Source organism: Thiothrix eikelboomii (genome assembly GCF_900167255.1).
Taxonomy (GTDB): Bacteria; Pseudomonadota; Gammaproteobacteria; order Thiotrichales; family Thiotrichaceae; genus Thiolinea; species Thiolinea eikelboomii.
Map to the genome: position 1 here is coordinate 1 of NZ_FUYB01000005.1, position 114,603 is coordinate 114,603.

Below are 114,603 nucleotides of genomic sequence, written 5' to 3' on the forward strand. Positions count from 1 at the left end.
AGAGCAAGAACATGACCTCTGCTTAGCTCGCCGCCACGCTCATCATCTTCCGGCGGGTAGCGTCTGTGCGGTGGATCTGGGCTATGTGGGGTTCAGGGTCGAGGGATGCTCTGTGGTCATGCCGTTCAAAAAGCCGCCGGGTCGAGACTTAGAGCCGGAGCAAATGGAGTTCAATCAGCGGTTGGCCAAGGTTCGGGTCAAGGTGGAGCATCGGATTCGCTCACTGAAAATTTTTCGGATTCTGAAGGGGGTTTACCGAGGACGGCGACGACGGTTTGAGCTACGCTTACGGTTGATCGCCGCTCTTGTTAATCGGATGATTGGGGGATAATTATTTTCGCAAGAGGTCTAATATTTGAAATAGTATTATTATCAATATTAATTTTTTGCTGCGAAGTCTGCTCTAAAGGGGTATGGCTACTAATGCTAATACCATCGGCCACGCCAGATAGATGGGTGTTGGTGATGTTTATAGTACTGGGTTTGTTATTTAAAACTACACGAATACCTGTCTCAGACTCAGGTAGTGTTCTAACTTGTGCAGGGCTCAAGCCTTTATTTCCAATATCTAAGTGATTCAAGGTGAGTTGTGAAGCATCAGTAGCATTAATCCTTTTTATTTGTGGAGGTGGCTCTTGTCCATTTAAAGTTATATTTTTATTGATATTAATAGTTTCATAGTTGCCAGACGGTACTGTCAGGGTACTACCTTCAGTAGCATTATCAATTTGTGCCTGCAGTTCAGCAGTGGGATCTGAGGCTTCAACTGATTTTATCGTAGCATCGAGTAAAGGCTGTATAATACTTTCCACTGGTTTTTGAAAAAAGCTAGTGAAGTTATCAACCAGTGATTGCTGGGGAGGAGTAAGTCCCCTCGCTGGGTATATATCCTTCTTCGTAGAAATTCCAGATATTTGCATTGTTATATTCCCTATTTTTTAAAATCCCTTTGTTTTTAAGCGTAGCTAATAAAATTAGCTTTAAATTTCTCTACAGAACGAACGCATGAAAAATCAGGATAGGCGGTAGGGTTCTCTACGAGCTGTGTTGATGGTTTTTGGCGGGAATCCAAGGTCTACGCGCTGACAGCTCACCGATTCCACGCTATCATGTTCCCATCTTAGCCGCCTTCTGCGGTTTTATTTTTGCTATATCAATAACGGATTTGAAGTCGATGCGTGTATCTCAATTTCCTTTGTCCACTCTACGTGAGACACCAGCTGATGCGGAAGTCATTAGCCATCAACTAATGCTGCGTGCCGGTCTGATTCGCCGCACGGCCTCTGGGCTTTATACGTGGATGCCGTATGGCCTACGTGTCTTACGTAAAGTCGAGGCGGTTGTCCGTGAGGAAATGGATAGGGCGGGTGCCGTTGAATTAATCATGCCTGCGATCCAACCTGCTGAGCTTTGGCAAGAATCTGGTCGGTGGGAGCAATATGGCCCGGAATTACTACGGGTGAAAGATCGACATGCGCGGGATTTTTGTGTTGGCCCTACGCATGAGGAAATTATTACTGATTTAATGCGTAAAGAGCTGAATAGTTATAAACAACTGCCCGTTAATTATTATCAAATCCAAACGAAATTCCGTGATGAAGTTCGCCCACGTTTTGGGGTGATGCGAGCACGGGAGTTTATTATGAAGGATGCTTATTCCTTCCATTTGACCCAAGAATCTTTACAAGCGACCTATGATAAAATGTACGCGGCGTATTGCCGTATTTTTGAGCGCTTAGGTTTAAACTTCCGCCCTGTCGCAGCAGATAATGGCTCGATTGGTGGTAGTGGTTCGCATGAATTCCATGTCTTAGCTTCCTCGGGTGAAGATGATATTGCCTTCTCAGACGCGAGTGATTATGCCGCTAATATTGAAATGGCTGAGGCAGTAGCACCCGCAGGTGAGCGTCTTCCTCCTAGTCAAACCCTACAGCAAGTGCATACACCCAATACCAAAACGATTCAGGCACTGGTCGATAATTTTAAATTACCCATTGAAAAGACGATCAAAACTTTAATTGTTGAAGCCTCCCCAGCAAGTGAAGCGAAGTTTGTGGCTTTATTAGTGCGTGGCGATCATGAGCTGAATGAAATTAAAGCAGAAAAACAACCTGAAGTGGCTAAGCCTTTACGGATGGCGACTGAAGAGGAAGTGTGGGCTGTGATGGGGGCGGGTCCCGGTTCGTTAGGTCCTGTGAATTGCCCGATACCTGTGATTGCTGATCGCACAGTGGCGGCGATGAGTGATTTCGGTGCAGGGGCGAATATCGAAGATTATCATTATTTCGGCATTAACTGGGAGCGTGATTTACCGTTGCCACGAGTCGCTGATCTGCGCAATGTAAAAGCGGGTGATCCAAGCCCCGATGGCCAAGGTAAGCTCTCCATTGTGCGTGGAATTGAAGTCGGGCATGTATTCCAGCTCGGTAAAAAATATTCCCAGACCATGAATGCCACGGTGTTGGATGAACATGGCAAAGCACAAACCATGATCATGGGCTGCTATGGGATAGGGGTAACGCGGGTGGTGGCCGCCGCTATTGAGCAAAACTATGATGAGGCGGGTATTCTCTGGCCGAAAGCGATGGCTCCTTTCCAAGTCTCGATTGTGCCTTTGAATATGCGTAAATCTGAAGCAGTCGCTCAAGCGGCTGAACAGCTGCATGATCAATTGCAGGCAGCGGGGGTCGAAGTGCTCTTAGATGATCGGGATATGCGCCCCGGTGCGATGTTCGCAGACCATGAATTGCTCGGGATTCCGCATCGGATTGTGGTTTCAGAGCGCGGCTTACAGGCTGGACAGTTAGAGTATAAAGCCCGCAAAGGTGGCGAAGCTGAGCAAGTCGCTCATGCTGAAGTGCTGAATTTCCTTCAAGCTAAACTGGCTTAAAGCGGATAAGGCTGGCGAAATTGACCTCAAGTGCAGCTTGTTAAAGTCTAAAAGGCTGCACTTTCACCCAAGCGCCCGCTTCAACGCCAGCATTGTCTTCATCTAAAATAATATAGCAATTGGCACGGCTCATCGACATGAGTATTCCTGAGCCTTGAGCGCCTGTGGTGTGGACTGTTAGACTGCCGTCCGGTGCTGGCTCATAAATAGCTCTTAAAAACTCAGTACGCCCCGGCTTTTTCTTGAGTCGCTGTGTGGTGCGAGCGGGTATCACTAATGGCTGATAGGCAGTTTCTCCGGCTAAATATAACAAAGCAGGTTGTACAATCTGTTGGAAAGTCACCATCACCGCGACCGGATTGCCCGGCAAGCCAAAGAAGAGGGTTTCACCCAATTGACCAAAGGCGAGCGGTCGACCGGGTTTAATCGCAATCTTCCAGAAACTAATTTCACCCAATTGATCCAGTATAGTTTTTGTATAGTCTGCCTCCCCGACCGAGACTCCCCCAGACGTGATGACGACATCCGCACTGTCGGCGGCCATTTTAAACGCTGCTTGCAGTGCAGCAGGTTGATCGGCAACCACACCAAGATCAACGACATCCAAACCTAGATTTTTCAGCATACCAAATAAGGTATAGCGGTTGCTGTCATAGACACAGCCTGCTTCCAGCGGCTCACCGATGGAACGCAATTCATCACCTGTTGAGAAGAAAGCCACTCGTGGTGCACGATAAACTTTGACTTCTGCAATCCCTAACGACGCGAGTAAGCCTAAGTCAGCGGGACTTAAACGTCGTCCGGCGGTGAGGACAGTTTGACCTTGAGTAATATCCTCACCTTGGCGGCGCACATTTTGTCCAAACTGATGCCCTGTACCGATGCGCACCCAACCCTCTGCTGTGGTTTCTGTGTGCTCTTGCATGACGACGGTATCTGTACCAGCTGGCATCGGTGCACCCGTCATAATCCGAATACAAGCACTTGGCGGGCAAGTTGCTGCAAAGGCATGACCTGCAAACGCGGTGCCTGCGATGGGCAAGGTTTTCAGGGCATTCAGTGGTAAATCAGCCGCCGCTACCGCATAACCGTCCATTGCAGCATTCGTATGGGCAGGCACATCCAACGGTGAGATAACGGCTTCTGCCAAAACTTGTCCTAAAGCGAGGCGCAAGGACTGCTTAATGACCGTTTTGATCGGTGTAATCGCCGCCAGAATACGGGTTTGCGCTTCATGCAGTGTCAGGCTGGAGGGTTCACGTGCATCAGCACAACTGGGGGTAGTTCGAAGCTCGGTCATGTTTTGGGTGTTACGGCCAACAATGCGCTCAAGAATAAATTGGGCGATCAGGCTGGGCTGTTTTAGATCAAGTTGCGTGACGCGCACCGGACTGGGCAAGTCTAAAGGTAGATCGCTGGCCAGTGCAATAATCTGTGAGTCGTGGGGAAAGAGCAGGGGATGGCCAAGGCTAGGGCGATGAATCTCAATTTTCGGTAGGGTTTCATGTTTAAAGCCTTCCACTAAAATCAGATCAATCTGCTGATCATTCACTAACTCTAGTGCAGCCGTCAGTGAAGCCTCCGCTACCTCACGCTGCTCAAACATGACCGCACGGCTTTGCGCTGAGGCTAAAATCACCTGTTCTGCCCCGGCTGTTCGAAAGCGAAAGGTATCCTTGCCCGGTTGGTCGAGTTCGATCTGATGATGGGCATGTTTGATCACCGCTAAGCGCAAGCCTTGAGCGCGTAATAGGGGGATAAGTTCGGTGATTAACGTGGTTTTACCCGTACCGCTCCATGCGCAAATGCCCACTATAGGGAGAGAGTTTGAACTCATAAACAGCCTTCTTGCAATTTCAACTAACTTGGCGGAAGGGTATGGGAGTCGAACCCACCAGAAGCTGTGTGACAGCCTCTCCCAGATTTGAAGTCTGGACATCCCACCGGGGTATGCCACCCTTCCAAGTGCTATAGCATAAGCTAATTGTTGCTAAAAAGCTGTGGGTTACGCAATAAGCGCTCATCACGGCGTTTACCCTGCGCACCTTCACCAACAATACGCCGAGTTAAGCCGACTCGATCAAAAAATTCTAAGATTTGAATGGCTCGTTTGCGCCCGATACCAATTTGATTGCGGAAATTAACCACATTCAATAAGGGTTGAGCTTGCGCACAGACGATAGCTGCCAAAGCTTGTATCGCAATGGGCGCATAAAATAAATCATGCACTATTTGATGCACTTCTCCCCGTCGGGTTTGTTTACACAATACTTGTCTAATCAGTGATTCTGGTTGTTGGAGTTGCTCGGCTAGCTCACGTACCCACGGTGGGTCAAAGCGGCCTGCCTGTAAAATAGGTAATAACTGTTCCCATAACTGTTGCTCTGTAAGGGTGAGGCTCAAAACATGCCCAGGGGCATGCAAAAAGCTCCCAGTTTGTACTAAAATTCCTTGTTGCAACCAATACTCGACTAGGCAGCTAAACAGGTCTGGACTGGCATTGGGGAGCGCCATCCGCCGTAAACGCTCACAGGAAATACCAGGTTCATCGGCTTGTTGTTGGTGAAAATAATCGAGATGGGCTTGAAGTTGCTCGTGTAGTTGTACCGCTAATTCGGGCAGCAGACACCATGCTTGCCCATGCTGATCCATGATCTGAATATCGGGTGTTTGTGCTTGTAACTCGGCTAATAAATGAGCCAAGGGATAATTCATCTGTAGCGCCCAAGCCTGTAAAGATAAGGGTAAGGTCGCCAAACGCAACAGTTGTAGCAGGGCTTGCTCAGGCTGTGCAGCAGTCAATGCTTGCAAAATTGCTTGACGTTCAGGCTTTTTGCGCCCCCGCAACGGCGGCATCACATCTAGAACTAGGCCGCCAGCTAAGGTGTGTTGCCCAGACATATCACGCAAAACAATACGGTCATGCCAAAAGATCGGCAAAGGCTCACTTAAATTACATTGTACCAGACCGCTAGTACCGGGTTGCCAAGCCGTATCTTCTAATAAAATGAGTCGTGCTGGGCATCGCGCTGCGCCATGATGCACCATAACTTGTAGACCTTCGCGCCAACGGTGAGCAGTATCCTGTGCCAAGGTAAGCAGAGCATCGAAGCGCTCACAGGGAGCAGGTAGGTGGTTGGCTAAGAGCCATTGCCCCCGTTCAATCTGGTCTTTTTCAACCCCCACTAACACTAAACCGCAACGACTGCCTGCGCTGGTGGTTTGTACGGCACGGTTTTGGGCATGAATAGAGCGGATACGCACGGTTAAACCTAACGGACTCAGTTTGAGTAGATCACCCACCTGCAATTGACCTGTATGAAGTAAGCCGGATACGGTAACGCCTTGGCCAGTTAAGATAAAACAGCGATCAAATGCAAAGCGCACGCCTTGGCTAGCTGCCGTCGTTATTGACTCGGGTAGTGCCAATAAATGTTGACGCAGTGCAGGGATACCGCTACCGGTCATGGCGGCGACTGGAAAAATAGCAGCCTTGGCATACGCAGTCTGCGCTAGCCATGCTTGAATTTCTAAGCAGCGAGCAGTGATCAGTTCAGGTTCAACCCGATCTATTTTGGTCAGGGCGATGGTCAAACCTTTGACAGCCATAAAGCTTAAAATGCCTAGATGCTCACGAGTTTGCGGCATAATGCCATCATCCGCTGCAATCACTAACACAGCTTGTTCGATACCGCTAGCGCCCGCCGTCATGGTCGATACAAATTTTTCATGCCCAGGTACATCGACAAAGCCTAATACGCGCCCATCAGAGCTGGGCAAATAGGCAAATCCCAACTCGATAGTGATACCTCGGCGTTTTTCTTCCGGTAAGCGGTCGGTATCTACCCCCGTTAAAGCATGAATGAGCGTAGTCTTGCCGTGGTCAATATGGCCTGCTGTGCCGATAATCATATCCTTGAAAATACCCTCGTTTCATCCTCTACTCGTAGGCAACGCAAATCCAACCACAGCGCCTTATCGGCTAAGCGTCCGATCACTGGACGTGGCAGCTCACGTAATAAGCGCTCTAGTTTATTCAGGCCACCTGCACGTTGACCACTAGGGCGGATGACCAAAGCAGCCGAGGGTAGGCGGTCAATGGGGAGAGATCCAGAACCGATTTGTGACCAACAAGGCTCTATACTGATCAGCAAGTTATGCCCCAGTAAAAACTGCTGCAATAGGGGCAACAGACGTTGGCATTGCGCTTGAATGTCTGCTTGTGGGCGGGTCAATAGACTGAGAATTGCTAAGCGCTCGGGCAAATGTTCAGGAGCACGATACAGTTGTAACACTGCTTCTAAAGCGGCCAAGGTCAACTTACCCACTCGCAAAGCACGTTTGAGCGGATTCTTTTTTAGTTTTTGGATGAGGGCTTGATCACCAACCAAAATCCCAGCTTGGGGGCCGCCTAATAATTTATCCCCGCTGAAGCTGACTAAGTTCGCACCCGCTTGCAGTGATTCACGAGGCGTTGGCTCATGCGGCAAACCCCAACGCTCTAGATTGACTAAAGTTCCACTTCCTAAGTCTTCGACAAACGGTAGACCGTGAGTCTGTGCGAGTGCAGCTAATTGGTTCGGTGCGACGGTATGCGTAAACCCCTGAATAGTATAATTACTGGTATGAATTTTCATCAGCATGGCGGTACGTCGAGTGATAGCTTGCTCAAAATCACGGGTGTGAGTACGGTTAGTACAGCCCACCTCAACTAGTTTCGCTCCAGCTCGCTGCATAATATCAGGGACACGGAAAGCTCCGCCGATTTCTACCAGTTCCCCGCGTGAGACAATCACTTCTTTGCGTAAGGCGAGGGTATTCAGTAGCAAAAAGACTGCTGCTGCATTGTTATTCACGATGGTGGCTGCCTCTGCGCCAGTTAGCTCGCAGAGTAATTCATGCACTAGCTCATCACGATCACCGCGCCCACCTGTGGCAAGGGCATACTCTAAAGCAGATGGCTCGCGGGCAGCAGTGACCAAGGCTTGTATGGCAGTTTCTGGTAAGGTGGCACGTCCTAAATTGGTATGCAGGACCGTTCCGGTAAGATTAAACACGGGGCGTAACTTAGGCGCTGCCCGAGTTTGCAAATGCTGGGCAGCCAAACCTAATAAGGTTTCGAACTCAGGTGGGGGGGCTGATGGACTTAAATTGGCACGGGCATTGGCTAATATCTGCCGCAGGGCAGCGACCGTTTCATCATGTCCATACAGCACCCGCCATTCACTGGCCATTGGGGTATTGAGTAACCGATCAACAGAGGGGAGTTGATGCCAGGGCGCACGCGCCACTGAGGCAGTTTGAGTCATCTTGGGCTTGAGGTATCCTCTTGATTTTCTAAAGTGAGTTAATTAATAAGCACTTAATAAATTCCGTGCGGCTCGTCCATAGCCTTCTTGTTCTAACATGACATCCAGCCCTAAGGTGGCTAGATCGTCTGCACAGGGGTCAAGTTGTACTTCACGCGGCAAGGATAATAGTTTCACATAACTCTGGCAGACCTCACAGCACTCGCCTTGGATAGGTGCTTTTTCTGAGGGTCCTAAGAGCACAACCTCTTTCGGACTATCGCAGTTGGTACATTTGGCACGTGCGGCCTGCCATTGGCTTTGGCATAAAGTACATACCAGATAACGCACCCCATGATTGGGGTCGCCCGTATGGACTAAACTGACCATTGGATGTGAACCACAGACAGGGCAAACCGCTGATTCACCTTGGTAGGCTGCATGGATTGCCGTCGGCAATTGACTGGCGCGTAAAGTCCACTCTACTTGTAACGCTGCGCCTAAAAAAGGTGCAGCTTCCGGTGTTACGCCGTCCTCGCCCAGCAACAAGGCTTGAGCTTGTGTTTGCCAAGTGGCTTTTGGCCAAGCCTGTAAGGTCTTGACCAAGGCCAGTGCTTCAAGGGTTAAGCCCTTGCCTACTTGGGTGGGAGGGCTGTGGGGGCTATGAGTAGTTGCCCCTATCAGCTCTGCTAAGAGTGCTTGCCAATACCCCCAAGAACGCTCGGTCAGTGCTAAAGAGAGAGAAGCTTGCGCTTCCCCATCTTCGATTTGGACTCGATCTACCAATCGCCCTTGTGCCAAGCTTAAAGCATGACAAAACAGCAACCACGCCGCTAAGTCATGCCCGTCAGCAAGATAATGTAGCCGCCTTGCTCGTTGCTGAAATACAGTACGTGGGTCAGGCAGCAGCAAACGGGGAGCGTTATGAGGCGCTATCCCTATTTCATCTGCTTTAAGCACCCGGGTCATTGGCGATACGATACTCATGAGCGCTTCTCTTCAGTAACTTCCTGATACCATTCGGGGTGGTGGTGTCGTGCCCAAGCCCGTCCGACTTTGCCAGTGAGCATGCCACGCATTGTACCTTTTACCCAAAAGGCTGCATAGATATGCACCATAATGCCTGCAATCAACACCCAAGCCGCAAAAGCATGGATCAAAGCTGCCAAACGCACCAGATCAATCGAGAAACTCGCTGCAAACCAAGGCCGCCAGAACATAACTCCAGTCACCAATAAGGCTAGCATGCAGAGAATCATCACCCAGAACAGCAGTTTTTGCCCCGCATTATAGCGGCCTACTGGGGGTAATTTATCGTCATTGCCTGCAATCACGTCCCCGATTTGCCCAAGCCACTTCCGATCATTTTTGGTCAGGTGGTTATGCTTCCAGAAACGTAAAGCTAGAATCAGGAAGAATAGGAACATGGCCACTCCCAAAAATGGGTGGAGGATGCGGGTCCAAGCGCCACCCCCAAAGAGATTACTCAGCCAAAATAGGGCAGGATGAAACAAGGCTAAGCCGGATAGAGCCGCAAGGATAAACAGAATAGCAACCATCCAGTGATTGGAGCGTTGTGAAGCGGTATAACGCTCAATTTCATTAGGCTGTGACATTATGCGTCCCTCCCATTGCTGCCTGATTGCCGAACAATAGCCAATTGATCATCTTCGTCCTCATGCACTTCTTTACGCCCACGTTTGATGAAGTGGAAGAAGGCACCTAAGGCAATTAAGCCAAAGCCTGCTAAGCCGAGCGGTTTGGTGATGCCTTTCCATAGGCTCACGGTGGCTGCAATCTTTGGGTTAGCAGGTAAATTGGCATATAGCTCGGGTTGGTCGGCATGTTGCAGCACATACATAACATGAGTACCCCCCACGCCCTGAGGATCATACAAGCCCGCATTCTGATAGCCACGGGCTTTCAGGTCGGTAATTCGTTCCTCAGCGTAGTCCTGCATATCCTCTTTGGTGCCGAAGTGAATGGCTCCGGTTGGGCAGGTCTTGACACAGGCGGGGGCTTGGCCGACAGCTACTCGATCTGAACACAAGGAGCATTTATAGGCCTTGTTATCCTTTTTCGAGATCCGTGGGATATTGAAGGGGCAACCCTGAATACAATACCCACAGCCAATACACTGGTCTTGTTGAAAGTCGACAATGCCATTGCTGTATTGAATAATTGCTCCCGGTGAAGGACAGGCCTTTAAGCAGCCCGGATCAGCACAGTGCATGCAACCATCTTTACGGATCAGCCATTCGAGCTTGCCATTTTGCTCCGTTTCACTAAAACGCATCAGGGTCCAGCTCTGATCAGACAAGTCAGCCGGGTTGTCATACACCCCGACATTCTTGCCGACTTCATCCCGCAAATCATTCCATTCCATGCACGCCACCTGACAGGCTTTGCAGCCAATACAAGTAGACACGTCGATAAGCTTTGCAATTTTCGGCAGATGGCGTACCTGTGGCGCTTCGGTCGTGGTTGCAGAGCGGCGTTGGATGTCTAACATAGTCATATTAAGCTCCTTACACCTTCTCAATGTTGACCAAAAACGCCTTGAATTCCGGTGTCTGCACATTGGCATCACCCACATATGGGGTCAGCACATTGGTCAGATAACCGGGGCGCGTTACCCCTTTGAATCCCCAGTGAATCGGGATGCCTACGGTATGAGTCGGTTTACCATTCACTTGCAGGGTCGGGATCCGTTTAGTGACAACAGCCACCGCTTCAATCTTACCGCGTTTGGAGCTAACTCTCACCTTATCACCGTGAGCAATCCCTTTGGATTTGGCAAGCTCCTCACCAATCTCAACAAATTGCTCCGGTTGAGTAACGGCATTGAGCCAAGAGTGTTTGGTCCAAAAGTGGAAATGCTCGACCAAGCGGTAAGTGGTTGCTACAAATGGATAGGCATCCGCTGTACCAAAATTCTCCTGATCACCGGGGAAAACTCGTGCGGCAGGATTATTTTTTGCCTTAGCATTGCTAGGGAACATAGGATTTTCCGCCAAGGGCGATTCGAAGGGCTCGTAATGCACTGGCAAAGGCCCCTCTTTCATACCCGCAAAGGCAAACAGGCGAGCAACACCTTCAGGATTCATAATGAAGGGGCTAACCTCAGCGGGGGGCGCATCAGGGCGAATGTCAGGAATATCATTACCCGTCCATTTATCACCCACCCACTTGATGACCGTGCGTTTTGCATCCCAAGGCTTACCATTAGCATCACAGGAGGCGCGATTGTAGAGAATGCGGCGGTTAGCAGGCCATGCAAACCCCCAATTCAAAGTTTGCCCTAAGCCGGAAGGGTCAGAGTTATCACGCCTTGCCATTAGATTACCAACTTGTGACCATGAGCCGGAGTAAATCCAGTTGCCACAGGAGGTCGAGCCATCATCCCGCAATTGGGCAAATCCCGCCAATTGTTCGCCCGCTTTCGCTAATACCTTAGTTGGGTCTTTCAGGTCCAACACATCGGCTAAGGCGACCCCTGAGACTTCCTTAGCTAATTCTTCAGGTGAGGGTTTATTCGGGATACGATAAGGCCAATGCAGTTTCTTTAAGGGTTCGGAGTTTGCTCCTTGGCCATCGGCATACATGTCACGCAGCTTTAAAAACAAAGCAGCCATGATTTCTGCATCACCTTTGGTTTCACCGGGGGCATCAGCTCCTGACCAACGCCATTGAATGACCCGCCCAGAGTTAGTAAAGGAGCCTTCCTGTTCGGCAAAAAGGTTGGCGGGTAGACGGAAGACTTCGGTCTGTACCTCTTCGGGTTTAACATCATGGTATTCGCCATGCGCTTTCCAAAACTCAGAGGTTTCTGTGGTCAGTGGATCCATTACGACCAAATACTTAAGCTTGGCTAGAGCTTGACCGAGTTTGGCGGCGTGCGGTACAGAGGCTAAGGGGTTAAAACCTTGGCAGAAAAAGCCTGTGAGTTTACCTTGATGCATGCGCTCAAAGAGTGCCAATACATCCTGTGCACCGTCGATTTTCGGCATCCAGTCATAACCGAATTGGTTTTCAGCGGTCGCATTGGGGCCATACATAGATTTCAGATGGCTGACAAAGAATTTGCTGTAATTTGACCAGTAGTTCATCTGTCCAGCTTGCAGCAGCTTCGGTGTTTTAGCCTCAATAAATTGTGCCAAAGTCGCTTCTTTATCGGTTGGGTTTGCCAAGTAGCCGGGCAAACTAGCACCAATCAAGCACATATCGGTGATACCCTGCACATTCGCATGTCCGCGTAGTGCATTGATACCGCCACCTGCCATGCCAATATTACCCAAGAGTAATTGGATTAAGGCCATAGTACGGATGTTTTGCGAACCGACAGAATGTTGCGTCCAACCAAGCGCATAGAGAATGGTCATTACCTTGTTGGGCTTGGCGCATTCCCCCATCATTTCGAGGATTTTTTCATAATCCTTTTGGGGCGTACCCGTTACTTTGGAAACCACTTCAGGCGTATAGGGCGCAAAGTGTTGTTTCATTAATTGCAATACGCATTGAGGGTCTTGCATGGAGTAGTCGATCTTGGCAAAGCCCGTCGCCTCATCCATCTGGTATTTCCAAGTCGTATTGTCGTAGGAACGTTTGGCCTCATCGTAGCCAGAAAACATACCTTCATTAAAGGTATAACCGGTATTGATTAAATACCCAGCATTGGTATAGGCCTGTACATATTCGTGATTAATTTTGTCATTGGTCAGTAAATAGTTGATGACGCCAGACAAAAAGGCAATATCCGAACCGACACGGATCGGTGCATAAAAATCTGCCACTGCCGCTGAACGGGTAAAGCGTGGATCAACCACGACAAGCTTGGCACTTCGGGTTTTTTTCGCTTCAATGACCCATTTAAAACCGCAGGGATGAGCTTCGGCAGCATTGCCGCCCATGATTAAAACTAAATCAGCATTCTTGATGTCGACCCAATGATTGGTCATCGCACCACGCCCAAACGTCGGAGCCAGACTGGCCACCGTCGGTGAGTGTCAAATACGAGCCTGAGTGTCGATAGCGGTCATACCTAAACCGCGCAGCACCTTATTGGTGAGATAGCCTGCTTCATTAGAAGCTGCCGAGCTTGCTAAAAAGCCAGCAGATTGCCAGCGGTTGACAGTAACACCGTCTGCATTCTTGGCCTGAAAATTAGCATCACGGTCAGCACGCATGTGAGTAGCAATCCGCGTAATCGCCTCATCCCATGAAATACGCTTCCATTCAGATGTACCAGCTTCACGGACTTCAGGGTATTTTAGACGATTGGGGCTATGGATCATATCCAATAAGCCAGCACCTTTCGGGCATAGCGTCCCTCGATTGACAGGATTGTCAGGGTCGCCTTCGATATGGATGATTTCTGCTTTAACGTTTTTGGCTTTGTCACCGATGCTATACATGAGTACGCCACAACTGACAGAGCAATAAGGGCAAATATTACGCGCTTCGGTAGTGCGCTCTAGTTTAAAAGGTCGAGTGGCTGCTTGGACTTGTTCTGGGCTTAGACCTAAAGCACCAAGTCCAACACTGGCTACTCCACCGGCGGTCACCTTAAAAAATTGGCGACGGGTCATTTGAGCAGTCATTGAGACGATTCCTCCTTCAGTATTTTTATTAAAAACAAACAAAATACCCTTAGAGATTCTAATCCTTTTATCAGTTTTGTCATCTTTAATTATGAAGCTTGCTGATTGGAGTTGTTTATTGCCAACCAATAAAAGTATCGAGATAGAACCTAATCCTGAAAAAATAGGTAAAATCACCGTGCTGCAAGCAGCAAGCCTAGCCGACGGTTGATAGTCTGTTGTGCTTTAGTGAATGGCTTGATAGGAGAAAAGGATGAAACAGCTTTGTGCTAGACGTATGCAAGGCCGCGATGTACACGAACAGCATCGTGCGGCCACGCCGCTGGAATTATTTTATGATTTAGTGTTTGTGATTGCGGTTGGGGCTTGTGCGTCTTCTTTGCACCATGCACTGGCAGAACATCATTACAGCGACATCTGGGTGTATTTGGCTGTTTTTATGCCTATGTGGTGGGCATGGATGAATTACACGTGGTTTTCTTCGGCATTTGATTGCGATGATACCGCTTTCCGCTTGTTGTCAATGGTGCAGATGTTTGGCGCTTTGCTGATGGCAGCGGGCATGAAAGGTTTTTTTAATGGTGATGCCTTGTTGGGTTTGTTGGGGTTTATCGTAATGCGAATTGCGATGGCCTCGCTGTGGTTCAGAGCGGCTAAAGAAGATCCGCCATACGCCACGACGGCTCGGCGCTATGCTTACGGCATTCTGTTCATGCAGACCATCTGGGTGCTTTGGTATTGGTTCACCAAAGATCTGGACATCGTAGTGCGCTTGGTTTCCATGCTGTTTTTCATGGGCGGGGAATTGTTGGTGCCGATACTGGCTGAGCGAATCAAGCATACCCCTTGGCATCCACACCATATCGCTGAGCGTTATGGTCTGCTGACGATTATTGTTTTAGGGGAGGGGATCATTGGCGTGGGGAATGCGATTATGAATGCACGTGAACTCGATGTGGTGCAAGCGTTGTTGATCGGTTTTGCCGGAACAGTGTTAGTGTTTGCCTTATGGTGGCTGTATTTCAAAGTACCCTTTGCTCAAGCTTTGCATGACCATAATCTGCGGCGCGGAATTCTATTTGGTTATGGTCATTATCTGATATTTGCATCCTTGGCAGCAGTCGGTACGGGATTAGAGTTGGTCGCTGATAATTTTACCGCTGCCTCGGGTGGACATGGTGGCGATCCAGTCCTTGCGATTATGACGCTGGCCGTGGCGGTGGCTGTTTATATGCTCACCCTCAGTAGTATTCGTGCTGCGGTGGTAAAGGCAGGCAAGTACAAGTTCACTGCGATTATAGCATCGGTCTTACTGCCAACTTTGGCGTCTATTACCGCCTTAACCCATTTATTACCCTTATGGGTGAGTCTGTTGGTGATGGCGGCTGCACCTGTGGTAGTGATCCGTTTATACGATCATGAGGAGGCGGTTCAGGCGAATGAAGCCGCTAACTTAGCTTAGCCCGTGCTTGCATGTTTGCGGTTTTGGCGGATCAGCAGGAACACTACGAGGGCTGTACCCAATTCAGCCAGTAAATAAACCAGTAGTAGCGTGGTGGGTTTACCTGTATCGACTAGCAAGCTGAAGATTCTGGATAAGGATAGCCCTAGCATCGCCAACCCTAGTGAATACAAGGCTGCCAAGGTAAACTGTGAATTAAAAGCGGCATAGAGCCAGAAAGCGACAACCCCTAGGATTAGCCCCATCACTGAGCGGTAAATATGGATAGCGTTAATATCAGCGACGGGTGTGTGATAGAGCGTCGGTACCAAACTCACCGGATCAGCTCCAAAGGTGAGTGCGATAACCGTAAGAATCGCTGAGCTGACAATAAGTAATGCCTGATTGAGTCGCTTTAAGTGCATGGTGAAATTCCTGCTGAGCAGTAGAGGATTGAGGGATAAGCAAAATCCTAGCACATTGTTTGTTTAGTGGTGGGTGCTTGGTTTAATTTTATTTTTACTTTTCCTATAAAGGACGTGGTATGTCTGATCATTATAGTGTCGTGCAGATTAAGCCTTCACCGAGTCAAACAAAGCTCTTACCTGCCCAAAAGAAGTTCAATACATTAATTAAAAATATCAATAAACAAAGAAAACTTTTGTTGGAATGGCAAGAGGCGATGACACAGTGCCAACAACAGGCGGTGGAGAAACTAGAGCCTTTACGAAAAGAGTTAGGTGAGTATCAGGCTCAGCTGGTTCTGTTATTGGATCAACAGTTTGATAGTCATAAATTCACCAAAAATCAACAAGAAAAAATGTGTGACTTGATTCTGGAACTAGCGGATGTACTGATTGTTGAACACCAACGTGTGGATCTGAAGCCTTTGTTTGATAAATACAGTACGGAAAGCTTTGATCAGCTGGATCAAGCCTCTGATGGCCTAGCCTTGGATATGCTGAAAGAGTTGCTTGAGCAGCAGTTTGGCATGACGATTGATGAGGCTGATTTGGATGTGCATGATATTCAAGCCACCTTAGATCGCTTAAATCAGCAGTTTGAACAACAAGTTGAACAGCAAGAAGCGCAGCGGGCCACCCAGCGACCTAAGTCTAGGAAGTCTGCCAAGCAAGTAGCGAAAGCTGCAGAAGAAACGGCAGAGGTTGAAAATGTTAGTAAGTCGATTCAGGCGGTCTTTCGTCAATTGAGCAGTGCTTTGCATCCTGATCGTGAGCTTGATCCGGTAGAACGGGTGCGTAAAACTGAATTGATGCAGCAAGTGACGGTTGCTTACAGTAAAAAAGATTTACTAAAATTATTAGAGTTACAGTTAGTGGTCGAGCAAATTGACCAAATACAATTAGATGCGATTGCAGACACGCGCCTTAAACATTATAACCAAGTCTTAGAGAGTCAGTTAAACGAGTTGAAAGCTGAACTTGCGCAGCAAGAAATGCTAGGGCGTGACATGATTAGTGCTCCCCCCTTTATGCCCATTGTCCCCAAACATCTGATGACGACGCTGAAATACGATATACAAGGTTTGCGTGAAACGATTCTAAATGTTCAACGCGATTTACGTGAATTTCAGGATGTAAAGCAACTAAAAGCGTGGCTAAAGGATTATCAAATAGATTAGCCACGGCTTATTTAAGCTACTCCAGTTACCACAGACCCGCAGGACCATCCAGAATAATTGGTTGAGTCGGCGTGGGAGTTACCCATGCACCGGCTGGACCATCTTGAATAATCGGTTGAGTCGGAGTCGGCGTAGTTGTGCCGCCGATAGCAGGGCCATCTTGGATGATGGGTGGAGTAATAGCGGGAGTTACCCATGCACCGGCTGGACCATCTTGAATAATCGGTTGAATCGGAGTCGGCGTAGTTGTGCCGCCGATAGCAGGGCCATCTTGGATGATGGGGACGGTAGGCGGTGTTGTTGCACCTGTCCACTGTCCTGCTGGGCCATCTTGAATAATAGCACCATGCGTATTCCCTAAATTGGGAGTCGGGTTACTAAAGTTTTGAATTCGATTTAAGAGCTGCTGTAGTAAATTCTTAAGTAAGTCCTGTTGTGGCAAAGCGCCCGTCGTATTGTTTTTTAGAGTAAATGTATTTTGCGGACGCTCTAAAGTATTAGCATAAGAATTTTTAGCATGAATATTATGAGTAGTATTAATTTTCATTTGGATAAGCTGGGTCAGTGGACAAAAAACTAAGAGGTTTCACTAAGAGTAGCCCTGCATAACCGACTAAGCTGCTTGGGTTAAGATGATTGGATTGGGCAGAATGATGAGCGGCAATCGTGCGCCAAACATAGTCGGGTTGTTGGGCTAATTGTATCAACCCCTTTAACCCTAGATACCCACACGCTTGATCAGGTGTAAGGCGGTCACTGTGCTTAGCTTCGATCAGACGGATCGTTTGCATACCTGTTAAGAGTGCTTGGGAGCGCGGTAGGTAGTGATATAAATCCGAGCTAATCACGATTAATGTCTCTGGGTCTTCCCACGCAGGCTTGAGCAAACACTGTGCTTGTTCAGTGCTGCAAGGCCCGAGTAGGAGCGGTGCGACAGGTAGCTCAGGAAAGCAGGTATGAATAAAGGGCAGTTGTACTTCAAGGCTATATTCAGTCGCATGGGTCGCATTATCGACTTGTACATAGTCCAAGGATTGCCAATGGTTATGAATGAAGGTTTGATCAACGCTGATCTCACCTAGAGGCGTAGAGGCGTTTGTAGGGCGGTGTAATCACTGATTAAGCCGCCATTGTGAGCATTTTGATGGTTAGGTCCTACGAGCACAATGCGCTTAGGTTTGGTTTTACCGCGCACTTGAGCATAGGTTGACCCTGCAGTCCTACCGGAGTAGTCATAACCGGCATGAGGGACAACCAAAGCTTTGATCGTTTCATGGTTGCTTTCACTGGGGTGATCTAAATAATATTTGAGTTGTAGCCGTAAATTATCAGGATCAGCACTATAAAAAATACCACTGTAGAGAGCAGGTCTTAGTATTTTCATGCTTCAAGTTCCACCCAAGCTTGAGTACGTAAGGCTAAAGCACTATGGATAGTCATGAGTTGACCATCGAGTAAGCCACTATACAAGCCGCCTTCAGCCATCAGGGGGTTGGGCAGGGCAGTATCCGCTGAACTCAGTACCGTTTGCCCATATAAATAGTAAAAGGTTCGTTCTAAGACGCTTTGATCCTGATAGCAACTGATCAGTAAAGCCGTGAGTGCTTGAGCACTAAACAAAGTGGGCGATAAATGTGGATGCTCAGGAAGCCAACCACCATCGGGTTGTTGCCACTGAACTAAATCCTTGTGTAGGCTCTGAATCAGGCCGCTGCAATCATAAGGACTGAATTGATGAAGCGCCGTCAGGGTTTCTAATAACTGCGGATACTGATGTGGGCGAGCATAATAGCGCACATAGTCAAATAAGCGCTCGCTGGATCGGTTACGCCATAAGTGGTCGATGTACAAACCCGCTTGCTCAGCATGAATGAGCGCCAATAATTCTATCGAGTAATGCGAGTCATAGTGGGTGATTGCAGGTTTTGGCCATTGCCCATGTTGATTGAGGCTTGCCTGCAACTGCTGCACAAGCTTAGCCAAACTCGGCTTTGCCTGTTGACGCCATTCAGGATGTTGGCTTAGCGCTAAAAGACAATAAGCGCTTGAATGAGTATCTAAGGTTTGAGTGTGGATAGCATCAATTAAATAGGTATAGCTTTTATCCCAAGGTGGAGCGAGATGATCTTGGGTTTGGCTCAAGCACCACAAAATCCATGCAGTATTGAATACAGGTTGTTGATTCTGAACCTGATCGAGCGCTGCCTGATAGGCATAATAAATCGCGCCATTATTCTGTTGTTGGCGCTCAACGAAGTGTAAGTAGGCTCTTCGATAAGAGTAAGTGGTATCAATGGCTGTAGTCGGTGTCAAACGTTCGGTGGTTAAGGGAACAGCCGTGGGATTTACAGTACTGAATTGCCAAAGACGACACCGATAACGCTGCCAGTGTACCTGTGGATAAGGCCATGCCAGCCCTGCTTTTTTATAAAGCTGTTGCTGAAGCTGCTCGATATTCCAAGCCTGTTGCACCACTACATCCGGCAAGATCAGCGCAAACTGCTCTTGATGGCTTAGCGCAATAGCGTCTTGTCCTAAACTCATATTGCCAAACGCGGATAGTTGCTCACTCAACCCTAAATAACTCGCTTCACTGAGCAGGTAGAGCTTGAGAGTGAGTATTCCGGGCTGCCCTAATTTGGCTTGCCAACGTGGATCTTGACTAGCGGTTTGCAGGAGTGTCGGTAAAGCCGCACTAGGGTGGTGTGGAATAGTACCTGCACAAGCTAAGAGCTGGCCGTTTAAATACACGGATACAAAGAGCCATTGGCAGCTAGCTGGGATAAATAAAGGCTTGAGCGGTGGGGGCAGCATCCTTTGGTGTTGTGCTTGGGCTAGTGCTAATAAGGCGTTGGCAAGGGGTTGGACAATATAGTTTTTTTCATCCCACTGCGGGAGGGCAGAACTCCCTCCGACGGGCCACTCAGCTCCCGGTTCAATCAGCTTTTTGACGGTATAACGGTACAATAAAAACGGCTCATAGGGGCGTAGTTGCGTATTATGAAACCTTGCATGATGTAGTAAATGGGCGGCGGTTTGAATACCCGGCATCTTCGGTAAAGCACCACCCATTTTCCAAGGGGCTGCTAAGCTACGCACGGCTAAACCGTGCTGGTTAAAGTCAAAATCCCCATAGGTCGTTTCCACTAATTCACTGCATAAAGATAAGCCTAGTGCACTCTGGTCTAGACGCGCCTCACGTAAGGGATCAGCTGCTAATTGGCGCGCTAATAGCCAAGCGCATTGCACTAAGGCTAGATTAGTGGCCGTCAAAGGCTCGTCGGGGAAATTCCAAAGGCCTTGCCGCCCTTGCTGGGTATAAACGAGATCTTGAGTGCGTAGGCTAATCCAAAGCCCACCAGATGCTTCAAGGGGTTGATTAAATACACGCGGTGGGCGTAACAACCGACCGGTTTGCCAATAATGCTGCATGCAGCGGCGGATGACTTGAAACGGGGAGAGATAATCGGCGAGGGCTTGCTCATCCCATTGAATCGCAGTGAGGCTAGCTTTGATTGGGTAAGTCTTCAGTGGGGGTTCGTGCGGTAAGCGCGGTGAAATATCGGTGAGTTGATCAAATAAATAGACCACTCGATAACCCCGCTCTAATAAACTGGCATAACCGCTGTCATAGCCAAAGCGCACTAAGCACGCACACCCTTCCACATATAAACCAGCTTGCTCAAGTTTTTCAATGCAATCCAGCATATTCGTTCCTGAACCAATCGAGTCATCTATGACAATCACCGGTTCGTGGGGGCGGATCTGACCATCAATCAGATTAGCAGTACCATAGGTTTTGCGTTGAGGTCTGACCATTAGCCCCGTGTAATGTCCTTTTGATGCTAAAATACAAGCACTCATTAAGGGGACAGCGGCCGTGCCGATGGTGGCTAATTGTCGCCCTTTAAAAGAGCTAAGCAGAGTTAATAAGGCCTGCGCGGCTAATTGTAAGCCCTCATAATGCAAAGATAGGCCTAAAAAATTCATTACCCAACGTAAATGTGTTTTCCCATCGCGGGCTAATACGGGGCGATGCTCGGTTTCGTGCAAAATGCCCTGTTCAATGATGAGCTTTAATAGTTGAGCCTTATCCGTTTGATTGTTATCCATCGTGCTCAGTCGTCGGTTTAAGGTATCGACCACTCTACTGCAATCACAGCAGCTTACTAAAGGCGCAGGGGGATAATCGGCATGATGAGCAGCGTTAGCTTCGACGGATGCATCTAAACCAAGTTGGTTCACGTATGGTTAGTGTTGGCTAAATAACCGTAACTAACACCCTACAACCAAAACTAACACAACACTAAGAAACGAGGAGATCCGATGAAACCTATTAGCTTGGCTGGTTTTTTGATGGCAGATTGTTGGCCGCTTGATCTGATTTTAAAACCTTTTACTTTATTAGCTTTGCGGATTTATGTGGCATGGATGTTTTTTGAGTCAGGCCTAGTCAAAATCCAGAGTTGGTCGAGTACGGTTTCCTTGTTTGAAACCGAGTATCAAGTCCCTATTTTATCGCCAGAATGGGCCGCTTATTTGGCAACGGGTGCAGAGTTAATCCTACCTGTACTCTTGGTTTTCGGTTGTTTAACCCGCCCAGCTGCTTTAGGTTTGTTTGTACTCAATATCGTGGCGGTGATTGCTTATCCTTATTTATGGACAGTCGCAGGTGCAGGTGGTTTTTGGCAGCACGTGACTTGGGGAACGATGCTTTGGGTGGTATTTGTGTTTGGTCCTGGACGCTTCGCTCTCGACTATCTATGGAGTCAGCGTTTAGCTAAATAGCTTTCTATATAAGCCTCATTCTTTAATTCTTTATTCGTTATCCCTAGCTAGTTTAAGGCCAGAAGTGCAGCAGAGTGAAGTACTTCTGGCCTTGAGCACTAGCTAAGCATCTTTACATACTTTTACATTCATCTAACCCACCTTTACAGCTGACTCAGGCAGACTAAGCGTATCAAAAACAAATTGAAGGGTGGTTAAGTGTATGAGTTTGCGACTCAGCCCAGCGGTGCTCACCGTGTCGATCTGTTGGACTTTAGCGGCTTGTGCGCCCATGACTGATACCCGTCAGACACCTACTGCAGCGGTGCAAATGGCCAATAAGGCATTAGCGACTGTCAAAACCAATCGTGCACCGATTCAAGCTGCTTGGTGGCAAAAATTTAATGACCCACTCATGACGGCACTGATTCAAGAGGCTTGGCAGGCCAATCCTGATTTAGCCTCTGCTCAAGCGAGTGTCAAAACAGCACGTGCTCAAGGTGTGATAGCGGGTGCGAGCTTATTTCCTAGCTTGGCTGCGAGTGGTTCAGCACGGACAGCGAATGGCTCAGGGACTAGCCTCTCTACGGGGCTGGATGCAGGTTGGGAATTAGATATTTTTGGTGCAAATCGCCTTGCGAATGCAGCCGCTCAAAGTGATTTTAAAGCAGCTGAAGCGAGTTACGAGGATGTAAAGGCCTCCTTAGCGGCTGAAGTAGCGAGTGCTTATGTCAATTTGCGGTTAGCCCAAGCACGTTTAGGGGTCGCTCAGCAGAATCGTCAATCACGCCAAGAAACGGCTAGGCTCACGGGTTTGCGCCAACAAGCGGGTTTAAGTAGTGGTTTGGAGCTTGAGCAATCCAAGCTCAGCTTAGGTCAGACTCAAGCTCAGCTTCCTGCTCTAGACGGTGCGGTCTCACGTTCTAAATATGCTTTAGCGGTCTTAACGGGCAAAACCCCAGAAGCTTTAAATCAGCGTTTAACAGTGGCTAAGCCGATCCCCAATTCAACTGGGCGTTTAAAAGCGGAAATTCCTGCGAACGCTTTACGTCAACGCCCTGATCTACGGGCAGCTGAATTTCGAGTCGCTGCTGCGAGTGCACGGGTCGGTGAAGCGAAAGCCAATCTAAATCCGAGTTTTAACTTAAGTGGCTCTTTAAGTTTAAGCGGTAAAAATCTGGGTGATTTGTTCGATATTAATAGTTTGGTACGCTCACTCTTAGCCTCGATCAGTGCACCTTTGTTTGATGGGGGGCGTTTAAAGCAGCAAGTGGTGGTACGTGATGCAGCCTATGAACAAGCAGTAGCCGCTTATCAAAAAACGCTGCTGAGTGCTTTGCAAGAAGTGGCGAATAGTTTTGCCACCTTAGCGGCTTTACAAAAGCAGCAGCCCATTTTGGTGCAGAACCTGCAATTAGCACGGAGTACTGAGCAGTTAGCACGCTTAAGCTACGATGCAGGGACAGCCGACTTCCAAAATGTCTTAGATGCGCAACGCTCAGTCTTGAGTGCGCAAGAAAGTGTATTGTCAGCCCAGGCGGATAGTAGTTTAGCGTTAATCAGCCTGTATAAAGCCGTAGGTGGCGCTTGGTAGGTAAGCAGTAATCATCATGACAAATATACAATCCAGCCATGACTCCGTTAAAGCCGTTTTAGGTCAGCCTGCTGCTAAGAAGAGTGGTTTTGGCAAGCGTTTAGTGACCTTAGTCATCCTTGCTGCTTTAGGGGGCGGTGGCTATTGGTATTATCAGCAATATCAAGCGAATGGCGGCGTAAAAACGGAAGTACCTGCTTATCAAACTGAAGTGCTCAAGCGCGGCGATTTGAACCTTACAGTGATCGCTACGGGCAATTTACAGCCTATGAATCAGGTGGATATTGGCACTGAGCAATCCGGTACTGTGGCTGAAGTGTTGGTTGATGCTAATGCAACCGTTACTAAAGGGCAAATCTTAGCCAAACTCAACACCAATCAACTGGAAGATAATCTGACCAAGGCTGAAGCCGCATTAATCACTGCCGAAGCGAAGGTCGCACAAGCTAAAGCGCAACTAACCCAAGCGGATGCGAATATTCTGAAAGCAGAAGCCAGTATTCAGCAAGCCTTGGCGGGTGAGCGTCAATCCAGTGCTCAAATTCAGCAAGTCGGTGCGCAAGTACAGCAAAACCAAGCACAGCTGCAACAAGCCAATGCCCAGATTCAAAGTGCAGAGGCTCAGTTGGCTCAAGCTAAAGCGAGTACTGCAGAAGCCCGTGCTCAGCTTGGGCGCTTACAAACTTTATATAAAACCAGCGGTGGTAAATTGCCGTCAAAAGCTGAGCTAACAACGGCTCAAGCTGCTTTGCAGCGTGCACAAGCAGCAGAGCAAGCAGCTAAGTCCAGTGCGGATTCTTCACGTGCGAATGCCACTGCGGCAAGGGCGAGTATTTCCGCTTCGCAAGCGAATGTAGAGTCTGCCAAAGCAGGTTCAGGGGCTTCGAGTGCGAATGTGTCGGGCTTAAAGGCGAGTGCAGCGGCGACTAAAGCAGAAAAGCTTAGTGCTCAAGCTGCCTTAGAAGCAGCCCAAGCGGGCGTGAAAGAGGCGCAAGCTAATGTACGTTCTGCCCAAGCCAATTTAGCTAAAGCTACCATCACCTCACCGATTGATGGTGTGGTTTTAACGCGCTCAGTAGAGCCGGGGCAAACTGTAGCTGCGTCTTTATCCGCACCCACCTTATTCACCCTCGCTGAAGATCTCAAACAGATGGAGCTGCAAGTTAGTGTTGATGAAGCCAATGTAGGGCAGGTGAAAGAAGGGCAAGCCGCTGAGTTTACGGTGGATGCTTGGCCGGGGCGGAAGTATCAAGGCAAGATTACACTGGTCAGTTTAGGTTCAACCCTGACCGATAATGTGGTGTCTTATCTAACTAAACTGAATGTTGAGAATACTGATTTAACGCTACGCCCGGGGATGACGGCGAATGCAACGATTAGTACCCAATCCCGTAAAGCGGTGTTGTTAGTACCGAATACGGCTTTACGGTTTAAGCCTGCCAGCCCAGAGGAGGCTAAAACCACGGCTCCAGCCCAACAGACTGGTGGGGGCTTAGTATCTCAACTGATGCCGCGTCCACCGATGCAAAGGCAACGTGGGCAAGGTCAGGGGCAAGGCGGTGCTGGCCGAGGGCAAGGCCAAGGGCGTCGTAGTGGTCGTGGTGAGATTTGGATTTTAAAAGACGGTATACCCAGTGCAGTGAAAGTCAAAATAGGCTTGAGTGATAGCAAATTCACCGAGGTGAGTGCGGATGAGCTGACTGAAGGCGATTTAGTGATTACAGGTGCGGCTACCGGTGCGAAGCCATGAGTGAGGGCATTGAAAAGCTGATTGAGTTGCGGGGGATCACCAAAACCTATGGGCAAGGCCAAGCGCAATTCCAAGCTTTAAAAGGCATTGATTTAAGCATAGAGGCAGGTGACTTTGTAGCAGTGATGGGACCAAGTGGTTCGGGCAAGTCTACAGCAATGAATATTCTGGGTTGTTTAGATGTACCCACAACGGGTGAATATCATTTCCGTGATGTACAAGTCGAGCAGCTAGATCGGAATCAACGTGCACTCTTACGCCGCTACTATTTTGGTTTCGTGTTTCAAGGCTTTAATTTATTAGCCCGCACTTCAGCGCAGGAAAATGTCGAGCTGCCACTTCTATATCGTGGGGAATCGACCAAGGCTCGGCATCTCGCTGCGCAGGCCGCTTTGGAAAAGGTCGGCCTAACCACTTGGACAGGGCATACGCCCGCTGAGTTATCCGGTGGTCAACAACAGCGCGTCGCTATTGCTCGCGCCATTGTAACTAATCCGGTGTTGTTATTGGCCGATGAGCCAACCGGTAATTTAGATAGCAAACGCAGCCATGAAATCATGGAGCTACTGGTCTCTTTGAATCGGGATCAAGGTATTACTGTCTTAATGGTCACCCATGAACCTGAAATGGCAGCCTATGCCAAGCGGATTGTGACTTTTGTCGATGGCAAGGTGGCTGCGGACAAGCGGCAAGCGGGGCTGGGCTATGTTATGGAATAGTTTGCTACTAGCAATGCGCGAAATTCGGCGTAATTTATTGCGTTCCTTCCTGACTATTTTGGGGATCGTGATTGGGGTTTCGGCGGTGATTACGATGGTCACACTCGGGAATGGGGCAACGCAGGCGGTGAAAAATCAGGTCTCGAGTTTAGGGAGTAATCTCCTCCAAATTCGCACCGGTCAGCGCATGATGGGACCTGGTGGTGGCGGTGGTGCACCAGCTTTTAAGTTGGATGATATTGAAGCGATTCGTAGCTCGGTGAGTGGCTTAAGTGGGGTAGCACCCCAAGTAAATCGAACCGCCACGGTCGTGTCGATGGCCAATAATTGGTCAACCAGCGTGACCGGAACTACCAACGATTTTTTTACAGTCGGTAACTGGAAGTTAGCCTCTGGTCGGAGTTTTTCTGAGCAGGAAGAGCAAACGGGAACCTCGGTCTGCATTTTGGGGGCAAGTTTATATAAACAGCTGTATGCGAATCAAGATCCCTTAGGTGAAATGCTCAGGGTCAAGAATTTTTCCTGTGAGGTAATTGGGGTATTAGAAGCGAAAGGCCAAGCGGCGATGGGGCGCGATCAGGATGATACCTTAGTCATGCCACTGCGCACTGTGCAACGGCGCTTAACGGGGAATCAGGATATTTCTTCGATTCAAGTCTCGGTTGAAAATGAAACTGAAATCACGCAGGCACAAACGCAAATCACGGATTTATTACGCGAGCGCCGTCGTATTTCCGAGGGGATGGATGATAATTTTAATGTACTGGATACCCGTCAATTGGCGGATGCTTTATCCGGTACGACTAAAGTGATGACCACGTTGTTGGGTGCAGTGGCTTCAGTGAGTTTATTAGTCGGTGGGATTGGCATTATGAATATAATGCTGGTGTCTGTTACCGAACGTACTCGTGAAATTGGGATTCGCCTAGCGATTGGTGCTTTGGAGCGTGAAGTACTGCTTCAGTTCTTGACGGAAGCCGTGATGCTCTCTGCTTTGGGCGGCTTAATCGGGATTATCTTAGCGACTATTGCTTCCTATTTTCTCTCTGGCTTAATGCAGGTACCTTATACTTTTAATGCACCGATCAATTTAGGTTCGTTTTTCTTTTCAGCTGGGATAGGGGTGTTGTTTGGGTATATGCCCGCCAAGCGGGCAGCGCGTTTAGACCCGATTCAGGCACTAAGGCATGAGTAATAGCGATTGCTAACGGCTGATTAATTTCTTTAAGCTTATTATTAGCCTATTCACAGTCGCTTAGCACCTATTGAACTAATTAAAAAACCTTGAGTTCTAAGCTTCATCTACACTCATTAATAAGCTTGCCTTATGCTTTTAGCGATCACTGCTAAAATTTGTATGTATTCAATAAAACGCTAGCTAGGGAACGGGAACTAACCCATGTCTGTATTGAAAACCATAAGTCTGATAACAGCGGTTACTTTGATGAATTTAGCCCCTACACAAGCAGCCGAGATAGTTCCTGTGCAGGAATTGCCGAAGTTAGAGCAGTTTCCAGCTCAGATGAGTGAGGATACTAGCCAAGCGCCTGCCCAACCGGATCAGTCTAAGCCCGTAATCGCCCCTAAAGTCTTAACTGAGGCTGAGGTGAAGGCTTTATTAGAGCGATTACCACCCTTGCCCAAACCTGCGGAATCCACAGCTTTTGCGATTCGCTCCAGCAGTGAGCCGCCGCCTAAAGCGACTGCAACTTTGCAGCAGCCTTTTCCGCCCCCTGCTAACCTCGAATCTGCACCCAAGGTTAAGGCTTCAGGAGCCGTCAAGGTGACACGCTTTGCACCGCAAGGCGAGGTTGAGTTTGCCGATCAAATCAGCCTTGCTTTTGATCGCCCGATGGTGGCAGTCACCACCCAAAATCAAACCATTGCGGAAGCTGTCCCCGTCAGTATGACACCTGCCCTAGAGGGGCATTGGCGTTGGATGGGTACACAAGTCTTGGTATTTGAGCAAAAGGATCATGCTCGCTTACCGATGGCAACAGAATATCAGCTGATGGTGGCGGCTGATACTCAAGCTGCCGATGGTAGCCGCCTTGCAAAACCTCTGCAATGGACGTTTACAACCCCTACCTTGCAATTACAGAATAGCTATCCTAGTGGCGAAGCTGTGGCCTTAAATCCGCTATTATTTCTGGCATTTAATCAGCGAGTTGAGTCAAGTGCACTCTTGCCTTTTATTCAAATTACGGTCAATGAACAGCGCTTAACTGCACACTTAGCCACTGAAGAGGATATTAAGGCTGATGAAGCGGTGGCAGCTTTAGTTAAGCAAGCACCTCAAGGTCAAGCTTTGGTTTTAAAATTAGCACAACCCTTACAAACGGATAGTAAGGTAGTTATTAATTTAGCGGCACAAGCCCCTTCGGCCGAAGGCCCCCGAGAGGCTCTTGCGCAGAATTTGTATAGCTTCAGGACTTATGCCCCTTTAGTGATGACTGAGCAGCGCTGTGGTTATGAACGTTGTACTCGTTATGATACGGCTGAAATCGTGTTTAATAATCCTTTGGCAATGGCTCAAAATCTGGACAAATTAATCACAGTCAGCCCAGCACCGAAGCAGCTCGAGCAGCATCAGGCAGGTGATCGTTTGTATTTGAGCGCACGCTGGCAGGCCAACACCACTTACACCGTGACAGTTGCTCCTGAGCTAAAAGATCAATACGGGCAAACTTTAAGTGACCAATCCAGTTTTAGTTTTAAAGTGGAGAAAAGCCCCGCCAGTCTTGCCATGACAACTTCTTTATTGGCAACTCTAGACCCCAAGCTACCCGCTGAGTTGCCTTTGTATAGTACTAATTATCGGAGTGCCAAACTGACGATTCAGCACGTGCAACCGAGTGATTGGCCCGTTTTTTTCAAGCAGGCACAAGCCCTACAACACGGGCAACATGATCCTAATCAGCCCGTGCAGCTCCCCGGTAAAACCGTCAGTCAGCAAACTTTAACGCTGAATGCAGAACCCGATGCCGTGGTGACGACGCCAATTGCTTTAGGGCAGTGGTTGTCGGCGGGGCAATTAGGACATTTATTGGTTTTAGTTGAGCCGGGCGAGGCCACCGTAAAACCCACGGCGAATGATCCACGCCAATCCCCACTGTTAGTCTGGGTGCAAGCTACACAATTAGGTTTAGATGCCTATGCTTATGCCGATAAGCTATTAGCATGGGGTGGTGAGTTAGCCAGTGGCAAAGCGCTCGCTAATTTAGCGATCAGCTTGCATAGCTCAACCAGTGCAAAATTTGCCACCGAAACTACCGATGACCAAGGTTTAGCCTCGTTAGCTTATATCGAGTCAGCCCCGCTGGCGAATGCTGCCCATTTGCCCGCTGAGCCAAGCATTCGCTGGCTAGAAGCTAAACGAGGGGATGATCTTGCCATCTTGCCAGAGTCCTTGCATCCTTGGTCAACTGATGTTTGGCAGGCTCGTGAGCAAACCAGTCAAACCCTTTGGTATGTCTTTGATGATCGCCATTTGTATCGTCCTAAGGAAGAGGTTCATCTCAAAGCTTGGGTGCGAGAGCGTGCCGCTAAACCTGCGAGTATTTTAAACTGGCCGTCGGATTTATCCACTTTGCGTTATCAAGTATTCGATGCGGCGGGGAATAAAATGGCCGAGGGTGAAACGCAGTTAAGTGGTTTGGGTGGTTTCAATCTTGCGTTTAAACTTCCTGATACCCCGAATTTAGGACCGGCACAAGTTCAGTTCAAACGCCCTCATTCAGACGACTTGTTGTATAGCCACAGCTTTGAGATCCAAGAGTTCCGCACGCCAGAGTTTGAAGTGAAAGCTGAGTTGACTAATCCAGCTCCTTATTTAGTGAAGCAAGCGATTCATCTTAAGGCTCAGGCTAGTTATTATGCAGGGGGTGGCTTGGCGGCTGCTCCGGTGGCTTGGCAGTTGAGCGCTCATCCAGAAAATTATACACCCCCCAATCAAGCCGAATGGTCATTTGGCTTGGTTAAGCCGGTTTGGCTACGTTGGGGATATGTCGTGCCGCAGGAAGTGGTCACTGCTAGTTTTACCGGTAAAACCAATGCAGCGGGGCAACATGCTTTGCTATTGCAACCGAATAATACTGATTATCCCCTGCCGATTTCAGTACGTGCTGAAGCGAGCATCACGGATGTGAATCGTCAAACTTGGACGGCTGAGCGGCAGTTGTTAATTCATCCTGCAAGTACTTATGTCGGCTTGAAAACGGCGAGCTATTTTGTTGAGCAAAACCAAGCTTTAAAACTGGAGTTAATCACCGTTGATATTGATGGACAAGCGGTTGGGAAGAGTTCTGTATTAGTCGAGGCAGGATTAGTCGATTTTTCTCAAGAGCGTGCAGGTAGCCAGTTGAAAGAGGTACAGCGCTGTTCAGTGCAAACCGATGGACAAGGTTTGGCAACATGTGAGTTTAACACCGACCGAGCGGGTCAATATCAGATCACTGCTACCACAGTCGATCAGGAGGGGCGGCGCAATATTAGCCGAATCACTCGTTGGGTGAGTGGTGATCAGGAGTTGCCAACAACCAACAACCGTGTCGAAATGGAGTCGGCACAAATTATCCCCGATAAAGAGCATTATGCTCCCAATGAAACCGCCCAATTATTGATTCAAGCACCTTTTAATAATGCTGAGGGCTTATTGCTAGTGAATCATAATGGTCTAGTCACCGAGCAGCGCTTCAAGATGCAGGGCAATAGTCATACCCTAGCGCTAGCCTTGAAACCAGAGTGGCTACCGAATGTGAATCTGAATCTGAGTTTAGTTGGGCAAACAGTGCGTCGTACTGCGGACGGTCAGGAAACTCATCTGCCACAACGCCCAGCGATGGCTAGCGCTGAGTTGAACTTGCGAATTTCTAAAGCTGAGCGCAACTTGACGGTGACGGTTCAGCCCCAAAAACAAGATTTAGCCCCCGCTGAAGAAACATCCATCACGGTAAAAGTTCAGAATCATCAAGGTCAGCCAATGGCAAAAGCTGAGGTGGCTTTAGTAGTGGTGGATGAGGCCATTTTAACAGCAGGTGCTTATCAGCTACTGGATCCACTCGAGAGTTTCTATCCTGAAACCAATAGCTCTGTGTTAGCCCAGTATTTCCGTGCCTCCGTTTTATTGCCAGAGTTCCCTGAGCAGCTGAATCAAGGGGGAGGTGGCTTCACACAAGCTGCTGTAGCGAATGAGGCTATGCCCAGAAGACCGGTAATGGCAGCACCTGTTATGGCAATGGGGCGGTTTAAAAGTAGCGATGCGATGGCTGAAATGACGGGTGCTGCATCGCCGAGTATCGTGGTACGTACTAATTTTAATCCTTTAGCCGCTTTTGTCCCGAGCCTCATCACGGATGCCCAAGGTCAAGTGACTACCACCGTGAAATTACCCGATAACTTAACCCGTTATCGAATTATGGCTGTGGCAGCTCAGAATACGACCCATTATGGCAAGGGTGAATCGCATTTAACGGCTCGCAAAGCATTAATGGTGCGTCCAAGCGCACCGCGTTTCTTGAACTTTGGCGATAGCTTTGATTTGCCCGTGGTCTTGCAGAATCAAACCGATCAACCCTTAGCGGTGCAAGTTGCGCTCGCGGCGAACAATTTAGAGTTACCTGCGGCTCAAGGCTATGCCCTAGAGATTCCGGCTAATGATCGGGTGGAACTGCGCTTCCCGGCAAAAACTAGCAAGGTCGGGGCAGCGGATTATCAAGCGGTTGCAGTCAGTCGCCAATTGAGCGATGCGGCTACGGGCAGTTTGCCAGTTTGGACACCTGCGACTAGCGAAGCCTTTGCGACCTATGGAGTGATTGATCAAGGGGCGATTAATCAGCCGGTTGAGACACCCAAACAGGTCTTGCCACCGTTTGGTGCTTTGAAAATCACGACTAGCTCTAGCGCTTTGCAATCGTTAACGGATGCTTTTATTTATCTGCAAAATTACCCGTATAGTTGCAGTGAGCAAATCGCTTCACGCATCTTGAGTACCAGTGCCTTGAAGGAGGTCTTACAGACATTTAAAGCCAAAGATCTGCCGCCCCCTGAAGCGATTGAGCACAGCCTGCAGCAGGATTTAGTCGCCTTAAAACAGCGCCAAACGCCAGAGGGTGGGTTTAGTTTATGGGGTGGCTCGTCACGTGATTGGCCGTATGCGAATGTGCATGTGACCCATGCTTTGGTTCGTGCTCAGCAACAAGGTTATCCAGTCGATGCTGACCTGCTAGCGCAGAGTTTGAACTACCTAAAAAACATCGACCAGTACTTTCCAAAGGACTATTCACCTGAAATACGTGTTTATATTCAAGCCTATAGTTTATACGTGCGCCAGTTGGTGGATGATCAGGATAGTGTTAAAGCACAAGCTTTAATTCATGAAGCGGGCGGGGTAAACAAGCTGTCGACTGAGGCAGCGGGTTGGTTATTGAATGTGTTAGCCGCTGATACGGCGAGTGTTAAACAACGTGAAGCGTTACGGCAGGAGCTACTGAATCGCGTCCAAGAAACGGCGGCGGGTGCAAGTCTACGTAGTGAGTTGGAGGCAGGTGATTATTGGGTGATGCATTCGGCTCGGGCGGCGAATGGTATTGTCTTGGCGGCTTTAATCAAAGATCAGCCGCAGTCTGATTTGATTCCAAAGTTGGTGAAGGGGTTGCAAAACGAGCGTGTTCAAGGTCATTGGGGGACGACTCAAGCCAATGCCTTTATTTTATTGGCCTTGGATGATTACTTCCAACAATACGAAGCACAAACACCGGATTTTGTCGCCAAAGCATGGTTAGGTAATGATTTCGCGGGTGAGCACAGCTTTAAAGGGCGCACGCTGGATAGTGTTGAAACAACGCTGCCGATGGAGTGGTTGCTGCAAGGTGAGCCGAATCGGGATCTGGTTTTGGCTAAACAAGGTGAGGGGCGGTTGTATTATCGGATTGGCTTGACGTATGCGCCCGCCAGTCTAAATTTAGCCGCTGCCGAACAGGGTTTCAGCGTGACCCGTGTTTATCGTGGCTTAGATGATCCCGAAGATGTCAAGCAAGATCCAGACGGTCATTGGCGGGTGAAATTGGGTGCGCGTATTGAGGTGAGTTTAACGATGTTAGCGGCTGCTGATCGTCATCATGTGGCCTTGGTCGATGCCTTGCCCGCTGGCTTTGAAGCGGTCAATCCCGCTTTGGCAGTGACTGCACAAGAACCGAGGACTCAACCAGAGCCTATCGCATTTTCTTGGCTGAGCACTTGGTATGAACATCAAAACTTGCGTGATGAACGTGCAGAAGCTTTTGCCTCGATCTTACCCGGGGGGCTTTATACGTATCGCTATATTGCCAGAGCCACCACACCGGGACGTTTCATGGTGCCACCTGCCAAAGCTGAGGAGATGTATCATCCTGAAACTTTTGGGCGCAGTGCTTCCACCGTGGTGGTCATTGAATAGCGGGTGGTTGGTAGACCTAAGCCTTCGAGATTAAGGTATTGAGCAATCAATTTCGCCTTAGGCTGAATTACGCCTGAGCTATGTTAGTATGTAAGCTCTGAACGTGGATTTATTTCGGATAAGTCATGAATACTGCGCGATCATTAACGACGACTCTAATCAGTGAAGCGGACTATTTAACCAGTGAGCAGCAGGCGACCGAGCGCCATGAATATGTGCGTGGGCAGGCCTATCTCATAGCAAGGGCGAGTAAGCGGCATAATCGAATTGCTATGAATTGTGTCGTGCAAATGACCTTAGCTACGCGCAATACGGCTTGTAATGTTTATGCATCGGAGGTGAAAGTGCACTCCGAAAAATATCACTGCTATTACTATCCCGATGTTGTCGTTGGCTGCGAGCCTGATGAGGCTAGTGACTATATCCTTGAGCAACCTTGCCTGATTGTTGAGGTCAGTTCAGATTCGACCTTGCGCAAAGATTATTTGGAAAAGCTCTTGGTTTATCAAACAATGCCCTCTTTGCAGGCTTATTTGATTGTTGCTCAAGATAAAATCCAAGTCGATATGCTGGTACGCTCAGCGGATGGTTTATGGGAGTTGCAGCAGTTTAATGATTTAGCCGCAGAATTAAATTTGCCTTGCCCGCTGATGAGTTTGCAAGTAGCAACAATTTATGAGGGCTTGGAGTTGTTAGCTGATTGAAAGGGATTAATAATCTGCAGCCCTGCGAGTGAGCGTTCGGCCTGAATCACATCAGAATATAAAACACGGCACTCGCTCTTTTGTGCCATGCGAATAATCAGCGCTTCCCAAAAGCTAAAGGCTTGTGCTTTATTCAGTTCGATGGCTTGAAGAATATCCTCAGAATCAATACTGATGACTTCCATCTGGCTGGCCATTAACTCAATTTTGCGTTGAGCAAGATCAATCGGAATGCCCAGCTTTTGGGTACTGGCAGAGAAGTACTCACGCAAAACTTGAGTCGAGATGACTGCATGACCACTGGCCCAACCCGCTTGCAATAAGGCCAAAGCCAAGGCTTGTTTTTCAGGGGCTTGGGTGTCATCGGTTGCGAGTAAGACGCTCGTATCAAGAAAACTACGTTCTTTCATGGAGTTCATCTCGATTAAAAGCCCAAGTATGCGCTTTACCTTGCCCACTTAAGGTGGTGAACTCAGCAAAGCTTGCGCCAGCTTTTTGTTGATGGATGATGGTTGCTAAATAATCATGGACGAGTTGATTCAGATTAGTGCCTTTAATTGCCGCCACCACTCGTGCCTCAGCTATCAATTTCTCGTCCACCAATAGGGTCGTTATCATCGTTAGTCTCCATGAAATAGCCTAAAATTTATTCATTCGATAGCATCTTTACTTGCAAGATTTAGTGCATGTGAAATAAAAAAGCAAATAGTAAGGTTTCTGTCGTGAATTCACTGTATAAGCTAAAAAAGCGTAAGATAGGCTCGTCGACTAGCCAGATTGAGTAAATAGGAGGAAAACCATGTCCGAGCGACAGCTGATTGACCGTTTTGGGCGGCGTATTACGTATGTACGCATGTCAGTAACCGATCGCTGTGATTTTCGCTGTGTGTATTGCATGGCTGAGGATATGGTATTTGTACCGCGTGAGCAGTTGTTGACTTTAGAAGAGCTAGCCCGGGTTGGGCGCGCTTTTGTGAATCTGGGGGTAAGTAAAATTCGTCTTACCGGTGGTGAGCCGCTGACTCGACGTAATGTGTTGCAACTTTGCGATGATCTAGGGCAACTCGAAGGTTTGCGTGATTTCACGATCACGACCAATGGTAGCCAATTGCCTAAATACGCAGCAGCTTTGAAGCAAGCAGGCATCACTCGTATTAATATTAGCTTGGATACTTTGCAAGCGGATCGTTTTAAAGCACTCACACGCACGGGTGAAATTGAGCAAACACTAGCAGGCATTGAGGCCGCTTTAGCTCAAGGCTTTAAGCGGGTGAAGCTGAATGCGGTCATTCTCAAACACCGTAATCATGATGAGGTGATAGATTTAGTCGAGTTTGCTAGAGACAAAGGTTGTGATATTTCTTTTATTGAAGAAATGCCACTGGGCGTGATCGGCGATCATGATCGTGCCGAGGCTTATTATTCAAGTGATGAGATTCTGCGTGATTTACGCCAGCGTTTTGATTTGCAAGCGATGGTCGAACAAACCGGTGGGCCTTCTAAGTATTATTCTTTTTCTGATCATTCCAGTCGTGTCGGTTTTATCTCGCCGCATAGCCATAATTTTTGTGGTGATTGCAATCGAGTGCGGGTCACGGCTGAGGGGCGTTTGTTGTTGTGCTTAGGGCAAGAGCATTCGGTCGATTTGCGGCGCGTGCTACGTGCGTATCCTTTAGACAATACCCCCTTGTATGAAGCGATTGAAAAAGCGATGCAGATTAAACCTCAAGGACATGAATTTAATCTGCAAGCTAAGCCCATTTTATTTAGACACATGAATGCAACCGGTGGTTAATTGACACCAGAAAATAAGCGAACTAGAAAGGATGGCTATGAAACTGTTAGAACCGATGTCTTTGGGTGAGTTAAACCTTGCTAATCGTGCCATTATGGCACCATTGACGCGCAGTCGGGCGGGGATGGAGCATTTACCGAATGCATTAATGGCCCAGTATTACGCACAGCGTGCCAGTGCAGGTTTGATCATTACCGAGTGCACGATGATCCTACCTAATACCTCGGCGTTTATTGCCGAACCCGGTATTTATTCCGCCGAGCAAGTGGAGGGATGGCAGCTAGTCACGCAGGCGGTACATGCTAAAGGCGGTAAGATCTTCCTCCAAATATGGCATGCTGGGCGCGCAGCCCATCCGAATATGTGCAATGGTCAGCAACCGATTTCGGCGAGTGCGCTGGCGATTGAGGGGGATACGCACACACCACAAGGTAAAGCGGACTATGTTTTGCCTCGTGCGGTCAGTACAGATGAAATTCCGGGTTTAGTGAAGGCCTTTGCCCAAGCTGCCCGCCATGCTAGGCAAGCCGGTTTTGATGGGGTCGAAGTGCATGGTGCTAATGGTTATTTGATTGACCAGTTCTTGCGTGATGGTTCGAATCAGCGCACCGATGATTACGGTGGCTCCGTTGAGCATCGTGCACGTTTCTTGTTTGAAGTGCTGGAAGCGGTCACTGCTGAAATAGGCAGTGAGCGGGTAGGTTTACGTTTATCCTTATTAAATAGTTATAACAGCATGATTGACAGCGATCCGATAGGGTTGGCTAAATTTTTAGGGGAGCGTTTGAACGCTTTTAATTTGGCTTATGTGCATGTGATGCGTAGTGATTTCTTTGGTGTCCAAAAAGGTGATGTGCTTACCCCTCTGCGTGAGGCTTATCAAGGCGTTATTATTAGTAATATGGGGTATAGTGCTGCAGAGGCTGAGCAAGCTATTCAGGCCGGACAGGTGGATGCCGTCGCTTTTGGTACCGGCTTTTTAGCAAACCCTGATTTGCCAGAGCGGATTCGTACCGGAGCGGCTTGGAATGCACCGAATCCGCAGACTTTTTATACCCCAGGCGCAGAAGGTTATACCGATTATCCGTCGCTGGGATAGAGTGAGCTAACTGAGGGCTAGCTGCTGGTTAAGAGTAGCTAGTTTTTGCGCAAGCGGCTGACGATTTTTGCTGTTGCCGTTCACTAAGCATGACAAAGCTCTTGGGCTGAAAATCTTATTGTTGCAAAGATTGATGCAAGGCTGCAACAAAAGCTGCAACAATCCAAGTGCTAAGAACTGCCGAAGAGCTAGGCTAACTTATGCTATATTTAGACCATGCGTACCTTATTCCTACTCAGCATTTTGCCTTTTATCTTTGCCGCGAGTCAGTTAGCAAACTCACCTGCTGCAACTGCGATGGCTAACCCTGCCGCGATTGAGCCGTTTATTCCGAAAAACTTTACCTTTTTAAAGATAGCTGAAGGTAGGCTCAATACGGACAGTGAAACGGATTATGCAGTCGTGGTGGAGCGAGCTGCCTCAGCCACTCAATCGGCTGCTCGCCGCTTATTAGTGATCCTTAGTGATCCTGAGGTTGAAGGGGGGTTAAAGATCGCACAACAGTATTGGCGCTTTATTCCTTTGCCAGTTGAAGGAGACGATCCCTTTTCGCAGCTGATGATTCTTGATGGGGCGCTGGAAGTCCAGTTCAAACCGCCGAATGCGGGGCGTTCACACGTGACTTATACTTTTAAGCCAGAAGGTCGGCGTTTTGTATTAAGTCGGTTGCAACGCTATACAGTAAAGCCGACGACGGGCATGTTTAAGGAGACGCTCATTCATCTTGAACAAGGTGAGCGTGAATTCACCTCAGGGAGCATGTCGAGTCCACGCCATCTAAAAAAGCTAGAAAAGTTTAAGCCGGAGCAAACCTGGACGCCGTGTCGGATTGATGATCCACTCAATTTTGAGCCTTAAATTCGACTGCACTTTTCCTGCATAATACCTTCGTTAAATTTCCGCAAATTATTGATTAAATAAACTTTTAACCTCGGCCAAGGCAGTTGCAGCGAGTATGAGCAAACAAATTTTAGTGGTTGATGATGATCTGCATATCCGTGAAGTGATTAGCTTTGCCCTCGAAAAAGCAGGAATGAGCGTGCGTCAAGCTGGCGATGGGCGTGAGGCTGTACAAAGCTTTCGTGAACAAGCCGCTGATTTATTAGTGCTTGATATTAATATGCCAGAAATGGATGGTTTAGAGGTTTGCCGTGAGTTACGCAAAACTTCGAATGTACCGATTTTGTTTTTATCATCGCGGGATGATGAAATTGATCGGATTCTGGGTTTAGAAATCGGTGGTGATGATTATGTCACCAAACCGTTTAGTCCCCGTGAGTTGGTGGCGAGGATTAATGCCATTCTCAAGCGTACTCAGCCTGTTAGTGCCGAGCCAAGTCCGCCTTCAGATCATTTAATTCGTGGCAAATTAATGGTTAGCCCACAACAACATTTAGCCACTTGGGATCAGCAAGCGGTGCATTTAACGGCTACCGAATTTGGGATGTTAATCTTGCTTGCCCGTCATCCGAATCGAGTATTTAACCGTGATCATATTATGCAGCAAGCCTATGATAATCAGGTTTATGTGAGTGATCGCACCATTGATAGCCATATTCGCCATATTCGGCAGAAGTTTGTGGAAGTGGGCTGTGTAAATATTATTGATACGGTTCATGGAGTTGGTTATAAGCTTGCACCATGCTAGTTAATGCCCGTTTATCTCTGCCGAAAAAGCTACGCTTTAGCCTACGTAGCATTCTGTTGATTATGATGCTGACCTTATTACTCTTGCCTTTGGCGACCTTATATTTTTTTCGGATTTATGAAAATGAATTAGTTCGCCAAACCGAGTTAGAGTTGATTGCACAGGGCGCTAGTTTAGCCGCGAGCTATCGGCAGATGATGCGCCTCACGCATCCGAAAGTGGCTGATTACGGTTATGTCTTAAGTTATTCCCCTTTGATTGCTGGCCAGCGGCGCTCGTATATGCGCGACGAAGTGATTGATCCTTATTATACGCCGATCACCCCTGAATTAGACTTAGTTAAGCCTGTTTATGCTCCGCGTCCTGATCCAATAGCGACTCCACAAGTGGCGGATGCTTACGCCCGTAAAGCAGGAGCGTTATTGATACCAGTAATTCAAAATACCCAACAAGTGATGCTAGCTGGGATAAGAATTTTAGATATGAAGGGTATTGTGGTTGCAGGCAAAGACGATTTAGGTATGTCTTTAGCGCATGTTCCCGAGGTCAGTCAAGCACTCAAAGGCCACTACGCGAGCTTAATTCGCCAACGGGTTTCAGATGAGCCACCGCCTCCTTTGTATTCTTTAAGTCGTGGTACGCATATTCGTGTCTTTGCGGCCTTTCCGATTATTGAGGGGAATCGTTTGCAAGGGGTAGTTTATCTATCACGCACGCCGAAAAATATTCTCAAACACCTGTATTTGGTACAAGACAAGTTGTATTTAGCCACAGGGATTTTGCTCAGTGTGGCGGTGTTATTGGTGCTCTTTCTTTCTTCAAGTTTGTCACGTCCAATTCGGGAACTGATTCGGCAAACTCAGCAAGTCGCTCAAGGTGAGCTACCCTATGTACAACCCTTGAAAAATCCAGTGACTTATGAACTCGCCCAGCTTTCAGACAGTTTTGCCAGTATGTCGCAAGCCTTAGCTGAGCGTTCTGATTATATTCGTCGCTTTGCTTCGCATGTTTCGCATGAGTTTAAAACGCCCCTTACTTCCATGCAGGGGGCGCTAGAGTTATTAAATGAGCATATCGACACCATGCCACCGGAGCGTCGCCAGCGTTTTTTGGATAATCTGCTTAGCGATACCCAACGCTTAAAAAATCTGGTGAGTCGCTTGTTAGAGTTAGCCCGTGCCGATGCTTTAGAGCCGAGCAAGCAAACCAGTCAGTTGCCGGAGCTACTGCGCGCAATGACCAATCGCTATCATGAACGCGGTTTAGCGTTGGAGGTATTGGATCTGCCGGCGCTGCCCTTAGCAATCGCCCCTGATGCCTTAGAGTCGGTACTGGGGAATTTGTTTGATAATAGCCTACATCATGGGGCTTCTGTGGTGCGCTTAACGGCGAGGGTTGGGGCTGAACGGTTATGGCTGTCTTTGCAGGATAACGGCCAAGGTATCTCCCCAGCTAATCGTGAGCGCATCTTTACACCTTTTTTTACAACTCGCCGCAATGAAGGTGGAACGGGCTTAGGTTTAGAGATTGTGGCCTCCTTGCTGAAGGCCTATAACGCGAGTATCTCGCTAGGCTCAGCCGAATCAGGGGCAGAATTTATACTAGAATTGGCCTTAGCGACTTAATTCCGATAGGGTCGTTGCTGCTTTCTTAGCTTAACAACCATCGTTTTTATAGAATGTTTTATGCGAAACATTCTGTTTTTATTTAATGGCTAACCTAGTTATACTGCACTGCATCATACTGGTTGCTAATTTAAGCAATACATCAGTAAAGCATTAATTTGTTAATTTATTAATTTTTAAGGAGAAAATAATGTTACCGAATAGTGAAGGCAAAAAAGTTCCTCAGGTTACCTTCCATACCCGCCAGAACAATGCTTGGGTTGATGTAACGACTGACGAATTATTCAAAGGCAAGACGGTCGTCGTGTTCTCTTTACCCGGTGCATTCACACCTACCTGTTCTTCTACCCATGTGCCACGCTATAACCAATTGGCGGATGCACTAAAAGCGAATGGCGTGGATGAGATTATTTGTATGTCGGTCAACGATACCTTCGTGATGAATGAGTGGAAGGCCGCGCAAGAGGCCGACAAACTCACTTTTATTCCTGATGGGAATGGCGAATTCACCGAAGGCATGGGTTTGTTAGTCGACAAAGATAACCTGGGCTTTGGCAAGCGTTCATGGCGTTATTCAATGCTGGTGAAAGATGGTACGGTCGTGAAAATGTTCATCGAACCTGAAAAAGATGGCGACCCCTTCGAAGTCTCTGACGCTGATACCATGCTGAACTACATTGCTCCTAGAGCAAAGAAGCCTTTGGATGTGACAGTCTTCAGTCGTTTAGGTTGTCCATTCTGTGCTAAGGCGAAAGCTCAGCTGAAAGAAAAAGGGATTGCCTTTGATGAGTTAGTTTTGAATAAAGACTATCGCAATGTGACGCTGCGTGCGGTCGCGGGTCAAGATTCAGTCCCCCAAATCTTTATCAATGGCCAGCATATTGGTGGCTCTGACAAATTAGAGGCTTGGTTAGCCAGCAACACCTAACCGCTCTGTCGGTTTAGACTTAGGCTAGCCTGGGTTTCAAAGAGAACAGGCTAGCTGCAATTTTCACCGACATTTTCATTGGCTTAAGTCGAGAGGATCTTATGAACCAGCATTATGACGTGATTGCGATTGGTGCAGGAAGTGGCGGTTTATCCGTGGTTGAAAAAGCAGCCGCTTACGGTAAAAAAGCCGCTGTGGTTGAAATGAATGACGATCTAGGTGGTACTTGCGTCAATCGGGGTTGTGTTCCGAAAAAGGTCATGTGGTATGCCGCAGAATTGGCGCATGCTCAAGTTCATGCCCGCGATTATGGCTTTGATCTCACTCCGGGCAAGGTGGATTGGACTAAGTTAGTCATGAAGCGCGAGAACCTGATTGACGGGATTAATGATTGGTATCGGGATGATTTTCTAGCTAAGGCGGGAATTGATTTAATTTACGGTCAAGCTCGGTTTCTTGATGCACATACCTTAGAAGTGAGAGGCGAGCGCTATACGGCTGATCATATTGTGATTGCGACTGGCAGCCGTCCTTTGGTGTTTAAGGATATACCGGGTGCTGAGTTAGGGATTACTTCGGATGGTTTTTTTGAATTAGAAGAGCAACCCCAAAAAGTGGCAGTAGTCGGTGGTGGTTATATTGCCTTAGAATTGGCAGGGGTCTTAAATGCACTAGGTAGTGATACGCATTTATTGCACCAAGGTTTTCCAGTTTTAATTGGCTTCGATGCTATGATTCAGCAAGGTTTGCGTAAGCAAATGGAAGCAGATGGTATTACTTTTCATGATAATGATAAAATTGCTAGTATCGAAAAACAGAATAATGGCCAATTAACCGTGCATTATCAAAGCGGTGAAACTTTAGAAAATTTAGATCAACTGATTTGGGCCATTGGGCGCGTACCGAATACCGATGATTTAGGTTTGAATACTATTGGTTTACAACCTGCCAAGAATGGCTTGATTGATGTGAATGAGTATCAAGAAACCTCGGTTGCCGGTGTTTATGCCATTGGCGATATTATCAATAAGCGCGGAGTGCAATTAACGCCAGTTGCGATTGCTGCCGGTCGACGTTTATCTGATCGCTTATTCGGTGGTATGCAAGGGCGTAAAGTGGATTATAATTTAATTCCTACGGTAATGTTTACTCATCCACCCATTGGCACGATTGGCTTATCGGAAGAGGCCGCTCGTGAGCAATACGGTGATGAAGTGAAGGTTTATCAAACCGATTTTAATTCCATGTATTATTCATTTGTGAAGCACAAAGTTAAAACCTATATGAAACTCATTGTGGTGGGCAAAGACGAAAAAATCGTTGGTTGCCATGCGATGGGCAAAGGTGTCGATGAAATGATGCAAGGTTTTGCAGTAGCATTGAAAATGGGGGCAACCAAGCAAGACTTTGATGACACGATAGCGATTCATCCAGTGAGTGCCGAAGAAATGGTGACAATGAAATAGGGTACAGGCTCAATAAGATTAACTTTTCATTACCAAATGCTTACTTATCCGTAACTGGATATTTGGTCGGATTGCTTTAAAATCACCTTATTGCACTAAACAACAGCTAATCAGTCGTTGTTTTCACTTCGCAGTTTGGGGTTTTGAAGTGATTCAATCCCCCTTTTTTAAAATACATTTGGATCAGACCGCTAGCGGCTCTTTCCTACACTGAAAAAAATCAATCCTAAGGCCAAATCCAACCCACTGAGGTTTGGCTTAGGATAAATCCTGTCGCACCGGAGTTTTGCTCCGGTGTTTTTACGGATATTCGTTTACTCGACTTGCAAGGCATCCCGCTCACGGCAGCTTAAAGTCGTATATTGACCTGCAGGTAGTTTAGCTTTTAAACCCAGTTCTTTTAACACCGTTTTAAGATCGACCTTGTTTTCCACTGAGCAAGCATTGGCTTTGGCAAAAGCTTGTAGGGCGCTATCATCACCTGTTAAACGCACCGTAATTCCCGCACCTGCATTCACACAGCAGCCAATATAAGCCGTCATGTACTCTTCTTCGATCATGACTAACTCGTGCCCCATAAAGTGGGCAGGCTTATTCACTAAATAATAATCGGTGTAATCAGCACGTAGGTTAGGCTTTTTATTCACAATTCCAGCGCGCATATAGGCCTGAATCGCTTGGCCAGAATCACCGATGCGCTCAGCTTTAGCAGGGTCATAGCGCAAAGCATCACTGAGCCCTTGCTCGAGTTGACTCGCTTGAGTCGTGCCTGCAGCATGAGCTGCTTGCATAACTACTGCTAAACTTAAGCTCAATAACAGGGATTTCAAAGTTAAAACAGGCATCTTAGTCAGTCCTTACCATGAGTTATATTTATTCGAGCACACGCTTAAATAATTGTTCAACTTCGGTGTTGCCAATTTATTTACTAACTAACTTGGGCGCGAGTATAGTTTATCGGCCATGTCAATAAGCCATTGACCGCTTGGCGCTGATTATGGTCTGTTTTATTGGCGTAGGTCTCTCTAAAATGGACAGCCTTCTACCTAAAACAACAGGACTAGGCGATGTTTCAGGCTTTACGCAAACCCGAAGTGCTAATCACGACCTTAGCTGCAGCGGGGATATTGATGGTGACGATGGGGACACGACAATCTTTAGGGTTGTTTATCGAACCATTGACGACCAGTACTGGTTTGGCGATTACCACGATTAGCCTAGCTTTAGCGATTGGCCAATTTACTTGGGGGGCTATTCAGCCTGTAGCAGGTGCGCTTTCGGATCGTTATGGTCCACAAGCTATTTTAGTGGTGGCCTTGTTGGTCTTGGCTTTCGGTGTGGGTATTACGCCTTTTATGAGTTCTGGTTTTGGGCTGATGGTATCACTTGGACTATTCTTGGCGATAGGTTCAGGTGCGGGGAGTTTCTCGGTATTGATTGGGGCAGCCGCGCAGCGATTACCCGTTGAGGCGCGAGCCGAGGCTTCAGGGGTGATCAATGCGGGTGGCTCATTCGGGCAGTTTGTGTTTGCGCCACTGATGCAAAAATGTATCCAAGTGTTTGGCTGGATGGGGGCGATGTGGACGATGATGCTGATCACCCTCGCTGCTTTGCCGCTGATTGCGCGTTTAATGGGTAAGGAAAAGTTTGTACCAGCGCCCAAAACAAAGGATGGGGGTGTCTGGCAAGCGGTTAAGGTGGCGATGCAAGATCCAAGCTACTTGCTGCTGCATTTAGGGTTTTTTACTTGTGGCTTTCATATTGCTTTTTTGGTGACGCATTTACCCGGCGAGGTGAATCTCTGTGGTTTGCCGCCTACGGTCGCAAGCTGGTCATTAGCCATTATTGGCCTGTCAAATATTTTTGGCAGTCTCTATGCGGGTTATTGTGTGTCGCGCTATCGCAGTAAATATGTATTGGCTGCCATGTATGCTTCGCGGGCTTTATTAGTGATTTGGTATCTGATGATGCCACGTACTGAGTGGACCTTTTATATTTTTGCGATAGGCTTAGGTTTTACTTGGTTAGCGACCGTACCCCCGACGGCCGCGATTGTGAGTAAATTGTTTGGGGTGCGTTATCTGGCAACCTTATTTGGTTTAACCGTCTTTACGCATCAACTCGGCGGTTTCTTAGGCGCTTATTTAGGTGGCTGGTCGATTACCCGTTTCGGTGATTTTACGTGGATGTGGTATGCCGATATTGCCCTTGCCCTGCTAGCGGCCGTGGCTAATTTACCGATTCGGGAACAGAAGGTGGTTCGTCCGGTAGTGGCTGTTGCCTAGGGACGGGATGCATGGTTGGGCGCTGTGTATACTGCATGCTACTGACTGCAGTGGGCGAGTCGGTGTGAAAGGCTGATACCACTAAAGCAGTGGCGAGTGCATAGCACATTCCGCCACTTAAGCTAATGGCAGTCGAGACCCCAACTTATTGGCTGGCTAAACAGCCTTCAAAGTTTAAGTCAGTGCTCCTAGCGCCCGTAGGGCAGCGATTTGCTCAGGACTATAAGCGAGTTCCGCCAAAATGCTGGCAGTATCCTCTCCCGCTCCTGTGGGAGCAATTGGTGCTTTGGCGGGTGTGCGACTCAATCGAGGGGCGGGGGCTGCTTGCAAAACCTCATTGACACGTACAAAGTTGCCACGTGCTGCATTATGCGGGTGTGCTTCCACTTCGTTGAAATCAAGGACGGGCGCGACACAGGCATCACTCCCCTCAAAAAGACTTAACCATTCGGCTTGCGTCTTCTGCCGGAAAATCTCGGCATAGTACTGGCTACGCTCTGGCCAATTTGCTTTTTGATATTGACTAGAGTAATGCTCGCTAGGGAGCGCTGCTTTGGTTAATAACTCTTTAAAGAAATGGGGTTCTAACGGGGCGACGGCAAGGTATTTGTTATCCGCTGTGGCATAGCAACGATAAAAGGGTGCTCCACCATCTAAGAAATTCGCTTCACGTTCAATAGTCCACCATTGGCGTGCCAACCAAGTATGTAATAAACCCATCATGGCAGGTACGCCATCGACCATCGCTGCATCAATGACTTGGCCTTGACCCGAGCGGTCGCGCTCATATAAAGCAGCGAGGATGCCCAGTAATAAAAACATCGTTCCACCCCCATAATCAGCGACTAAATTCAACGGTGGCATCGGTGGCTGGCCAGCAACTCCGAGTGGATACAGGGCGCCTGTGAGTGCTAAATAATTCAGATCATGCCCCGCCGTTTGTGCCAATGGGCCTGTTTGCCCCCAACCCGTCATCCGGCCATAAATCAGCTTTGGATTATGACTCAAACAGGCTTCAGGACCTAAACCAAGTTTCTCCATCACACCGGGGCGAAAACCTTCAATGACAACATCCGCTGCGGCGATCAGTTGCTGAGCAATGGCTAGACCTGCAGGATTTTTTAAGTCGAGCGCGATTGAGCGTTTATGTCGCCGATTAATATCTGTTGGGTCAGCGGGCGTTGAGGTTCGATCAATCACAATCACCTCAGCCCCTAAATCAGCTAGCAGCTGTCCAGCTAAAGGGGCAGGGCCAAGACCCGCCATTTCAATGACCTTGAGTTGATGCAATGCTGTGCCCATAAACTTGCCTTGTTAGCGAAAAAACAAGCCTAAGTTTAGCTGATTTATTATGCATAAATCTTGTTGCGACCCAATAAAGACAGGCGTATAAGAATCTGGCGAGAGCTGGAACTTCAGGGAAGGATCTTGAGTCTATCGAGTAGAAGTTTCACGCTAAAGATTTAAATAAAGCTATTTTCAGGAAGTCAATTTACTATGAAATTAACAAAAACAAGTTTAGCCATCACGGCGCTTTTCTTTTGCCTAGGTACGAGTGCTGCCTTCGCTGCTGATCCTGCGACAGCACCCGCTGAACCCACTTTAATCGTCGAAGATACTATTGATTCAAGTGATGAAGTCGATGCGGCTAATCCCGAAATGGATAGCGCTGAATTACAAGCAGAAATCCGAATCGCTTGTGAGGAATTTGCGATTGATGAAAAAGTAGCTGAAGACAAAGTGCCTGAATTTGTCGATGCCTGTGTGGCTGAAAATATGCCAGCAGAAGAAGCGGATACGATAGAAACCGTCGATAGTGAGCTACCTGAGCTTGAGGAGTCAGCGCCTGAGACAACACCTTCGGTCGTGGCCGGTCAACCGACTACCCAAGAGTGACCTTAAGCTAAAATTTGTTTATAGTCAGAGCGGGGAGCACCATCTGGTTGCTCCCCGTTTTTTTTCTTATATCCAGTAGTTTGGTATGAATACCTCTCAATTCACTAGTGTTAATGAATGGCTTGAGTTTGACCGTGAGCATCTTTGGCATCCTTATACTTCGATGCAAAATCCACTGGCTTGTTATCCGGTGGAGTCAGCCCAAGGCGTAAGGATTAAGCTGGCCGATGGTCGTGAGCTAATTGATGGTATGGGGTCTTGGTGGTGTGCGATTCATGGTTATAATCACCCGTTTTTGAATGCTGCGATCCAAGAGCAGCTGGGGAAAATGAGCCATATTATGTTTGGTGGCTTAACCCATGAGCCTGCCGTTCGATTAGGCAAGTATTTAGTCGACTTAACGCCAGAACCTTTGCAACAGGTCTTTTTAGCTGATTCGGGTTCGATTTCGATTGAAGTGGCGATTAAAATGGCGCTGCAGTATTGGTATTCACAAGGCCAAGCCAACAAGCATAAATTGCTCACCATACGTGGGGGCTATCATGGCGACCCCTTTGCTTGTATGAGTGTCTGTGATCCAGTCAATGGCATGCATCATATTTTCCAGCGCATTTTACCCAAGCAGCTATTTGCCCCAAGGCCTAGCACTCGTTTCGAGGCAGTGTGGAATCCAGCGGATCTAGCGGAGTTTGAGCAACTCATCCAAGGCCATCAGCATGAACTGGCGGCTGTAATTTTAGAACCTATTGTGCAAGGTGCGGGGGGGATGTGGTTTTATTCGCCGGAGTATTTACGCCAAGTGCGCCGCTTATGTGATGAGTATCAGGTGCTGCTGATTCTGGATGAAATTGCGACCGGCTTTGGGCGTACTGGTGAATTATTTGCCACCATGCATGCAGGTATTAGCCCCGATATTATGTGTGTGGGCAAAGCACTCACTGGGGGGTATCTGACGCTAGCCGCGACGTTAACCACTCGCCAAGTCGCTCTGGGGATTTCGCAAGGTGAAGCGCCCATGTTAATGCATGGCCCGACTTTTATGGCTAATCCGCTGGCTTGTGCGGTAGCTTGTGCCAGCATTGAGCTGCTTCTTGCCTCGCCTTGGCAAGCACAAGTCAAGCAGATTGAGACAATTTTAACAGAAGAATTGCTCCCTCTTTTAGCGCATCCGCAAGTGGCTGATGTGCGCGTACTCGGTGCAATTGGTGTGATAGAAATGCATGAGCCTGTACGGGTGGCTGAGGTTCAGGCACGTTTTGTACAAGAGGGTGTATGGATTCGCCCGTTTGGTAAATTAATTTATATTATGCCCGCTTATTTAATGAGTGCGGCGGATTTGCGTCAATTGACCCGTGGAATGAAGAGTATTTTTAATGATTGATCTGCAATGGATACTCGCCTATTTGGCTTTAGGGGCGGTCGTGGGTTTTTTTGCTGGTTTACTGGGGGTTGGTGGTGGCGGCATTATGGTACCTGCTTTGACCGCATTGTTTGCAGCCCAAGGTTTGCCCTTTGAGCATTTAGTGCATGTCTCCCTTGCGACTTCGATGGCAGCGATTGTTGTTACTTCAGCCTCTAGCCTGAGGGCACATCAACGGCATGGAGCGATTCAGTGGCCTATTGTTAAAGGTATTACCCCGGGTATTTTAATCGGTACCTTTGGGGCGGCACTGATCGCGGCTTATATTCCTTCTTTGCCTTTGGCAATCTTTTTTGTCGTTTTTATGGCTTATGTTGCAGTACAAATGTGGCTGAATATCAAACCTAAACCGTCACGCCAATTGCCGAGTCCCTTAGGTTTAACTGGGGTAGGTTTGGTGATTGGTGGGGTTTCTGCCTTGGTTGCGATTGGTGGAGGTTCATTGTCAGTGCCATTTATGACTTGGTGCAATGTCAAAATTCAGCAAGCGATTGCAACTTCAGCCGCGATTGGCCTACCGATTGCTATCGCCGGTACCTTAGGTTATTTAGTGAGTGGTTGGGGTGTGCAGGGTTTGCCGCAATATACGTTTGGTTTTATCTATTTACCCGCTGCCCTAGCGATTTCTTTAGTAAGTTTTTTTACAGCACCTATCGGCGCTAAGCTGGCACATCGTTTGCCTGTGGCGACCTTGAAAAAGCTATTTGCCCTGTTACTGATTGGCTTAAGTTTGAAAATGCTGCATACCATTCTCACCCGCTAGAATTTGTTGCCTACAGATATATCCTGATAAAACCCCAGTTTATTGAGCAGAGTTGTCTCGCTTAAACCTTCGTTCTATTCATAATGAAAGCGACAAGCTGCAACGTAAATACATCCACCTTCTGGCAAATATACAAGGTGGTGTTCTTTATCAATCCGCCTGGGTTATTAGATAAAAGATCATCGTCGGTGAGGGATGTGAGGGATGAATGACCACTGCGTTTGAAAAGGATTGGATCTTGTCCACGGCCATGCGCAGTTCTAATGAGTGGAGTTTTTCCTATTTGATGACTGAACTTTAGTCCACCTTAAAGCTTCTAAGCGGAATACTAATCAACTTGAGGGCAAAGCATGCAGCGTCGTTTAGGGTGGGTGTTTGGCTTGTGGATTTTATGGTCGGTACCAGCATGGGCAAGTGATTATCAACAGGAAATTAAGCATTTGCTGAATTATATCAAGACTACTGACTGCGATTATCAGCGCAATGGTTTGACCTATACGGGCAGTGAGGCGGTTGTGCATGTGCAACGTAAATACGATTATTTCCAAGCTAAGATTAACTCAGCTGAAGATTTCGTGCGCCTCTGTGCCACTAAGAGTGAATTAACGGGGCAGGCCTATCAGGTGCAATGCCCCAACCAAGCTAAGCAAACTAGTGCGGCTTGGTTATTGAAAGAACTGCAGCAGTTTCGGCAATAACTAAATAGAGGATTAGACGATGGAGACCTCGGATTTAAAGCTCCAAATAAAGCTGCCCATTCTGAATATGCAGTTGATAAGTTTTTAGTTTACCTTCGGCGGGTTCAGCGACGGCTGCGCCCGTTTTTACATTAAATTGCCCGCCATGCAAAGAGCAGTGAATAATTTCACCCTTTAAGCAGCCTAAATACAAGGATGAATCTTCGTGAGTACAGCGATCATCCACTGCAAAAAATTCACCTCCTATATTACAAATCAATACGTGCTGCCCTTGGCCTAGCTCTAAACGCTTAGTTTTGCCTAATGGGATTTCGTTTATACTGCCTGCATCAATCATTGGGAGCGCTCATGAGTCGATTATGGATAATGGGTTGCGGTGATATTGGCCGCCGTGTTGCTCGTTTATATCAAAATCAAGGGGTGGAGGCTACTGGCTGGGTGCGTAGTGCGGCCTCTCTCTCTGTGGGGGTAAAGCAAGGACTGGCTATGCGCCTTGGAGATATGGATCAAGGCTGCTTTTTCCCGCGTAATGCTTTTGAAGAGGCTGAGATTTTTTGGCTGCTGCCGCCGCCGCCGAGTGGTGGGATAGATAGTCGCTTGCGGCGTTTTTTATTAGCCGTACAAGGAGCACCCAAACGTATTGTGTTGATTTCGACCACGGGTGTGTATGGTGATTGTGCAGGTCGTTGGATTGACGAGTCGGAGCCACTTAAACCACAAGTTGAGCGTGCCAAACGGCGTGCAGATGCAGAGCTTGCCCTGCAAGCGTGGGGTAATCAATATAACGGTGATTGGGTCATTCTGCGTGTGCCTGGGATTTATGCGGCAGAGCGTTTACCCTTAGAACGATTACAACGCGGTGAACCGGTGTTGCTTGAGGCAGAAGCCCCCTGGACGAATCGGATTCATGCTGATGATTTGGCGCAGATTTGCGTGCGAGCGATGCAAGTGGCACCTAAACACAGTATTTATAATGCCTGTGATGGAGAGCCTTTAAGCATGACGGCCTATTTTAATCAAGTCGCGCAGGCAACGGGGTTAGCGCCTCCCCCACAACTAAGTTTGGCTGAGGCGAGTTCGGTTGTCAGTGCCGGTATGCTCTCTTATTTACAAGAATCACGGCGCATTAAAAATCATAAACTCCTGAATGAATTAGGTTTGCAGCTGTTATATCCGAATCTCGCGGCGGGATTGAAAGCTGTAATGAGGAACAATTAATGTTATTAGTCATTCCTAAGGTCTTAGATACCGAGCGCTTACAAGAAGTACAAGGTTTATTGCGCCATGCTGATTTTATTGAGGGTAAGCTCTCAGCAGGAAAAGAAGCACAAGCAGTGAAACATAACCAAGAGTTATCCGCCCATAGCCCGCAACGGCGACGCTTAGATGCGCTAGTCATGTCTGCTTTAGTTCAGCATCCTCACTATCAAGCAGCTGTCTTGCCACTTCGGGTAGCGACCGCTTTTTATGCGCGTTATCAAGTGGGCATGGGTTATGGCTTTCATATTGATGATCCGGTGATGGGGCCGATGTCGGGGCGCTATCGGAGCGATATAGCCACCACGATTTTCTTGAATCCTCCTGAGGCTTATGTGGGTGGTGAGCTCGTGATTCGAACGGCATTTGGCGAGCAGTCGATTAAGGCTGAAGCAGGGGCGGCGGTGATTTATCCAGCTAGTACTTGGCATCAAGTAACACCGGTCACTCAAGGTGAGCGTTTGGTTGCAGTAACTTGGGCGCAGAGCTTGGTGAAAAGCCCCGAGCAGCGTGAGCTACTCTATCAATTAGCTCAAGCGCGTGAAGGCTTATTAGCTAAAGCCGCTGATAGTGTCGAGCTAGCCCAGCTCAGTACGGCGTATAGCAATTTAGTGAGAATGTGGAGCGAAGTTTAAGGATCTTGATTCTGCTCGATATACAGTGCTAATTGCAACTCAGCTTTCTGCTGGGTTTCGACGATTTCTTTAGTTTTTTCGTTCTTCATAGCTAAAGCATTCATTTCAGAGCGTATTTTGCTTAAGTTCTGATTGGCTTGCTCGAGTAGTTTTTGTGCGTTCGGAATAGCGGCTCGTAATTGCTCTTCTTGTTGAGACAAAGCGACGAGCTTAGTTTGATACTCTTGCATGACCTGCGGCGTGCAGGCCTGATTTTGTAAGCCTTTAAATAACTCTTCTTGATGCGTCAAACGCCACTCGCGAAACTTCTCCATTTTTATAATGGTTTGTGCCAAATTGCGCTCAGCTTCGGTCACGGCCTGTTTAGCTTGCATGACTTCAGTTTGCTTTTTCTCTAAGCGCCGTTCACGGATTTTTTGTAGTTCGACTAAGCTCATCCGGTAAACCCAGCAATTTGAATTAAACGCCCCACGGTTTCCTGAAAGCTTGAATGCTCATCAGGGTCTTGTTTTAAGAAGGTATTGATGGCATCAATTTTAGCCAAGGCCTCATCAGCTTGTGGATCAGCACCCCGCTGATATTCCCCAACCCGGACTAAGAATTCGATTTCCTTGTGTTTAGCGAGCAATTTACGCAAATGAGCAGCAGCTTGCCGATGTCCCGGAGCAGCAATACGCTGCATTAAACGACTCAAGCTGCCTAAAGCATCCACTGCTGGGTAATGATTTGAGGAGGCAAGATCCCGCGATAAAATGATATGCCCATCCAACAAGGAGCGCACTTCATCACCGACCGGATCAGACATATCATCGCCTTCAATGAGGACGGTATAAAAGGCCGTGATCGAGCCTTGTGCTCCACAACCTGCACGCTCAACGAGCTTGGGTAATTCAGAAAAGACTGAAGGTGGATAACCGCGTCGAGCTGGAGCTTCACCTGCGGCTAGCCCAATTTCCCGTTGTGCGCGTGCAAAGCGGGTTAATGAGTCCATCATTAGCAATACTTTCTTGCCTTGATCACGGAAAAACTCAGCTACTGCGGTGGCGACATAGGCAGCTTTTAAGCGCTCAATGGGTGGGCGATCTGAGGTTGCGACGACTAAAATAGTCCGTTCCATACCAGCAGGACCGAGTGATTCTTCGATAAACTCCCGAACCTCACGCCCCCGCTCGCCAATTAGCGCTATGACATAAACATCCACTTCAGCATGCTTAACTAACATACTAAGAAGTGAGCTTTTGCCAACCCCAGCGCCTGCGAAAATACCGATTCGTTGCCCCACTCCACAGGTAATTAAACCATCTAAGGTTCGAATCCCTAAATGCAAAGGCTCATGTACCATTTGGCGGGTGAGTGGATCTGGTGGGGAGGCATAGAGCGGATAATATTCCTGAATGGCAATCTCAGATCTACCCCCCATACTCTGAATACGGCCAATACCATCGAGTACGCAACCTTTTAAATCCTCACCCACTCCCACCCGTAGCATTTCACCGGTGGCGGTCACTTGAGTATGCACGGATACCCCTTGCATATCTCCAATCGGGGCAAGCAGGGCTATATTTTGCTCAAAACCAATCACTTCTGCAGGAATGGGTGATTCTTCACTCCCATTGCGCAACATGCACAGTTCACCTAGTCTGACTTTAGGAATAATGGCGCGTACCACAGTGCCTGTCACTTGCACGATACGTCCGTGTAAAATCAGTAGATTATGGCTTTTAATCGCTGCTTTCATACGGGTCGGTATATAGTCTAAAGACATCGGTGTTACCTACTGCGTTAAGCGAATTTCGCCGACTGGTTGGACGGATACATTAGCGGTGAGCTCGGGTAAGGACATAATCGGTAGATCAGGAAATTCTGCCGCTAAATGCGTCCTTAAATGCCGTCGTAAATCAAGACTGGTCAAAATGACAGGTCGTGGACCGTCATTAATCAGTTGCCGATTATTTTCTTCGAGCATCCGTAAGTTGTTCATCAAATTGCGATTGACATCAGGCATCAGGGCTAAATGCACACCTGCTGGTGTTTGCCGCACGCTGGTTTGGGCGAGCTTTTCACTTTCTGGGTCAAATAAATAGACGGGTAAGCGCCCTGTGCCATTCGTATAGGTATAAGATAATTGGCGACGCATACCAATCCGCACGCGCTCGGTGAGTAAACCATTATCTTTTTCAGTTTCACCAAATTCGATCATTGTACCTAGAATTTGGCGCATATCCCGCACGGAAACACCTTCACCTAGCAAGCGTCGTAAAATATCGACCATTCGCGTTTTATTCACAGCACGTTGCGCTTCTTGCACTAAAGTGGCATAGCCTGCTGCTTCCAACTTACCCATGAGAGCATGTATTTCCTGCACACCAATAAACTCAGGCGCTTGGCGGCGCAAAATATAAGCCACGTGCCGAGTAAGAATCTGCATTGGAGTGAGTTTGTCGAGGCCACGACTCAGTACTTGTGGTAAGGCATTTTGCCCCGGTGTACTGGTTTCACTTTGGGTTAAAAGGGGTTGTTTAATCCCTAATTGCCCTTGGCCTACAGGAATACCATGCACTGAAATGCGATAACTATCGTCTTCAATTTGTTTAGACAGGCTAATACTGATCCCTTCAAGCGTGACCCCTAAATCTTTATAGAAATCTTCTCGGACTAAAACAAAACTAGTATTCAATTCAGGTAAGGAAATATGGGTACGAGCTGCCTCAGGTAATTCGACTAAGACGGGTGCTAGAGGTTGCATCGCGTCTAAGGCCTCTAAATCTGAGGAAGATGCTCCGCCCGCTAATAACTCAGCCCGTTGATTACCAATCACTGTAACTTCTTCAGCTTCACCAAATTCAAAACGATTTTGAACTCTTTTCAACAGAAAACCAGTTAAACCCAGTACTGCGCCTAAAAAGAAAAACACGATGGTAGGAAAACCGGGGATTAAGCCCATTAAGGTAACAACAGCTGCACCGATTAATAAAGCATTAGGTTGGCCCAAGAGTTGTCGACCAATATCTTCACCGAGATTACTATCCTCATCCACAGTAACCCGCGAAACGATAATACCCGAGGTGATGGAAACAAATAGAGCAGGAATTTGTGAGACTAAACCATCACCAATGGTGAGTAAGGAGTACAGCTCCATCGCTTCGCCAATCGGCATACCGCGTTGGAAGCTACCAATAGCAATCCCACCTACAATATTGACAATAATGATAATCAAGCCTGCGATAGCATCACCCTTGACGAATTTCATCGCGCCGTCCATAGAGCCGAACAGTTGACTCTCTTTTTCCAAATTGGAGCGACGTTTACGGGCATCAGCCATAGTAATGACACCTGCCCGTAGGTCACTATCAATACTCATTTGCTTGCCGGGCATGGCATCTAATGAAAAGCGCGCACTGACTTCCGCAATCCGTTCAGAGCCTTTGGTAATAACAATAAACTGCACAATAGTGATGATCAGGAATACCACAATCCCAACGATCATATTGCCTGCAACAACAAACTCACCAAAGGTTTGAATAATATGTCCGGCTTCACCTTCACTTAAAATAACACGAGTAGTGGCGATACTTAAAGACAGTCGAAACAGCGTACTTAAAAGTAATACCGACGGAAATGAAGAAAATGAGAGTGGTGAAGGTAAATAAATCGCTAGCATTAACATAATAATGGCCAACGACATATTAAAGGCAATCAAAATATCAATGATTAGGGTAGGCAGTGGCATGATCATCATAAAGATCACCATAACCAATAACACCGCCAGTGCTAAATCACTGCGGCGAGTGATTCGATGGAGCAGGCTTTGCGATTGAGCACTTTGCATGGAAACCTCGCTTAATTCGCTGTAGTGATGGGCTCGTCTTCGGCGAGGCTGACATAATTCAAAGTCCCAGTCAGATCGAGCAGTTCAATAATATTTTGATTGGCATAGCGTAAAATAGGTTTAACCCCAAAGCTTTGGTAATAGCCCAAAATAACCCGTGACCCTGCTGCGGTCACATAACTGACTTGGCGTAAATCAAATATGATCGGTGGTGCTACTTTAGAAACTAACGGAACTAAATTGCTCGAAAGCTCTTGATCTAAAACACCTTGTAGGGTGATCACCGTATGATCAGCTTGACGGGAAATTCGGATACTATTTTCGGTGATGCTCATACACCACCTGCGCGCTTTAGACCTGACAACGGGACTACATACAAAGTTTTGGCATCTAAAGTAACAATTTTAACTTCAGCACCAATCGGGCAATCCGGCCCTGAAACTAACCACTCACGCCCTTCTAAAATAGTTTGTCCCCGACGCTCAATAATTGGGCGAGTTAAACTAATGACTTTACCCACTAAATGTTGATGCTCGGTATGGCCAAATAAACTATTTAAGGCGGCTGGAATTTCGAAAATAAGCGGAGCTAATACCACAGACAACAGTATTAAGGGTAATTGCCAAAGCCAAGTTTTTTGTGGGCTAGCAAACATCATCACAGCGGTTAAACACATACCCAAGCCTAGCCACAATTGCCAGTCATCGAGTAAGCGCCGCTTATATTTAGACAGCAAACTATCCGATTCTTTAGCCTGCTGAGTCTGTTGGAAAAGAAAATAGTGGAGTCGTGCTTTGAGTTCTCCCGAACGAATACGGTCGAGGGTCGAGGTGAAAAGCTGACTCGCTTTGTTTCCATCCTTAGTATTGGCATTATCCCTGTTGACACTGGCTGTTTGTTGTTCCTGAGTTTCCATCGTCTTTGTCTAATATGCAGGTGTAGGGAGCAACCGAGTTATTCATTATCGTTTATTATTGCGCATCGCTTTAGCCACTCGGTCGAGAGTAGATGTTGGGATATATTGGTCTATTTTTCCCTCTTCAATTAAATCAGCTACTAGGCGTGCATCACTGATGATCGGTACATTCTCAATTTGAGCAATTTCGATCATTTTCCGCGCCATTCCTGCTTTACCAATCGCCACTATCACTGGCAAAGGTGTAACATCCTGCTCATAGTAGAGTGCAATCGCTAGACCAATGTCTATGATCACCAGACGAGCTGTCTTAATTCTGGCCTGAATGTCTTGTTCGGTGAGTTCGCGGCGCATGCCTTGGCGTGCACCCCGTACATGCGGGTCACCATAAGCATCTTTCATCTCGCGTTTAATCTCTTCTTTAGTCATGCGTTGATCTTTCTCGAACTGCATTCTTTGGAAGAGCAAATCCAGTGTAGCTAAAACAATGATTAAAGGTAGGATCATCATCATCAGCTGTTTCAACAACTCAGTCGTGATCTCTTTTTGGCAGGGGATATCACATTGTTTGATTTCATTCATATACTGAAAAAACCCCACATGCATGACAATATACAGTGCGATGCTAATGGCTAAAGTTTTGAGCAGCGAGAGTAAAGTATTCACTACCTGCTTCATAGAAAAAATCCGCTTAAATCCCTCACCGGGATTGACTTTACTAAGGCGTGGAATCAGTGGATCGAAGGAGAAAATAATACCGAACTGGACAATATTACCCAGAATACCCATGATAGTAGCGACGCCAATAATTGGCAAAACAATAGCAAACAAACCGATTTCTAACGTAATTTTGATCGCAGCACTTAAAGCTTGATTAAAAGGGAGGGTCGGTAGTTGATAGCTAATAATATAAAGTTCGGCCATTTTGGCGATGATCCAGTCACCCATCACCCACAAATAAATAGTTAGAGCTAATAAAATTAAAGCGCCAGGTATATCCTTGCTATTGGGGACTTGGCCTTTCTTCTTCGCATCCCGCAGTTTCTGGGGGGTGGCCTTTTCGGTTTTTTCGCTGCTAGTCTCCGCCATTCAATAGCCTACTGAGTACATTAAGATTTGCACCAAAATCTAAAAAGCTATCATGTAAATAACGACCAATGATACCGATATAAACAATTAGAATTAAAAACACTAAAGCGCTTTTAATTGGCATGGAGAGTAAAAACACATTGAGCTGCGGTAGATAGCGCCCTACTAAGCCTGTGCCTATATCAATAATCAGCATAATGCCAATAAAAGGACCAGCAATCAGTAAGGTCGTATACATCAACGCATCTAATTGCTTCACAAAAAATCCGGCTGTCTCTGGAGTTAAGTCAGGAAAAAACTTATCTAAAGGCCACACTTGATAGCTTAGCATTAGAGTTTGCAGGAGCAGCATAAAACCACCACTGGTAAACACTAAAGTGATCGCTAATTGTGCGAGTAAATTACCTAAGGGGGATACCATATTACCGATAGTCGGCGAGAAAAACATGCCAGTCATGGCACCGCGCTGCATATCCATGACTAAGCCAGCCCCGCGTGCTGCCCAAAAAGGTAGGCTCATGGCATAACCGAGTAAAAAACCGATCAAGGATTCTTTAAAAATTAATAAAACAAACATTGGAATATCTAGCGTGATTCCGGTGAGTTGATCTTTGGTTAACGGTAATAAAGATAAGGAAATCATTACCATCACACCATTACGAATCATGGCTGGAAAGATGGGCTGCGAAAAAACGGGAATGACACTGAAGGCCATCAAAATTCTGGGCGTGGTCAGAATTAAGGCGAGTGACCATGAGTGCCAAACGTCAATCATCGGTGCACCAAAGCAATTTGATCAAAGACGCTAATCGTATAATTATAAAGCTCAGGCCCCAGCCAACGGACAGTCACCCCAATCGCGACCATGACGGCGACTAATTTAAAACCGTGCGGTAAGGTTTGCTCTTGAATAGAGGTCAGTGCTTGAAACAAACCAATGATTAAACCGACTAAAGTTGCTACGACAATCGCTGGCATGGATAAATACAGTACCAGTTTCATGGATTGAGCAGTAAAAAATAAGAAACTATTCTCATCCATGTCAGGAGTAACTCAGTAATAAGCCATGAATCAAACGTGACCAACCATCAATCATCACGAATAGTAGCAGTTTAAAGGGCAAGGAAATCACCACAGGTGAAACCATAATCATGCCTAATGACAGCAAAATATTCGAAACAATTAAGTCAATAACGATAAACGGTAGATAAATTAAAAAGCCTACTTGGAAAGCTAAGGTTAGCTCACTGACTAAAAATGCCGGAATTAATACCAGCAGATGTCGCTCATTCACGTCTTTGGCGTATTTAGGTGGCCAAATTTGCTGAGTCGTTTTCACAAAGAAATTACGTTCAGCTTCAGATGAATGTTTGGTTAAAAAATTCTGCAAAGGTGTCGCACTTTGACTTAGAGCAGTGGTGAAGTTTGGATTTTGAATATCCGTGATTTGTACTCCTTGCTGCTGAAAGATTTCATGAGTCTCCATTGCGACTGGTGCCATAATATAAATTGATAAAATAATCGCAATGCCACTAATTGCCATATTCGGTGGTTCTTGTTGTAGACCTAGGGCGCTACGAGTTAATTGCATCACTACAACTAATTTAATAAAAGAACTAACCAAAATAGCTAAAAAGGGCGCTAAAGCTAATAAGGTGAGTACCCCAATTAGCAAAATTGGATTTGGAAAAGTCGTTTCCATTGCTCACTAACCTGTTTTAGAGCGATTACCGAATAGGCTCAAAATACGCACCCCAATTCGTCCGCTAATATCGACTAGCTCACCTGTACCGATTAATTTATTCTGAGCTCGAATCTGAACAACTTCAGGTAAACTTTGTGAGAGATCAATGACATAGCCGGGGCGTAGTTGTTTGACTTCATTGAAAGACAAGGTTTTTTGCCCTAAGTCGAAGGATAATTGCACGGGTAGTTGATTGATTTGTTGAACGCTTTGTTTTTGATCATTGTCGCTCATAATATTCCAGTCCGTCGTAATAGTGATCTGCCGGTTTGGTTCAGCAATGAGTTGAGCTCCACAGTAGAGCAGGGTGTTTAAACGCAGACGAATTAAACCATCCCTACGGAAACCATTATTATCTAATAAAATAATATCCGAGGGTTCGAAATGATTAACTTCTTGTACCGAAACAGTGGCGGTACCTATTTCTAAAAATAGATTAGCCTCCAAGTTTTCCCATTGTAATTCGGTATCTGAGGGCCAAAAGCGTAAACGCTCTTGAATCAAAGGATAAAGCCGCTCTTCTACCATTAATAAGCCCCGAATTAGGGTCATTTGTTCTTGTTGATGCGCATTGCGCTGGCCTTCAAGGAGTTCAAAGCTTAGGGGTAGGGCATACAAGTTACTGTTTTTGTCGGCAGACAAGGATTGAATTTTTATTTTGCTGCCTAAGCCATTTTCAATGCGGGTAATCAGAGGGTCTAACGCATTTTCAGCAAGGGCTATACCTAAATTTTCCGGCAAGCGAGCCAACATACCTTCTGGAATATAACTACGAATTTGATCTAATAACGGCCATTCAGATAGCCATAATCCTGCTGTGGTATCACCAATCCCTAAAGTAAGACCAATGGGAAAGACTAAGTTGCTATTAGGTTCGGCAGGGAAAATTTGTAGGCGAAATGCTTTATTTTCGCTAAGAAAAAAGGCAAACGGCTGAGTTTTAGTCAGCAGTAAATTGTTCATGCGCACGGCTGCAGGTGTCCATGAAGGCGGTGCGAGGAGCTTAAGCGTTATCCGGCGGCGTTCATCAGTCATTGTTATTATCTTTATGGCCTACCATGTCCAGACCCATACCCAGCACTGTTGCTTTGAACAGGCCGGCTGGTACATTTGTGAAAGATCGAGCAACTGGCTTATAAATTATTTTATAAGCCGAGTTTATAACTAAGTATTCTGAGCTGCAACTTACACCGTTTATCTGCATCAGCGCACGACCGAGCCATCGTCATCCCAAGCCTGTAAGCGAGTAGTATTCGGATCAGAAACCACTGCACCTAGGTAATAGCCACTTAACTGACCGGTGGTGAGATAACTATTATTGGTAAAGTCGACATTAATTTTACCGATGCTACTACTCCAGAATTGGTGATGACCGTCTTCAGTCTGGCCTAAATACAAGGCATTCCAACCTTGGACGGCGCTGCTGTTATCACCGGGTAAATCAAAATAATAGCCATTGCCCGGAATCAGCTGATCACCCTTACTTGGGTCGAATAAAGCAGTTTCACCGGCTAAATTGCGAATCCCATTAATATTAATTTCACCTGCCTCTGCCGTTCTGACTTGGGCGATATAGCCGCCATCAAACTGGGAAGCATCGTATTGATCAAACCAAGAAGCCAGCATCAATTGCCCCGCATTACGGTTAAAGTCATCCGCACCAATCGTATCTAAGCTAGCTTTTAAATTGAGTACTGACATTGGGCTAGCACAATCAAAGGCATAGGCTTGGCGATGGTCGAAAAGGTCATTAATGGCATCAGAAGCTTGAACAGTTTGGTTTTGATCATTGCTGGTACGCATTAATAAATAGCGATTACCCTCACGTTCAACGACTTCCCAAAATTGATTGCGCTCTAGCACTCGCTCTGTGCCCGTTAAACCATTGGCACTGGTAAACTGACGTAACTCCGGTTGAGCTAAAGCTGCATCTTTGATGCTCACGAGCTGATCAGTAAATTCCCAACCTGTCTCAATGGCTAGGCCGTTTTTCAGCATATTTTCACGAAAACGTAACTCATACATATCATTGCTGCTTAAGGTGCTACGTTTTAATTCTTGTCCTGCTGAGTTCTGGACAATCAGCGTATCGCCGACTGTTAACTTCCCGTCTTGATTGCGCCCATCTAGCACGGCTACTGTAGTTTTAGTGTCGCCGAAACTGCTCTGCAAAATACTTTGCTCGGTTTGACTCAAGCTTAACGGTGTAGCGGGTTGAGCTTGATTGGTGGGGTCTTGGTGCTGATTGAGTTGTTGCATGAGTTGTTGTAAGAGCTGCATCACCAAAATCATCATTTGCATCTGTTGAGTTGACTCACTGAGCAAGCTAGACCCTGCTGACCAATTAAAGCTATTGCTGAAATTCAGGTTTTGGGTGTTGTTATTGGCTTTGGTTGTTTGAAAATTTTTTGTAATGGAGATGGCTGTTGTCATAATTGCTATACAGCTCCGCTAGTCTAGTTGTTATCTATTCTGTGTTCGCAGCCACAGAATGCTTTTATTGTGAGGCTATATTTTAAAACCCTTCTAGGGTAGCAACACCTTAATAAGCTGACGAGTGGTAGCACTTGACTGACAGTATGCCTAGGGCTTGTTTTCAGTTTTAGCTATGCTGTTGTTGAAGCAGAGTGTGGTTAAGTCTCATATCATCCTAGCGGAGTCTGTTACTCCGTCATTTTGATGCGTTCATCTGGGTGTTATTCGACCTACTGACTTATTTTTGGAATCATTGATACTATAGAAAATACTTAGGCTGAATTAGTAATGTTAGTAAGAATACTCATTGTTTGTTTGTTGCTACTAACAAAAGCAGCATGGGCTGCTCCGTTAACTTGGAGTCAGCAGGCCTACTCGCATTTTTCTGATCAAGAGCCTTTAGTTGATCTTTTACAGACTTTAGCCTCCACCCAGAAAGTGCCGGTAGTGCTTAGTCCCCAAATTAAGGATGTGGTGAGTTTGCACTACAAACAACAATTGCCGGAGGTTATCTTCGATAACTTGGTTAAAACCTATGGTTTAATTTGGTTTTTCGACGGAGAGACTCTGTATGTCTATAAGGAAAATGAGGCACAGCGTGGTTCGGTCAGCTTAGAAAAAATGACTCCGCAAGCCTTTACCACCGCGATGAAACGCTTGAATGTATTGGATAGTCAGTATCATTGGGAGGTGTCCGAAGTAGATAATATGATCTATTTCACAGGGCCAGAGCGATTTGTGAGTTCAGTCTTAGACATGGCAAAAATGATGGATAACCAAAAGCTTGAGCGCCCACAAGTGTATAAATGGATAGATGCGAAGGGACAAGTAAATTATAGCAATGAGCGCCCTACATCGACCAATGCTGAAGTGAACAAGGACGTGGCTACTAAAGAGCGTTTCCCCGGTTTTGATGTGGTGGATGTCATTAATCGCTAAGTTTTTGTGTTGAGTTGTGCTTGTGAAATCATTAGCTCACCACTTTACCTATAAAAAAGAGCCTCAAACAATATGAGCATGCAGCACACCCCTTATCTATTGAAAGTGCTTAGTGGCAGCAATGCTGGTGCTTTAGTTCGCTTAAAGGTTGCTGAAGTTGTTATCGGCAAATCCATGTCTAGCGATATTATCTTGCATGATGAAAATATCGCTGATCTGCACCTTAAGTTAAAAGTCGATGAGGAAAATATCAGTTTAGAAGCACTTGCTAAGCCTGTGCTGATTGATAATAAAGAAGTTGATTTAGGAATACATCCACTGAAGCCCTATCAAGTGGTGAGTTTAGGCAGTATCGACTTTTTTATCGCTGATGTGCGCAAACCCGGCCGACGTGGACATGAAACCAAGTTAAACGAACCCTTAGTTCCGCCGATAGTAAAAGCAACAGCTAAGCCTGCTGAGGCAATCAAACTAGCAGGTGCTTCGACTCTAGGTTCAGCACCGATGCGGGTTAAACCGAAATCTAAAGCCTTGGGTTGGACTTTATTAGCCTTAGGTTTAGGTCTATTGTTATTGGCTAACTTATTATTTTTTAGGCCATATATTAGTGGTATTGCAGAGAAAGTTGGTTTAAGCGAGTCTGCTGAGCAGCGCGCTGAAGACTTAGTGAAAAAATTGCAGCCGACTAATCTCAGTGTGATTCGTGACCCAGATGGTCGTATTGCTATCACTGGTTATGTTCAAACTCGCGATGATAAGCGTGAATTGATGAATCAGGCTTTATTAGCGGGGAATGGGATCAATTATCGGGTATGGGTACGTGAAGACTTGGTTGCCAATGCTACCCAAGTGGCGCGTGCTTTAGGCCAATTAGATTTATCATTTAGCAACCTAGAGGAAGGTAAGCTCGCTGCGCATGGTTATGTGAGTGATGAAGCGGATTGGGCGCAAATCAAAGCCAATATCATGTCCGATGTCAGTGGTATTCAATCTATTGATGATCGTTCTGTCCAAACCCTAATCAAACGTAAAGAAGCTTTGGTACAGTTTATCGAGAAAAAAGGCCTGTCTAGCCGTGTTAAGGTTACTATCGAGAACGCACGTATTAAAGTTGACGGCGAGTTGACCCAAAACGAACTAAAGCGCTGGGTTGCTCTGTATGATGAATTTATTCAAACCAATGGAGTTGGCCCGACTATCGTTGAGAATTTATATAACGTTCGTGATCGCCTCAAGCTAGTGATTAGGAGCGTGAGTGTAGGGGAAACACCGTTTCTAGTTTCAAAAGACGGCAAGAAGTACATGGAGGGCTCGAATCTGGGAAATGATTATTTTATTAAAAAGATTACTCCAGATCATGTGCTCCTTTCAAATAATGGTATCGAAATACCAATGTATTATGGTGTAGAGGATAAACAATGATTTTACAAATAGAGCAAAACCTCAAAAATGATATTTCCGGTATTTACAAGAATGAAATTCTTGAGAAATTTAGTCAGGTAGCGTCAGAAGTTCGGTTTGAGTTAAATCAGGGGGTAGAGCCAGCAGAATATGAAAAGTTAAATAAATTTCTGCAAGCTCTAGAAGCGGGTTCGGAGGTAGTGGAACAGGTCTGGTCCCAAAAATAATGGGAAGTGACTTGGCATGGAGCGCAATGCCTCTCAGTTTATAATTCCCTGCGTTTGATGTAGAAGTCATCGGGAATGTTATAATTTTTAATTAGGAGTTAATTCATAATGGCAACAATTGATACTAGTTCATTTACAGATGCTATTAGTAAAATGCAAGAAACCAACAATGCTATGTTACAGTTTCAAGAGCAATCTGTAGCAGAGAATAGACGGTTTAGTATTGAAAGCACTACACTTGAACATGAAGCCTCTGTTACTGAAAGAATGCAAGGTATCATGCAAACATTAGCTCGAAATTCATCTAGCTAATAACTAATTAAGTAAGGCATGGCACTACATCTGTGATGTAGTGCCATTTTAAGAGTAATCTTGCATTAATAAAGAGAAAATAATGAAAGCAACGACTGAAATTCTTCAACTATTATCTGAAGTAGGGTACATGGCCTGTTTTAAAGGTGATTCAGTACGTTCTCAAGCAATTATGGAGGGTGTTGATGCCATTGCTAGAGAGCAGTCATCTATTAAAATGGGGGTAGCGGTAGCAAAAATGTATGCGGGCGATATGGATGGTGCTATTTCTATTTTCCGTGATCAGGTTTTAGCAAAAGAGCCTGACCACATGAGTGCTAAGTGTTTCTTAGGGATTGCCTTAAATCTTTCGGGTGAAGCGGATGAAGCACGTACCTTGTTTGAAGAAGTATCGTTGCGTGGTAACTCAGACGAAAAAGGCATAGCTGATTTTTATTTGTCTAAGTAGTTAAAAACTAGGATATTGCCATGGTAGATCCAAGCTTATTGGGTATTCAATTACCCACTCCTAATACTCAGGTCACTCCACAACCTTTGCCTAGCCCTGAGGCTGCAGATTCGACACGCTTTCAGGATCTCTTAACGAATATTGGTGGTCAAGGGGGGCAGATAGACTCTCCTTCTTTGCGTGATCAGCCCGTTTTGCAAAAAATTAATCCTACTCAAACTGAGAATACTTCAGGTTTTACGGATGCTTTTGTTGAGCGCGTGACGGGCATGGATAAGTCCTATCATTCAATTATGGATCAGCTGAAAAATCGCCCACAGCTTGGGTCTTATATGGATGAATTGAAGAGTAGTCATAGTGGCAATTTACGGACTTATCCGAGTGTTTCTGGTAGTGCGGATAGTCAAGTTACACAGCTAAAAGACATGATGGATAGCATGCGTAACGGTAATATGGCAATGCTAAATTATGAGCGTGATGTGAATACTTGGGCGATGAATTTTCAGATGTGGTCTTCTGGAGTTGAATTAGCCTCCTCTATCGTGTCGCAACTCTCAAGAGGGTTCCAAACACTCTTTAGAGCCAGTGGCTAATTATTAATTTAAGAAGGTTGCAATGAAAATAAATACAATAAAAGGCATTCCAGCAATTTTTCTGTTTACACTCCTCGCTTTATCTGGGTGTAAGACGGATTTATATAGTGGCTTAGCGGAGCAGGACGCCAATAATATGTTGGCGATTATGTTAAACCAAGGTATTTCAGCTGAGAAAATTGTTGATAAAAAAACCAATACTTATACGCTTAGTGTAGATAAGTCGAGTATTCCGGTCGCAGTGAGATTATTACAGGAGCACGGTTATCCTAAAGAGAAAGTGTTTTCAGTCAATGAAATGTTTCAGAAAGATGGCCTAATTTCCTCTCCCACCGAAGAGCGGGCGCGCTTTATTTTTGCTTTATCACAAAGTGTACAAGAAACCTTAACTCAAATTGATGGGGTATTAGTAGCTCGAGTGCATGTAGTCTTGCCAGAAACAAGTGCTTCAGGGCAACAAGTCAAGCCTTCCTCAGCCTCAGTATTTATTAAGTATCATCCGGCTTATGATTTAGAAAGTATGAAGTCTGAAATTAAGCTGATTGTAGAAAAAAGTATTGAGGGTTTAACTTATGATAAAGTTTCAGTAGTTATGGTACCTGCACAGTTGAATAAAATTGAAAAATAAGCTAGTTAAAGATTGAATATGATTCGACCTTATCAGAAAAAAGACTTGGCTACCCTAGCTGAAATATATCGTTTAGCTAGACCTTATGAGTTTAGCTTTGAACCTTATCAGTTTGAGTTCAAAAGTTTATTAGATGAAACCGATAATTTAAAGCGGTTTTTTCAATCTAATATTCTAGTCGTGGAAGAACAAGGTCAAATCAAAGGTTTTGGTGGCTATGTACATGATTACATTGCTTGGCTTTATGTTGATCCAAGATTTCATCGGCAGAAACTAGGTCAACGCTTATTAAAATATATGCTGGAAAAATTAAAGCACAAAAAATTACTGCGCATTTCTATTGTTAAATCTAATCTTGCTGCCCGTGCTTGCTATGAGTCTTTAGGCTTTCGTGAGCAGGAAACTTTTTATGTTAGTTTTCAAGGTCAAGCTTTAGAAGGTTTAAGGATGACGCGCAAGCTTTAAATAAGGGTTTTGTCCCTTAATAGGGCGAGTTCTAAATAATTTTAAGAGCCACATATATTGTATCGGATGTTGTCGAACCAAGGCCTCAAAACGAGCATTCATATTAGCCGCATCTTCTTGTGGATCTAAAGCACCGAAATCATCTAAAGCGGGTTCGATCTTGATTTGATACTGGCCGGTTTGTTCGTCGAAAAATGCCATAATTGGAAAAGCACAGGCACGCCCTAGCTTAGCAATGCGCGCTGGTGTGGTTAATGTGGATTTTTCGGTACCAAAAAAAGGTACAAAGACAGAGTTTTTTTCACCGTGGTCTTGATCAGGTAAGAAGAATAATAGCTTACCCGGCTCTAAAGAGCGTACCAATTTAATCATCCCTTCTTCACGTGAAACTACAAACTGAACATCTCGCAGGCGACTGCGCATAATGAGCCAGTTAAACACGGGGTTTTTAAAGGGTTTGTAAGAGCCATAGGCTTTGAATTGCTCACCAATCGCAACAGGTGCAAACTCTAGCCAGACACTATGCCCTAGGAGTAGGATAATATTTTGCTGTTGTGCAATGGCTTGCTCTAAGTGCTCAGCACCGAAGAGTTGGATTCTTTGATAGAGCCAAGTGCGAGAGCGAAAAAATAATAAACTGTAGTCGAGTAAAGCCGCTGCGTATTCTTGCAAATGCTGCTGCGTAAATTGCTCGCGTTCAGCCACTGAGAGTTTAGGAAAAGCAAATTCAAGATTGATTAAAATAATTTGGCGGCGTTTAGTATTATATTTATAAATCACGCTACCTATCCGTTTAGCTAACCAGCGCCTAGCTTGCCAAGGCAACAACGCAAATAAACTTAAACCACCCACCGCCCACCAACTCGGCCAGTAGCGGGGGTGGAGTAAATGGGAGGGGAGTTGACTCGAATTAGGCACAGGCTGACTCAAAATGCAGCTGTGTTAAGACGCGCACAATTGACTTGATCCGTTTGCATCCGGGTTTCAAACCAAGCAGCCGCTTGTGCAACCGCAGCCCGTTTACCTTTTAAGCCAAAGTCGATCTGAAAGCGGTTTTCTGTACTCGGTAAACTCGATAGGCGTACTTCAGGGAAGGTTTGTAATAACTCCTCCATCATCGGAATGAGTTCGCTTTCAGGCGCATTTTCTAGCATCCAGCGCTGGTCAATCGCGGGTTCGGTATCATGAAACTGTCGATAATGAGTATCTAATACCCATTCAATCATTGGCCATGCCATATTGGGAAAACCGGGAACGAAGTGGTGATTTAAGACTTTGAAACCTGCAATCTGATTGATTGGATTAGGAATTAAGCTTGCACCATCCGGTAAATCAGCCATGCGAATCCGATTGGGATAAGCACTTTCCCCAAAGCGGCGCTCAAGAATGGCTTGGAGTTGAGGGTGGCGAATTAAACGCCGTCCGAAGGCCGCCGCTGCGCATTGTCGAGTTAAATCATCTGGCGTTGCCCCAATCCCTCCAAAGCTAAAAATGATTTCTGGCATTTGTATGGTTTCATTTAAAGTTTTGATCAGTAAGGGATACTCATCGCCCACCATCCTTACCCAAGCTAAGGGTAGGCCTCTGACTTGTAGTAGGGTCAAGACGGCTGCTAAATGCCGATCTTGGCGCGAACCGTTTAATAATTCATCTCCAATGAGTATCAAGCCCACTTTGCCATTGCATTTCATTGTTTTGCCCCTTGGTCTTGTGCGCGTTTTTGGGTTAATTCTGCCTGCTTTTGCAGCATCTGACCATTCCAATCTGACGAAGTTTCCGCCCAGCCTTGAGTATGTTGTTGAATCAAATCACAAAGCATTTGGATATGGCGATAATTCGTATTTAAAGCAGGGACATATTGATAAGCTTGCCCGCCAGCTTTGAGGAAAATAGCTCTATTTTCGACCTGAATTTCTTCCAAGGTTTCTAGACAGTCAGCTGCAAACCCCGGACAAATGAGGTCGACTGATTTAATACCTTCTTTAGCTAGGCTGGCCAAGGTTTTATCCGTATAAGGTTGTAGCCATTCGGCCTTGCCAAAGCGGGATTGGAAGGTAACTCGATATTCATTCGAGCGTAAATTCAAATTTTCTGCCAATAATCGGGCGGTTTTTTGGCATTCACAATAGTAAGGATCGCCCAAGTTTAAATTGCGCTTTGGGATGCCATGAAAGGACATGATTAAGAGTTCACCGCGTGGATTTTGATTCCAATACTCAAATAAACTCTGGGTTAATGCCTCAATATATCCCGGATGATCATGATAATGACTGATGGTGCGCAATTCAGGCATCCAGCGCCAGCGTTTTAATTCATTGAAGGTCGCATCAAAGGTGGTCGCGGTGGTAGCAGCACAATATTGCGGATAGAGTGGCAGAATCAGTAAGCGCCGTACCCCTTCCGCTTTAAGTTTTAATAAGCTGTCACGAATCGACGGATTGCCATAGCGCATCGCCAATTCAAGTTTCACCGGACCTTGGAAGCGACGTTCTAATTCCTTCTGAATCGCCGCTTGCTGTTGGCGAGAAATAGTTAATAGCGGTGAGCCTTGTTCAGTCCAGATTTGTTGGTACTTCTGGGCACTCACTGCAGGGCGTTTGGGTAGGATGGCTAAATTGAGAATCGGATACCACAACCAGCGTGGGATTTCGACCACACGGGGATCAGACAGGAATTCATGTAAATAACGGCGCAATGAGGAAGCATCCGGGGCATCCGGTGTCCCTAAGTTGACTAAGAGTACACCAGTACAGTCAGCCTTACCGTGGAAATAGTCTTGTTCGTTGATAAATCGGCTCATGGTATCATCCTTCTTTTCGACACGAAGGATACACCATGCAGCCTGACCTGCAAGCAATTGCACAAAAGATACGTGAGATAGCGCGTGCTGAAATTCTTTCACGTTTTGAACGGGTGGGCTATGAGTTCAAAGATGACGGTAGTGTACTCACCGAGGCTGATTTAGCCGCTAATCAAGGTATCACTGATTATCTACAAGCCCATTATCCTGAAATACCGCTACTCAGTGAGGAAATGGATGAGGCACAGCAGACCCGTTTACTGCGTGAGTCTTCCGTTTTGTGGTGTTTAGACCCACTCGACGGTACGAGTAATTTTGCCTCCGGTATTCCATTATTTGCGACCTCCTTGGCTTTATTTCAAGCAGGGCAGGTGGTATTGGCGATTACTTATGATCCCTTTCGGGATGAGTTATTTACCGCGAGTCGTGGGCAAGGTGCTTATTTAAACGGTAAACCTTTGCGCTGTCGACAAACGGGGTTCAAGTTAAAGCATGCAGTCGCTCTAGTTGATTTCAAGCGCTTACCAAAATTAATGCAATGGGTATTATTGGAGCATACACCTTATGGCTCACAGCGTAATTTGGGGGCGAGCACTTTAGAGTGGGCTTGGATGGCCGCCAATCGGGGGCATGTTTATTTGCATGGTGGTATGAAGCTCTGGGATTTAGCAGCGGGCAGTTTAATTTTAGCCGAAGCCGGTGGATATTCCTCAGGCTTAAACGGTGAACCCGTGAGTTTAGTCAACTTGGCGCATAATTCAGTCGTTGCCTCACCTGATCATGAGCTATTTACGCAGTGGCTGGCATTTTTACAGACTTATAATGATCATGTTTAAACGATCTAAACAGTCTGCGCCCATCGGGGTATTTGATTCTGGCCTCGGGGGGATTTCGGTATTACATGAGATTCACCGCTTATTGCCGCACGAAGACTTGATTTATATTGCTGATTCTGGGCATGCCCCCTATGGTAGCAAATCAACCACTTATATTACTCAACGTTGTTTGCAGCTCAGTCAGTTTCTTTTAGGGCAAGGGGCAAAAATGTTGGTGGTTGCTTGTAATACTGCCACGGCTCATGCTATTGACACTCTGCGCCAGCAGCTAACGGTGCCGGTGATTGGGATTGAACCAGCGGTCAAGCCTGCAGCGCGTTTAACCCGCACGGGCGTGATTGGTGTATTAGCGACTCAGCAAACGGTACAAAGTCAACGTTTACAGCGTCTGATTCAAGAGTATGCCAGCGGTATCAAAGTGGTCACCCAAGCCTGCCCAGGCTTAGTCGAGCATGTCGAACGTGGTGATTTTTCCAGCCCAACCCTGAACAGCCTACTTGAGCGCTATACTCAGCCTGTGGTTGAGCAAGGGGCTGATGTCCTCGTCTTAGGTTGCACTCATTATCCGTTTCTAGTAGCGAGTTTGCGGGAGCAGATTGGCTGTGACATAACCATTTTAGAAACCAGTAATGCCGTTGCTTTGCATGTTCAGCGTCTATTGGATAAATATGCTTTAAATAGTCGTACAGAGCAGTCGGGGTTAGTCTACTTTTATTCCAGTAAAGATGAGGCAGTGCATTGGCAAAGTATGCAGTTGCTTTGGCAGCAAAACATTGATCACGCGATGCTGCCTGAGCCTTATTTAACTATACCTGCGCAAATGCCTGTTCAAGATCAGCAATAATATCAGAGATATGCTCAATCCCAACGCTGATACGAATCGTTTCCGGGCTGACACCTGCCCGTAATTGTTCTGCTTCAGTTAATTGACGGTGAGTGGTCGAAGCAGGATGGCAGGCTAAGGATTTGGCATCCCCAATATTCACCAAGCGTTTGATCAATTGCAGTTGATCATAGAATTTCACGCCAGCATCAAAGCCACCTTTAATCCCAAAAGTTAACAGTGAGGCGGGTTTACCTTGGAAGTATTTTTTGGCGAGGGCATGATACTTGTCAGTGTCTAAGCCAGCAAAATTTACCCATTCGATTTTAGGATGAGCTTGCAAATATTTAGCAACGGCTAAAGCATTATCACAGTGGCGCTCCATGCGTAAGCCTAAAGTTTCTAGACCTTGCAGCGTTAGGAAAGCATTGAACGGGGATAAAGCTGAACCCGTATTCCGCAGTGGTACAGTACGAGCACGCCCAATAAAAGCGGCTGCCCCTAAGGCTTGGGTATAAACGACACCATGATAAGCCGGTTCTGGCTGATTTAAGGTCGGGTAGCGGTCTGGGTGTTGCGCCCACGGAAATTTACCGGAGTCGACAATAATCCCACCAATAGAAGTACCATGACCGGCAATATATTTGGTCAAAGCATGCACGACAATATCTGCACCATATTCAATCGGATTACAGAGCATCGGGGTAGCAACGGTATTATCGACAATCACCGCCACGCCCTGTTGATGAGCCGCGATCACAATCGCTTCAATATCAACGATATTACCCGCCGGATTGCCAATCGTTTCGCAATACACAGCTTTGGTTTTGGCATCAATCAGTTTTGCAAGTGCTTCGGGGCTATCGTTGTCCGCAAAGCGCACTTCAATGCCTTGTTTAGGCAGCATGTGCGCAAATAGAGTGTAAGTACCCCCATACAATTGCGGAGTAGTGACAATATTATCACCGGCCTCAGCGATGGTTAGAATCGCATAATTAATCGCTGCCATACCCGAGCTAACCGCTAAGGCCGCAATCCCACCTTCTAAGGCCGCTACCCGTTTCTCTAGTACATCATTGGTCGGGTTCATAATGCGTGTATAAATATTGCCGGGAACGGCTAGATTAAAAAGATCCGCACCGTGTTGAGCATTATCAAATTCATAAGCAACGGTTTGATAAATGGGTACGGCAACGGATTTAGTTGTCGGGTCAGTCTCATAGCCCGCATGAATAGATAGGGTTTCTTTTTGCATCAAGCTGCTCCTTTGGGGGTAAAATAAGGTCTCTCTCAGGGGTGATTTTGCACGGTTTCTAGCAGTTTCACCACTGAGGTGACTCAGGTTATTTAGAGCACTAAGATGACTGAGATTGCTGAGGTTAATGGCTCTTCAACTGTATTAACCTAGGTTAGCGCTAGGCATCAGTGCCTTAACTTAAAAAGATGCGTAGGGCAATTAAAATTAAGACTAACCCTAGGGCTCGTTCTACCCAAAGCTGATGCTGCTTCAGCCAAGCCAATAAAGGACCACGCGAGAGGACTAGGGAAACCAAGATATACCAAAGCCCATCGACCATAATAATCGTCAGTACAAAAAGAGTTTTAGCGTCTTTCCCCATCCCTACATGAATGAATTGGCTAAATAAAGCCAGAAAATACAAGCCAATTTTGGGATTGAGTAGTGCGATCATAAAACCATCCCGCGCCGCATCCCAAAGTGAAGCGGTTTGCTGGGTTTGGAGTCCAGCATGCGCAGAGCTGCTATGGGGTTTAGCTAACAGTCCCTGTACCCCAATCCACAATAAATAGATCGCCCCTGCATAACTAATCAGCTGAGTAAGGATGGGGGATTGTTGGAGCAATAAGCCTAACCCCAATACCGACAGCAAAGCATAGACCCCAACCCCCAAGGCATGGCTCACTGCAGTCACGACCCCATGTAAAGCGGAATTCTGGAGGGTTTGGCGCAAAACGACGGCCAAACTCGCACCGGGAAACATAGCACCCATTAGGCAAACTAGGAGTAAAGAGAGCCAAGTGGTAACAGTCATGAAGCACCTACAAGCTGAGCGAGCTGCCTACTTTAGCGATTCAGCCCATTGACTCACAAGTGTACTGCATTAAAATTGATTATCTGTCGCTAAATAGGTGTGGGGTGGCTGGTAATATTTGAAAAAAGTCCCTGCGGCGCTGTCTTTACCAAAAATACGTGGCAAGTTTAAACCTACACCGACATAAGTATGTCGTTCGGGTTGATCCCAATGCCCCTTATCGTAAGTACGGAAGCCGCGTGTATAATAGCCTGCCTGTAATTCTAAGTACTCTAAAGGTGTGCCCTTCAGGCGTGCAAAACCATCGCCTTTAATGGCAATCAAATGCTTCATCCCCGAATAATCGGCCGCTGCATCAAATTTGCCACTAAAGCCCGGTGAGGGCCAATACTCCATGCGCAGGTCAATCCGTTCACCCCATTCAGGGTGGTTGGATAACCACCAAGAAGCACCCACGCCCACCGCATCTGCAATAAAATCCTCACCGGAAAACCCGTACTTAGATGAACTGGCATCGCCCACTTCAATTAAGGTCATGGCGGCTAGAGCGGCTATGGCTGCTTTATCTTCGGGGTGAGTGACTTGGTGACGTTTAAAGTCCCATAGTAATCCTTCCGTGAGTAGATAGGACATATATAAATGGCCGGTCTTATCCGCGCCGCCTGCATGGGTGTCTGCACCAAACCAACCTTCTTGTTTAAATTTCGGTGAATGTTTAAACCAATCCCATTTACTGACCCCCCATGCTGTAAATGCGCCAGCGGCTAACCCAAAATCACGGGCGACAGCTCGATCAGGTGGGCTTAAGTTAGTGCAACCCCCTAAGCTCAAGAGGGTAAGGATTGAGAGCGATAAACTAGGCAAGCGCATCAGTCAGATCATCCATTAGCGGTTTAAACGCATAAATAAGTCACGCACCATATACAGGGCCAGTAGGCTGCGTCCTTCCGTACATTCATTACCCGCAATCAATTCATCAAGGCGATTTAATTTCCAAGGCACGACTTCTAAGGGTTCAGGTTCGTCACCGGGCTGGGTCGCAGGATACAGATCGCGGGCTAGCAATAAATTGGTATGGTGCCCCATATAGCCCGGAGCTAGGCTTACCCGCTTTAATAGTTGGATATGGTGAGCGCCATGCCCCACTTCTTCCATAATTTCACGATTCGCGGCTTCAAATAAATCTTCACCCGGTTCAACCTTACCTTTGGGTAAGCCGAGTTCATAGCGTTCAGTGCCAGCGGAATATTCACGAATCAGCAACACGGTTTCATTATCGAGCATCGGCACTATCAAGACAGCACCATAACCACGGCTGACTAAACGTTCAAAGATACGCTGCTCGCCATTGCTAAACTCAAGATGAACCTCTTCCACTTGGAATAAGCGGCTGCTGGCGACTAATTGGGTCTTATGAATAATAGGTAATCTAGGCATTGGGAGATTTTAGCACTCGATGCTAGGAATGCGTACTCTTCACGGCATAAACCGTAAATAATTCGTTTTAATCAGCATTCTTAGCATTTTCAGTTATGCTAGGTGCTAGTTTAACTCACACTATCTTTTGTTATGTCTAAGTTTCCTGATAACCCTTATTTGCCCTGGTCCGAGATTAACACGGTCTTTTTGGATATGGACGGCACTTTGCTCGATCTCCATTTTGATAATCATTTTTGGTTGGAGCATTTGCCAAAGCGTGTTGCCGAACATAAGCAATTAGCGCCCGCTGAGGCTAGACTGTTAGTGACTGAGCATTGTGCTGCGATTGAAGGTTCGTTGAATTGGTATTGCTTGGATTATTGGCAAGCTTACTTAGCAATGGACATCGTGGCTTTGAAGCATGAAATTGCCGAGCGGATTGCTGTACGGGCGCATGTTGAAGCATTTTTAGGGTATTTAAGGCAGTTAGATAAACGGATTGTCCTGCTAACCAATGCCCATCATAAGAGTGTTAATCTCAAGTTCGAGTACGTGAACTTAGCACCTTACTTTGATCGGATTATTAGCTCACATGAATTGGGCTTGGCAAAGGAAGAGACGGGTTTTTGGGAACGCTTATTAGCGATAGAGAATTTTCAGCCTGAACATAGTCTGTTTATTGATGATAATTTGCAGGTATTACGCAATGCTAAGCAGTATGGTCTGAAATATTTATTGGCTGTACGCGACCCCGACTCAACCTTACCGCCGAAAGATACCGCTGAATTTGAGGCCGTAGTTTGCTATCAGCAGTTAATGCGCTAGGGTCTAGCATTGGGTAGCTGTAAATAAAAGCCGACCCCCTAGGTTTGAGGGGAATTAAGGGGGTCGGTGAGCAGAAAACTCAAGAAAACTTTAAACAACTCAGTAGACTAGCGAGTGTGTGATCAATCAATGAGCAACAGCTTAACAGAATCAGTCCGCAGGTGATGCAACTAAATTGTTAAAAATGTTAACAACGGGTTAACAGTTGCTAGCGCTTAGTTTTAATGGTTTTACTGTAATGGGTTAGCTGTTGTAGGCTGGTATCTAATTCAGCGCTGAGTTGTTGAATAAATTCAGGGGTTTGGATACTAGGAATCTCGGCTTTTTCTATCAGAATCAGTTGATCCAATAAGGTTTTGGAGGCTAGCAAATGTCCAGTCGCCAATAAATTATGGGCGTAGAGTGCTGCGCCTTGCCAATCTTGGCTGTGGAGGCATTCAATTAATTCGTAACGACGGATCTGGATGAGGGGAAGAATGGAGTGGAAAAGATTCACTGACTTTTCCACTCCCAAGGTTGCAACAATAGTCTCAAGCTCACTCATAGCTATAGCTTTCACTCCACGCTGATCGGTCAGGTGAATCAGCGCTTCAACTGCCTATTATGCACCTATTTAAGCTCAGGATGCACCTTTTGATACGCAGTTAATAAAGATTGGTGCAACACACAAGTTGCTAAACTTAAATCAGGTGATGCAAGATTCCAAAAGCGCAGCTCACCCTTGATTAAGGCTTGGGCATTAGCTAGGCTGCTTGCCCCATAGATCAGCTGTAAATGCGCCAGATAAGCCTCATTTGATTCGAGTTGTAATAAAGTTTCTACACAGCGATACGTGCGCGCGCGTTCTGCAGGGAGTTGATCAAAATATTGAATCCATTGGCAGGCTTCTAAACTACGGCTTTGATCACCGATTGCTAAGGCTAATAAAGCCTTCAACTCGCCTACGCGCAAATCCGCCCATAGTGAATTGGCATCAGGCGCTAAGCCAATCAAAGCAGCAATCGGTTGAATATTATCAAGCGATAAATCCTCTAAGGTATCCAATAGCTCGGTACAGCCGGCCTCGTCTAATTCAGCCAGATTCAAAATAGCGGGACGTAAGTCATTGCCTGTATTATTGTTATCCCATTCCAAATCATCCACTGTATAGATTTCTGATAGGCCGGGGACTAAGATTCGGCAGGAGTAAACCCCTAAGTGCTCATAGTCCATGATATAAATATTAAAACTATCTTGATGAAGTTGCTGGCAAAGATGCGCAAATTCTTCCTGAGTATTGCCTTCAAAATTCCAGTCATTAAATTCAAAATCAGGATCAGCGCGTAGAAAATCCCAATGAATCAAACCACTTGAATCAATAAAATGAGTTTCAAGATTATGAGTAGCAGCGACTTCTTCTAAATCAAAATCAGGGGCAGAAAAACCGTCAAGTTTCTCTAAAGCACGCCCTTGTAATAGTTCAGTCAATGCGCGCTCTAAGGCGACTTCAAACCGAGGGTGAGCACCAAAGCTGGCATAGCAACCTTGATCTTTAGGGTTTAATAAAGTCACACACATCACCGGGTATTTGCCGCCGAGCGAGGCGTCTTTCACCAAAATACCAAAACCCGCTGCCCGTAATTCAGCAATACCCGCTTGAATCTTAGGATAACGCGCAATCACTGCGGCAGGGACCTCGGGTAAGCAGATACCTTCGGCAATAATCCGAAATTTAATCGAGCGCTCAAAAATTTCTGAAAGCGCTTGAGTGCGTGCTTCAGTGGCGGTATTGCCAGCTGACATGCCATTACTAACATATAAATTGCCAATAATATTCACCGGAATCCAAGTCACCATCCCATCGGCTTGGCGAGTAAACGGGAGCGCACAAATACCGCGTTGACTATTTCCTGAATTTGTATCAACCAGCATACGGGCTGTTAAGGATTTTTCTGGATTATAAAAAGCCTTTAACTCTGGGTTCAACAGCTCTACCGGAAGCTGGTCGTCGGTGATAGGAAGCCAACGTTCTTGTGGGTAATGGACGAAAGCTGCTTGCGCAATTGACTCACCTAAGTAATAGTCAGCCCAAAAATAATTAGTACTTAAGCGTTCGAAAAATTCACCTAAGGCACTGGCTAAGGCGGCTTTTTGCGAAGCACCCTTGCCATTGGTGAATAGGAGTGGGCAGTCACGATCACGAATATGCACCGACCACACATTGGCGACGGGATTCAGCCATGACTGTTCAATAATGTGAAAATCTAACTGGGCTAGTTGGGCTTGCAGTTTTTGAATGGAAGCTTCTAGCGAAGCATCTTTGCCGGGGATAAAGCTAGCAGTCATGAGTTAGTTCCAAAATAGATAAGCATGCTATTTTAAAGCAAGTCTGAGGAATTGTTTGCTTTAATGTTTATAATTCAATAGGAAGGTCTGGATTGTTCGAGCAAGGATATAGGTTGTGAACTGGAAGCAAGTGATTAATAAATATAAGTATCTCTTACTTGCAGGGATAATTTTTGTCTTGCTCGTATTCGGGGGGCAACTCGCTTATCGTGAGTGGATTCCCAGTTCATCGGTCATCACGACGGCAACTGCCCAGCAATACACCGAACTTAAACAAGCCTCAGGTACTAAGGGAGGGAGTTGGTTACGCAGCTTAAATACCGATATTCAAGCCGTGCAGGGTGATTTATTGTGGAATAGTGCACAGCAGCTTGGTATGGTACGCTTAGTGAATTTACCCGATCCTAAATTAGGTTATCAATATCATATTTGGGCGTATGATGCCCACCGACCCTCTGATCAACCGATTTCGGTGCTCGTGCTTGACCGAGGCTCGGGACAGCAGGAGTGGTATTTGCCACTCACTGCACCCGAATCCATTCCCAATCCCTATAAGTTTGAATTGACACTTGAGCCGCTGGCGACTCAACCGCAAGCTAGCGCTAAGCCTTTGGTTTTATTAATGGTGCAGTTTTAATTAAGCACGTTGAGCGCGCTTAGCCACTGTGCGGTCTAAATCCAGCAAGGTCTTAATTAAATAACTAGACAATTGATGCATTTCCGTCATCGCACGATATTGTCCGAGTTCATCACCGGTTTTAAAGTGAGCTAAAGCCCGGGCGCTGGCCTCATGAAACTTTTCATGTGGTTCAAACAGCTGCTCAAAAAGGTTATGCACATCAGCACCCAAAGCCTGAACTTCTTGTGGACCTTCTCCATATAGCCATTTACCTAAGGCACAATGATGGCAATCAGTGCCTTGGAAGTTCCCTCGTTTATTTAAGGTAGCTTTAATTTTGCTTAGATATTGCACATGATCGTTCATACGCTGTAAAAAAAACGCTGGTTTATTCATTGTTGAAAGCCCTAAAGTTTTATGGTTTAGCGTCTAGTGTGGTTAAAAATTCATTAGTTTTTCATAAGCTATTTAGCAAGCGAGTATTGATTCGATTTATGCTCTAACACTTGTTGTGCTGAGTTAAGGCTCTTTAAATTAAACTCCTGAATCAGACTCTTGCTCAGAGTAAGCAGCGCTTGTGCATGCACAGTAGCATCGGCTTTCAATTTATTTCTGGCAATCTCATGCTGATACATGACGACAAAGCGACCTAAACGCTCTATTTGCGGATGTAAGGGATCACGGAGTTTAATTTGGCGCAGGTAGAATACGACCCCATTTTTTTCACTAAAATTCTCCATGTCTAGGGTTTTATTAGCACGCTCAATCAAGTCGGCTAGGCTTAACGGGGGGGCTTTAGCTGCAGTCGTGCTTGGTTTTGGTGGTGTGAGGGGCGAAGACTTTGTTAGTTGAGTACTAGCATCAACCGTGTCGCTAGTGTCGATACTAGCGGTGTAATAAATAGCCTCGTTACTCGCCTCAGTTGTTACCTTGGTTATGCTGGTTTCAGGTTGGGTGACCACTGCTGCTTTAGCGGTGGGCTTGGCTGGCAGGGGTTTGAGGCTAAGGTTTGCAGCTGGTTTCGTCTTAGTGGCTGCTAGGCTAGGCTGTTCCTTGCTTGTTTCAAGGTTTGGCTTCGCCGTAGTTTTTTTCTTTTCGGCCGCTTTTTCAGTGGTTGTTTCACTAGCCTTGTCGGGAATTTTTGCAGCCGTTTTTTTAGTGATATTGTCTAAGCTTAATGGAGCGAGTGTGGTTGCAGCGAGCTTAGTTTGCTGCACGGGTTGGCGAGTGGTCGTTTGAATCGAGGTTGAGCTAAGCGCAACGAGGGCGGGTTCAAGTGCAGCCAAAGGCTCTTGCAAAGCAAATGGCAAAGTCGAATTCAACGGATAGCTTGCTGTCGGTCGATCATGTAGGCTCGCTTGTTCTGCTTGAGTCAATCCAGTTAATGTATGGAAGACCGTTTGGGGTGAGGAGACATGAACCGGTTTAGCTTGGAGGTCTTGTAGGCTTAAAGTATCCGGTTTATTTTGATATTCCACCGCGAAGGTGCTTAAGGTAATCGCCATCATACTGCTCAGTGCTAAGCTGCGCGTTACGGTTGGCCGCTTGTAGATCGTCAGACCCGTATGGTAAGCACGTAAAGCATGAATAGGCTGCAGGAAAGCGGTGGCTAGCAGATATAAGCTCTGATTAGGTAGGCTAATCAACAAGGCACTATCAATCAGGTTGGGGAGTTGTTTGGCTTTGACGAGGCTACCGAATTGTTGCATCAATTTATTGAGGTCAGGTAGTTGTTGGCTCGGCAAGCTCATGACGCTATGTGCCCCTAAACTGTCAGGACTACTTAACACAAAGTACGGTCGTCCCTCTGTTTGACCTTGCGCTAAAATGGGTAAAACCCAAGGCTGGTTTAAGTCTTGGGTAATGGTTTGCGCCTGTGCAAGATTAGCCTCAAGATCACGCAGTTGATCATGCTGAGGTAACAAGTGAATCAAAATACGTGAAGGTCTAGTTTCAGTCTGTGCCAGCTCTAAATCACGGCCACGATAAATCTCACCAATACCCGATACCGCTAGGCATTCTAATAATGCGTAGCGTTCGTCCAGTATCTTGTAGCCCATACCGGATGTGTTCATAAAGATTGCCCTTTAACTTATGTCATTCATATTTGGTTTAGATTTCATCTTAAGAGGATTCGGTAGGTAAAGAAGTAAACCTACACTTGTTACCCGTAACGTTAGGGGTGAGGATGCTAAACGCTGCGGATGTTTTTTTGTAAGTGAGGTAGGGATAAGCGTATTTTTTATAAAGAAAAACGCTAGATATTAAAGGTAACAAAATTATTCGTGACTCGTGTTCATGAATTGTTCACAATAACCCAAAAAGGACGCCCTAATTTAGTGTCGAATACCAATGCCCGTTTCATGGGCAGACTGCATATGTAAGAAGAGATTTATGGTTAGCAAGGAAAGCATCCAGCAAGAATTGGAGCGGATACTGGCGAGTGAATTATTCGGAGGCAAGAAGCAAGCCGGGAAATTCCTACAATATATTGTGAATGAAACCCTTGAAGGACGAGGGGAGCGCATTACTCAATATGGTATCGCGATTGAAGCTTTGGGTAAGCCGATGGACTATTGTCCGACTGAGAGCCCTGCTGTGCGTGTTGAAGCGGGTCGAGTCCGCAAGCTATTAGAAGAGTATTATGCAAGTGATTGCGATAGTAGTCAGCATGCTTGTCAGATTAGTTTACCTGTTGGTGGTTATACGCCCGCTTTTAAACCGGTGGATAGTGCGCGTGCCCAATGGCGACGGTTAGGTGGTAAACGAGTCCAATCCTCCGGCCCTAAAGTCTATATTGCTTGCCAAAGTCCGGCCTCCATTCGCGATGATCGCTTACGAAACATTATTTATAAAATTCGTTCAAGTATGCCGGTGATGCTGGGTAAGCTTGGGACAGTGCAAATTGCTTTAGCTGATCCGGGCTTTGCCTTTAGCTATGCGGATCATGCCTTAGAATACGCTTGGCGACAGCATCAAGCGGAGTTTTTATTGTATTCTGAAGCGGCTTGGCAAAGTGAAAGCCCGAAGTTACGTTATGTATTGATCCATACCTTATCGCGTGAAGTGGTTTGGTCGACTGAGTTTATGATTACCAATACCGAGGGTGATCAGTTATTAGATGAAATGTATGCTCGCCTTGTGAACGAAGTTTTCAGTCTCTATCAAGGGGTGGCTTTATCATTTTGGAGTCGTTATTGGTATCGGCAAGCGAGCATGCCAGAAGCTTATCAAGTACTCGCCGCCCATGTGCGTTTTTTGCAGGATGAGGCTAACGATCTGAGTTTCAATGCACTTTGGCAGGTTTGCCAAAAACGGACTCGTCAATACCATGATGATGCTTTGGCGCATTTGCATTATGCCGTCGCTTGCTTGTATGCCTATATGTTAAAAGCAGATTTGAGTGAGAGTCTAGAAGAACTCTGGCAACGTCAAGCTTTAGCCGCTTTAGAACTGAATCCGGGGAATGCTTTAGCCCATGCGATTTTTGCCTTAAATTGTTATGCTCGAGGTGAAAGCGAGCTCGCCCGTGTTGAAATCGAAATTGCCCGTAAATCCAACCCCTTAGATATTGGTTGTGAGCGTTTAATGGCAACCGGTTTATGTGCTTTGCGTGCTTGGGATAAAAGTTTTCGTTTGCTAAACGACTTAGCTGCTTCAATACAAGAGCCTAGTTATCCTGATCCTTTACGGACGGTGCCTTGTTTGTATTATTTCCGGCGCGGTCGTTATATTGTGCATGCTGCCACTGAGGCGGGGTTTAATGATTTAGGCAGTTGGGAGCAGTTCGGTGAATTGGTCAACCACTGTCGAGCGGGTGAATGCAAAGCCTGTGTGTATAGCATTAATCAGGTCGTGGATCGTTTACAGCCCGCGATTGGCGTAGGTTTGCAGGAATATGTGTGGGAAGAAAAGCGAACTAGCAGCGTTAATCTGAACAATCTCAACACGCTGAATAGTGAGTCGATACAATGAGTCGATGAATTAGTGATTCGTATTATCTGCTAAGTTTGCTTCAAAATAGCGATAATGGCCTTTAATTGGCCAAGCCAATAAAACATCTTCAATTTGAGTACCTGCCCCAACATTGTGGCCAATTAATGGACGTAGCTCATCGTGGCTGCGTTCAGCCAAGACAATGCCAATATGCTCTTGCCCACTGGGTAATTCCCAAACCACTAAATCCCCGGATTGATACTGATCAGGTTGCTCAGACACTGTTAAGTTTTTGCCTTGCCGCGCAAAATAAGTCATTAAATTAGGCACACGGCGATGATCAATATTCGGATCAGGCTTACGTAAACCCCATTTGTTAGGATAAATTTTGAAAGCTTGACGCATGTCTTCATGGACTTGTTTTTGTAAGTCAATGCCTTGAGCACGAAAGGCACGAATCACGACATCCGTGCACACGCCGGTCGCTGCATCGACATCGCCGTTTGGATAAGCCAATTTCACATAAGCCGGATCATAAGAACGGGTGATTTTTGTTTGCTCGTAGACTGAATTGATCAGTTTGGCAATATGTTCCGGTGGCTTAGGGCGTAGTTTGGGTGGTAGAGTTGGAATCAGGTCAGTCGGGAAAGGAAATGGCTCTACAGGAGGCTGAATAGGCTCAATAGCTTGATTAGGCTGAGTAGGCAGCGAAGTTTGCGGCGCTAACGGTATAAGGGGCGGACGCATTAGCTGCTGTGCTACCCAATAACTGAGTAGCGCAAAAACTAAGATCAGTAATAAATCATACAATAACGAAGTTAAGCGCATAGTTGCTGTAAGCATAATTTTTTAAACATTAAATCATAGTAGCAGGTATCGCATTTGAACTCTGAATTTCCCCATGCCAAACAATGCTTGGACTGTGAACGGATTTCGCCCAATACATTGCTGAATCGCCAGCTTCTAACACTTTACTTGGATTATAGCCACATAAGGAGGCCTGTACTGCTCCGGCACTTAAACTAGCAGGCAAGTGCTTATCACCGAATTGCAAAGGCAGCTGTAAGTTTTGGGTGAGCTGATTATAGTAATAGGCAATCTCACGTTGATCGGTATGGGGAATTAGCCAGATAAATTCATCGCCACCAATGCGACCGACAGTACCTATTTTTGTTAGGGTCGCTTGGAAATTGCGGGCTACATAAATTAAAAGTTGATCCCCCGCCTGATGCCCATAGGTATCATTGATCAGTTTGAATTTATTTAGATCAAGAAAAACAATACAAAAATCAAGCCTTTTTTTACACAATGCCTCTAAGCGACTGATCACAAAATCACGACTGGCTAAGCCGGTTAATGAGTCTTGTTCAATTTGGATACGTTGTCGCTTTTGTTCTCGCACTAACAGGTAAATTAAATGCCCTACGACTAGAAACAAGATCAGGCTGGCTAAGCCAACCGCGATCATTGATTTTAGTAAATCCTGCCAAGCGGCACGTGAATAGCGTCCATTGCCCGCCGAAATATCATTGACTAAAAAATTAGTGAGGTTTTCTCGATCATGTTTAAGCGCACTGATCCAACGAGTCAGGCGCGTATGATTCAAGGCTTGCTCACTGCTAAAGTCGGGATCCATTGATTTCACCCGAGTGAAAATATCGTCTACCATCTTAGCTAAGCCGGGGATATGCTGAAGATTAGGGTCTTGATCTAGGCTGCTTTGAACCACAGGCAGCCGACTCCAAAGTAGCTCATATTGAAAGCGCAGTTGATTGAGGGTACTGGCTTTGACTAAATACAATTGGCTTTCATGAATGGTACTTTCGATTTCACGGTTTAAATGCTCTAAGCTCCAAATGGTTTCATGTCGATACTTCTCTAATAAGAAAAAAGTTGATACTAAATTCATAGCTGAGGTATAAATTAAAACTAGCATCAAAGGGACTAAAAACCATTGATAAATATAGCGAAGATGATATGCAAGTTTTAACATGATGAGTTGATTTTAGTAGCAGTTAGTCACTCGTAAGGACGCGGATATAATAAAGCTGCCAAACAAAAATATTATCTAAACTACGGGGAGGAAGTTTATATTCATCTGTATTAATCATTAGCCAAAGAGGTCCTTTTTCTCGAATGGTAAGTGCTTGCCCATTAACCTTTAAAGCCAAGATCGGCTGATATTTGGCTATTGCTTGAAAATTAACCATAACCGAGTATTTGTCAAGTGAGCGCAGATAAATATCTCGAGCATTAGCGCAAACTTGTTTAAGAACATCGGTTAATAAAGGACCGGAGAATTCTTGAGCGATATTCGCCCAAGTATGCTTGGTTTTGAAGCTAGTTTGGGGGAGCGCTTGTAGTTGTTGCTCACTAAAAACGAATTCTTTAGTACCACAACTGCTGTTTGGGTCGGTCTGGACAATTAAGACTTGCTCCAGATTACCGGCTGGTTGCGGGATGGGGGGAAAGGGTGGCGTGCTTTGACTATTACCCGTGTGAGTGACAATCGGGCTGTCAGCGAGTGGATTGAGGAGTTTACTGGTTAAATACAAACCAGAGCCAATGAGAATCATCATCAAAACAACAATAAGGAGGCAGGGCTTTCCACATTGCATAGATTTTTATACCTTGTAAACATCTCAATAGACATCTAAGCAGATGTCCAAGGGGTTGGTTTATTTTAATTATAAAGATAGCGACGGGGAATAATCCACGGTATTTTGTTACAACCGATCTCGCATTCTATATGATAGACAGTTTTTAAATTTTCTATAGAGAGAACTTTAGTTACACTGCCGGTATCAACCACACAACCCTTGTCTAATAAATATAAGCGATCACAATAGCGTGCAGCGAGGGATAGTTCATGTAATACCACAATGCAGGCACGCTTTTCCTGCGAAAAGGCACGTAATAACTCTAAGGTTTGTAATTGATAGCCGGGGTCAAGTGCAGCAATGGGTTCGTCCGCTAATAATACGATGGGTTCGGCGGCTAAGGCGCGTGCTAATAGAACGCGCGTGCGCTCACCACCGGATAAAGTAGTCGCATCACGAGTCCGTAAATGCGCTATCCCTGTTTGTTGGAGGGCTTGTTCAATCGCCGCTTGATCGCTAGGGCTGATCGACTGCCAAGCTGCTAAATGCGGTAAACGGCCTAAAGCGACCAAGCGTTCTACACTCAACGGCCAATGAATTGTTCCGCCTTGGGCCAGCCAAGCCAGCTTTTGGCTGCGTATCTTGGCAGGAAGTTGAGTTAAGGCTTGGTTTTGAAATTTGACGGAGCCACTATTAGGCGTTTGTAGGCCGGCTAAAATTTTCAATAAAGTCGATTTGCCCGCCCCATTTGGGCCAATTAAACCAACTAACTCACCCGCCTGTAATTCTAAATCAACTGCCTGCAATAGGGTTTGCTGCTGGCGTTTAAATGAAACTGCGGTTGCCTCGAGTAAGCTCATAGCTGTTCCTTGCGGCTGCGTAAAATCAGATATAAGAAAAATGGAGCGCCAACGAGTGCGGTGAGTACCCCGACTTTAAGGGCGGCTTCCGTAGGAATGAGTCGAACTCCAATATCAGCCGCGAGTAACATGGCTGCGCCACCTAAAGCCGACGCAGGTAACAAGCGTGCTGGTTCGTAATGGACTAAGGGGCGGAGTAAATGGGGTACGACTAAACCGATGAAGCCAATCATGCCCGTGGTGGCGACGGTAGCACCTACCGCAAATGCAATGGCAATAAAAATCCGCCAACGGATCCAATTAGGACGGACGCCTAAGGAGTTGGCTGTTTCCTCACCTAAAGTAAGGGCATTTAATTGCCGCCCGACACCGAGTAGCAAGCTCCAGCCGATTAGGGTGAAGGGTAACATCAACCAGAAATCATCCATACTGCGATCCGTTATATCGCCCATCGTCCATAAAACCAATTCACGCATCGCATAAGGGCTAGGGGCAAGGTTTAAGAGTAGTGACATGGCACTGGTGGCAAAGGCGTTCACTGCGACACCCGCCAAAATTAAGGTGGTAATACTGGCATCACGCCCCGCTAGGGCAAAGACTAAGGCGGTTGCCACCAAAGAGCCTAGCATGGCTGACAAGGGTAACAACGCTAGCGAAACGCTTTGCCAGCCAAAATATAAAACAATGACTGCACAGAGGGCAGCGCCACTACTACTACCAATTAAATCAGGACTGGCCAGCGGATTACGTAACAAACCCTGCATCGCAGCACCCGCTAGACCGAGAGTTGCACCCGCAAACAAGGCAATTAAGGCACGCGGTAGACGAATTTCAGTCAGAATTAACGCAAAGACTGAGCTGCGATCTGTCAAGGCTTCATTGGCGGCTTGCCAAATCGGTAAAGGATTACGGCCAGCGACTAAGGACAAGCAAAATAGACAAAAAACTAACAAGCTCAAGCTAATCAGTAACCAACGGTCATTCATTTTGATTCGGATGCTCTGTTCAGAAAAGTTAAGCGTTCATCCACCAAGGTTTCAATGGTGTCAAGCGTCCACGGGCCATCACAAATGGTCTGATTGCTCGGGATACTAATAATATGAGGATTTAAGCCTAGACCACGCAAGGCCGGATGTTTAGCGAGCGCCTCTGCTCGAGAATAAGTATTGAGCGTATACGGTGAGTCGATTAAAGCATCTGGTTGTAAGCTGACCATCGTTTCTAAGTCCAGCGAACCATAATCCGCTACCCCTGCTAATTCGCCTGCATTGCGCCAACCCGCTAAATGGATACTTTGACCGCGTAAGGAGGCTGCACCCACAGTATAGCCATTAGGGTCATAGACTGCTGCTAAGGGGGCATTCGCCTCTAGCACGGGGAGCTGGGCTAAGCGGGCTTGCATCGTTTTGACGATGGCAGCCCCTCGTTCTGGATGGCCAGTGAGACTCGCTACCCACTCAATATTGCTAAACACTTGCTGCATATTATTGGCTAAGGGCAAAGTCTCTACTCGTATGCCCAGTTTTTTGAGCAAATTGATAGTGGGTAGACCGCCATATTCACCCGCGATCACTAAGTCGGGTTTAAAAGGCAGAACTTCTTCAGCCAAACCTTGAGTTGTCGGATAACCAAGGGCTTTAGTTTGCAAATAAGAGGCCGCTTTATCCTGTGAAAGATGGGTTAAAGCACTAATTTGCTGGGGGTCAGCGAGTAGCAATAATAATTCATCGGCACATAAGTTAATCGAAACAATGCGCTGAGGTGGAGTAGAGGACGCAGCCACCGTCGCTAAGCTGAATACAGCTAGCAGAAAACAGCTTAAGCACCATCGGTTGAGGGAAAGGCGGTAGCACATAAGTTTGCCAGTTTTGTCGTTGAATGAGGAGAGAGGCTTAGCGCCGCATAGTGGCATGCGCTAAGCCAAACTAGCAAGCTGTGGCGAGTTGTTAACTTATAAAATTCGCACTGTGGTGGGAACGACATGTCCGGTTTTGCCTAGACCGACTAAGCTGACCTCGCCCGTTGAGCAACTTGAAGGTTTAATGCAGTATTTAGAGTTATCCTGCCCATCGCCAATTCTGACTTTGGCTAAGCTGCTACGACCTTGATTGATTTGTACCTTGTTAGCATTACCAATGACGGAATCTTCTAAGGTATTGGCGACAAACCACCAAGGATAACGGCAATTAATCACAATTTTGTCAGTACCAATTTTAAAGTTTCGATAGCGTTGTTGCTCACTCAACATGAACAATTGGGAGTTAGCATCATTGGTTTGAATATCCAGTTCACGAATAGTGACCTCCGCAATGCCAGCAAGATCTTCGGGGGCATTGGGGATGGGTGCTTTGAGTTGAGGATTTGCTAGCGGAACATGTAGATCAATAGCGCGTATTCGATTTTTTGTATCAAGCTCTAAGCTATAGGGTGTTTCAGCGACTTGATCTAATAAGCGGTTGATTGGGCTGATCATCGTCAGGCTGCGTGCTTGTGAGCCGGTCACTAAATCAAGCGGGGACGGGGCAAAATTGAGAGCAAGCGTTTCGAGTTGCTCCACAGGAAGATGGAGCGGCATGAATTCTGAACTAGGCTCACTGGTTTGGTTGGGGGGTAAAAAATAGCGAGAGGTCACGGTTTTAGGTTTAGGGCGATAGGCTTGTAAAGCAATGTCACTATGATAGCCCGGACTATAAAAAACCGTTTGCCCATTTTCTTGAGTTTCTAGCCACTGCAATAAACGCCAATCATAAACCTGCTGTTTGCTCGCTTGTAAGGCAGCCAGAATCTGGGTTTCCGTGAGTGCTGTTACCCGCAGCGTGTGATAAGGCCGAGTAGGTGTGCTATTACGTACAATCAGTTGATGAATAGACAGGCCATTGCCCCATAAATTGATACCATCCCCCCCAAAGTCTTTAATTTGTAAACGGCCAATACTGAGTAGGCCATCGCCACTTTTCACTAAAGGTAAGAATGTATTTTCAATCACCAATTGCTGAATATGCAGTTGTTGATCAGCCTCCAAATGAACTCTTAAGCCTAGATCAATATTCCGATTTTTCCCCTGAATAAATAAAGTGTCATACGCGCCTTCAGACGCAATACTTCGAATGATAGTCATGATTTGCCCCCAAATTGACTTTAGCCCTAGTAATCGCTGTATAGATACGATTAATTGGAGTGCAGTAAACAGTCTTTGTTCAAAATGTATCCAATTTTAACAAGAAATTTGTAAACTTGATCAAGCTTATCAACCTTGTTTGGTGCTGACGGTATGACTAGGTCGAAGCCGTGAGCGATGGTCTGGATTTTCGTGCGCTATGAGCGCAAGCTAAGCCGTTTTTTGTTTTAGGCTGATCAGAATGGCTATGCACTCGCAGATGTCTACTTGGCGAGCAGATATGTATTTGCTGATGACCACGCTGTTAGCGGGTTTGGGTTGGATCTTTTCCAAGGAAGTTGTGGCTGTTTGGCCACCCTTATTATTTTTAGGGGTGCGCTTTTTCTTAGGGGGCGTACTGCTTTTGCCATTTGCATGGTCGGCAGTCAAACAATTAACGAGCTCTGAATTTAAAATCATTCTGCGCGTGGGTTTATTGTTTGCTTGCGGCATGGTGCTGTGGATGTTTGGTTTAGCGCATGCACAGCATCTGGGGGTGGGCGCGTTTTTAAATACCTTGGCCATCGTACTCGTGCCGTTGATTGCACTGGCTTATGGTGAGCGTCCTAGTGTATTAGTGTGGCTGGCTCTACCCCTCGCCTTGTTAGGCATGGCCTTGCTATTTTTAGAAAACCAGTTTGCGTTAGGTATTGGCGAGCTTGCCTTTTTAGCCGCAGCGGTCGTGTTTGCCTTAAATTTCACTTTGAACAGCCAAGCCGCTTATCACTTACCCATTTTAGCCTTGACTGCGCTGCAATTAATCATTGTGGGGGTGGTCGGTTTACTCTTATCAGCGGGTTTAGAAACCTGGAGTGTCCAGACTTTTCAGCAGCCTGCGAGTTTATGGTTGTGGTTAGCTTTAAGTATTTTAGTCTCAACGAGCGGGCGTTTTTTATTGCAAACCAAAGGCCAAGCTTTAACCCCAGCTAGTCATGCGATTTTAATCATGACCCTAGAGCCAGTTTGGGTGGCAATCATGGCGGCGATCTGGTTTGGGGAGAGTATGAGTGCTTGGCAGATCACGGGCTGTGTTTTAATTTTCACCGCTGTTTTGCTGAGCCGCTGGAAGGTTATTTGGCAGCTACTGAAAGGTTAACTTGCCTAAAACTCGTACAGTATCAATGAGTTTGCCTTAGCTACACTTAGTTTTATTCAGAGGTTAATTAAAATAAATAAGCTAAGGATCAATCATGAAAGTACGAACACTAAAGGGAATGAGCCGTCGTTTTGTTGGTTTAGGGATCGTCGGTGGGTGTTTATTAGTCAGTAGCCTGAGCACCGTTCAAGCGGGATGGAAATTAGAATGTGTCGGACGTAACCCCGCTTGGAGTGTGGACGTTTTGCCAAAATCTTTACAAACGCGAGTCGGTGGCAAAAGCGCTATTCTGCCTATTTTAGCTAAGAGTCAAGCCCACGGGCGGCATAATCGAGTCGCAATCAAAACCAAAATTCGCGGTGCAAATCGCTCAGATCGCTTGGATTTGACCTTAACCTTTACTAAATCATGCCGGAGTAGTGTGAATGGCAAACTGATGAGCTTTCGTGCTAAGGGTCAGTTTAATCAGACCAGTTTAAGTGGTTGTTGTCGGGCAATTCGTCAATGATGAGTTTGTTAGACGGATTGCTGCACTGCATTACTCCAAGACATCAAATGTTCTGCCAGCACCTGATCATTTGATCAAGTCTAGATGAGCCAGATAAATAATCATAGTGTTAGTATTTTTATAAGTAATTGATTAATTTGGTTTAATTTTATTTAAATTAATTGGCATGCCTTTTGCTAGACAAAAGCAACCCGTTTGGTTGACTGTTTTGGAGGAAACAAAACCAATGGAAGCTAGCCTAGTTGAACCCTTTTTCCAGCCACGTTATGTGCGTGTGACTCGAGTACGTGATCAGCGTTTTGTGGAATTTGATTTTTCCATTGGTGATCCGAGTTTGTTTGTGGAGTTGGTATTGCCGTTTGCGCAATTTCAGCAGTTCTGTCAACGCAATCAAGTGGTGGAAGTGAGTGCCGAGCAAGCTGCTCAAGTCGATTATGACCAGCTGAAATGGCGCTTTGGCAAACCTGGGGTTCGGGATTAGGTGTTTGTTACTGGAGGAGAACCTGCATGTCTTTGAATATTGCTGCAAAAGAAATTAAGCCGCTGCGCCTCAACTATGCGCATCTTGCCCGGCGGATGGGTGAGCATAAACCTGCCACGCGCTATCAAGAAGCGGTTTATGATGTCCAACCGACCACTAATTTCCACTATCCACCGAGCTGGGACCCAAGCCGCAAACTCTATGATACCGCCCGCACCGCGATTGTGATGCAGGACTGGTATAGCTTTACTGATCCACGTCAATTCTATTACACCAGCTATGTGGCCGCGCGCGCTAAGCAGCAAGAGATTATGGAAAGTAATTTCGAGCTAGTGGAAAAGCGTCATTTGTTACAAAGCCTACCCGCTGAATTAGCCGAGCAGCTTCGCCAAGTGCTGATTCCGCTGCGCCACTACGAATACGGCGCGAATATGAATAACCAAGATATTTGCCATCGTGGTTACGGCACGACGATTACTTCCCTTGCATCTTTCAATGGTTTTGACCGAATTGGTATGGCGCAGTATCTATCTCGGATTGCCTTGCTCTTGGATGAGAATGAAGAAACTTCACTGCATGCAGCGAAACAAGCATGGCTAGAGGCCCCGACTTGGCAAGGCCTACGCCATGCGCTGGAAGATAGCTTCGTGCTCGATGATTGGTTCGAGATATTAGTCGTACAAGATGTGGTGATGGATGGTTTACTTTATCCACTGATTTACGAGGGCTTTATTAGCCAAGTGGCCGCGCAAGGGGGAAGCGCCTTCTTAATGCTCACTCAGTTTATGAATGAGTGGAATGAAGAAAATAGCCGCTGGACGAATCAATTACTGAAAGTCACTGCCAGTGAATCGGCTGCGAATGCAGAGCTGCTAGCGCAATGGACACAAACTTGGTTAGTCCGCCTTGAGCAAGCCTTCATGCCGATTGCGCAATTAGCCTTCGGGGAGCAAGGCGCTGAGCAATTAGCCACTGTAAAAGCCACATTGCTAGCACGGTTAGCTAAGCAAGGCATCAAGGTATAAGGAGTCGGGCATGTCAGAACATAAAGTATTCATGATTTTCCAAAATACAGCCGATGCACAGCCCTTCATTTCGGCTTTTGCCCAAGAAAATTCAGCGGCCACTCTAGATTATCAGCCCGGTATGGTCAGGATTGAAGGCTTGGGTGAGCTTGGCATTACCCAAGCAGTGGTCTCGGAGTTGGCGGGGCGCGAGGTGAATTTGCAGGAGCTGCATCTCACCTTGATTTCCCTGTCCGGCAATATTGATGAAGACGACGATTATTTCCGTATTACTCGCCACTAAGAGGAGCAAGTCATGGCTAAGAAATTAAATATGCGTAAGCGTTATGAACTGCTCACCCGTGGTTTGGGTTGGGAGCCGACGTATCAGCCAAAAGAAAAAGTTTTCGCCCAAGAAGCTTACGAAGGCATCAAAATTACTGATTGGAGCAAATGGGAAGACCCCTTCCGCCTGACTGCGGATGCCTATTGGAAATACCAAGCGGAAAAAGACAAGAAGCTCTATGCGGTGATGGATAGCTTCGCGCAAAACAATGCGCATCTAAATTTGGCGGATGCGAGTTACGTGAATGCGCTTAAGTTGTTCATTCAAGGGGTTAGCCCGTTGGAGTATGCAGCCCATCGTAATTTTGCGCGGTTAGCGCGTCAATTCAGCGGGGAGGGTGCACAGATTGCTTGCCAAATGCAGTCAATTGATGAATTGCGCCATGCCCAAACCCAGATTCATACGATTAGCCATTACAACAAGCATTTCCACGGCATGCACGACCCTTTCCACATGTTTGATCGGGTTTGGTATTTATCAGTACCGAAGTCTTATTTCGATGATGCGAGTGCTGCCGGACCATTTGAGTTTATTACTTCAGTATCTTTCTCATTTGAATATTTGCTGACTAATTTACTGTTCGTGCCCTTTATGTCGGGGGCGGCTTATAACGGTGATATGGCAACGGTCACCTTTGGTTTCTCGGCGCAATCCGATGAATCGCGCCACATGACACTCGGCTTAGAGATCATCAAATTTTTGTTGGAACAACATGAAGATAATCTGCCGATTGTGCAAGGCTGGATTGATAAGCATTTCTGGCGTGCCTATCGCTTACTCGGTTTGGTGGCGATGATGCAGGATTATTTCTTGCCAGAAAGCCCTATGTCGTGGAAGGAAGGTTGGCAGATTTACTTCGTGGAAAATGCAGGTGCACTGTTCAATGATTTAGCCCGTTATGGCTTACGCATGCCGAAGTATCACGAGATTGCTACCGCCGAAGCGGATCATATTAGTCATCAAGTGTTTGGGATTTTCTACAACTATATTCATGCGGCGGCCTTTAATTTAGGTTTGCCGAGCGAAGCTAAAATGAATTGGCTCTCTGAAAAATACCCCGATACCTTCGATAAATATTACCGCCCTCGCATGGAAATGTGGGCAGAAATGGCGAAAGAGGGTAAGCGTTTCTTCAATATGGGTTTGCCACAACTTTGCCAAGTCTGCCAAATTCCAATGGGTTTCACTGAAATTGCTAAGGGCGAACCGATGCAGGTGGCTTATCGTGTCAGTGAATTCAGGGGCGATAAATTCCATACCTGCTCGGATGGCTGCAAAGATATTTTTGATCATGAGCCAGAAAAGTATGTGAATGCTTGGTTACCCGTGCATCAAATTTTCCAAGGCAATTGTGGTGGTGCAACCGTACCGGATGTGTTGGCTTGGTATCACTTCCATCCTGAAGATGGCGGTGATTATGCAGGTTCAGCTGATGAAGCACGCTGGAAAGCTATGAAAGGCACCGCAGCTTCCAGTACAGCCGCTGCTAAAACCGCACCCGCTGATGCAGCCTAGGAGAGATAACAATGGCCGTTAACTGTATTCAAGGCGATTACCCATCCATCAATATGGATAGCGTCGACCGCTTTCATGGCAATCAATTGGTCTATGTGGGTTGGGATAACCACACCAGTATTAGTACCGCGAATGCCTATCCTTTGCCACCTGATATGCCTTTTGGTGCTTTGACGGAGGCCGTGTTGCCGAGTGTGTTAGCACCCCATCCAGATTTTGCCTTGATTGATTGGGGCAAAGTTCAGTGGCTGCTGGACGGGCAAACTTTCACACCGGATATGAGTAAGAGCCTGAGAGAGAATGGCGTAGGGCATAAGTCCTTAATCCGCTTCAAAACCCCCGAATTGACAGGCTATAAGGGTACGGGGAATTAGCAGGCTAACTCAACCCCTCCTAAGCACCCCTTGTCAAAGGCGGAACTAAAAAACCCCTTCCCTGATAAGGGAGGGTTGGGGTGGGGTTGGCATCAGCTCCTAAAAGGATTACACAATGAGCTATCAATTAACCATTGAGCCGATTGGCGAAACCATCGAAGTGGAAGAAGGCCAGACTCTCTTAGATGCAGCCTTGCGGGCTGGGATTTACCTACCGCATGCTTGTGGGCATGGCTTATGCGGTACTTGCAAAGTCGAAGTGCTGGAGGGGGAGATTGAACACGGTGAGGCCTCACCTTTTGCCTTAATGGATATGGAACGTGAAGATGGTAAATGTTTAGCCTGCTGTGCACGTGCCGTCGGCGATCTGACGATTGAAGCCGATCTGGAAGAAGATCCTGATGCCCAGCATTTTCCAGTCCGTGATTTTGTTGGGGTGGTGTCTAAAATTGAGACTTTAACGCCCCGAATTAAAAGTATTTTTCTGGCAATTGAGAATGGTGGGATCGAGTTTCAAGCCGGACATTATATCAATCTGCTGATTCCGGGCATGGAAGCGTTACCACGAGCCTTTTCGATAGCTAGCCCACCTTCTGAGCAGCATCTGATTGAGTTGAATGTTGCTTTAGTCGAGGGCGGCAAGGGTACGCAATGGCTGCACAATAGCTTAAAAGTGGGCGATGAGTTGCGTTTTAATGGTCCGTATGGGCGCTTTTATGTGCGTAACTCAGCCAAAGAACCTATGCTGTTTTTAGCTGGTGGTTCTGGCTTATCTAGCCCTAAGTCGATGATTTTGCATCTATTTGAGCAGAATGAATCTCGACCGGTTACTTTCATTTATGGCGCACGTAATCAAGCTGAACTCTATTACCGCGATCTGTTTGAAGAGCTAGGGCGGGATTATCCGAATTTTACTTATCTGCCAGTACTGTCAGCAGAGCCAGACGATTCAGATTGGCAAGGCTTGCGTGGTTTTGTGCATGAAGCGGCTAAAACCCATTTTGGTGGCAAGTTCGCAGGGCATAAGGCGTATCTGTGTGGTCCTCCCGCGATGATTGATGCTTGCATCACTACTTTAATGCAAGGGCGCTTGTTCGAGCGGGATATGTATATGGAAAATTTCTATACCCAAGCCAGCCGTACTGCTGCCCCCAAAAGCCCCTTGTTTAAAAATATTTGAGGAAAGCCAATGAGTAGCAATCCAGAAATCGCTCAGAGTATTCAAGCCGCCGGTATTGCAACCAACTATCACGATCAGGGCCGTGGTGAGCCTGTGCTATTGATTCATGGCTCGGGCCCTGGGGTGAGTGCATGGGCAAATTGGCGTTTAAGTTTACCTGTGCTCAGTCAAAATTTCCGTGTAATTGCCCCGGATATGGCAGGGTTTGGGTTTAGTGAGCGCCCTGCGAATTATCAATACAGCATGGAAAATTGGGTGACGCAAGCCGTAGGTTTATTGGATGCGCTGAATATTACCAAAGCTTCGGTAGTCGGGAATTCCTTTGGTGGGGCGTTAGCTTTAGCACTGGCGATTCGCCACCCTGAGCGCGTCAATAAATTGGTATTGATGGGGAGTGTCGGTGTGCCTTTCAAAATCACGGAAGGTTTAGACCGTGTGTGGGGCTATCAGCCTTCTTTGGAGGCGATGAAAAGTTTGCTGGATATTTTTGCCTATAATCGCGCTTTAGTGACGGATGAGTTAGCCGAGCTACGTTATCAAGCGAGTATCCGCCCCGGTTTCCAAGAATCGTTTGCAGCGATGTTCCCCGCACCACGTCAACGCTGGGTGGATGCGATGGCTAGCGCATTGGCAGATATTCGGGCGTTGTCGCATCACACTTTGATTATTCATGGGCGGGATGATCAAGTAATTCCTTTGCAGAATGCCTATCAGTTACTCGATTTGATTGAACAGGCGGAGCTGCATGTGTTTGGGCAGTGTGGGCATTGGACACAGATTGAACATGCGACGGCTTTTAATCGTTTGGTTGGTGATTTTTTGCAAGCAGCCGACTAGATAGAACGAAGTGCTTTAAAATATCGACAAATTATACTATTCTCGATATTACCTAAAAGGAGAGGTAAAGCATGTTTGGTTTGACATCTGGTTACACCATTCATATCCCAGAAACAGGCGCGAGTTTTAATTGCAAGCCACAGGAAATGTTGTTGGTGGCGATGATGCGGCTAGGTAAGAAAGGTATCCCTGTCGGATGTCGCAGTGGTGGCTGCGGGGTTTGCAAAGTACAAGTCCAGCAAGGTAAATATGCCACTGGCAAAATGAGTCGAGCGCATATCAGTGAGCAAGAAGAGCAAGCTGGCTTTGTTTTAGCCTGTCGCTGCCAACCGCAAAGTGATTTAGTGATTACGGTGGTCGGGCAAATGCGTAAAGCGACTCACCGTAACGAAGTTTCTAGTTCAACTGCTGAATAGGAGGAGAGAGATTATGGCAATGACTGGCGTTTTGCGTCCCGGACATGTGCAAATACGTGTGCTGGATATGGAGGCCTCGCTGACCCATTACATCGAGCGGATGGGTTTATTAGAGACGGATCGTGATGACCAAGGCCGTGTTTATTTAAAGGGCTGGGATGAGCATGACTGGTTTTCGGTGGTGCTGCGCCCTGCTGATACACCGGGGATGGATTTCACAGCCTTTAAAGTCGATAGTGTTGAAACCCTCAACCGTTTAGAGCAAAGTTTAAAAGACTTTGGCTGCGAAATAACTCGTCTGCCTGCAGGTGATCTTAAACATTGTGGTGAGCGCGTAAGCTTCATTTCACCGATGGGGCATACTTTTGAGCTGTTTGCTCAAAAAGATTATATCGGTAATGGTTTGGGGAATATCAACCCACATCCTTGGCGTGAAGACCTGAAGGGTATGAAAGTCCATCGTTTTGACCATTGCTTATTGTATGGTGATGATCTGGATGGTGCAGTCAAATTATTCACTGAAGTGCTAGGTTTCCAACAGACCGAAAAGGTGGTGGTCGGTCCTGGTGGTTCAGTACAGATTGCTAGCTTCTTAACCTGCGGGATGAAAGCGCATGATCTTGCCCTGATTCGCCATGAGGAAAAGGGCAAGTTGCATCATGTTTCTTTTTTATTAAGAAGCTGGGAAGAGGTCTTACACGCAGCGGATATTATGGGGCGCTATAAAATCCCGATTGATATTGGTCCGACTCGTCATGGGATTACTCGCGGTCGCACGATTTACTTCTTTGACCCCTCTGGTAATCGGAATGAAACTTTCTGTGATTCTTACGATTGGTATCCTGATCATCCTGAAATCACGTGGACTGAAGATGAATTAGGAGGGGCAATTTTCTACCATGATCAACAGCTCAATGAACGCTTCTTGAGTGTCGTGACCTGATTGTTTTTGTGATCATCCTGAACTGGAGCAGGGTGAGTCTGCTCTGGTTTCCCCCTATGTCAGGCGAGTTGTACAACGTGCGGTACTCTCGCCAGTAACCTAGGGTCAATAATAGTTGATCCTCTAGGCTTAACGGGCTGGGGCGACCGGACTTCTTCTTCGTCAACTCGCCTGCTTTGAGCACCTCCAGCAGTTCGTGAAAGAGCGGCAGGGGGATTCCTACTCCGCGTTTGAACGCCGAGGGAGATAGGGTTTTCAGGGTTAAGTAGTTCATGCTTAACCTTATAGGCGAGAATGACTACTTTCGCAAGAGGTCTATTATTGAAACTTAAACTTAACCGTATAGCTGATTTCTACAGCGTATTGTCAAAAGTTGTCTCAAGTAAATCTAAATCAGGCTAAATAACACTTACACTAAAATAGACTTAAAAACTGAAATGGAGTTGTTACCATGAGTTATGTTTCCCCTATTCAGCAAAAACAATCTATTGTTGATCTTCTGAAAGATAAACCATCCAATGTTCCACTCTCGGAAAAAGATGTGGCAGCTTTCAGCAAAGCATTAGCACCACCTTTGCAGTTAGCAGAAACTACTGTGATTGAACTCATCGATGGTGGCCCAGGACATGCAGCACTTCATATTGATGATGGAAAAGGGTCACCATTTCTTTATGATCCTGCTGGAAGTTATATGCCAAAAAATGGAGTTCGTAGCAGTGATCTGATGTCAGGAGAGGATGCCAGTTTGGCAAATTACACGAAATTTTGGCAAGATAGAAAGGATACTGTGCATTTACATAAGCTCGATACAACCCCTGCACAAGAACAAGCTATTATGAAACGTGCAGAACAAATTGGTAGTGTGCCAGCCCCATTGTGCGCCAGCTCTGTTTCCAAAGCATTGGATGGTGTTTGCGGTATTGAAGGCTCTATATGGCCATCAACACTAGGGGAGAATGCTGAGCATGCAAACTGCAAGTAATGCCCAACACCCCCCGTATTATCTAGTTCTTTGCTTATTGATATTAATACCAGTCTATGTGTTAGCAGGTAGCATTTGGAGACTTAAGGACAGCGCTTCAGCCTTGGCAAATTATGAAACGTTGTATGCATTAGTTCATGCGGCTTTTATGTTATTGAGCTTGATGGTGTTTAAACGGATTTTATTGCAAGGACAAACGTGGAAGGTTCTTTTATTGGGTACACTGATGGGGGTTTTAGCAACCTATGTTGCCTTACCTTTATCCACACTGCTGGCTCTCGATGATGGAGCCAGCAGAATAGCGAATGGCTACCGAGCATTTGGTTGGGTAGAGGTAACGGCTGTCAATGGTTTGTTTGCCTTTTATAGTTATGCTTGGTTGTTGGGTGCAAGTCTTTTTATTTCTATCAAATGGCTGATGAAAGTTACTGCTAATTTTCAGTAGCCAGCCTCCATTTAGGGGAAAACTACTCATACGCGCCAACTTAAGATCCTAAGCTCTTGTTTCCTCTTGCGAACAGGATATGGCAACCCCATGTAGAATGCTTTTACCGACCAAAGTGAAAGTTCCTATGAAGTTGCCACCGTTATTAGATACCCGTTTTGCCCAATTCCTGCAAGTGTTGCCTGCCGATTATCACGAGCAAGCGTATGCCTTCAAAGCCTTCGCCCGTCCCCGCAAGATCAAAAGCCCGCTGCAATTGCTCCAGTGAGTGCTGGCGTACTGCGGTTTAGACTTGTCGCTACGCAGTTGCGCCGGGGAGGTTGCCCAGAGGCAGGGCTACCTCAGTGACACAGCCGTAAAAAAAGACTGGAGGCTTGTGTTCCGTGGGTAAAATCCCTGCTGGCAGGCGTATTTGGGCTAAGCGAGGTGGTCGATAGCGGCAAACTGCGCTTCATCGTCATTGATGGCTCGACCGTGCAAGAACCGGGAGCCACTGCCACGACTTACCGCCTGCATATCGCCATTGATTTGATCAATCTCAGCCTGCATCAAGTGGAAGTCACCACCGATAAAGAAGGCGAAAACCTCGACCATTACACGCTGGCAGCGGGTGATGTGGTGCTGATTGACCTGGGTTATAACCAACCCAAAACGCTTGTCCCTTTCATCGACCGGGGCGGTGATGTGGTATTACGCTACAACGCCCACAGCATGAACCTGTATGAAGATGGCGAAGGAGATGATGCCGGACATCTGGTCAAAATCGACTGGTACACGCGCTTACGCAAGCTGGGTAAACGCCCCAGTGGTGTGCCGGTTTGGTTATGTCATGGCAACAAACGCATTCAGGGCTACCTTCACGCGATCCCTTTGCCGGGAAATGGCGTTGAGCCGTGTTTAATCAAGGAGATAGGGGCTTAAGTTGGCGTATATGATGATTCACCCTCCCATGAGCCAAATAAGTCGAAATAGTTTTCAGGCCATGTTGATCCAACATCTTTTTGAATCAGCAGAGCTAGATACTTTGATACTGACAAATGGGCTTGAGTCGCTTTGTGTTGAAGCTGATCAGCCAGTTCATCTGGGATATAACAATGAAGCTGTGGCATATATTCCTACAAATGTATGTGCTATATGTGAAGCATGACAGGCTAGATAGGAAATAGCTCGGTCGGTTTTCTGGGTTAGTCCCGCAACTGCTCCAATAAAAACACCTTGGTAACGTCTGCAGTTTGGCGGATATGTGCTTCCACTTCACGGCAGGCGGTATCGACATCCCGAGCGAGGGCGGCATCATAAATCCGCTGGTGTTCGCGGCGGACATCGCGTTGCCCTAAGTTAGCGACTAAGGAAATATTCCGATAGCGTTTATGTTGGTCATAAAGAATATGATAAAAATGCAGTAGCCATTTGGAGGTACAGGCTGAAATTAAGGCCCAATGAAAATCGTGATTGCGTTGCTCCCATACTTCTAAATTAGCGAATAAATCCAATTCTTCAATTTTGCTCAACTGATAATAGGTCGCAACCACTCGTGATTCCCAGTCATCCTTGCCATGTTGCAAGCTATTGCGCAGAGCTTTTAACTCTAAAGTGACACGCAACTCAGTGACATCATCCAAATCTTCGGGTGAAATCGGGGAGACACGAAAACCACGTTGGCCCTCAGTAATCACGAAACCGTCTGAACTTAAACGGCTCAAAGCCTCCCGCAGTGGAGTTGCACCGACACCGTATTCAGTCCTTAAATGTTCGATTTTGAGTTTGCTTTTGGGCGCAAGTTTGCCACTGATAATATCGGCACGGAGCTGTCCATACACATAATCGGTTAAAGTTTTCGGGGTGGAGTCAACAGGCTGCAGGCTGGTCATAAAAAGTGGTAGGGTCATCAAAAATAATGGCGCGATTATAACAATAAGCTAGCTGACTATGACAGCTAGCCGCTGTTTTATCCCTTGAAGGGCTTAGGTTAAGCCGCCCTAGACATTTTAGCCTAGGGCTAGAGACCGCTGTTGAGTCCTATGATTTAGCTTTTGTTAAATTGATTCGCCCAACGCTCAGCAATTTTCGCCGCTGCCTCTCGACCACCTAAACCAAAAGCCAAGGCAACCGCTACGGCCACTGCACCTAGGGTGAAACCAAAAGCCATATTCACAATATTATCGGCCAAACCCATCGCCCGTAAGCCCATCGCTAAGACTAAGCCGAGGATGGCTATGCGGGCGATATTTGCTAAATTGCCACTGCCGTATTCTTGAAGCTTATTATAAGCCAAGCTGCTGAGTAGATAGCCCACAATCAGAATGACACTGCCCACTAAAATACCGGCCCCAAATTCTAAAACACGGGCAAAGATCATCGAAACGAGGTCAATACCCAAGGTATTCACTGCCGCAGTGGCAGCGGTCAACATGGCGAAGAATAGGATCACGCTGCCGATTAATTGAGTTGGGGTTCGAGTTTCATTGAAATAGCCGGTGATACCTAGTTTTTGTGGTAAGTCATTCACATTCAGGCCATTTAAAATATCGGTCAACAGCGAGACTGCAAACTTAGCCACAAAATAAGTGACGACTAAAATCAAAGTCGCTCCAATCACATTAGGAATCGCGGCCCAGAGTTTATTGAGCATATCGGAGGCAGGTACGGTGATTGACGGGACATTTAACACCCCTAAAGCAGTCACAAAAATGGGTAGCAGAACGGCTGCAAAGACAAAAGCCGCCCCTAGTTTAGACACTCGTAGTTTGGAGTTGCCAGTACGCTCTAACAGATGGCGATCAACTTTATTCAGCGCAATTCCCGTGAGCTCAGCCAACATTTTGGCGATCACCCAGCCTGCATAAGCAATAATACCTGCCCCGATCATATTTGGAATCGCGGCTAAGAATTCATTGACCAAGTTTTTAAGTGGGGCGAGTACATCAGTAAGGCCAAAGTGCTGGAGTACAATCATCAGCACGAAAATCGTTAAAATGGCTTTAACCAAGGAAGCGAGTGGTTTCGCGAGGTTTGAGCGATTTAAAAAACCAATTTTGTCTAACAGGCGCTTGAGAAAACCAGAGACAATAGCCACCGCAATAAGCCCTAGAACCAAAATCAACAAGCCAATCAGTGCATGACCTAGCTTACCAGAGCTAAGTGGAGTCATGTATTGAGAGAGGGTAGTTGAGAGGTTTTCCATCGTGATTACTCCTTATAGTGATAGTGGTATGAGTGAGTCGTTGCAAGCTCGGTTATTGGATAACAGAAACTTCAATCCGCTGACTCTTTTTAGAGATAGCTGAGGTTGGATCGGGAGAAGTGGGCTTACCCATGCCCATAATGGTAATACGTCTACGCTCTATGCCTGCCTTCACCAGTTCTACACCCACCGCATTGGCTCGCATTAACGACAGTTCAGCGCTGTTTTCAGAGTTAGGACGGGTTTCATCGGTATAGCTAGTGATAAGAATATTGGCTTGTGGGTATTGCGCAAGTAAGGCGGCTAACAGCAGAACATTGGCCTCTGATGCTTGAGTGAGCTGCGAGGTTTGAGGTTCAAAGGCAATGCCATCCAAAGTAACCGGGGTTTCTAGCGTGTTTGAACTCAGATAGCTTTGTAATTCAGCTTCAGGGCTACCGGAGGCTAACTCGAGTTTATTCGGTGTTGCCGCCGCTACGGGTAATGGCTCAGCCTCTGCCACAGGACCTGGTGGTGGTAAGGGCTGGCTGGTTGTTGGGTCAGCGATTGCAGTTGCAGTTGTAGTTGTAGTTGTTGCAGCAGGGGGCGTTGTAGCAGTGGGAGCGACAATAGGGCTTGGTGTTGCAGGTTGAGCAGCTGCAGCAGTCAGGGCTGCCTTAATTGGGGTTGCTGCAGGAGTGGTTGTCTGGGGCAATGGGGTTTCAGTCGTGGTCGTAGGCGTACTGGCAGTGGTACTCGTAGTTGTGCTGGGATTACTTGCTAGGCTATTGCGTTGAATGAAGCCTGTGGTGGATGCTTGCTCAGTGAGTAAGGGGCTGGGTGTATCTGCATCCCAAGGATTCAAATACCAATATAACAACCCAAAGAACAGTAAAACTAGCCCAGCAATAATGCCTTCTTGGGTTGAGGTCAGCTCTTTATTTTTCTCGGTACTTGCTACCATAGTCATCTTCCATTGAATTAGCTTGGGGTTATGCATGCCAAACACACGCGCTCAACACCAGCTTAGGTTGTTGATTGAAAGTCTGAGGGGAGATTTACGACGCCCATGTTTGAGTGTAGATGGAAATTTTTAAGTTTGTGGTTTAGTTGGTTGATTTTTCAAAAAAATTAAGCAATTCATTGAAATTGGTTTTTAATCTTTTTAAAAAATATCGACAAAAATATTGAATATCGACAAAATTCTTGTATGCTAAATCTATTCAGATCGGAGGATGGTAGGTATGCAAGAAATCAAGCATTTCATCAACGGTGAGTTTGTTGGCTCTCAATCCGGCAAAACCTTCGCTAATCTCAATCCCGCGACTAATCAACACATCGGTACGGTTCATGAAGGAGGGCAAATTGAGGTTGAGCAAGCCGTCGCTGCTGCCCGTGCTGCACTCAAAGGTCCTTGGGGAACAATGCCTTTAGCGGAGCGCATGGCGATTTTGCATAAAGTTGCTGATGGGATTAATGCCCGCTTTGACGAGTTTTTAGAGGCAGAGTGTTTAGATACGGGCAAGCCAAAGTCCTTGGCTGCGCATATCGACATTCCACGTGGGGCGGCGAATTTCAAGGTATTCGCGGATTTATTCAAAAATGTCCCCACTGAAAGTTTTATGCTCGATACCCCTGATGGTAAGGGGGCTTTAAATTATGCGGTGCGTAAGCCTAAAGGCGTAATCGCAGTGATTAGCCCGTGGAATCTGCCTTTATTGCTGATGACTTGGAAAGTAGGCCCTGCTTTAGCCTGTGGGAACACCGTGGTGGTGAAACCTTCAGAGGAAACACCGCGCACGACAACACTATTGGGCGAAGTGATGAATGCAGCGGGTGTACCTAAGGGTGTGTACAACGTAGTACATGGTTTTGGTCCGAATTCAGCGGGTGAGTTCTTAACCACACATCCTGATGTCGATGGTATTACCTTTACCGGCGAAACTCGCACAGGTGCGGCCATTATCAAAGCCAGCTCTGCGCATATTCGGCATGTGTCGTTTGAGCTAGGTGGCAAGAATCCGGGGATAGTGTTCGCCGATTGTGATCTGGATAAAGCGATTGAGGGTACGATGCGTTCGGTATTTGCCAACTGTGGGCAAGTTTGCTTAGGCACTGAGCGTGTGTATGTCGAGCGCCCAATTTTTGATGAATTCGTCAAGCGCTTAAAAGCAGGGGCGGAGGCTTTGCAAATGGGGGCTTGGGATGATGCTTGTACCTCAATGGGGCCATTGATTAGCCAAGAGCATAAACAAAAAGTACTGTCCTACTACCAAAAAGCCGTCGAAGAGGGCGCAACCGTCATTACCGGGGGCGGTGTTCCCATGATGTCGGGGGCTTTAGCCGAGGGAGCTTGGGTTCAGCCGACTATTTGGATTGGTTTACCAGAAACTGCCTCGGTGGTTCAAGAGGAAATCTTTGGTCCTTGCTGTCATGTGCAACCCTTTGATAGCGAAGAACAAGTGATCGAATGGGCAAACGCTACTCGATACGGTTTAGCCGCTGCGGTTTGGACTGAAAATAGTTCGCGGGCGCATCGAGTTGCGGGGCAGTTAGATGCAGGGATTGTCTGGGTGAATTCGTGGTTCTTGCGTGATTTACGCACACCCTTTGGTGGCATGAAGCACTCTGGAATTGGTCGTGAAGGCGGCGTGCATTCCCTAGAGTTCTACACCGAGCTAAAAAATGTCTGCGTGAAGTTATAAGGGGACAGTATGTTAAGTACAGCACAAATTCAAAGCTATGCTGAAGAGCTTTATCAAGCTTTGCGCCAACGTGAAATGGTAGAGCCACTCAGCAACCGCACACCAGACATGACGGTAGAGGATGCATATGCAGTGTCTTCTGGCTTATTAGAGCGACGGATGCAGCGTGATGGTGAGACAGTGATTGGTAAAAAGATTGGTGTGACCAGCAAAGCGGTGATGACTATGCTGGGTGTGCATCAACCGGATTTTGGTTATCTGACCGATGCGATGGTCGTGGATGAAAGTGAATCCTTGTCACTGAGCACAAAAATGATTCAGCCAAAGGCCGAAGGTGAAATTGCTTTTGTCCTCAAGCAGGATCTGATTGGGCCGGGGGTGACTGCTACCGATGTATTGCGTGCGACGGATTTTGTCGTGCCTTGCTTTGAGATTGTCGATTCGCGGATTAAAGACTGGCAGATCAAGATTCAAGATACCGTCTCTGACAATGCCTCTTGTGGGTATTTCCTGCTTGGCTCACAAGCGGCTGATCCGCGTCAGTTGGATTTATCCACCGTAGGGATGGTGGTGGAGTTGAATGGGCAGGTGATTTCCACCGGGGCAGGGGCAGCCGCCTTAGGTTCATCACCAGTGAGTTGTGTAGTGTGGTTGGCCAATACCTTGGGCAAATTCGGCGTGCCTTTAAAAGCAGGTGAAGTGATTTTGTCAGGTTCGCTCGTCCCCCTACAAACCGTCAAGCCCGGTGATTATATGAGTGTCAGTATTGGCGGGATAGGTCGTACTGCAGTACGGTTTGATTGAGGAGAGAGAACATGGCAAAAATCCGTTGTGCCTTAATTGGCCCTGGCAATATCGGCACTGATTTATTATATAAACTTAAGCGCAGTGAGCTGCTTGAACCCGTGTGGATGGTGGGGATTGACCCTAGTTCAGAGGGCTTAGCTCGGGCGCGGGATCTGGGTTTGAAAACAACGGCTGCAGGTATTGATGGCCTGCTTCCGCAGATTGAAGCTGATCATATCCAGATTGCTTTCGATGCCACCTCGGCCTATGCCCATGCAGAGACTTCCCGCAAACTGATAGAAAAGGGAGTGAAGGTGATTGACCTAACACCCGCTGCCATTGGTCCCTTCTGTGTTCCACCCGTCAATTTGCTGGATCATCTTGATAAAGGCGAGGAGAACGTGAACATGGTGACTTGCGGTGGGCAAGCAACCATTCCAATGGTGTTTGCGGTTAGTCGTGTACAACCCGTGCGCTATGGGGAAATTGTGGCCACGGTATCATCTAAATCCGCAGGTCCGGGTACTCGTAAAAATATTGATGAATTCACCCAAACCACCTCCGGTGCGATTGAGAAAATCGGCGGTGCAAAACAAGGTAAAGCCATTATTATCCTTAACCCAGCTGAGCCGCCTTTAATGATGCGCGATACCATCCACTGCATCACTGAAACGCAGCCGCAGCAAGACGCGATTATTGAATCAGTCAAAGCAATGGAAAAAGAGGTGCAGCAATATGTTCCCGGTTATCGTGTGAAGGAAGGCCCGGTCTTTGATGGTAATCGGGTGAGTGTCTTCGTAGAAGTCCGTGGGCGTGGTGACTATCTCCCTGAATATGCAGGCAATCTCGATATTATGACCGCTGCCGCCGCTCGGACGGCGGAAATGTTTGCTGAACAGTTGCTCAAGGCAGCAGGAGGCCGCGCATGAATCCCAATCTGAAAGGTAAAAAAATCCGCCTGCACGATATGTCATTGCGCGATGGTATGCACTCCATCCAGCATCAATTTAGCGTACAACACATGCAGGATTTATCCCAAGCCCTAGATCGCGCCAAAGTATCCCTGATTGAGGTCACGCATGGTGATGGCTTGAATGGCTCATCGGTCAACTATGGCTTTGGCCTGCATACTGACCGTGAGTATTTAGAGGCAGTGATTCCTCACCTCAAACATGCTCAAGTCTCGATTCTCATGCTACCCGGGATTGCTACCATTGAAGATTTAAAAATGGTGGAAGACTTAGGCGTAAAAACCGTGCGGGTTGCCACCCACTGCACGGAAGCGGATGTTTCTGAACAGCATATCAAATACGCATCGCAGCGTGGTTTTGACACGGTGGGCTTTTTAATGATGAGCCATAAAGCCAGTGTCGCTACCATTCTCGAGCAAGCTAAACTCATGTACGGCTATGGCGCGAACTGCCTCTATATGACCGATTCGGCAGGTCACATGCTACCTGAGGAAGTGAAAGAAAAAATCGGCATATTGCGTGATTACTTCCCGGCTGAAGTCGAAATTGGTTTCCACGGCCACCACAACCTCGCACTCGGGGTGAGTAACTCTTTAGCCGCCGTTGAAGCGGGTGCAACCCGCATTGATGGCTCAGTGGCTGGCTTTGGGGCGGGGGCGGGCAATACCCCTCTCGAAGTGTTTGCTGCTGTCTGTGATCGGTATGGCGTGGAAACGGGGGTGAATATTAGCGCCCTCATGGATGCGGCGGAAGATGTCGCCGTGCCTATTATGGGTGAGCAATTGCCTCGGATTAACCGCAACTCACTGACTATCGGTTATGCAGGGGTTTATTCCTCCTTCCTGCTTCATGCTAAACGTGCGGAGCAAAAGTATGGCGTACCCTCCCGCGAAATCCTGTTAGAACTCGGGCGACGCGGCGCGATTGGTGGGCAAGAAGATATGATTGAAGATGTGGCATTAGAAATGCTACGTGCTCAGCAATGAGAGGACTATATAGATGGCAGTTTTAAGCAAAACCACAATCGCACACTTGGCAGAGCACCTCGAAAATGCCGAGTTGCAAGCCTTTGATGTCACCAAAATTACCGATGATTATCCTGACATGGACTGGGAAGATGCCTACGACATCCAGTATGAAATTCGTCGGCGTAAAGAAGCACGCGGTCATCAAACCATTGGCTTAAAAATGGGCTTAACCTCCTATGCAAAAATGAAGCAGATGGGGGTAGACGTTCCGGTCTATGCATTCTTAAGCGATTACTTCAGTGTGCCCGATGGCGGTGAGATCAATATGGCCGCTTTGATTCATCCGAAAGTCGAAGCCGAAATTGCCATTATTACCAATCAACCCCTGCACGGCCCGGGCTGCACCGTGGCACAGGTACTCGCAGCAACCGAAGCAGTTGTGCCTGCGGTGGAAGTCATTGACTCACGCTACCGTGATTTCAAATTCGACCTCAAAAGCGTGGTGGCAGACAATGCTTCCTCAGCGCGCTTTGTCACGGGCGGCAAGCTCAAACGTGCTGATCAAGTCGATATGAAAACCCTCGGCGTGGTGATGGAGATCAATGGCAGGGTGGTCGCAACCGGTGCGGGTGCTGCGGTATTAGGTCATCCTGCGGCGAGTGTGGCAATGCTAGCCAATATGCTGGCAGAACGCGGTGAGCATATTCCTGCCGGAACTTTCATTATGACGGGTGGGATTACCGCCGCCGTGGAAGTGAAGGCCGGTGATAGCGTGCGCGTGCGTTATCAGGACTTGGGTGAAGTGAGTATTCGTTTTGTCTAGAGGCAAAAGGAGGGTGTTATGCCATTGATTCAAGCAACTATTTTGCAAGGCCGCACGCCAGAGCAAAAGGCCGCATTTTTTCAGGACGTGACGGCTGCAGCGGTGAAAAACTTAAATGTGAAGCCTGAGCAAGTGAGGGTGGTGATTAACGAGGTAGCCCCCGAGCATTGGTGTATTGGTGGGGTGAGTAAAGCTGAACTGGATAAGCGTGCAGCGGAGAAAAGCTAAGCTGCTGTCACAAGAGGAGAGACAGACTGCATGAGCCGACACTCGAAAAAGCCCATTTATCCGGCGGATCAAGACTTAAAGTCGATGATTCGCTTTGAAGGTGAAACAGGTAGTATTTGGCTAGGGCAGCAGCGTATGATTCTGTTGCATGCTTCGGCTTTCGGTTCGATGCGCAGTGAGTTAATCGAATCATTTGGCGAAGACTATGCACGCGGTGTCTTGCTGCGAATGGGGTATACCGCTGCCCAATCTGATGCGCAACTTGCCCGCAAAATCCGAAGCTCAGCGGATCTAATCTCAATGTTTCTGGTCGGGCCACAACTCCATGCTTTAGAAGGTGTGGTGAGCGTTGAGCCAGTGAAGCTCGAAATGGATTTAGATACCGGGCATTTCTATGGTGAGTTCACTTGGCGAAATTCATTTGAGGCCGCTGAGCATTTGCGGCTGTATGGTTTAGCCACTCAACCGGTTTGCTGGAATTTACTCGGTTATGCAACGGGCTATACCAGTACTTTCATGGGGCGACCGATTTATTTCAAGGAAGTCGAGTGTGTCGGTTGTGGGGATAAGCAATGCCGAATTGTCGGTAAGCCCTTGGCTGAGTGGGAGAATGCTCAAGAATTAAAAGCGCTCTATTCACTGGAGTCGATGGCAGCAAAATTATCCTCTTTAGAGGAAGAAGTTCGCTTTTTACGCAAAGAAATCACCTCCCGCGCTCGCCCTGAGCACATTATTGCTGAATCCGCACCGATTAAAGAAATCATGTACCTCCTCGGTAAAGCCGCCGCGACCGATGTCACCGTGTTAATGCTCGGTGAAACGGGAGTAGGGAAGGAAATCTTTTCGCAAGCGCTGCACCAATTGGGTAAGCGTTGTGATGGGCCATTTATTGCGGTGAATTGTGCTGCCTTGCCCCGTGATTTGGTGGAGTCTGAGTTATTTGGGGTGGAAAAGGGAGGTTATACGGGGGCTGATAAATCGCGTCCTGGACGTTTTGAGCGAGCAGATGGTGGCAGTTTATTTTTAGATGAATTGGGCGAACTCAATGAGCGGGCGCAAGCCAAATTATTACGTGCCATTCAAACGGGTGAGTTTGAACGAGTGGGTGGTACAGAAAAAATTAAAGTGGATGTACGCCTGATTGCTGCGACCAATGCCAATCTTCAAGAGCGCGTCAAACAAGGCTCATTTCGGGCTGATCTTTATTATCGCTTAAATGTATTTCCGATTGCGATTCCACCTTTACGGGAGCGTTTAGCCGATTTACCGGGGTTGATTCGTAAATTTATTGAGCGCTATAACGCAAAATACGGTAAGCAGGTGCAGGGTATTTCTGATCAGAGCTTGCGCCGTTTCATGGCCTATCAATGGCCGGGCAATATCCGCGAGCTAGAAAATATTATTGAACGTGGGGTGATCCTAACCGAAAGTGAGACTCGGATTGAATCAACGCATATTTGCTTAGGGATGCCTGACCCCGATGATGAATTTATGGTGATCGGACAGAATGGTTTGCTAGAAAAAGGTACAAGCTCTGTATGGGTCGATCAAGTTCTAGATAATATGCATGCGAGCTGTTTAGGGTTTGAGCAGTTAGAGCAGCAGATTCTAGAGCAGGCTCTTAAGCGAGCACAAGGCAATGTACTCGAAACGGCTCGAATTTTAGGGATTAGTGGGCCGCAATGTCGTTATCGGTTAAAGAAGTGCGGGTTGATTTAGAGCGCTCCTTGCGGGGTTTGCACCACGAGAGTGATTGATTTTTTGTAAAAAATGCTGCATAGCACATAGAAATAGTGCAGACTCTGCTCAGTACTAGCAAGGAGAAGTCAGTGATGTCGGAAAATGCCCAGAATGAAGTGAATACCTTAGGGTTTGCTGCTGCCAAAGAGCTAAGAGATAACTTCAAGCAAGTTGAAGAGATTATGGCGGGCTTTGCCAAATCTTATGAAAATATGAAGCTTGACCCTTTCAATTTGACTCAAGCTTATGGCGATTGGTTGAAAGCAGTCAGCGCTGATCCACAAGCCTTCATGCAAAAGAATATGGAATACTGGCAAAAATCCCTCGAGCTAAGCCAACAAGCGATGATGGCTTTAATGGGGCAAAAGCCTGAGCCTGTGGTGATTCCGGCCAAGGGTGATCGTCGTTTTAGTCATGAGGATTGGTCAGAAAAGCCGATCTTTGATGTGATCAAGCAATCTTATTTACTGACTTCACAGTGGATGCGGACGTTAGTGTCTGACGTAGAGGGTTTAGATGAGCATACCTCTGAGCGGGTGAAATTTTTCACTGAGCGCTTCATGGATGCGATGTCACCGACGAATTTTGCGCTGACGAATCCGGCAGTATTAGAGAAGATCAAAGAAACCAAAGGCGCAAACTTGGTGCATGGTCTGAAAAATATGCTGGAAGACTTGGAGACAGGTAAAGGCGAATTACGCATTCGCATGACCGATACTAAAGCCTTTGAGTTAGGTAAAAACGTTGCAGTCACGCCCGGCAAAGTTATTTTCCAAAATCGGATGTTCCAACTGATTCAGTATACGCCAAGTACTGAAAAAGTCTTAAAACGCCCCTTATTGGTTGTCCCACCGTGGATCAATAAGTTCTATATCATGGATTTGCAACCCAAAAACTCCTTGCTGAAGTGGTTAGTGGATCAAGGTCATACCGTATTTGTGATCTCTTGGGTGAATCCTGATGAGACTTATGCTGATACAGGCTTCGATTCCTACATTAAAGAAGGTGTACTAACGGCGATTGATGCGATTCAATACGAGACAGGTGAATCTGAAATCAATGCGATTGGTTATTGCATCGGCGGCACGTTGCTGACTTCAACTTTGGCCTATATGAAAGCTAAAGGTGATGAGCGTATTAAAAGTGCGACCTTCTTCACCACCATGATCAATTTCTCCGAGCCGGGTGAGTTGGGTCTCTTCATTGATGACACGCAAGTCTCGGGTCTTGAATCTACGATGGAAAAGACCGGCTATTTAGATGGTAGCCAAATGGCAGGCGCATTTAACTTATTACGTGCCAATGATCTGATTTGGTCGTTCTATGTTAATAACTATTTGTTAGGCAATGATCCACGTCCTTTCGATTTGTTGTATTGGAATGGTGATTCCACGCGGATGCCTGCCAAAATGCATAGCTGGTATTTGCGTAATCTCTATTTGCAAAATGATTTGTGCAAACCACAAGCCTTGAGCGTGGATGGTGTGCCTTTAGATGTCACTGCTATTGATGTGCCTGCTTGCTTTGTGTCTGCGGTTGAGGATCATATTGCGCCGTGGAAATCGACCTATATGGGTGCGCGCCTGTTCTCAGGACCCACTCGCTTTATCTTAGGTGGTTCAGGGCATATTGCGGGTATTATCAATCCACCAGCGGCTAAGAAATACGGCTATCGTGTTAGCGATACTCTAGTTGAGAATGCCGAAGAATGGATGGCGGCTACCCCAGTTTCTGAAGGCTCTTGGTGGCCAGAATGGGACAAATGGGTGCGTGCTCTAAACCCTGCTGAAGTAGCTGCTCGCAAACCGGGCGCTAAATTAACTGCTCTTGAAGATGCCCCAGGTACTTATGTCAAAGTCAAATTAGGTGAGCCAGTGCCTAAATTACCAGCGACAGTCTTACCTAAGCTGGAAGCAGCGGTGACGCCTGTGATTGAAGCTCAAGCTAAGCCTGCGCCAGCAGCAGAAGCCTCTACGCCGACTGAAGCTACACAAGTGGCTTCAAATCCAGAGGCTGAAAAGCAGGAAAAACCTAAAGCTGACAAGCCGAAAGCGGTTAAAGCAGCAACCAAGGCAACTCCAGTCGCTCCAGCGGTGGCTCAGCCTGAAGTAAAAGCTGAATCCGCTCAACTTGAACCTGCTAAAGCTTCACCTGTTGAACCTATTGCTGCTACTCAAGCGAGTGAAACGAGTGCTAAGCCAGTGCCAGCAGAAGAGAAAAAGCCAGCGGCTAAAAAGGTGAGTAAGAAAACGCCACCTCAAGCTTAGACTTGCTTCAACCTGCGTAAACTAACTTAAACTCAATGAGTTTATTCTTTCGATTAGAGTAGAAATTCTACTCTAATCGCCTAAAGAACCTCCTAGTCGTTCTTCAACTTGAATTTCTATAAATTAGACGCATACTATGATCGTATGGGCTATAACTGCCTATAGCGCTGTGTAAAATTTAACAGTGCCTCATAAATACGATCACAAAAATTTTGGAGACAAGTCTGTGAGTGAAAATATTGTATCTCTGTCAGATGCTTCGTTTGAGCAGGATGTGCTGAAGTCAACACTGCCTGTTTTAGTTGATTATTGGGCAGAGTGGTGCGGACCCTGCAAGATGATTGCGCCTTTATTAGAAGAGATTGCTACCGAATACCAAGGTCGCTTGGTGGTTGCTAAATTGGATATTGATAAAAACCAAGCCACTCCACCTAAATATGGTATTCGTGGTATTCCCACTTTGATGTTGTTTAAAGGTGGTGCGGTTGAGGCTACGAAAGTCGGTGCGATGTCTAAGTCGCAATTAGCTGCTTTTATCGACCAAAATATCTAAACTGACGATTTAGACGAGTGCGATTGTAAAAACTCACAGTCGCCTCTTAAATTTCCTCGCTTTTCGCTGGACTAAGTGTTAACTCCATGCTAATTTTAGGTGTAGTGAATCCACATCTGGGTTCATTTCTTTGAAGCCTCGATCGTATTTGTTCCTGAGTTAAAACTCCTGAAAAAGCTACTGCTTAATCATTAAATCGAGTCATCTTGGTGCATGCAAGTCGAGGGCATTGCTTCCATCAATTTAATCTTCCGCTGGTGAATTAACCTTCATATGAACCTATCTGAATTAAAGAAAAAACCAACTGCTGAACTGTATGAGCAAGCGCTCGCGATGGGGGTTGAAAGTATCTCCCGTGTTCGCAAGCAAGATATTATTTTCGCCATGCTCAAAACCCACGCGCAAAGCGGGGAAGATATCTACGGCGATGGGGTGCTAGAAATCCTACAAGATGGTTTCGGCTTCCTCCGCTCTCAAGATTCTAGCTATGTGGCAGGGGCTGATGATATTTATGTATCACCGAGCCAGATTCGTCGCTTCGGTCTGCGGACAGGCGATACCATTACGGGTAAGATTCGTCCACCGAAGGATAATGAGCGCTATTTCGCTCTCCTGAAAGTCGATACCATTAACTACGAATCGCCTGAGCAAGCTCGTAATAAAATCCTATTTGAAAACCTCACGCCTTTACATCCTGATTCACGGATGCGTATGGAGCGGGGTAATGGGAGTCGTGAAGATATTACCGCACGGGTGATTGACCTAGTAGCGCCTTTTGGTAAGGGGCAGCGTGGTTTGATTATCGCACCGCCTAAAGGCGGTAAAACCTTGATGTTGCAAAATATTGCCCAAAGTATTTCTTCAAATTATCCCGAATGCTATCTGATTGTAATGCTGGTCGATGAGCGCCCTGAAGAGGTGACAGAAATGTCGCGGATGGTGCAGGGTGAGGTCGTCTCTTCAACCTTCGATGAGCCAGCCACCCGTCATGTGCAATTAGCTGAGATGGTTATCGAGAAAGCCAAGCGGTTAGTTGAGCATAAGCGCGATGTGGTCATTTTATTGGATTCCATTACTCGTTTAGCCCGTGCTTATAATACCGTCGTACCTTCTTCCGGCAAAGTATTAACCGGTGGGGTGGATGCGAGTGCTCTGCATCGGCCTAAGCGTTTCTTTGGGGCTGCGCGGAATATTGAAGAAGGCGGTAGTTTAACGATTATTGCGACGGCTTTGATTGATACAGGCTCAAAAATGGATGATGTCATCTATGAAGAGTTTAAAGGCACGGGCAATATGGAAATTCATTTGGATCGCCGGATCGCAGAAAAACGAGTCTTTCCAGCGATTAATATTAATCGTTCGGGTACACGCCGTGAGGAGTTATTGACGAATCCTGAAGAGTTACAATCTTTGTGGATCTTGCGTAAATTCCTGCACAGCATGGATGAGTTGGACGCGATGGAATTGCTGTTTGACCGACTCTCAAAAACCAAAACTAATAATGAGTTTTTTGATGTAATGAAGCGCGGTTAAGGCTTTAAACACAGGCAGTAGTCGTTAAATTAAACGGCTACTGCTTCAAGTTTAAGACCTGCCTGATTTAAATAGGC

At 46.6% G+C, this 114,603-nt stretch carries 115 protein-coding genes and 1 tRNA gene (1 of these 116 only partly in view); 63 read left to right on the forward strand and 53 right to left on the reverse strand.

Features of this window, described 5'->3' with window-relative positions:
- Nucleotides 1-331: transposase family protein (locus tag B5D50_RS07085; RefSeq protein WP_143594287.1), on the forward strand; the 331-nt coding region annotated here is incomplete at its 5' end.
- Here B5D50_RS07085 and B5D50_RS07090 read toward each other — a convergent pair.
- Nucleotides 309-920: a right-handed parallel beta-helix repeat-containing protein gene (locus B5D50_RS07090; RefSeq protein WP_078921900.1), complete on the reverse strand. Its 612-nt coding sequence runs from the start codon at nt 918-920 to the stop codon at nt 309-311. The two genes, B5D50_RS07085 and B5D50_RS07090, sit on opposite strands and share 23 nt — an antisense overlap.
- Before the next feature lie 254 nt (nt 921-1,174).
- Between B5D50_RS07090 and B5D50_RS07095 the strand changes: the two genes are divergently transcribed.
- Nucleotides 1,175-2,890: a proline--tRNA ligase gene (locus B5D50_RS07095; RefSeq protein WP_078922125.1), complete on the forward strand. Its 1,716-nt coding sequence runs from the start codon at nt 1,175-1,177 to the stop codon at nt 2,888-2,890.
- A 40-nt stretch (nt 2,891-2,930) separates the two neighbouring features.
- Here B5D50_RS07095 and B5D50_RS07100 read toward each other — a convergent pair whose 3' ends face one another.
- From B5D50_RS07100 to fdnG, 8 genes are all read right to left on the reverse strand, one after another.
- A complete protein-coding gene (locus B5D50_RS07100) occupies nt 2,931-4,727 on the reverse strand; it encodes a bifunctional molybdopterin-guanine dinucleotide biosynthesis adaptor protein MobB/molybdopterin molybdotransferase MoeA (protein WP_078921901.1) in 1,797 nt (598 codons plus the stop codon).
- A 29-nt stretch (nt 4,728-4,756) separates the two neighbouring features.
- A tRNA-Sec gene (locus B5D50_RS07105) sits at nt 4,757-4,853 on the reverse strand.
- A 17-nt stretch (nt 4,854-4,870) separates the two neighbouring features.
- Nucleotides 4,871-6,802, reverse strand: coding sequence for a selenocysteine-specific translation elongation factor (gene selB / locus B5D50_RS07110; RefSeq protein ID WP_078921902.1), 1,932 nt, complete (start codon nt 6,800-6,802; stop codon nt 4,871-4,873).
- Nucleotides 6,799-8,199, reverse strand: coding sequence for an L-seryl-tRNA(Sec) selenium transferase (gene selA / locus B5D50_RS07115; RefSeq protein ID WP_078921903.1), 1,401 nt, complete (start codon nt 8,197-8,199; stop codon nt 6,799-6,801). The genes selB and selA overlap by 4 nt, the downstream gene beginning before the upstream one ends.
- Nucleotides 8,200-8,241: 42 nt before the next feature.
- On the reverse strand, nt 8,242-9,165 hold the full coding sequence (locus B5D50_RS07120; RefSeq protein WP_078921904.1) for a formate dehydrogenase accessory protein FdhE: 924 nt from the start codon (nt 9,163-9,165) through the stop codon (nt 8,242-8,244).
- Nucleotides 9,162-9,794, reverse strand: a complete 633-nt coding sequence (locus B5D50_RS07125; protein WP_078921905.1) for a formate dehydrogenase subunit gamma — start codon at nt 9,792-9,794, stop codon at nt 9,162-9,164. Before B5D50_RS07125 ends, B5D50_RS07120 begins: the two co-directional genes overlap by 4 nt.
- A complete protein-coding gene (fdxH, locus tag B5D50_RS07130) occupies nt 9,794-10,696 on the reverse strand; it encodes a formate dehydrogenase subunit beta (RefSeq protein WP_078921906.1) in 903 nt (300 codons plus the stop codon). The genes B5D50_RS07125 and fdxH overlap by 1 nt, the downstream gene beginning before the upstream one ends.
- Before the next feature lie 10 nt (nt 10,697-10,706).
- On the reverse strand, nt 10,707-13,778 hold the full coding sequence (gene fdnG, locus B5D50_RS07135) for a formate dehydrogenase-N subunit alpha (RefSeq protein WP_143594288.1): 3,072 nt from the start codon (nt 13,776-13,778) through the stop codon (nt 10,707-10,709).
- Between the two features lie 253 nt (nt 13,779-14,031).
- On the opposite strand from fdnG, the gene B5D50_RS07145 reads away from it, so the two are divergent.
- A complete protein-coding gene (locus tag B5D50_RS07145) occupies nt 14,032-15,240 on the forward strand; it encodes a low temperature requirement protein A (RefSeq protein ID WP_078921909.1) in 1,209 nt (402 codons plus the stop codon).
- On the opposite strand, the gene B5D50_RS07150 is transcribed toward B5D50_RS07145, so the two are convergent.
- Entirely contained in the window at nt 15,237-15,644 is a 408-nt protein-coding gene (locus B5D50_RS07150; RefSeq protein WP_078921910.1) for a DUF4345 domain-containing protein, read from the reverse strand. The two genes, B5D50_RS07145 and B5D50_RS07150, sit on opposite strands and share 4 nt — an antisense overlap.
- A 119-nt stretch (nt 15,645-15,763) precedes the next feature.
- On the opposite strand from B5D50_RS07150, the gene B5D50_RS07155 reads away from it, so the two are divergent.
- On the forward strand, nt 15,764-16,861 hold the full coding sequence (locus B5D50_RS07155; RefSeq protein WP_078921911.1) for a hypothetical protein: 1,098 nt from the start codon (nt 15,764-15,766) through the stop codon (nt 16,859-16,861).
- Nucleotides 16,862-16,886: 25 nt separating this feature from the next.
- Here B5D50_RS07155 and B5D50_RS07160 read toward each other — a convergent pair whose 3' ends face one another.
- The 4 genes from B5D50_RS07160 to B5D50_RS07175 are packed head-to-tail and all read right to left on the reverse strand — an operon-like array spanning nt 16,887 to nt 21,106.
- Complete coding sequence (locus B5D50_RS07160) at nt 16,887-17,408, reverse strand: hypothetical protein (RefSeq protein WP_078921912.1); 522 nt, start codon at nt 17,406-17,408, stop codon at nt 16,887-16,889.
- Entirely contained in the window at nt 17,398-17,934 is a 537-nt protein-coding gene (gene amrB, locus B5D50_RS07165; RefSeq protein WP_078921913.1) for an AmmeMemoRadiSam system protein B, read from the reverse strand. The genes B5D50_RS07160 and amrB (B5D50_RS07165) overlap by 11 nt, the downstream gene beginning before the upstream one ends.
- A 5-nt stretch (nt 17,935-17,939) precedes the next feature.
- A complete protein-coding gene (gene amrB, locus B5D50_RS07170) occupies nt 17,940-18,245 on the reverse strand; it encodes an AmmeMemoRadiSam system protein B (RefSeq protein ID WP_078921914.1) in 306 nt (101 codons plus the stop codon).
- Nucleotides 18,242-21,106 carry an AMMECR1 domain-containing protein gene (locus tag B5D50_RS07175; protein WP_078921915.1) on the reverse strand — a complete coding sequence of 955 codons (2,865 nt, stop codon included), beginning with the start codon at nt 21,104-21,106 and terminating at the stop codon, nt 18,242-18,244. The genes amrB (B5D50_RS07170) and B5D50_RS07175 overlap by 4 nt, the downstream gene beginning before the upstream one ends.
- Nucleotides 21,107-21,187: 81 nt before the next feature.
- Here B5D50_RS07175 and B5D50_RS07180 point away from each other — a divergent pair, with 81 nt between their 5' ends.
- From B5D50_RS07180 to B5D50_RS07210, 7 genes are all read left to right on the forward strand, one after another.
- Nucleotides 21,188-21,649: a DoxX family protein gene (locus B5D50_RS07180; protein ID WP_078921916.1), complete on the forward strand. Its 462-nt coding sequence runs from the start codon at nt 21,188-21,190 to the stop codon at nt 21,647-21,649.
- 202 nt (nt 21,650-21,851) lie between these two features.
- Entirely contained in the window at nt 21,852-23,222 is a 1,371-nt protein-coding gene (locus B5D50_RS07185; protein ID WP_078921917.1) for an efflux transporter outer membrane subunit, read from the forward strand.
- Between the two features lie 16 nt (nt 23,223-23,238).
- Entirely contained in the window at nt 23,239-24,972 is a 1,734-nt protein-coding gene (locus tag B5D50_RS07190) for an HlyD family secretion protein (RefSeq protein WP_078921918.1), read from the forward strand.
- On the forward strand, nt 24,969-25,691 hold the full coding sequence (locus B5D50_RS07195; protein WP_078921919.1) for an ABC transporter ATP-binding protein: 723 nt from the start codon (nt 24,969-24,971) through the stop codon (nt 25,689-25,691). The genes B5D50_RS07190 and B5D50_RS07195 overlap by 4 nt, the downstream gene beginning before the upstream one ends.
- Entirely contained in the window at nt 25,678-26,886 is a 1,209-nt protein-coding gene (locus tag B5D50_RS07200; protein ID WP_078921920.1) for an ABC transporter permease, read from the forward strand. The genes B5D50_RS07195 and B5D50_RS07200 overlap by 14 nt, the downstream gene beginning before the upstream one ends.
- A gap of 204 nt (nt 26,887-27,090) precedes the next feature.
- Complete coding sequence (locus B5D50_RS07205) at nt 27,091-33,126, forward strand: alpha-2-macroglobulin family protein (RefSeq protein ID WP_078921921.1); 6,036 nt, start codon at nt 27,091-27,093, stop codon at nt 33,124-33,126.
- A gap of 125 nt (nt 33,127-33,251) precedes the next feature.
- Nucleotides 33,252-33,830: a Uma2 family endonuclease gene (locus tag B5D50_RS07210; protein WP_078921922.1), complete on the forward strand. Its 579-nt coding sequence runs from the start codon at nt 33,252-33,254 to the stop codon at nt 33,828-33,830.
- Here B5D50_RS07210 and B5D50_RS07215 read toward each other — a convergent pair.
- On the reverse strand, nt 33,800-34,240 hold the full coding sequence (locus B5D50_RS07215; RefSeq protein ID WP_159448595.1) for a PIN domain-containing protein: 441 nt from the start codon (nt 34,238-34,240) through the stop codon (nt 33,800-33,802). The genes B5D50_RS07210 and B5D50_RS07215 overlap by 31 nt on opposite strands.
- Complete coding sequence (locus B5D50_RS07220) at nt 34,227-34,448, reverse strand: hypothetical protein (protein WP_078921924.1); 222 nt, start codon at nt 34,446-34,448, stop codon at nt 34,227-34,229. The genes B5D50_RS07215 and B5D50_RS07220 overlap by 14 nt, the downstream gene beginning before the upstream one ends.
- A 181-nt stretch (nt 34,449-34,629) precedes the next feature.
- Here B5D50_RS07220 and moaA point away from each other — a divergent pair, with 181 nt between their 5' ends.
- The 7 genes from moaA to gorA all read left to right on the forward strand — a co-directional run bounded on the left by moaA (nt 34,630) and on the right by gorA (nt 42,391).
- The gene (gene moaA / locus B5D50_RS07225) at nt 34,630-35,625 is read left to right on the forward strand and encodes a GTP 3',8-cyclase MoaA (RefSeq protein ID WP_078921925.1); all 996 of its coding nucleotides are present in this window, start codon (nt 34,630-34,632) and stop codon (nt 35,623-35,625) included.
- A gap of 37 nt (nt 35,626-35,662) precedes the next feature.
- Nucleotides 35,663-36,724: an alkene reductase gene (locus B5D50_RS07230; protein WP_078921926.1), complete on the forward strand. Its 1,062-nt coding sequence runs from the start codon at nt 35,663-35,665 to the stop codon at nt 36,722-36,724.
- 216 nt (nt 36,725-36,940) lie between these two features.
- On the forward strand, nt 36,941-37,582 hold the full coding sequence (locus B5D50_RS07235; protein WP_078921927.1) for a hypothetical protein: 642 nt from the start codon (nt 36,941-36,943) through the stop codon (nt 37,580-37,582).
- Nucleotides 37,583-37,679: 97 nt separating this feature from the next.
- Entirely contained in the window at nt 37,680-38,372 is a 693-nt protein-coding gene (locus B5D50_RS07240) for a response regulator transcription factor (RefSeq protein ID WP_078921928.1), read from the forward strand.
- Entirely contained in the window at nt 38,366-39,997 is a 1,632-nt protein-coding gene (locus tag B5D50_RS07245; protein WP_078921929.1) for a sensor histidine kinase, read from the forward strand. Before B5D50_RS07240 ends, B5D50_RS07245 begins: the two co-directional genes overlap by 7 nt.
- A gap of 190 nt (nt 39,998-40,187) precedes the next feature.
- Entirely contained in the window at nt 40,188-40,925 is a 738-nt protein-coding gene (locus tag B5D50_RS07250) for a glutathione peroxidase (RefSeq protein WP_078921930.1), read from the forward strand.
- A gap of 101 nt (nt 40,926-41,026) precedes the next feature.
- Nucleotides 41,027-42,391, forward strand: coding sequence for a glutathione-disulfide reductase (gorA, locus tag B5D50_RS07255; protein WP_078921931.1), 1,365 nt, complete (start codon nt 41,027-41,029; stop codon nt 42,389-42,391).
- 314 nt (nt 42,392-42,705) lie between these two features.
- On the opposite strand, the gene B5D50_RS07260 is transcribed toward gorA, so the two are convergent.
- Nucleotides 42,706-43,236, reverse strand: coding sequence for a hypothetical protein (locus B5D50_RS07260; protein WP_078921932.1), 531 nt, complete (start codon nt 43,234-43,236; stop codon nt 42,706-42,708).
- A gap of 222 nt (nt 43,237-43,458) precedes the next feature.
- Here B5D50_RS07260 and B5D50_RS07265 point away from each other — a divergent pair, with 222 nt between their 5' ends.
- Complete coding sequence (locus B5D50_RS07265; RefSeq protein WP_078921933.1) at nt 43,459-44,676, forward strand: MFS transporter; 1,218 nt, start codon at nt 43,459-43,461, stop codon at nt 44,674-44,676.
- A 174-nt stretch (nt 44,677-44,850) separates the two neighbouring features.
- Here the strand turns inward: B5D50_RS07265 and B5D50_RS07270 are convergent, their stop codons facing one another.
- The gene (locus B5D50_RS07270; protein WP_078921934.1) at nt 44,851-45,978 is read right to left on the reverse strand and encodes a CaiB/BaiF CoA transferase family protein; all 1,128 of its coding nucleotides are present in this window, start codon (nt 45,976-45,978) and stop codon (nt 44,851-44,853) included.
- Nucleotides 45,979-46,173: 195 nt separating this feature from the next.
- Here B5D50_RS07270 and B5D50_RS07275 point away from each other — a divergent pair, with 195 nt between their 5' ends.
- The 3 genes from B5D50_RS07275 to B5D50_RS07285 all read left to right on the forward strand — a co-directional run bounded on the left by B5D50_RS07275 (nt 46,174) and on the right by B5D50_RS07285 (nt 48,755).
- Nucleotides 46,174-46,572 (forward strand): hypothetical protein, encoded by a 399-nt coding sequence (locus tag B5D50_RS07275; protein WP_078921935.1) that lies wholly within the window; start codon nt 46,174-46,176, stop codon nt 46,570-46,572.
- Between the two features lie 85 nt (nt 46,573-46,657).
- A complete protein-coding gene (bioA, locus tag B5D50_RS07280; protein ID WP_078921936.1) occupies nt 46,658-47,953 on the forward strand; it encodes an adenosylmethionine--8-amino-7-oxononanoate transaminase in 1,296 nt (431 codons plus the stop codon).
- Complete coding sequence (locus B5D50_RS07285; protein ID WP_078921937.1) at nt 47,946-48,755, forward strand: sulfite exporter TauE/SafE family protein; 810 nt, start codon at nt 47,946-47,948, stop codon at nt 48,753-48,755. The genes bioA and B5D50_RS07285 overlap by 8 nt, the downstream gene beginning before the upstream one ends.
- Nucleotides 48,756-48,829: 74 nt before the next feature.
- Here the strand turns inward: B5D50_RS07285 and B5D50_RS20830 are convergent, their stop codons facing one another.
- Nucleotides 48,830-48,910, reverse strand: a complete 81-nt coding sequence (locus tag B5D50_RS20830) for a type II toxin-antitoxin system RelE/ParE family toxin (RefSeq protein ID WP_078922126.1) — start codon at nt 48,908-48,910, stop codon at nt 48,830-48,832.
- A gap of 195 nt (nt 48,911-49,105) precedes the next feature.
- On the opposite strand from B5D50_RS20830, the gene B5D50_RS07295 reads away from it, so the two are divergent.
- Nucleotides 49,106-49,453 carry a DUF5329 family protein gene (locus tag B5D50_RS07295; protein ID WP_078921938.1) on the forward strand — a complete coding sequence of 116 codons (348 nt, stop codon included), beginning with the start codon at nt 49,106-49,108 and terminating at the stop codon, nt 49,451-49,453.
- A gap of 34 nt (nt 49,454-49,487) precedes the next feature.
- Here the strand turns inward: B5D50_RS07295 and B5D50_RS07300 are convergent, their stop codons facing one another.
- Nucleotides 49,488-49,790 (reverse strand): non-heme iron oxygenase ferredoxin subunit, encoded by a 303-nt coding sequence (locus tag B5D50_RS07300; protein WP_078921939.1) that lies wholly within the window; start codon nt 49,788-49,790, stop codon nt 49,488-49,490.
- A gap of 11 nt (nt 49,791-49,801) precedes the next feature.
- Between B5D50_RS07300 and B5D50_RS07305 the strand changes: the two genes are divergently transcribed.
- Nucleotides 49,802-50,671: an SDR family oxidoreductase gene (locus B5D50_RS07305; protein WP_078921940.1), complete on the forward strand. Its 870-nt coding sequence runs from the start codon at nt 49,802-49,804 to the stop codon at nt 50,669-50,671.
- Nucleotides 50,671-51,345: a Fe2+-dependent dioxygenase gene (locus B5D50_RS07310; RefSeq protein ID WP_078921941.1), complete on the forward strand. Its 675-nt coding sequence runs from the start codon at nt 50,671-50,673 to the stop codon at nt 51,343-51,345. Before B5D50_RS07305 ends, B5D50_RS07310 begins: the two co-directional genes overlap by 1 nt.
- Here B5D50_RS07310 and sctO read toward each other — a convergent pair.
- The 11 genes from sctO to B5D50_RS07365 all read right to left on the reverse strand — a co-directional run bounded on the left by sctO (nt 51,342) and on the right by B5D50_RS07365 (nt 61,356).
- Nucleotides 51,342-51,782: a type III secretion system stalk subunit SctO gene (sctO, locus tag B5D50_RS07315; protein WP_078921942.1), complete on the reverse strand. Its 441-nt coding sequence runs from the start codon at nt 51,780-51,782 to the stop codon at nt 51,342-51,344. The two genes, B5D50_RS07310 and sctO, sit on opposite strands and share 4 nt — an antisense overlap.
- Nucleotides 51,779-53,110: a type III secretion system ATPase SctN gene (gene sctN / locus B5D50_RS07320; protein WP_078921943.1), complete on the reverse strand. Its 1,332-nt coding sequence runs from the start codon at nt 53,108-53,110 to the stop codon at nt 51,779-51,781. The genes sctO and sctN overlap by 4 nt, the downstream gene beginning before the upstream one ends.
- Nucleotides 53,111-53,119: 9 nt before the next feature.
- Complete coding sequence (sctV, locus tag B5D50_RS07325; protein ID WP_078921944.1) at nt 53,120-55,174, reverse strand: type III secretion system export apparatus subunit SctV; 2,055 nt, start codon at nt 55,172-55,174, stop codon at nt 53,120-53,122.
- 11 nt (nt 55,175-55,185) lie between these two features.
- Nucleotides 55,186-55,509 (reverse strand): STAS domain-containing protein, encoded by a 324-nt coding sequence (locus tag B5D50_RS07330; RefSeq protein WP_078921945.1) that lies wholly within the window; start codon nt 55,507-55,509, stop codon nt 55,186-55,188.
- The gene (locus tag B5D50_RS07335) at nt 55,506-56,090 is read right to left on the reverse strand and encodes an NfeD family protein (protein ID WP_078921946.1); all 585 of its coding nucleotides are present in this window, start codon (nt 56,088-56,090) and stop codon (nt 55,506-55,508) included. The genes B5D50_RS07330 and B5D50_RS07335 overlap by 4 nt, the downstream gene beginning before the upstream one ends.
- A 45-nt stretch (nt 56,091-56,135) precedes the next feature.
- Nucleotides 56,136-57,179 carry an EscU/YscU/HrcU family type III secretion system export apparatus switch protein gene (locus B5D50_RS07340; protein ID WP_078921947.1) on the reverse strand — a complete coding sequence of 348 codons (1,044 nt, stop codon included), beginning with the start codon at nt 57,177-57,179 and terminating at the stop codon, nt 56,136-56,138.
- Nucleotides 57,166-57,954 (reverse strand): type III secretion system export apparatus subunit SctT, encoded by a 789-nt coding sequence (gene sctT / locus B5D50_RS07345; RefSeq protein ID WP_078921948.1) that lies wholly within the window; start codon nt 57,952-57,954, stop codon nt 57,166-57,168. The genes B5D50_RS07340 and sctT overlap by 14 nt, the downstream gene beginning before the upstream one ends.
- Nucleotides 57,951-58,220, reverse strand: a complete 270-nt coding sequence (sctS, locus tag B5D50_RS07350; RefSeq protein WP_078921949.1) for a type III secretion system export apparatus subunit SctS — start codon at nt 58,218-58,220, stop codon at nt 57,951-57,953. Before sctS ends, sctT begins: the two co-directional genes overlap by 4 nt.
- 1 nt (nt 58,221) lies before the next feature.
- Nucleotides 58,222-58,881, reverse strand: a complete 660-nt coding sequence (gene sctR, locus B5D50_RS07355; protein ID WP_078921950.1) for a type III secretion system export apparatus subunit SctR — start codon at nt 58,879-58,881, stop codon at nt 58,222-58,224.
- 6 nt (nt 58,882-58,887) lie between these two features.
- Nucleotides 58,888-59,958, reverse strand: coding sequence for a type III secretion system cytoplasmic ring protein SctQ (gene sctQ / locus B5D50_RS07360; RefSeq protein WP_078921951.1), 1,071 nt, complete (start codon nt 59,956-59,958; stop codon nt 58,888-58,890).
- Between the two features lie 168 nt (nt 59,959-60,126).
- Nucleotides 60,127-61,356: a hypothetical protein gene (locus B5D50_RS07365; RefSeq protein ID WP_234975828.1), complete on the reverse strand. Its 1,230-nt coding sequence runs from the start codon at nt 61,354-61,356 to the stop codon at nt 60,127-60,129.
- Nucleotides 61,357-61,686: 330 nt separating this feature from the next.
- Between B5D50_RS07365 and B5D50_RS07370 the strand changes: the two genes are divergently transcribed.
- From B5D50_RS07370 to B5D50_RS07405, 8 genes are all read left to right on the forward strand, one after another.
- The gene (locus B5D50_RS07370) at nt 61,687-62,337 is read left to right on the forward strand and encodes a DUF4124 domain-containing protein (RefSeq protein ID WP_078921952.1); all 651 of its coding nucleotides are present in this window, start codon (nt 61,687-61,689) and stop codon (nt 62,335-62,337) included.
- 72 nt (nt 62,338-62,409) lie between these two features.
- Complete coding sequence (sctD, locus tag B5D50_RS07375) at nt 62,410-63,759, forward strand: type III secretion system inner membrane ring subunit SctD (RefSeq protein ID WP_078921953.1); 1,350 nt, start codon at nt 62,410-62,412, stop codon at nt 63,757-63,759.
- Entirely contained in the window at nt 63,756-63,965 is a 210-nt protein-coding gene (locus tag B5D50_RS07380) for an EscE/YscE/SsaE family type III secretion system needle protein co-chaperone (RefSeq protein ID WP_078921954.1), read from the forward strand. The genes sctD and B5D50_RS07380 overlap by 4 nt, the downstream gene beginning before the upstream one ends.
- A gap of 108 nt (nt 63,966-64,073) precedes the next feature.
- Nucleotides 64,074-64,277, forward strand: coding sequence for a hypothetical protein (locus B5D50_RS07385; RefSeq protein WP_078921955.1), 204 nt, complete (start codon nt 64,074-64,076; stop codon nt 64,275-64,277).
- Between the two features lie 82 nt (nt 64,278-64,359).
- A complete protein-coding gene (locus B5D50_RS07390) occupies nt 64,360-64,725 on the forward strand; it encodes a tetratricopeptide repeat protein (protein WP_078921956.1) in 366 nt (121 codons plus the stop codon).
- Between the two features lie 20 nt (nt 64,726-64,745).
- A complete protein-coding gene (locus B5D50_RS07395; protein ID WP_078921957.1) occupies nt 64,746-65,318 on the forward strand; it encodes a hypothetical protein in 573 nt (190 codons plus the stop codon).
- 22 nt (nt 65,319-65,340) lie between these two features.
- The gene (gene sctJ, locus B5D50_RS07400) at nt 65,341-65,946 is read left to right on the forward strand and encodes a type III secretion system inner membrane ring lipoprotein SctJ (protein WP_078921958.1); all 606 of its coding nucleotides are present in this window, start codon (nt 65,341-65,343) and stop codon (nt 65,944-65,946) included.
- A gap of 18 nt (nt 65,947-65,964) precedes the next feature.
- Nucleotides 65,965-66,411, forward strand: a complete 447-nt coding sequence (locus B5D50_RS07405; protein ID WP_078921959.1) for a GNAT family N-acetyltransferase — start codon at nt 65,965-65,967, stop codon at nt 66,409-66,411.
- Here B5D50_RS07405 and B5D50_RS07410 read toward each other — a convergent pair.
- The 3 genes from B5D50_RS07410 to hemH are packed head-to-tail and all read right to left on the reverse strand — an operon-like array spanning nt 66,388 to nt 69,211.
- Nucleotides 66,388-67,329: an LpxL/LpxP family acyltransferase gene (locus B5D50_RS07410; RefSeq protein ID WP_078922128.1), complete on the reverse strand. Its 942-nt coding sequence runs from the start codon at nt 67,327-67,329 to the stop codon at nt 66,388-66,390. The two genes, B5D50_RS07405 and B5D50_RS07410, sit on opposite strands and share 24 nt — an antisense overlap.
- 8 nt (nt 67,330-67,337) lie before the next feature.
- Complete coding sequence (locus tag B5D50_RS07415) at nt 67,338-68,102, reverse strand: competence/damage-inducible protein A (protein ID WP_078921960.1); 765 nt, start codon at nt 68,100-68,102, stop codon at nt 67,338-67,340.
- Entirely contained in the window at nt 68,099-69,211 is a 1,113-nt protein-coding gene (gene hemH / locus B5D50_RS07420; protein WP_078921961.1) for a ferrochelatase, read from the reverse strand. Before hemH ends, B5D50_RS07415 begins: the two co-directional genes overlap by 4 nt.
- Before the next feature lie 35 nt (nt 69,212-69,246).
- Between hemH and B5D50_RS07425 the strand changes: the two genes are divergently transcribed.
- Nucleotides 69,247-70,047, forward strand: coding sequence for an inositol monophosphatase family protein (locus B5D50_RS07425; RefSeq protein ID WP_078921962.1), 801 nt, complete (start codon nt 69,247-69,249; stop codon nt 70,045-70,047).
- Nucleotides 70,040-70,891 (forward strand): glutamate racemase, encoded by an 852-nt coding sequence (murI, locus tag B5D50_RS07430; RefSeq protein ID WP_078922129.1) that lies wholly within the window; start codon nt 70,040-70,042, stop codon nt 70,889-70,891. Before B5D50_RS07425 ends, murI begins: the two co-directional genes overlap by 8 nt.
- Here the strand turns inward: murI and B5D50_RS07435 are convergent.
- The 4 genes from B5D50_RS07435 to nudE all read right to left on the reverse strand — a co-directional run bounded on the left by B5D50_RS07435 (nt 70,854) and on the right by nudE (nt 74,358).
- Nucleotides 70,854-72,125 (reverse strand): O-acetylhomoserine aminocarboxypropyltransferase/cysteine synthase family protein, encoded by a 1,272-nt coding sequence (locus B5D50_RS07435; protein WP_078921963.1) that lies wholly within the window; start codon nt 72,123-72,125, stop codon nt 70,854-70,856. The two genes, murI and B5D50_RS07435, sit on opposite strands and share 38 nt — an antisense overlap.
- Before the next feature lie 175 nt (nt 72,126-72,300).
- Nucleotides 72,301-72,921 carry a LysE family translocator gene (locus B5D50_RS07440; RefSeq protein ID WP_078921964.1) on the reverse strand — a complete coding sequence of 207 codons (621 nt, stop codon included), beginning with the start codon at nt 72,919-72,921 and terminating at the stop codon, nt 72,301-72,303.
- Between the two features lie 69 nt (nt 72,922-72,990).
- A complete protein-coding gene (locus B5D50_RS07445) occupies nt 72,991-73,791 on the reverse strand; it encodes a DUF2279 domain-containing protein (protein ID WP_078921965.1) in 801 nt (266 codons plus the stop codon).
- A 15-nt stretch (nt 73,792-73,806) separates the two neighbouring features.
- Nucleotides 73,807-74,358 carry an ADP compounds hydrolase NudE gene (gene nudE / locus B5D50_RS07450; RefSeq protein ID WP_078921966.1) on the reverse strand — a complete coding sequence of 184 codons (552 nt, stop codon included), beginning with the start codon at nt 74,356-74,358 and terminating at the stop codon, nt 73,807-73,809.
- Between the two features lie 132 nt (nt 74,359-74,490).
- Between nudE and yrfG the strand changes: the two genes are divergently transcribed.
- Nucleotides 74,491-75,165: a GMP/IMP nucleotidase gene (yrfG, locus tag B5D50_RS07455; RefSeq protein ID WP_078921967.1), complete on the forward strand. Its 675-nt coding sequence runs from the start codon at nt 74,491-74,493 to the stop codon at nt 75,163-75,165.
- A 208-nt stretch (nt 75,166-75,373) separates the two neighbouring features.
- Here the strand turns inward: yrfG and B5D50_RS07460 are convergent, their stop codons facing one another.
- Together B5D50_RS07460 and ycaO are read right to left on the reverse strand one after the other, a co-directional pair.
- Nucleotides 75,374-75,709, reverse strand: coding sequence for a hypothetical protein (locus B5D50_RS07460; protein ID WP_078921968.1), 336 nt, complete (start codon nt 75,707-75,709; stop codon nt 75,374-75,376).
- Between the two features lie 65 nt (nt 75,710-75,774).
- Entirely contained in the window at nt 75,775-77,490 is a 1,716-nt protein-coding gene (ycaO, locus tag B5D50_RS07465; RefSeq protein ID WP_078921969.1) for a 30S ribosomal protein S12 methylthiotransferase accessory factor YcaO, read from the reverse strand.
- 115 nt (nt 77,491-77,605) lie between these two features.
- On the opposite strand from ycaO, the gene B5D50_RS07470 reads away from it, so the two are divergent.
- Nucleotides 77,606-78,127, forward strand: a complete 522-nt coding sequence (locus tag B5D50_RS07470; protein ID WP_078921970.1) for an anti-sigma factor — start codon at nt 77,606-77,608, stop codon at nt 78,125-78,127.
- Here the strand turns inward: B5D50_RS07470 and B5D50_RS07475 are convergent, their stop codons facing one another.
- Nucleotides 78,128-78,505 carry a CZB domain-containing protein gene (locus B5D50_RS07475; RefSeq protein WP_078921971.1) on the reverse strand — a complete coding sequence of 126 codons (378 nt, stop codon included), beginning with the start codon at nt 78,503-78,505 and terminating at the stop codon, nt 78,128-78,130. It abuts the gene before it with no gap.
- Between the two features lie 68 nt (nt 78,506-78,573).
- A complete protein-coding gene (locus B5D50_RS07480; RefSeq protein ID WP_143594289.1) occupies nt 78,574-80,184 on the reverse strand; it encodes a hypothetical protein in 1,611 nt (536 codons plus the stop codon).
- 319 nt (nt 80,185-80,503) lie between these two features.
- Here B5D50_RS07480 and B5D50_RS07485 point away from each other — a divergent pair, with 319 nt between their 5' ends.
- Nucleotides 80,504-82,084, forward strand: a complete 1,581-nt coding sequence (locus B5D50_RS07485; protein WP_078921973.1) for a hypothetical protein — start codon at nt 80,504-80,506, stop codon at nt 82,082-82,084.
- A gap of 9 nt (nt 82,085-82,093) precedes the next feature.
- Here the strand turns inward: B5D50_RS07485 and B5D50_RS07490 are convergent, their stop codons facing one another.
- From B5D50_RS07490 to B5D50_RS07520, 7 genes are all read right to left on the reverse strand, one after another.
- A complete protein-coding gene (locus B5D50_RS07490) occupies nt 82,094-82,888 on the reverse strand; it encodes a DUF1287 domain-containing protein (RefSeq protein ID WP_200807049.1) in 795 nt (264 codons plus the stop codon).
- A gap of 13 nt (nt 82,889-82,901) precedes the next feature.
- Complete coding sequence (locus B5D50_RS07495) at nt 82,902-84,038, reverse strand: GGDEF domain-containing protein (RefSeq protein ID WP_078921974.1); 1,137 nt, start codon at nt 84,036-84,038, stop codon at nt 82,902-82,904.
- Nucleotides 84,039-84,060: 22 nt separating this feature from the next.
- Complete coding sequence (locus B5D50_RS07500) at nt 84,061-84,624, reverse strand: putative pterin-binding protein (RefSeq protein ID WP_078921975.1); 564 nt, start codon at nt 84,622-84,624, stop codon at nt 84,061-84,063.
- Between the two features lie 104 nt (nt 84,625-84,728).
- Nucleotides 84,729-85,505 carry an ABC transporter ATP-binding protein gene (locus tag B5D50_RS07505; RefSeq protein WP_078921976.1) on the reverse strand — a complete coding sequence of 259 codons (777 nt, stop codon included), beginning with the start codon at nt 85,503-85,505 and terminating at the stop codon, nt 84,729-84,731.
- Nucleotides 85,502-86,491 carry a FecCD family ABC transporter permease gene (locus B5D50_RS07510; RefSeq protein WP_078921977.1) on the reverse strand — a complete coding sequence of 330 codons (990 nt, stop codon included), beginning with the start codon at nt 86,489-86,491 and terminating at the stop codon, nt 85,502-85,504. The genes B5D50_RS07505 and B5D50_RS07510 overlap by 4 nt, the downstream gene beginning before the upstream one ends.
- A complete protein-coding gene (locus tag B5D50_RS07515; RefSeq protein WP_234975829.1) occupies nt 86,488-87,288 on the reverse strand; it encodes an ABC transporter substrate-binding protein in 801 nt (266 codons plus the stop codon). The genes B5D50_RS07510 and B5D50_RS07515 overlap by 4 nt, the downstream gene beginning before the upstream one ends.
- 168 nt (nt 87,289-87,456) lie before the next feature.
- On the reverse strand, nt 87,457-88,623 hold the full coding sequence (locus B5D50_RS07520; RefSeq protein WP_078921979.1) for a hypothetical protein: 1,167 nt from the start codon (nt 88,621-88,623) through the stop codon (nt 87,457-87,459).
- A 241-nt stretch (nt 88,624-88,864) separates the two neighbouring features.
- Here B5D50_RS07520 and B5D50_RS07525 point away from each other — a divergent pair, with 241 nt between their 5' ends.
- The 15 genes from B5D50_RS07525 (at nt 88,865) to B5D50_RS20480 (ending at nt 99,710) form a co-directional block, all read left to right on the forward strand.
- Nucleotides 88,865-89,758 (forward strand): DMT family transporter, encoded by an 894-nt coding sequence (locus tag B5D50_RS07525; protein WP_234975830.1) that lies wholly within the window; start codon nt 88,865-88,867, stop codon nt 89,756-89,758.
- Between the two features lie 94 nt (nt 89,759-89,852).
- Nucleotides 89,853-90,266, forward strand: a complete 414-nt coding sequence (locus tag B5D50_RS07530; RefSeq protein ID WP_143594291.1) for a hypothetical protein — start codon at nt 89,853-89,855, stop codon at nt 90,264-90,266.
- A gap of 226 nt (nt 90,267-90,492) precedes the next feature.
- On the forward strand, nt 90,493-90,747 hold the full coding sequence (locus tag B5D50_RS07535; RefSeq protein ID WP_078921981.1) for a phenol hydroxylase subunit: 255 nt from the start codon (nt 90,493-90,495) through the stop codon (nt 90,745-90,747).
- Nucleotides 90,748-90,773: 26 nt separating this feature from the next.
- Nucleotides 90,774-91,772, forward strand: coding sequence for an aromatic/alkene monooxygenase hydroxylase subunit beta (locus B5D50_RS07540; RefSeq protein ID WP_078921982.1), 999 nt, complete (start codon nt 90,774-90,776; stop codon nt 91,770-91,772).
- Between the two features lie 10 nt (nt 91,773-91,782).
- Nucleotides 91,783-92,055: an MmoB/DmpM family protein gene (locus B5D50_RS07545; RefSeq protein ID WP_078921983.1), complete on the forward strand. Its 273-nt coding sequence runs from the start codon at nt 91,783-91,785 to the stop codon at nt 92,053-92,055.
- Nucleotides 92,056-92,067: 12 nt separating this feature from the next.
- Entirely contained in the window at nt 92,068-93,612 is a 1,545-nt protein-coding gene (locus B5D50_RS07550; RefSeq protein WP_078921984.1) for an aromatic/alkene/methane monooxygenase hydroxylase/oxygenase subunit alpha, read from the forward strand.
- A gap of 11 nt (nt 93,613-93,623) precedes the next feature.
- Entirely contained in the window at nt 93,624-93,986 is a 363-nt protein-coding gene (locus B5D50_RS07555; RefSeq protein WP_078921985.1) for a phenol hydroxylase subunit P4, read from the forward strand.
- Between the two features lie 115 nt (nt 93,987-94,101).
- Nucleotides 94,102-95,166, forward strand: a complete 1,065-nt coding sequence (locus B5D50_RS07560; protein WP_078921986.1) for an NADH:ubiquinone reductase (Na(+)-transporting) subunit F — start codon at nt 94,102-94,104, stop codon at nt 95,164-95,166.
- 9 nt (nt 95,167-95,175) lie between these two features.
- On the forward strand, nt 95,176-96,003 hold the full coding sequence (locus B5D50_RS07565; protein WP_078921987.1) for an alpha/beta fold hydrolase: 828 nt from the start codon (nt 95,176-95,178) through the stop codon (nt 96,001-96,003).
- Nucleotides 96,004-96,074: 71 nt separating this feature from the next.
- The gene (locus B5D50_RS07570) at nt 96,075-96,419 is read left to right on the forward strand and encodes a 2Fe-2S iron-sulfur cluster binding domain-containing protein (RefSeq protein ID WP_078921988.1); all 345 of its coding nucleotides are present in this window, start codon (nt 96,075-96,077) and stop codon (nt 96,417-96,419) included.
- Between the two features lie 13 nt (nt 96,420-96,432).
- Nucleotides 96,433-97,362 carry a catechol 2,3-dioxygenase gene (locus tag B5D50_RS07575; RefSeq protein ID WP_078921989.1) on the forward strand — a complete coding sequence of 310 codons (930 nt, stop codon included), beginning with the start codon at nt 96,433-96,435 and terminating at the stop codon, nt 97,360-97,362.
- A 451-nt stretch (nt 97,363-97,813) separates the two neighbouring features.
- Nucleotides 97,814-98,344 (forward strand): hypothetical protein, encoded by a 531-nt coding sequence (locus B5D50_RS07580; protein ID WP_078921990.1) that lies wholly within the window; start codon nt 97,814-97,816, stop codon nt 98,342-98,344.
- Nucleotides 98,328-98,789, forward strand: a complete 462-nt coding sequence (locus B5D50_RS07585; RefSeq protein ID WP_078921991.1) for a hypothetical protein — start codon at nt 98,328-98,330, stop codon at nt 98,787-98,789. The genes B5D50_RS07580 and B5D50_RS07585 overlap by 17 nt, the downstream gene beginning before the upstream one ends.
- Nucleotides 98,790-98,916: 127 nt before the next feature.
- Nucleotides 98,917-99,057, forward strand: a complete 141-nt coding sequence (locus B5D50_RS20475; protein ID WP_200807050.1) for a hypothetical protein — start codon at nt 98,917-98,919, stop codon at nt 99,055-99,057.
- 158 nt (nt 99,058-99,215) lie between these two features.
- On the forward strand, nt 99,216-99,710 hold the full coding sequence (locus B5D50_RS20480) for a transposase (protein ID WP_200807051.1): 495 nt from the start codon (nt 99,216-99,218) through the stop codon (nt 99,708-99,710).
- A gap of 263 nt (nt 99,711-99,973) precedes the next feature.
- On the opposite strand, the gene B5D50_RS07600 is transcribed toward B5D50_RS20480, so the two are convergent.
- The 3 genes from B5D50_RS07600 to B5D50_RS07610 all read right to left on the reverse strand — a co-directional run bounded on the left by B5D50_RS07600 (nt 99,974) and on the right by B5D50_RS07610 (nt 102,916).
- The gene (locus B5D50_RS07600; protein ID WP_234975831.1) at nt 99,974-100,678 is read right to left on the reverse strand and encodes a GntR family transcriptional regulator; all 705 of its coding nucleotides are present in this window, start codon (nt 100,676-100,678) and stop codon (nt 99,974-99,976) included.
- Between the two features lie 137 nt (nt 100,679-100,815).
- Nucleotides 100,816-101,973, reverse strand: a complete 1,158-nt coding sequence (locus B5D50_RS07605; RefSeq protein WP_078921993.1) for a mechanosensitive ion channel — start codon at nt 101,971-101,973, stop codon at nt 100,816-100,818.
- A gap of 52 nt (nt 101,974-102,025) precedes the next feature.
- Nucleotides 102,026-102,916, reverse strand: coding sequence for an OmpA family protein (locus B5D50_RS07610; RefSeq protein WP_159448596.1), 891 nt, complete (start codon nt 102,914-102,916; stop codon nt 102,026-102,028).
- Nucleotides 102,917-103,196: 280 nt separating this feature from the next.
- Here B5D50_RS07610 and B5D50_RS07615 point away from each other — a divergent pair, with 280 nt between their 5' ends.
- The 10 genes from B5D50_RS07615 (at nt 103,197) to rho (ending at nt 114,526) form a co-directional block, all read left to right on the forward strand.
- The gene (locus B5D50_RS07615) at nt 103,197-104,657 is read left to right on the forward strand and encodes a 2-hydroxymuconic semialdehyde dehydrogenase (protein WP_078921995.1); all 1,461 of its coding nucleotides are present in this window, start codon (nt 103,197-103,199) and stop codon (nt 104,655-104,657) included.
- A 9-nt stretch (nt 104,658-104,666) separates the two neighbouring features.
- Nucleotides 104,667-105,461 carry a fumarylacetoacetate hydrolase family protein gene (locus B5D50_RS07620; protein ID WP_078921996.1) on the forward strand — a complete coding sequence of 265 codons (795 nt, stop codon included), beginning with the start codon at nt 104,667-104,669 and terminating at the stop codon, nt 105,459-105,461.
- An 11-nt stretch (nt 105,462-105,472) separates the two neighbouring features.
- On the forward strand, nt 105,473-106,372 hold the full coding sequence (locus B5D50_RS07625) for an acetaldehyde dehydrogenase (acetylating) (protein WP_078921997.1): 900 nt from the start codon (nt 105,473-105,475) through the stop codon (nt 106,370-106,372).
- On the forward strand, nt 106,369-107,400 hold the full coding sequence (dmpG, locus tag B5D50_RS07630) for a 4-hydroxy-2-oxovalerate aldolase (RefSeq protein ID WP_078921998.1): 1,032 nt from the start codon (nt 106,369-106,371) through the stop codon (nt 107,398-107,400). The genes B5D50_RS07625 and dmpG overlap by 4 nt, the downstream gene beginning before the upstream one ends.
- 13 nt (nt 107,401-107,413) lie before the next feature.
- On the forward strand, nt 107,414-108,205 hold the full coding sequence (dmpH, locus tag B5D50_RS07635) for a 2-oxo-3-hexenedioate decarboxylase (protein WP_078921999.1): 792 nt from the start codon (nt 107,414-107,416) through the stop codon (nt 108,203-108,205).
- An 18-nt stretch (nt 108,206-108,223) separates the two neighbouring features.
- A complete protein-coding gene (locus B5D50_RS07640) occupies nt 108,224-108,433 on the forward strand; it encodes a 2-hydroxymuconate tautomerase (protein ID WP_078922000.1) in 210 nt (69 codons plus the stop codon).
- A 30-nt stretch (nt 108,434-108,463) separates the two neighbouring features.
- The gene (locus tag B5D50_RS07645) at nt 108,464-110,152 is read left to right on the forward strand and encodes a sigma-54-dependent Fis family transcriptional regulator (protein WP_078922001.1); all 1,689 of its coding nucleotides are present in this window, start codon (nt 108,464-108,466) and stop codon (nt 110,150-110,152) included.
- 113 nt (nt 110,153-110,265) lie between these two features.
- Nucleotides 110,266-112,440, forward strand: a complete 2,175-nt coding sequence (gene phaC / locus B5D50_RS07650; RefSeq protein WP_078922002.1) for a PHA/PHB synthase family protein — start codon at nt 110,266-110,268, stop codon at nt 112,438-112,440.
- Nucleotides 112,441-112,666: 226 nt separating this feature from the next.
- Nucleotides 112,667-112,993: a thioredoxin TrxA gene (gene trxA / locus B5D50_RS07655; RefSeq protein WP_078922003.1), complete on the forward strand. Its 327-nt coding sequence runs from the start codon at nt 112,667-112,669 to the stop codon at nt 112,991-112,993.
- Nucleotides 112,994-113,266: 273 nt separating this feature from the next.
- Entirely contained in the window at nt 113,267-114,526 is a 1,260-nt protein-coding gene (rho, locus tag B5D50_RS07660; RefSeq protein WP_078922004.1) for a transcription termination factor Rho, read from the forward strand.
- 29 nt (nt 114,527-114,555) lie between these two features.
- Here rho and hflX read toward each other — a convergent pair whose 3' ends face one another.
- Nucleotides 114,556-114,603, reverse strand: partial view of a ribosome rescue GTPase HflX gene (gene hflX, locus B5D50_RS07665; RefSeq protein WP_078922005.1) — the 3' end only. The gene runs 1,239 nt beyond the window's last position; only the last 48 of its 1,287 coding nucleotides appear in the window; its start codon lies off the right edge, out of view; it ends in the stop codon at nt 114,556-114,558.

Bases quoted from the DNA above. Each gene is read 5' to 3' on its own strand.
- B5D50_RS07090 (WP_078921900.1), bottom strand. From the start codon at position 920: ATGCAAATATCTGGAATTTCTACGAAGAAGGATATATACCCAGCGAGG.
- B5D50_RS07095 (WP_078922125.1), top strand. From the start codon at position 1,175: ATGCGTGTATCTCAATTTCCTTTGTCCACTCTACGTGAGACACCAGCT.
- B5D50_RS07100 (WP_078921901.1), bottom strand. From the start codon at position 4,727: ATGAGTTCAAACTCTCTCCCTATAGTGGGCATTTGCGCATGGAGCGGT.
- selB (WP_078921902.1), bottom strand. From the start codon at position 6,802: ATGATTATCGGCACAGCAGGCCATATTGACCACGGCAAGACTACGCTC.
- selA (WP_078921903.1), bottom strand. From the start codon at position 8,199: ATGACTCAAACTGCCTCAGTGGCGCGTGCGCCCTGGCATCAACTCCCC.
- B5D50_RS07120 (WP_078921904.1), bottom strand. From the start codon at position 9,165: ATGAGTATCGTATCGCCAATGACCCGGGTGCTTAAAGCAGATGAAATA.
- B5D50_RS07125 (WP_078921905.1), bottom strand. From the start codon at position 9,794: ATGTCACAGCCTAATGAAATTGAGCGTTATACCGCTTCACAACGCTCC.
- fdxH (WP_078921906.1), bottom strand. From the start codon at position 10,696: ATGACTATGTTAGACATCCAACGCCGCTCTGCAACCACGACCGAAGCG.
- B5D50_RS07145 (WP_078921909.1), top strand. From the start codon at position 14,032: ATGAAACAGCTTTGTGCTAGACGTATGCAAGGCCGCGATGTACACGAA.
- B5D50_RS07150 (WP_078921910.1), bottom strand. From the start codon at position 15,644: ATGCACTTAAAGCGACTCAATCAGGCATTACTTATTGTCAGCTCAGCG.
- B5D50_RS07155 (WP_078921911.1), top strand. From the start codon at position 15,764: ATGTCTGATCATTATAGTGTCGTGCAGATTAAGCCTTCACCGAGTCAA.
- B5D50_RS07160 (WP_078921912.1), bottom strand. From the start codon at position 17,408: ATGAAAATTAATACTACTCATAATATTCATGCTAAAAATTCTTATGCT.
- amrB (WP_078921914.1), bottom strand. From the start codon at position 18,245: ATGAAAATACTAAGACCTGCTCTCTACAGTGGTATTTTTTATAGTGCT.
- B5D50_RS07180 (WP_078921916.1), top strand. From the start codon at position 21,188: ATGAAACCTATTAGCTTGGCTGGTTTTTTGATGGCAGATTGTTGGCCG.
- B5D50_RS07185 (WP_078921917.1), top strand. From the start codon at position 21,852: ATGAGTTTGCGACTCAGCCCAGCGGTGCTCACCGTGTCGATCTGTTGG.
- B5D50_RS07190 (WP_078921918.1), top strand. From the start codon at position 23,239: ATGACAAATATACAATCCAGCCATGACTCCGTTAAAGCCGTTTTAGGT.
- B5D50_RS07195 (WP_078921919.1), top strand. From the start codon at position 24,969: ATGAGTGAGGGCATTGAAAAGCTGATTGAGTTGCGGGGGATCACCAAA.
- B5D50_RS07200 (WP_078921920.1), top strand. From the start codon at position 25,678: ATGTTATGGAATAGTTTGCTACTAGCAATGCGCGAAATTCGGCGTAAT.
- B5D50_RS07205 (WP_078921921.1), top strand. From the start codon at position 27,091: ATGTCTGTATTGAAAACCATAAGTCTGATAACAGCGGTTACTTTGATG.
- B5D50_RS07210 (WP_078921922.1), top strand. From the start codon at position 33,252: ATGAATACTGCGCGATCATTAACGACGACTCTAATCAGTGAAGCGGAC.
- B5D50_RS07215 (WP_159448595.1), bottom strand. From the start codon at position 34,240: ATGAAAGAACGTAGTTTTCTTGATACGAGCGTCTTACTCGCAACCGAT.
- B5D50_RS07220 (WP_078921924.1), bottom strand. From the start codon at position 34,448: ATGATAACGACCCTATTGGTGGACGAGAAATTGATAGCTGAGGCACGA.
- moaA (WP_078921925.1), top strand. From the start codon at position 34,630: ATGTCCGAGCGACAGCTGATTGACCGTTTTGGGCGGCGTATTACGTAT.
- B5D50_RS07230 (WP_078921926.1), top strand. From the start codon at position 35,663: ATGAAACTGTTAGAACCGATGTCTTTGGGTGAGTTAAACCTTGCTAAT.
- B5D50_RS07235 (WP_078921927.1), top strand. From the start codon at position 36,941: ATGCGTACCTTATTCCTACTCAGCATTTTGCCTTTTATCTTTGCCGCG.
- B5D50_RS07240 (WP_078921928.1), top strand. From the start codon at position 37,680: ATGAGCAAACAAATTTTAGTGGTTGATGATGATCTGCATATCCGTGAA.
- B5D50_RS07245 (WP_078921929.1), top strand. From the start codon at position 38,366: ATGCTAGTTAATGCCCGTTTATCTCTGCCGAAAAAGCTACGCTTTAGC.
- B5D50_RS07250 (WP_078921930.1), top strand. From the start codon at position 40,188: ATGTTACCGAATAGTGAAGGCAAAAAAGTTCCTCAGGTTACCTTCCAT.
- gorA (WP_078921931.1), top strand. From the start codon at position 41,027: ATGAACCAGCATTATGACGTGATTGCGATTGGTGCAGGAAGTGGCGGT.
- B5D50_RS07260 (WP_078921932.1), bottom strand. From the start codon at position 43,236: ATGCCTGTTTTAACTTTGAAATCCCTGTTATTGAGCTTAAGTTTAGCA.
- B5D50_RS07265 (WP_078921933.1), top strand. From the start codon at position 43,459: ATGTTTCAGGCTTTACGCAAACCCGAAGTGCTAATCACGACCTTAGCT.
- B5D50_RS07270 (WP_078921934.1), bottom strand. From the start codon at position 45,978: ATGGGCACAGCATTGCATCAACTCAAGGTCATTGAAATGGCGGGTCTT.
- B5D50_RS07275 (WP_078921935.1), top strand. From the start codon at position 46,174: ATGAAATTAACAAAAACAAGTTTAGCCATCACGGCGCTTTTCTTTTGC.
- bioA (WP_078921936.1), top strand. From the start codon at position 46,658: ATGAATACCTCTCAATTCACTAGTGTTAATGAATGGCTTGAGTTTGAC.
- B5D50_RS07285 (WP_078921937.1), top strand. From the start codon at position 47,946: ATGATTGATCTGCAATGGATACTCGCCTATTTGGCTTTAGGGGCGGTC.
- B5D50_RS07295 (WP_078921938.1), top strand. From the start codon at position 49,106: ATGCAGCGTCGTTTAGGGTGGGTGTTTGGCTTGTGGATTTTATGGTCG.
- B5D50_RS07300 (WP_078921939.1), bottom strand. From the start codon at position 49,790: ATGATTGATGCAGGCAGTATAAACGAAATCCCATTAGGCAAAACTAAG.
- B5D50_RS07305 (WP_078921940.1), top strand. From the start codon at position 49,802: ATGAGTCGATTATGGATAATGGGTTGCGGTGATATTGGCCGCCGTGTT.
- B5D50_RS07310 (WP_078921941.1), top strand. From the start codon at position 50,671: ATGTTATTAGTCATTCCTAAGGTCTTAGATACCGAGCGCTTACAAGAA.
- sctO (WP_078921942.1), bottom strand. From the start codon at position 51,782: ATGAGCTTAGTCGAACTACAAAAAATCCGTGAACGGCGCTTAGAGAAA.
- sctN (WP_078921943.1), bottom strand. From the start codon at position 53,110: ATGTCTTTAGACTATATACCGACCCGTATGAAAGCAGCGATTAAAAGC.
- sctV (WP_078921944.1), bottom strand. From the start codon at position 55,174: ATGCAAAGTGCTCAATCGCAAAGCCTGCTCCATCGAATCACTCGCCGC.
- B5D50_RS07330 (WP_078921945.1), bottom strand. From the start codon at position 55,509: ATGAGCATCACCGAAAATAGTATCCGAATTTCCCGTCAAGCTGATCAT.
- B5D50_RS07335 (WP_078921946.1), bottom strand. From the start codon at position 56,090: ATGGAAACTCAGGAACAACAAACAGCCAGTGTCAACAGGGATAATGCC.
- B5D50_RS07340 (WP_078921947.1), bottom strand. From the start codon at position 57,179: ATGGCGGAGACTAGCAGCGAAAAAACCGAAAAGGCCACCCCCCAGAAA.
- sctT (WP_078921948.1), bottom strand. From the start codon at position 57,954: ATGATTGACGTTTGGCACTCATGGTCACTCGCCTTAATTCTGACCACG.
- sctS (WP_078921949.1), bottom strand. From the start codon at position 58,220: ATGGATGAGAATAGTTTCTTATTTTTTACTGCTCAATCCATGAAACTG.
- sctR (WP_078921950.1), bottom strand. From the start codon at position 58,881: ATGGAAACGACTTTTCCAAATCCAATTTTGCTAATTGGGGTACTCACC.
- sctQ (WP_078921951.1), bottom strand. From the start codon at position 59,958: ATGACTGATGAACGCCGCCGGATAACGCTTAAGCTCCTCGCACCGCCT.
- B5D50_RS07365 (WP_234975828.1), bottom strand. From the start codon at position 61,356: ATGACAACAGCCATCTCCATTACAAAAAATTTTCAAACAACCAAAGCC.
- B5D50_RS07370 (WP_078921952.1), top strand. From the start codon at position 61,687: ATGTTAGTAAGAATACTCATTGTTTGTTTGTTGCTACTAACAAAAGCA.
- sctD (WP_078921953.1), top strand. From the start codon at position 62,410: ATGAGCATGCAGCACACCCCTTATCTATTGAAAGTGCTTAGTGGCAGC.
- B5D50_RS07380 (WP_078921954.1), top strand. From the start codon at position 63,756: ATGATTTTACAAATAGAGCAAAACCTCAAAAATGATATTTCCGGTATT.
- B5D50_RS07385 (WP_078921955.1), top strand. From the start codon at position 64,074: ATGGCAACAATTGATACTAGTTCATTTACAGATGCTATTAGTAAAATG.
- B5D50_RS07390 (WP_078921956.1), top strand. From the start codon at position 64,360: ATGAAAGCAACGACTGAAATTCTTCAACTATTATCTGAAGTAGGGTAC.
- B5D50_RS07395 (WP_078921957.1), top strand. From the start codon at position 64,746: ATGGTAGATCCAAGCTTATTGGGTATTCAATTACCCACTCCTAATACT.
- sctJ (WP_078921958.1), top strand. From the start codon at position 65,341: ATGAAAATAAATACAATAAAAGGCATTCCAGCAATTTTTCTGTTTACA.
- B5D50_RS07405 (WP_078921959.1), top strand. From the start codon at position 65,965: ATGATTCGACCTTATCAGAAAAAAGACTTGGCTACCCTAGCTGAAATA.
- B5D50_RS07415 (WP_078921960.1), bottom strand. From the start codon at position 68,102: ATGAAATGCAATGGCAAAGTGGGCTTGATACTCATTGGAGATGAATTA.
- hemH (WP_078921961.1), bottom strand. From the start codon at position 69,211: ATGAGCCGATTTATCAACGAACAAGACTATTTCCACGGTAAGGCTGAC.
- B5D50_RS07425 (WP_078921962.1), top strand. From the start codon at position 69,247: ATGCAGCCTGACCTGCAAGCAATTGCACAAAAGATACGTGAGATAGCG.
- murI (WP_078922129.1), top strand. From the start codon at position 70,040: ATGTTTAAACGATCTAAACAGTCTGCGCCCATCGGGGTATTTGATTCT.
- B5D50_RS07435 (WP_078921963.1), bottom strand. From the start codon at position 72,125: ATGCAAAAAGAAACCCTATCTATTCATGCGGGCTATGAGACTGACCCG.
- B5D50_RS07440 (WP_078921964.1), bottom strand. From the start codon at position 72,921: ATGACTGTTACCACTTGGCTCTCTTTACTCCTAGTTTGCCTAATGGGT.
- B5D50_RS07445 (WP_078921965.1), bottom strand. From the start codon at position 73,791: ATGCGCTTGCCTAGTTTATCGCTCTCAATCCTTACCCTCTTGAGCTTA.
- nudE (WP_078921966.1), bottom strand. From the start codon at position 74,358: ATGCCTAGATTACCTATTATTCATAAGACCCAATTAGTCGCCAGCAGC.
- yrfG (WP_078921967.1), top strand. From the start codon at position 74,491: ATGTCTAAGTTTCCTGATAACCCTTATTTGCCCTGGTCCGAGATTAAC.
- B5D50_RS07460 (WP_078921968.1), bottom strand. From the start codon at position 75,709: ATGAGTGAGCTTGAGACTATTGTTGCAACCTTGGGAGTGGAAAAGTCA.
- ycaO (WP_078921969.1), bottom strand. From the start codon at position 77,490: ATGACTGCTAGCTTTATCCCCGGCAAAGATGCTTCGCTAGAAGCTTCC.
- B5D50_RS07475 (WP_078921971.1), bottom strand. From the start codon at position 78,505: ATGAATAAACCAGCGTTTTTTTTACAGCGTATGAACGATCATGTGCAA.
- B5D50_RS07480 (WP_143594289.1), bottom strand. From the start codon at position 80,184: ATGAACACATCCGGTATGGGCTACAAGATACTGGACGAACGCTACGCA.
- B5D50_RS07485 (WP_078921973.1), top strand. From the start codon at position 80,504: ATGGTTAGCAAGGAAAGCATCCAGCAAGAATTGGAGCGGATACTGGCG.
- B5D50_RS07490 (WP_200807049.1), bottom strand. From the start codon at position 82,888: ATGCTTACAGCAACTATGCGCTTAACTTCGTTATTGTATGATTTATTA.
- B5D50_RS07495 (WP_078921974.1), bottom strand. From the start codon at position 84,038: ATGTTAAAACTTGCATATCATCTTCGCTATATTTATCAATGGTTTTTA.
- B5D50_RS07500 (WP_078921975.1), bottom strand. From the start codon at position 84,624: ATGATGATTCTCATTGGCTCTGGTTTGTATTTAACCAGTAAACTCCTC.
- B5D50_RS07505 (WP_078921976.1), bottom strand. From the start codon at position 85,505: ATGAGCTTACTCGAGGCAACCGCAGTTTCATTTAAACGCCAGCAGCAA.
- B5D50_RS07510 (WP_078921977.1), bottom strand. From the start codon at position 86,491: ATGAATGACCGTTGGTTACTGATTAGCTTGAGCTTGTTAGTTTTTTGT.
- B5D50_RS07520 (WP_078921979.1), bottom strand. From the start codon at position 88,623: ATGACTATCATTCGAAGTATTGCGTCTGAAGGCGCGTATGACACTTTA.
- B5D50_RS07525 (WP_234975830.1), top strand. From the start codon at position 88,865: ATGGCTATGCACTCGCAGATGTCTACTTGGCGAGCAGATATGTATTTG.
- B5D50_RS07530 (WP_143594291.1), top strand. From the start codon at position 89,853: ATGAAAGTACGAACACTAAAGGGAATGAGCCGTCGTTTTGTTGGTTTA.
- B5D50_RS07535 (WP_078921981.1), top strand. From the start codon at position 90,493: ATGGAAGCTAGCCTAGTTGAACCCTTTTTCCAGCCACGTTATGTGCGT.
- B5D50_RS07540 (WP_078921982.1), top strand. From the start codon at position 90,774: ATGTCTTTGAATATTGCTGCAAAAGAAATTAAGCCGCTGCGCCTCAAC.
- B5D50_RS07545 (WP_078921983.1), top strand. From the start codon at position 91,783: ATGTCAGAACATAAAGTATTCATGATTTTCCAAAATACAGCCGATGCA.
- B5D50_RS07550 (WP_078921984.1), top strand. From the start codon at position 92,068: ATGGCTAAGAAATTAAATATGCGTAAGCGTTATGAACTGCTCACCCGT.
- B5D50_RS07555 (WP_078921985.1), top strand. From the start codon at position 93,624: ATGGCCGTTAACTGTATTCAAGGCGATTACCCATCCATCAATATGGAT.
- B5D50_RS07560 (WP_078921986.1), top strand. From the start codon at position 94,102: ATGAGCTATCAATTAACCATTGAGCCGATTGGCGAAACCATCGAAGTG.
- B5D50_RS07565 (WP_078921987.1), top strand. From the start codon at position 95,176: ATGAGTAGCAATCCAGAAATCGCTCAGAGTATTCAAGCCGCCGGTATT.
- B5D50_RS07570 (WP_078921988.1), top strand. From the start codon at position 96,075: ATGTTTGGTTTGACATCTGGTTACACCATTCATATCCCAGAAACAGGC.
- B5D50_RS07575 (WP_078921989.1), top strand. From the start codon at position 96,433: ATGGCAATGACTGGCGTTTTGCGTCCCGGACATGTGCAAATACGTGTG.
- B5D50_RS07580 (WP_078921990.1), top strand. From the start codon at position 97,814: ATGAGTTATGTTTCCCCTATTCAGCAAAAACAATCTATTGTTGATCTT.
- B5D50_RS07585 (WP_078921991.1), top strand. From the start codon at position 98,328: ATGCAAACTGCAAGTAATGCCCAACACCCCCCGTATTATCTAGTTCTT.
- B5D50_RS20475 (WP_200807050.1), top strand. From the start codon at position 98,917: ATGAAGTTGCCACCGTTATTAGATACCCGTTTTGCCCAATTCCTGCAA.
- B5D50_RS07600 (WP_234975831.1), bottom strand. From the start codon at position 100,678: ATGACCCTACCACTTTTTATGACCAGCCTGCAGCCTGTTGACTCCACC.
- B5D50_RS07605 (WP_078921993.1), bottom strand. From the start codon at position 101,973: ATGGAAAACCTCTCAACTACCCTCTCTCAATACATGACTCCACTTAGC.
- B5D50_RS07610 (WP_159448596.1), bottom strand. From the start codon at position 102,916: ATGGTAGCAAGTACCGAGAAAAATAAAGAGCTGACCTCAACCCAAGAA.
- B5D50_RS07615 (WP_078921995.1), top strand. From the start codon at position 103,197: ATGCAAGAAATCAAGCATTTCATCAACGGTGAGTTTGTTGGCTCTCAA.
- B5D50_RS07620 (WP_078921996.1), top strand. From the start codon at position 104,667: ATGTTAAGTACAGCACAAATTCAAAGCTATGCTGAAGAGCTTTATCAA.
- B5D50_RS07625 (WP_078921997.1), top strand. From the start codon at position 105,473: ATGGCAAAAATCCGTTGTGCCTTAATTGGCCCTGGCAATATCGGCACT.
- dmpG (WP_078921998.1), top strand. From the start codon at position 106,369: ATGAATCCCAATCTGAAAGGTAAAAAAATCCGCCTGCACGATATGTCA.
- dmpH (WP_078921999.1), top strand. From the start codon at position 107,414: ATGGCAGTTTTAAGCAAAACCACAATCGCACACTTGGCAGAGCACCTC.
- B5D50_RS07640 (WP_078922000.1), top strand. From the start codon at position 108,224: ATGCCATTGATTCAAGCAACTATTTTGCAAGGCCGCACGCCAGAGCAA.
- B5D50_RS07645 (WP_078922001.1), top strand. From the start codon at position 108,464: ATGAGCCGACACTCGAAAAAGCCCATTTATCCGGCGGATCAAGACTTA.
- phaC (WP_078922002.1), top strand. From the start codon at position 110,266: ATGTCGGAAAATGCCCAGAATGAAGTGAATACCTTAGGGTTTGCTGCT.
- rho (WP_078922004.1), top strand. From the start codon at position 113,267: ATGAACCTATCTGAATTAAAGAAAAAACCAACTGCTGAACTGTATGAG.